This window comes from Pseudosulfitobacter sp. DSM 107133, from assembly GCF_022788695.1.
Taxonomy (GTDB): Bacteria; Pseudomonadota; Alphaproteobacteria; order Rhodobacterales; family Rhodobacteraceae; genus Pseudosulfitobacter.
Genome location: NZ_CP085154.1, coordinates 1,814,454 through 1,929,796, shown reverse-complemented (window position 1 = coordinate 1,929,796; position 115,343 = coordinate 1,814,454). Strand labels below are relative to the sequence as shown.

The following is a 115,343-nucleotide window of genomic DNA, read 5'->3' as shown; positions in this document are numbered from 1 at the left end:
GGCGCGGTACAGGCGTGCGGGCTGTGCCGACAGCAGGTCACGCCGGAACAGGCGCACATAGCGCCACAGCGAAACCTTGTCCGGTCGGCTCGGGGGTTTGGGTGGTTGGATCATGCGGCCACAGAGGTGTATTTCGACACGGCCGCCACGATGCGCGATTTCGACGGGACGCGGGTGGCGTAGCGTTCGGACAACAGGCGCGGGCCTGCGGTGATCTGGAAATAGTCATAATCACCGGGCCGGTCAAAAGCGCAGAGATACTGGAAATGCAGCCGGAAAAACCGCCAGCGCAGTTCTTGCCAGCGGGCGGGGCTCAGCGTTTGGGTGAACGCAGCCGACAGCACCAGCGGCCAGCGTTGCCCGTCAGGGGCCACACCCGATACTGCCACCGGATCGCACAGCGCAAAGGCACAGCCGTCGCCGGGGGCGGTCACGTCGACCCATGTCAGCGCATCGGTCATGCTGAGAAACCGCAGATCGCCGCGCAGCCGGTGCGCGTCTGGCAGGAACGACACCATCGGCACCACCTGCCCCAGAGACAGGAACGCCAGTTGCGGACCATGTTCGGGCACCCTGCCCGCGCGGATCAGGTCGGACAGGATCGACACCGCCAGATGTGCGCCCGAGGAATGGCCGACGACCAGAACCTCGTCGACGTCGGATTGCAGCGACGCCGCGATGCTGTCGGAAAATACGGCCATGCGCGCCTCAAGCTCGGGCGGATTCGCCCCGCGTGATGCGGCGGAAAACGCATAGTCGTGCATCAGGTAATAGGCAAAGAACTTGCCGTCCTGTTTCTTGAACCACCGCAGCAGCCAGATCGCCGTCCCCAGCGCCAATGCGCCCCACAGGATCAACCGCAGTCCGAAAAGCGGCCCCAACATGTGCGGCCCCATCGCCGCCTGCATCGCCCAGTCCATCGCGCGAAAGCCCCATGTGAACACGGCCCACGCCAGCAGAACCGCCAGCACCAATTGCACCAGCAACATGCCCACCGGATAAAGCGCCGCAATAATCGGCCCCTTGCGCAGCTTCATCAGACGCCCCAAGGCCCCTGTCGAGATATAGACCCAAGCCGTGCGGATAAGTTGCAGATAGGTCGCGGGGATCGACGTGGCCATGCTGTCGCGCACGATGTCGGACCAGACCAGCACTTCGACATCGGCGTCCACCTCCGTGCCATCAATGACCGCATCCACATGCCAGCCGTAATTGCCGTTGAACTTGCGCGGTTTCAGCCCGATCTGGTAGCCGCTGATCTCGGCCTGCGCGCTGCCTTCCTTGCGGTATAACTCGCGGTAGCGGCGCGGGTGAATGGGATCATAGCCGGGGATGTAGAACACCCGACGTCTGGTCACTGTTTTTTGTTGTTCCTGCATCGGGCCTGCGTCCTGCTTTGCACGGCAGTCTAGACAGGTTTTACGCCAGCGTCAGCCCAAAGTGCTGAGAACGGGAAAGGTTTCCAGCAGCCAGAAGCTGAACCAGGTAAACGCGCCGGTGACCAGGGCCAGACCGACGACGACCAACAACCCGCCCATGATCCGCTCGATCAGTTTCATGTGGCGCTTGATGCGGTTCATCAGCCCCATGGCACGCGTGATAAACATCGCGGCCAGCAGGAACGGAATGCCCAAGCCCGCCGCATAGACGCCCAGCAGAACAGTGCCACGGGCCACCGACGCCTCGGAGGCGGCCAGCGACAGGATCGCGCCCAGTTGCGGGCCGATGCAAGGCGTCCAGCCAAAGGCAAAGGCCAGCCCCAGCACATAGGCACCAAAGGACGACCCACCCCGGTCGCCCACATCCAGCCTCGCCTCCTGGTCCAGAAAGGGGATGCGGAAGACACCCAGAAAATGCAGGCCAAAAACGATCACCACGACGCCTGAAATCTTGGAAAACAGCGCCTGATTTTGCAGGAAGAACGCGCCAAAGGCCGAAGCGGTGAACCCCAGCAGCAGGAACACCGTGCTGAGGCCCATGACAAAGAACAGTGCCGCCACCACCGCACGCCGCCGACCCGATGCAACGCTGTCCATATCGTTCAGGGTCACACCGCTCATATAGGCCAGATAGGGTGGCACTATGGGCAGCACACAAGGCGACAGAAAGCTGAAAATACCGGCCACAAGGGCAACCAGCATGGCGGGCAGCAGGGCTGCGTCGATGATCTCTATTCCGTACATGGCTTCGACATAGGCCATTGGCACAGCGCCGTCACGCGGCCTTTGGTCACAACCTTGTGGACAGGTTGAAACAACCCGCCTAAGTCAGGGATATGACTGATGATCCTCACATGCTGGACGCCACGGGGCTGTTGTGCCCCCTGCCCGTTCTCAAGGCCCGCAAACGCCTGCAACCGCTGGCCGTGGGCGATACGCTGACCGTACAGGCGGACGACCCTGCCGCCGTGATCGACATGCCGCATTTCTGCGCCGAGGCGGGGCATGAACTGGTGTCGGCAGATGTTGACGGTGCGGTGCAGGTCTTTGTCATCCGCAAGGGGCGTTAAGCGCGCGCCATCTGCGCGCGGCGTGTCTTGCGCAACAGGGTGCTGACGATGATCAGGTTCAGACCCCCCGCAATCGCCGCCACCGCATAGGCGGCTGTATAATTCCCCATCAGATCGTACAGCGCTCCGCCCTGATAGCCGCCAATCGCGTGGCCGAACCAGCCGAACATCGTGACAATCCCCAATGCCGAGGCGCGCCGCGACGGCGGTATCAGAACCCGCAAGGACACCAGCACGCCCGTCATCACCCCCGCATAGCCAAAGCCGTAGATGATCCCGTAAACGTAAAACATGCTAAGGCTGTCGATGTAGATAAATCCGAAGACCAAGGCCGTCATCCACGCCGTCGCCGTCATATAGGCAGGTACAGCCCCGATCATGTCGGCCAGTTTGCCAAAGGCAAGACGGCCCGCAATCGCCACCAGCAGCATCACAAAGATCACGCTGCCCGCCTGTTCGGCGGCAAAGCCACAGTCCTGGATAAGCGGAACAAGATGCATCAGCGGTGTCGACATGCAGGTACAACACAGGATGATTGCCGCGCTCATGGTGATGATGACGGTGTTGGTCGGCACAAGTGTATTTTCTTCGGCGGCGCTGGCCTGACGCTGGGCCTCGCCGGCAACAGGCGGCTGGCGCAACAAAAGGCTGAGCGGCAGCAAGGTCACCAGCATAAACACGCCCGTGGCCCAAAAAGCGCCGCTGATGCCAAGGGCCTTGATCAAGAAAGACGACACGAAGGGCACCCCGCCCTGTCCCAGGGCCTGCCCCGCCGAGGCAATGCCAATGGCCACGCCGGCACCGACGAAAAACCAGTTGCCAACCGCGGCCATCACCGGCGGAAAAATCGCCGCCGCGCCAAAGAACCCGGCGACAAAGAACAACAGATAGAACTGCCACAAGGATGTCATGAACGCCGCCGCCACATAACACAGACCCAGAACGCTCACGCCGAACATAACCACAGGCCGCGTGCCGTTGCGATCCGCCAGCGGGCCCATGATCAGGCCACCCAGCGCCAGCCCCATGATGCCCGCGAAATTGATCAGCGCAATCTCCCCGCGTGGCCAGCCGAACTGCATTTGCATGGGCACGATAAAAGCCGACATACCGTTCACAATGGCCCCCATCGAAATGGCAAGGATCAGGGCCGAGGCCACTACGATCACCCAACGATAGCGGGGTTGTTGAAGGGTATTGGTCATCGGAGTGCTGCCTTGGTGCGAGGATTGTGAAATGTCTTTATCATGTTTGGGCAGCCGCTCCTAATTGGCAGCACGACCCAAACCACTGAAATTTTGCGAAATTGCCGCTGACAACGTAAGATTAATGGGTCCAGACCCTAACGATCAGGCGGTGTCCAGTCATCGCGTCGCCCCTGACTGCGCAGTCTCAGGGCAAGGCCAACCGTGACACCGACACCGATCGCCACGGTCAGATCCGCAAAAACCGTCAGCACAAGCGTCAACACCAGCAACACGCGGTCTGCGGGGCGTTCTTGCAAATAGCCGCGCCAGCGGTGCGGTTCGCTCATGTTCCAGGCGGTCAGGATCAGCAGTCCGGCAAGTGCCGGCATGGCCAGATAACCCGCCAATGGGGCAACCAACAGCATCACCAACAGGATCGTCAACGCATGCACAATCCCGGCCACCGGCGTTTTGCCACCGGCGCGCACATTGGTTGCGGTGCGCGCAATCGCCCCCGTAGCCGGCAGGCCGCCAAACAGCGACGAGCCGATATTGGCAAAGCCCTGCGCCAGAACCTCTGCATTTGGTCGGTGGTGGCCCCCGATCATCCTGTCGGCCACCATCGCGGACAACAGCGATTCAATCCCTGCAAGGAAGGCGATGACAAAGGCGGACGGCAGCAATTCGATCATCCGTGCGATGCTGATTTCGGGCAGCGCAGGCACCGGCAATGTGTTGGGCAAAGCGCCAAACCGCGAATAGATCGTGTCGACCGGCAGCGCAGTCAACGCCACCAGCGCCGATGTCGCCCCCACAGCAACGATCAACCCCGGAAACTTTGGCGCAAGGCGGCGCAGCGCGACAATCAGGATCATGGTTAATGCGCCAATCCCCAGCGCCACCCCGCTTGTGCTGTCCCGCGCCGCCCAAAGGGTTTCGATCTTGGCCAGAAACTCGGCCGGCACCTGCGCGGTTTGCAGCCCGAACAGATCCTTCAACTGGCTGGTGGCAATGATAATGCCGATGCCGATGGTGAACCCGTTGATCACAGGTTCGGGGACATAGGCCACCAGATTGCCTGCCCTCAGGTATCCGGCGATCAACATGATGATCCCCGCCATAAAGGTCGCCAGAACCAGCCCGTCATAGCCATGTTCGGCAATCACTCCGAAGACGACAACGATAAACGCCCCCGTCGGGCCGCCGATCTGGACACGGCTGCCGCCAAGCGCCGAAATCAGGAAGCCCGCGACAATCGCTGTGACCAGTCCCTTTTCCGGTGCCGCGCCCGAGGCAATGGCGATGGCAAGGCTGAGCGGCAGCGCGATCATTGCCACGGTCACCCCCGCGATCAGATCATCGGTGAATTGGCTGCGGTCATAGGTGGCAAGCGTGGTCAGGATCTTTGGTTTCATGCGCCGAGCTAACGCCCGCGAAACAGCCGTTGCAAGCCCCGAGGCGCGTTTTACCCTGCGTCCAAAGGAACCGCCTGGACGCCGGAACAGGAAACGCTGCGCAGATAGTGCGCCTCGTGCAATGTCAACCCCATGTGGCTTGTGCTGTGGTGCAGGTCTCGAAAATCGGGGAAAATCAGGTTCAACTCTGCCATCGCTTCAGCGCCCAGAACACTAAGGGTGACATTGCCCGCAAACAGGGTTTCCGTGGCGATGCCTTCGGAAAACACCAGATCATGTTCCTCTAGCATCAGGTGCAGATAGTCGGCGCGCAGCATTGGCATACGCACAATCGTTGTCCCATTCACCAGCGCCTTGGCAGGCACCAGAACATCACCCTCGCCAAAGCTCAGCTCGGCCATGCCCGAACGCAGCAGAATACGATGGTTCGGAGATACAAACAGGTCGCGCCGGTTCTCCAGCGCACCCGCCCTGATGCAGATCGGGGCCAGATTACCCAGACCGCAGACCGCGTTCCTGCCGATCCAGCGAATGTCTTGCGCGCCACCGTCCAGCGTCATCACCTGCATACCCACCCTCAAGATCTCGATGGCTTGCGGCCCGTCCGGTGTTTCGATCAGGGTGCCCGCCAGAAAACACACAGGTGCGCTGGGAAGTGCCAGCGTCTGACCGGTTCCGGCATAGGTCGACACGCCCTGAATGTAATGCAAGGTGGTGCCGGGCGGCGGGAATGCACCGTCAAAGGTCACGCCGACGACGCGGGTTGAATACCCCTGCGTGATCGAAACCCCGACCATGCGATACTGGTTGCCGACATCATCGTAGAGTGTCACCTCGTATTCGTTTTCGACGGTCACAGGTGCCGGCGTTTGCCAGCGCACCGTTTCAGAGTTGGGGGTATAGGTGGTGCCGTCAATCGTCACCGGTTGGGTCAGTCTTTGGTCGACAACGTTCGACCCAGAATAGGGATCGTCGCCCAGCACGCCGTCGGCATCGTCAAAGGTGATACCTGTTGTTGTCGATGAGAAGGTAAAGCTGAGATCATGCGGCACGCGCCACGAAAATGCGTCGCCGTTCTGGGCTTCGTTGAGGATACTGCTGTCTATAGGTTTCTGCCCGTGATCGCGTATCACGCTCACGTTGTTTGCAGAGATGATATTGATCGTCTGCTCAGCCATAGCCGACCACCTGCCAATCCCGGTTCACGTTTGTCTTGCCGGATTTTACTGCGCCTTCAAAGGATACAACGCCTCCCTTTAAGCAGGAAGTCTTTTCCTTACATTCAATGGATACGACCACGCTATTTGCAGGGCAACCGGAAATTCAGCCAAGCGAGCCTGACGCGCGAAAGCCACCGGGTGACGGTGGATTTTTGACTGACATTCAATCACATGCCCGTAGAAAGGTGCGAAGGGCGGGAGAAAACCGCGCCGTCGAAATGCACCCCGCAACAAGAAAGGGGCGCAGCCAGTGGCCACGCCCCTTTTGTCATGTCAGCGGATTGGGCCTAGCCACCCAAAGACCACCAGCCCTTGCGCTTGGGCTTGGCGGGGGTGTCTTCGTTCGCAGGTGCAGGTTCCTCGGCTGCGGGTGCAGGCGTGGGTTCAGGTGCCGCCGCGGGTTCTTCTGCCTTGGCCTCTGGCTGTTCAACCTGCGCTTCGGCGACCGGAACATCAACTGCCGGGGCATCGGTCGCTGGAGTCACTGCCGGCTTGCTCTCAGCAACCGGAGCCACAGCCGCCGGAGCTTCGGCAACGGGCGCCTCAGCGACTGCGGGCGCTTCGGGCGTCGCCTCGCCTGCGGGCGCTTCGGTCTGGGCTGCTGCCTCTGCGGCGGCAGCGGCTTCTGCCTTGGCCTTGGCCGAAACCCGCGTGCGCTTGGGCTTTGGCGCGGGCGTTTCAGCGTCGGTGACTTCGGTTTCGGCCGCTTTCGCCTTGGTGGTCTTTGCAGTTGTCGCCTTGGCTGTCGTCTTGGCCTTGGCGGTGGTTGCAGATTTGGCAGCGGTCGTGCGGGTCGACCGTGTGCGCGTCACCTTGGGCTTGGCCGCTGCCTCGGCGTCCTCTGCGGGTGCATCAACTGCGGGGACTTCGGCTGCACTATCGTCAGCAGCTGTCTCGGTCTTCTTCGCGGAAGAACGCGACCGGCTGCGTGTCGATTTCGGCTTGGCCTCGGCACTCTCCTCGGCCTTTGTCGCAGAACCTTCCTCTGGAGCATCTGCCTTGGTCTCGGGCGTCGATGCGGCGTCGGACGTCTCGTCCTGATCGTCATCATCATCACGACCGTTCTCACCGTTCTGGTCCTCGCCTGTCGACGACTTGCTCCTGCGCCGACGACGCCGACGACGACGCTTGGGTTTGGGCTCGCCGTCTTCACCCACTTCTGCGGCGGGATGCGACTGGGGCGCAGGCTGCGCTGCCTTGGCCTCTTGTGCCGCTTCGGCTGCGATGTCTGCCGCTTCGGCAGCTTCGGCTGCGCGGGCGTCCGCCTCGTCGATCTGGTCCATGATGGATGTGTCGACCGAAACCACCTGCGTGGCGGCAGTCACAACGCGCGTGGCGGTCTTGAACTTTTCGATGTTGAAATCAGGGCTGACCAACGCCGGATCACCCTCGATACGCACCGACAGCCCATAGCGCGCTTCGATCTGTGCGATATGTTCGCGTTTCTGGTTCATCAGGAAGTTCGAGATGCCGACAGGGCATTTCACCAGCACTTCGCGCGACCGGCGGCGGGTGCCCTCTTCCTCGATCTGGCGCAGGATCGACAGCGCAAGGTTGTCGTCCGACCGGATCAGACCGGTGCCGTGGCAGGCCTGACACGGCTGCGTTGTCGCCTCGATCATGCCGGGGCGCAGACGCTGGCGCGACATTTCCATCAGGCCAAAGCCCGAAATGCGGCCCACCTGAATGCGCGCGCGGTCGGTCTTCAGCTTGTCCTTCATCATCTTTTCGACGGCGGCATTGTTCTTGCGCTCGTCCATGTCGATAAAGTCGATGACAATCAGCCCCGCAAGGTCGCGCAGACGCAACTGGCGCGCCACTTCGGCGGCGGCCTCAAGGTTGGTCTTGGTCGCGGTCTGCTCGATCGAGCCTTCCTTGGTGGCACGGCCCGAGTTGACGTCAATCGCCACCAGCGCTTCGGTCACACCGATCACGATATAGCCACCCGAAGGCAGTTGAACCGTGGGGTTGAACATGCCCGCCAGATAGCTTTCGACCTGATAGCGGGCGAACAGCGGCAGGCTGTCTTCGTAGCGTTTCACGTTCTTGGCATGGGACGGCATGATCATTTTCATGAAGTCCTTGGCGATGCGATAGCCGCGCTCGCCCTCGACAAACACTTCGTCGATGTCGCGGTTGTACAGATCGCGGATCGAGCGTTTGATCAGGTCGCCCTCTTCGTAGATTTTCGCGGGCGCAATGGATTTCAGCGTCAGCTCGCGGATCTGCTCCCACATACGTTGCAGGTATTCATAGTCGCGTTTGATTTCGGCCTTGGTGCGTTTGGCACCGGCGGTGCGCACGATCAAACCGGCGCCACGGGGCACTTCGATCTCGTTCGCGATCTCTTTCAGCTTCTTGCGGTCAACGGCGTTGGTGATCTTGCGGCTGATGCCACCGCCACGGGCGGTGTTGGGCATCAGGACGCAATAGCGACCGGCCAGCGACAGGTATGTGGTCAACGCTGCACCCTTGTTGCCGCGCTCTTCCTTGACGACCTGAACCAGCAGGATCTGGCGAACCTTGATCACTTCCTGAATCTTGTAGCGTTTGGCGCGGGGTTTGCGCGCGGGGCGAATGTCTTCGCTGTCGTCTTCGTCGGCGACAGATTCGATGCTGTCGTCTTTGTCGGCGGCATCGGCAGCAGTGTCTTCGTCGCCCGCATTATCGTCGTCATCATCATGCGACTGGTCTTCGTCCGCCGCAGGTGTTTCCACCGGCGTTTCGCGCACGGTTTCCATTGGCGACGAGCCTTCGTCCACTGCATCTGCGTCGTCGCTGAGGTCAATGGTTTCCATGCCCCCGACGTCATCGGAAGATGTCACCGCATCATCGCTGTTGGTGTCTTCGGCCTTGGTTGACGACCGGCTGCGCGAACGCGAGCGCGAAGACCGCTTGGGCTTGTCGTCATCTTCATCCTTGGCGCGCTGCGCTTCGGCATAGGCGCGTTCTTCCTCCATCAACGCCTCGCGGTCGGCGATGGGGATCTGATAGTAATCAGGATGGATTTCCGTGAACGCAAGGAAACCGTGGCGGTTGCCGCCGTAATCTACGAACGCCGCCTGAAGCGACGGTTCAACCCGCGTTACCTTGGCGAGATAGATGTTGCCAGCAAGCTGGCGTTTGTTTTCAGATTCAAAATCGAACTCTTCAACTTTGTTTCCGTCGACCACCACAACGCGCGTTTCCTCGGCGTGGGTGGCATCGATAAGCATTTTCTTTGGCATATTGTCCGTTTGCACGTGCGCAGCGCTGCCCCACCCGGGGGTGCGACGGTTCTGGAGACGTGTCTATTTATGGCGAATAGCGACGCGCGGCAGCACCGGCCCATCGGGCCTGCTGCTGTCCTGCTCATGGCATGTGCGCGTGTCATCGCGTTTCTTCTCCGACACGCAGTGACATTTCGTCCTGCGCATCCATTCAAAAGCTGCGCATATGAAGCTCATACCGCCGGCATCTCACAGCCGTTTCCGGCCCAATCGGTCTGTTTCAGGTCGGGGCGTTTTGGCCACCAAACGCTGTCACAGCGAAACTCTCTTCAGGCTCGACGTGTGGATAACGTCAAAAGCCTTCCCTTTAGATAATGCGTTTCACAACACTATTACAATCGCTAACTGATACTGCTGCGTTGCAATCGTCGTTTCAGGGGGCCGAACGCAGTGGTGCAGCGGCCTGCGGGGCCACTGCACCAGTTGGTTGAAACCGTTCTGCGCGAAATTGCTGCGGTGTCGCTCAATTCTGTAGGTAGTCGGACCGTTGCAGGCCGTATTTGGCCATTTTCTCGTTCAACGTCCGCCGTGGCAGGCACAATTCGTCCATGACACTGGCAATCGAGCCCTTGTGGCGGCGCATGGTGTTGTCGATCAGCATCCGTTCAAACGCTTCGACGTATTCTTTCAGCGGCTTGCCTTCGGTGGTCATCACCGGCTGCATTTCCTCGTGGTCGGACATCAGCAGGGATGCGATGGTGCCGGTGCCACGACGCGATTGCAGCACTGCACGTTCGGCGATGTTGATCAGCTGGCGCACGTTGCCGGGCCACGGGGCCTGCAACAGTTGCGCGGCCTCTTGCGCGCTGACGTTGGGTGCTTCGCAGCCGTATTCATCCGCAAACTGTTCGCTCAGACGGGTGAACAACGTCAGGATATCCTCGCCGCGCTGCCGCAGGGGTGGCACGGTGATGCGCAGGGCGGCCAGACGGTAGAACAGATCGGGGCGCAGCGCGTCTTCGCAGGTGCGGCCCGCTTCCTGCATGTTGCAGATGCCGACAATGCGGGTTTCGGCCGGTGTGCCCTGATCGTTGATCGCACTCAGCAGGCGTGCTTGCAGCGGTTCGCTCAGCGCCTCGATGTCTTCCAGCACCAGCGTGCCGCCGCGCGCCTCTTCGATGGCGGGCAGTTGTGCGTCTTCGGGCTGCATCGGGCCGAACAGACGTTTGGCCAGCGCGTCCTCTTCCAGCGCGGAACAGCTGACCAGCACGAACTTCTTGCCCGCGCGGCTGCCCACCGCGTGCAGCGCATGGGCCACCAGCGTCTTGCCGGTGCCGGTCTCGCCGTCGATCAGAACGTGGCCGTCCGCCTGCCCCAGATCAAGAATGTCCTCGCGCAGCCGGTCCATCACCGGGCTTTGCCCGATCAGCTTTTTCATCAGCTGGCTGCCATCCGACAGCTCGCGGCGCAGGGCGCGGTTGTCCATCACCAGACGGCGCGCGCCCGTGGCCTTTTTGGCCAGCTCGCTCATGCGGTCTGGGTTGAACGGCTTTTCAAGAAAATCAAACGCACCGACGCGCATCGCCTCGACCGCCATCGGCACATCGCCGTGGCCGGTGATCATGATCACTGGCAGCGCGCTGTCGTTGCCCATCAGTTTTTTCAGGAACTGCATCCCGTCCATGCCCGGCATCTTGATGTCCGAGATGACGATGCCGGGGTAATCCGGCCCCAGAACCTTCAGCGCATCTTCGGCGCAGGCAAATGTTTCTGTGTCATAGCCCGACAGGGCCAGCCACTGGCTGATGGATTGGCGCATGTCTTGTTCATCATCGACAATCGCGATCTTCATGGCTTGGGTCATTCTTTACTCCGCCGCATGGCTGTTGTTGCTTTCGTCCTCAACGCGCGAGAGGATCGGAAGTTGCATCTCAAAAACGGCGCCGCCGCCTTGGCCGTTGCGCGCCGTCAGTCTACCACCAAGGTCGTTTACAATCCCGGAAGAAATGGCAAGGCCAAGCCCGACCCCGTCGCCGGGCTGTTTGGTGGTGTAGAATGGCTCGAACAATGCGTCCAGATCCTCGATTCCGGGCCCGTTGTCGCGCACCGTCAATGTTGCCGTCTGCCCCGCCGACAAAATAATGTCTACCTGCGGGTTCCGTTCTGATCTGGTGGCGTCGATGGCATTGCGCAAGAGGTTGACCATAACCTGTTCAATCCGCATCCGGTCCCCCATGACACGCACGGGTTCGTCGGGCAGGATGCGGGTGATCTGGACCTGACGCTGACGCAGCTGCGGTTCCATCATCGACAGGCTGGAAGCCAGCGCATTGCCCATATCTACAGGCGAAAGCGAATCTGCGCCCTTGCGGGCATAGGATTTCAGTTGCCGCGTAATTGCCCCCATGCGTTCGATCAAATCGTCGATACGGCCAAAGGACGACAGCGCCTCGTCCTTGCGGTTGCGGGTCAGCAAAAGACGCGCGCCCGCCAGATAGGTTTTCATCGCCGCCAGCGGTTGGTTCAATTCGTGGCTGACCGCTGCCGACATCTCGCCCAGGGCGGCGAGTTTGCTGGATTGTTCCAGCGTCTGTTCGGCCACTGCAAGGGTTTCCTGCACCCGTTCACGTTCGGCGATTTCCCGCTGCAAGCGCGCGTTCAGTGCGCGAAGCTCTGCCGACTCACGTTGGAACAGGGCCATGCGAAAGGCCGTGCGGCGCGACAGGAAATAGAAGGCCAGCGCCAGAAGAATCGCAAATCCCATGATTTCGAGCGCCAGAACACCGTTCACCCGCTCGCGCACCGAAGCATAGGTGGTGAAAGAGGCCATACGCCAGCCACGAAACGGAATACGGGTTTCCAGACGCATCACGCCCTCGCCCTGAATGTAGGCATCCGGGGGCAGCGCGGTCCAGTCGGCGGTGGCCTGAATGGCACGTTGGATGGCGCCTTGCGGAGTCTGGCGGGCCAGCGCTTCGGCTTCGGTGCGGCCACGCCAGCGCGGTTCGGTCGCAAGGATGATCGCGCCGGTGCTGTCGGTCACCAGGACCGCATCTGAAATCCCCGCCCAGGCGCGCTCGAATTTTTGCAGGTCAACCTCGACGGTGATCACGCCCAGCACATCGCCGCCCGATTGCACCCGCCGCGAATAGTTGAATGTGTAGCCACCGGATTCACGGGGGATCACAGAAAAGATGGTGCCCGCCGCGCGTATCGCATCGACAAAATACAGCGCGCTGCTGTGTGATGATCCAAGCCTGTTACGATCTGTGGCCGCGACTGTGCGCCCGTCCTTGTCCAGCAACATCAGCGACGCCGCCCCGATTTCCTCGACAAAGGAAATCAGCCGTTGGGTGGATTGCGAATAGTCCGAAGAATTCAGCGCCCCGATCAGCGTCGGGTCACGCGCCAGCAATTGCGGCACGATGGCGTTCTGGCGCAGTTCCGACAACAGGTTGCCGGAATACAGCGCCAGCCGCAGTTCGGCGCGGTTGCGCGTGGTTTGAGTGAACCGGTCGGTCAGCAGGCTGTTGGTGAACCAGACGGTACACAAGGCCAAAACGAACAATAGCCCCAAAGCGACGCGAACACGCCAGCTGATGGCCTTGTTATTACTGAGAACCCGCGGAACCTGCATAGCAGGCACCTTAATCCTATCCGCGCCTCGCGCTCAAGTCAGGCCGGAGCCAGTGCCCCCATCAACGCGCGGAAAAGCGCCGCACCGTCGGTGCCGCCATGCCCTGCATCCGCTGCCCGCTCGGGATGGGGCATCATGCCCAGCACGCGGCGGTTTTCCGACAGGATACCGGCGATGTCGGCGCGCGCGCCGTTGGGGTTGTCGGTATAGGTAAACGCGATACGGTCCTGATCCTGCAAGGCGGCGATGGTGGCATCATCGGCGTAATAGTTGCCATCATGGTGGGCGATGGGAATGTCGATCACGTCGCCTGCATTGTAGCCTTGGGTAAAGGCGCTGTCGCTGGTCGCAACCTTCAGACCCACGGTCTTGCAGATGTATTTCAGCCCCGCATTGCGCAGCAAGGCGCCGGGCAGGATGCCGGTTTCGGCCAGCACCTGAAAGCCGTTGCAGATGCCGATGGCATAGCCGCCGCGATCCGTATGGGCCTTGAGCGAGTTGCAAATCGGGGAGTTGGCGGCAATCGCGCCACAGCGCAGATAATCGCCAAAGGAAAACCCGCCCGGCACGCCGACGATGTCCACATCGCGGGGCAGTTCGGTGTCTTTGTGCCAGACCATTTGCACATCTGCGCCTGCGGCCTCAAAGGCGACAGCCAGATCGCGGTCGCAGTTCGATCCGGGGAAAACGATGACAGCAGCTTTCATGGGGACGTTCCTTGTCGCAGCGCGGGTGCGCCTTAGCCGATCTCGACCGAATAGGATTCGATCACTGTGTTTGCCAGCAGCTTTTCGCACATGGCGGTCACATCTGCCTCGGTTGCCCCCTCGGCCAGATCCAGTTCGATCACCTTGCCCTGACGCACGCCGTTCACGCCGTCAAAGCCAAGCGCGCCCAATGCATGACGCACCGCCTCGCCTTGCGGGTCCAGAACCCCGTTTTTCAACATCACATGTACCCGAGCTTTCATCGCGCCGTGGTCCTTTTCGTTTTCGTGTCGTTCGTAAAGTCGCAGACCGCCGCCGATCCTAGTTGATCAGCGTCGGTTTGGTGATGGGTGATGCGTTCTTGGGCAGAACTCCCAGCCGCCGCGCCACTTCGGTATAGGCGTCGGTCAGGTTGCCCAGATCGCGGCGGAACACGTCCTTGTCCAGCTTTTGGCCGGTTTCCATATCCCACAGACGGCACGAATCCGGGCTGATTTCGTCCGCAACGATCAGACGCTGGAAATCACCGTCATAAACGCGGCCGATCTCGATTTTGAAATCGACCAGCTTGATCCCCACGGCCAGCATCACGCCGGACATGAAATCGTTGACCCGCAGCGCAAGGCTGAGAATATCATCCATGTCCTGCTGGCTGGCCCAGCCAAAGGCGGCGATATGTTCTTCTGTCACCAGCGGATCACCCAGCGCGTCGTCCTTGTAGCAATATTCGACGATGGGACGCGGCAGTTGTGTCCCCTCTTCGATGCCCAGACGTTTGCTCATCGAGCCTGCGGCATAATTGCGCACGATCACTTCCAGCGGAATAATCTCGCAGGAACGACACAATTGTTCGCGCATGTTGATGCGTTTGATGAAATGCGTCGGCACGCCGATCTGCGCAAGGCCGGTCATGAAGAATTCGCTCAGACGGTTGTTCAACACGCCCTTGCCTTCGATCACGTCCTTTTTCTGGGCGTTGAACGCGGTGGCGTCGTCCTTGAAATATTGTACAATTGTGCCCGGTTCTGGGCCTTCATACAGAATTTTGGCTTTGCCTTCGTAAATCTTTTTGCGCCGCGCCATTGACGTTCCCCTTAGTGTTGACGGGGCCGAGTCCCTGTCACGTTAGCGTCCTCTTAGTGCAAGGGCGGCACAGTCGCAAGGAACACGCGATTCACCGACGTAATCTGAGGACTTGTTTGGCTGTGGAACAGGTCGCATATTCAAAACAGAGACGACTGAAATCAAAGGAACGGCCATGACGACATTTGACGAACGCGAGCACGCTTTTGAATCGAAATTCGCCCATGATGCGGAAATGCAGTTCAAGGCCGAAGCCCGACGCAACAAGCTGCTTGGCCTTTGGGCGGCTGAATTGCTGGGAAAAACCGGCGAAGAAGCCAATGCCTATGCGGTCGAAGTTGTAAAATCCGATTTTGAAGAAGCCGGCGACGAGGATGTGTACCGCAAGGTTTCCTCGGATCTGGGCGACAAGGCCGACGAGGTGACCATTCGCACCAAAATGGTCCAGCTGATGGCCGAAGCCAAGGTCCAGATCATGACCGAAGTCAAAGACTGAACGCGATTTAGGCAACGGGTTTAATCAAACCCTTGTCACAAAGACGGCGTGCAGCCCTGCTGTGCGCCGTTTTCATGTCCGGCGTTAAGTCCTGCGCAATCCTGATCGTCTAACCCCTGTGGCGGGTGCAATCAGGGGGACAGCTCGTGCCACATTTTCTGATGTCGAACGCAACGCTGCAACTGGCCTTGCGCCTGCTGATACCTGTAGCCCTTCTAACTGTGTGTCTGTGGATGCTGGCGCAGAGGCTGGAACCGGGCGCTTCGGGGGCGATCTGGGCCCATGTGGTGCAAGTGCGGCCAACGATCTGGGCGCTTGCGCTGGGGCTAAGCATGGCCAGCCTGTGGGCCGTGGGGCGTTATGACGGCGTTGCCCACCGGCATCTGGGCACGCAGCTGCGCGACCGGCCCGCACGCATCGCCGGCACCGCATCTATTGCGCTGGCCCAAACGCTGGGTGTCGGGGTGATCAGCGGGGCACTGGCACGCTGGCGCCTGCTGGCCGATCTGTCACTTGGCGAAGCCTTGCGGCTCAGCGCTTTTGTCTCGGTGTCGTTTATCGCGGGCTGGGCAGCTGTCACCGCCCTTGCCTGTCTGCTGCTGCCGGCCCCGGACTGGACTTTCTGGCCTGCCCTCGCGGGGCTGGCGGTTGCTGCGGCTGTTGTGGGCCTGCAATTCTTCTGCCCCGTTCTGCGCCTGCGCAGTCGGCAGGTACATCTGCCCACCCTGCCCGCGTCAGGTGCAATCCTGCTGTGGACGGCGGTTGATACGGTCTGTGCGGCCGGCGCGCTCTATGTCCTGCTGCCCGCTGGGGCCGATGTCAGCCCGGCCCAATTCCTGCCGCTGTTCCTGCTGGCGCTTGGCACGGCTTTGATTTCGAACACACCGGGGGGCGTTGGCCCGTTCGAGCTGATGATGCTGGGACTGATGCCGCATTTGCCTGCCGCCGATGTGCTGGGCAGTATCGTGGCCTTTCGTCTGATCTATTATGCGCTGCCGGCACTGCTGGCCGCTGTTGCACTGGCGCGCCCTTTGAAGAACACAAGGACAATTCCGCCCGCGCCTGTCCCTCTTGCGGTATCTGCCGCATGGCCTGCCGAATTGGGCGTGATGCGCCAGAACGGTGCGCAGGCCGTGTCCCGTCACGGCGCAACACTCGCCCTTTGGCCGACGGCGCAAACCCTGACCGCCCTTGGCGACCCGCTTGCGGGCCGTACTGAAACGGGGCTGAACACCCTGCGCTGCCTTGCCCGCAGTCAAAGCCGCCTGCCCGCATTGTACAAATGCGGCGCGCGCACGGCGGCAACGGCCCGGCGTGCCGGTTGGGCGGTCATGCACATCGCGGATGAGGCGCTGATTGCGACCGACCGCTATGACACCAGCCGTCCCGCCTTTCGCCGCCTGCGGCGCAAGTTGCGCGCCGCTGAAAAATCAGGTGTCGTTGTCAGCTATACCCGCGCCTTGCCACTGGCCGAGATGGCCCGCGTCGATGCTGCATAGCAGGCCAGCCATGGACGCGCGCGGGGCGGCACCATGGGCCAGTTCGAAACCGGATATGTCGGCACCCAACACTGTTTTCTGGCCCATGTGCACGGCCGCCTTGTGGGCTATGTGACCTTTCACAGCGGCCTTGACGACTGGTGCCTTGATCTGGTGCGCCATGTCGATGACCTGCCTGACGGCAGCATGTTCGCGCTGGTCGATGCCGCCATCTGTGCCGCCCGCGCGACCGGCATCGCACAGGTCAGCCTTGCGGCGATACCGGCCTGCCCGAAGTCGTCCGGCCGCCTGTGGCACTGGATCGGGACGCAAATGGTGGCCCGAGGCGGCGGTTCAGGCCTGCGCCAGTTCAAATCCTGCTTTTCCCCGCGTTGGCAACCGGCCTATGCTGCCGCCCCGAACTGGCCTGTTTTGGCACTGGCACTGGCCGATATCACGCGCGCCGTCCACCTGCCCGCCAAGCCCGTCGCGGCCAAAGCTCATGATCGTGATGAGAATTATGAGGTGGCCAGCCGCCGCACTTCGTGACAAATGAAGCGGTAACGCGCGCGCGAGGAAGGCCCCAAGATGACAAATTTACTGAGCAAACTGCTTGAAACCCACGACACCTTGCTGGCGGATGGTGCCACGGGCACAAATCTGTTCAACATGGGGCTGATGTCCGGCGACGCCCCCGAGATGTGGAACGAGGAACACCCCGACCGGATCACCACGCTGTATCGCGGTGCGGTTGAGGCGGGATCGGATATTTTCCTGACCAACTCTTTCGGGGCCAATGCCTCGCGTCTGAAACTGCACGGTGCCGAAAAACGCGCCCACGCCCTGTCACGCATTTCCGCCGAGATTGCCCGCGAAGTGGCCGACACCGCAGGCCGCCCCGTCGTTGTGGCGGGTTCTGTCGGCCCGACGGGCGAGATCATGGAGCCTGTCGGCGCGCTAAGCCACGCCGTTGCGGTCGAGATGTTCCATGAAACCGCTGACGGGCTGAAAGCAGGCGGTGCCGATGTCGGCTGGCTCGAAACCATTTCCGCCCCCGAGGAATATCGCGCCGCAGCCGAAGGCTTCGCGCTGGCCGGTCTGGACTGGTGCGGCACCATGAGCTTTGACACCGCTGGGCGCACCATGATGGGCCTGACCAGCGAAGGCATGGTGGAACTGGTGCAGGAACTGGAAAACGCACCGATGGCGTTCGGCGCCAACTGCGGCACCGGCTCGTCCGACCTGCTGCGCACCGTGCTGGGCTTTGTCGCCGCCGGCCCCACTCGCCCGATCATTGCCAAAGGCAACGCGGGCATTCCCAAATACCACGACGGCCACATCCACTATGATGGCACGCCCGACCTGATGGCCGATTACGCCGTGATGGCGCGCAACTGTGGCGCGCGGATTATTGGCGGCTGCTGCGGCACCATGCCCGACCACCTGCGCGCCATGCGCGAGGCGCTGGACACACGGCCCAAGGGCGACGCGCCGCTGTTGGAAGAGATCGTCGCCAAGCTGGGCGCGTTTTCCTCAGAGAACGACGGCACCGGCGACCAGTCCGACGCACCGCAACGCCGCAGCCGCAACCGGCGCAGCCGGACGTAGTCAGAACAACGACATCTGCGCCCCCGGCAACACCGGGGGCCGGAACAGATCGCAGCGCATCGGCGTGCCTGCGGTTTGCAGACCCAACCGCTTGACCGCCACCCTGAACCGCTGCGCCACCATCTCGGCATAGGGTCCGGTGCCGCGCATCCGTTGCCCCCAGCGGGAATCATAATCTGCCCCGCCGTGCATCTCGCGCAGTCGCGCCATGATCCGCCCCGCACGGTCGGGATAATGCTGCGCCAGCCACTCCTGCACCAGCGGCGACACCTCGCGCGGCAGGCGCAGCATGATCCAGCTGGCCGAGCGCGCACCTGCGTCCTTGCCCGCGGCCAGAATGGCCTCAAGCTCGGGATCACTCAGCGCGGGAATCATGGGCGAGGCCATGACCCGCACCGGAATGCCCGCCTGCGCCAGCCGCCGGATCGTCGCCAGCCGCCGCTTCGGAGCAGGCACCCGCGGCTCCATCAACCGCGACAGGCGCGCGTCCAGCGTGGTGACGGAAATGCCCACACGCACCAGCCCCCGCCGCGCCATGTCCGACAGGATGTCGATGTCGCGTTCGATCAGCGTGCCCTTGGTCACGATGGCCACCGGGTGTTCCGCATCCGACAACACCTGCAAACAGGCCCGCGTGATACCGTGTTCCCGCTCGATCGGCTGATAGGGATCTGTGTTCGTCCCCATCGCAATCGGCGCCACCTTGTAACGCTTTGCCGCCAGTTCACGCAGTAACACTTGCGGCGCATCGGGGCGCGCGATCAGCCGGGTTTCGAAATCCAGCCCCGGCGACAGGCCCAGATAAGCATGGCTGGGCCGCGCGAAACAATAGACACAGCCATGTTCGCAACCGCGATAAACGTTGATCGACCGGTCAAACGGCAGATCGGGCGATTTGTTATAGGTGATGATGCTGCGCGGCACCTCGACACTGACCTCGGTGCGCAGCGGTGGCAAGTCATTGTCCGCATCCCAGCCGTCATCCTCCTCGGTCCGGCTGAGGCGATCAAAGCGGCTGACGTCGTTGCTGGAAGAGCCGCGCCCGAGGGCCCGCATGGCATAGGTTTGACGTGACATGGCAGCACACTAGAACAAATGCAGAACAAAGTACCAGTGCAAAAGACACTTTACCGTTTCATGCTTGACATATAGGTCGCTTTCACAACCTCTAAGTCGCACATCGCGCGGCGTGTGTCGTAATTTTGACAGTCACCCTTGGGCTTTGTGTCATTACAGGCGAAACTGCAACCGATTGCGGACTGGAATAAAGGATTTCCCATGTCAGACGAAGACGATATCATCCTGTCGGAACTGGACGACGAAGAACTGGTTCAACAGATGTTCGACGACCTTTATGACGGTCTCAAAGAAGAGATCGAAGAAGGTGTGAACATCCTGCTGGAACGCAAGTGGGAACCCTATGACATCCTGACCAAAGCGCTGGTGGGTGGCATGACCATCGTCGGCGCCGACTTCCGCGACGGCATCCTGTTCGTTCCCGAAGTGCTTCTGGCCGCCAATGCGATGAAGGGTGGCATGTTCATTCTCAAGCCGCTACTGGCCGAAACCGGCGCACCGCGCGTTGGCAAGATGGTGATCGGCACGGTCAAAGGCGACATTCACGACATCGGCAAGAACCTTGTCGGCATGATGATGGAAGGCGCAGGCTTTGAAGTGGTCGATCTGGGCATCAACAACCCGGTTGAAACCTACATGGAAGCGCTGGAAACCGAAGGCCCCGACATTCTGGGCATGTCCGCCTTGCTGACAACAACAATGCCCTACATGAAAGTCGTGATCGACACGCTGGTCGAACAGGGCAAGCGCGAAGATTATATCGTGCTGGTGGGCGGTGCCCCCCTGAACGAGGAATTCGGCAAGGCCATCGGTGCCGATGCCTATTGCCGTGACGCGGCCGTGGCCGTCGAAACCGCCAAGGATTTCATGGGCCGCAAGCACAACAGCGCCAACGCCTGATACCCTTCTGTCTGAACGACCAAGCCCCGCCCCCTCCGGCGGGGCTTTTCTTTTGGCGCGCGCATCCCCAGATAAAGGTCAAAGGAGTGCCCATGCCATTTAACCGCCTTATCCTGATCCTTGCCGTCGTGATCGCCGCCGCCGCCGTCACCGTGTGGCTGGGCATGCTGGCCTCCGCTGCCTTCAGCCTGCCTCAGGCAGCCACAGCCCTGGTCTCTCTGGCTTTGCTGGCCTTTGTGCTGGTCCGGCTGCTGCGCGACCGGACCAAGGACCCTTAGGATCAGACCCTGGAGCGGGTCAGCCAGACCATCACCGCCACCATGACGATGCCATACAGAACGTGTCCCACCAGCGCGACCCAGGTGATCCCGGTGAAGTTCAGGAAAAACGGCAGACCTGCGATTGCCGTGATCCCGCCAATGGCAAAGACCCACAGGCCGAAACCATAGACCGCGGCGGGCACGATCCAAGGCAGGCCGCGCCCGATCACCCGATCCCAGACCGGCTTGAAGATGAACAACCAGCCCACGGGATAACCGATCAGACCCACCAGATAGAAATGCATGAAATAGCCCGCAAAATCCCCGTTCGGCAGCCCCAGAGCGCCAAACAGGCTTTTGGCCAACCCGTGTGGTGACAGGTTCGCAAAACCCAGACCGGGGCTAATCACCTGCCCCCACAGATCAAAGGCCATCGTTGCGAAACAACCAGAAATAAACATCAGCCCCAACGTGGCCGTGTTCACAGCGGCTTTTTGAGAGTAAATTGACATTGTGTTTCATCCTTGTCTGAAATGTCGTATCTGACAGCTTCACTAAGGCTGCATATGTGTCACCATGCAATGACGGTGACATGCCCTACACGCATTGGTTAGAATTGTGACAAACCCCGTCGACACCCTTCCCGACCTTGACCAGCTGACCGAAGAGGGCCTCGTCCCCGTCGGCACAGGCCGCATCCTGCTGATCGCCTGCGGTGCATTGGCGCGCGAAATCCTTGACCTGAAAAAGGCAAACGGCTGGACACATATGGATCTGACCTGTCTGCCTGCGAAATATCACCTTTACCCCGACAAGATCACGGACGCCGTGCGTGAAAGCGTTGCCAAACATCGCGATGCCTATGACAGCATCTTTGTCGTCTATGCTGATTGCGGAACCGGCGGCCAGTTGCAAGCCGCCTGCACCGAGATGGGCGTCGAGATGGTTCCCGGGCCGCACTGTTATAGCTTTTTTGAAGGAAATGAACGTTTTACGAAGCAAAGTGAAAGTGAAATCACAACTTTCTACCTGACCGATTTTCTGGTCCGTCAGTTCGAGTCTTTCATCATCAAACCGATGGGTCTGGACCGGCATCCGCAACTTCGAGACATGTATTTCGGCAATTACGAAAAACTGGTCTATCAGGCACAAACCGAAGATCCCGCCCTGACCGAAAAAGCCCGCGCCGCCGCCGACCGCCTGGGGCTGGCATTCGAACGCCGCTACACAGGCTACGGCGACCTGACCGCCCAGCTTGCCAAGCTCTAGGTTTCTTTTGGCCCTGAATATCCCGGGGGTCCGGGGGCAGCGCCCCCGATCTTTGCATGCTCACGCCACGCGATCACCCCGCGCGATCACGCCACGCGCCTACGCCGCCTTTGCGACCTGCCTGATCCGTTCGATCATCGCCCGCAACCCGTTCGAACGTTGCGCCGAAAGGTGGTCATTCAACCCAAGCCGCTCCAGCTCGCCCCGCGCATCCACGTCCAGAACCGCGCTTACCGGCACATCGTTGTACAGCTTGCGCAGCACCGCGATCAGACCGTTCACGATCATCGCATCGCTTTCACCGTCAAACCGGAACACCCCGCTCTCGATCTGCGGATGCAGCCAGACCTGGCTGGCACAGCCGTCCACCTTGGTTGCAGGCACTTTCAGCGCCGCGTCCAGCGGCTCCATCGCCTTGCCCTGTTCGATGACATAGCGATACCGGTCTTCCCAATCTTCAAGAAACTCGAAATCCTCAACAATTTCTTCAAAGGCAGCTTGAGCCATGAAAATACCTCTCTGATTGCAGCACGGAGGTAAGACGCCTCTGGCCAAAGGTCCACCCCCCGCGCATGATGCTTTTCAACACGCTTTTCAATACGGGCCTGATGGGCTAACACAGGCCAAACAACAGGCAGTCTGATATGCGTCTCACAGTTTCCGCTCTTTTGATCTCGTCCATGACTCTTGGCGGATGTGCTGCCGTCCGTGACAGCCGCGTCAATCCGTTCAACTGGTTTGGCAATTCACGGTCGGAAACGGTCACGACGGCCCCCAAGGCAAATACCAACCCGCTGATTCCCACCGGTGGAACCGGCCTGTTTCAACGCAAGCGTGCCGAGCAACAGGTGTATCAGGGTCAACCGATTGACACCGTGTCCGATCTGGTGATCGAACGGGTGCCGGGTGGTGCAATCATCCGCGCTTCGGGTGTGTCGCCCGCGCAAGGGTTGTACGAGGTTCAACTTACGCCGGAGAATGATGACGACGAAGCGGTGGACGGCGTCTTGTCCTACCGGCTGGAAGGCCGCCTGCCCGCGAATGCGCGCCCCGGTGGCTCGGAAGCGACGCGCACTGTGACCGCCGCCCATGCGGTGACAGAGCAGCAATTGCGTGGCGTGCACACCATTCGCGTGGTCGGTGCGCGCAATGCGCGGACGTCGCGCCGCTAGATTCCGACCCGCTTGGGGGCGCTGCCCCCGCCCTTCTCGGGCTCCCCCGGGATATTTTCAGCCAAAAGAAACGGGCAGAGTGGCGCGCCATGGCGCGGGATCAATCCAGCTCAACGACCTTGACGTTCTGACCTTTGGCCGCCAGGGCGATTTTGCCGTCACACAGACGCAGCGCATCGTTGCCAAAGACCTCTTTGCGCCAGCCGCTCAGCGCCTGCACATCACGCATCCCCGCCGCAATCGCATCCAGATCGGCCGCAGGCGCGATCAGCTTGGCGGCGACGCCCGCGCTTTCGGTTTTCGCCTTCAGCAACACCCGCAACAGATCGGCCAGCGCCGGGTTGACTTGCAGCTTTTCACGGCTGTTGTCGGGTTTGGGCAGCCTGTCGGCGGCCATGTTCACGCCACGTTTGACCGCCTCAAGGATACCATCGGCAATGTCGCCCCGGCGTGCTTCGCGCAGCAGCAGACGGGCGCGGTTCAGCTCTTCGAGGTTTTGCGGCTTGTTGCTGGCCAGTTCGACCAGCGCATCGTCCTTGTAGACGCGGTTGCGCGGGATGTTGCGTTCCTGTGCATAGGTTTCGCGGAATGCGGCCAGTTCGCGCACGATGCCCAGAAAACGCGCGCTGTTGGTGCGGGTCTTGACCCGTTTCCACGCCTGATCCGGGGCCACGGTATAGGTGTCGGGTGACAGCAGGATTTGCAGTTCTTCCTCGACCCACGCGCTGCGGCCTGTTTCCTCGAGCCGTGCGGCCAGAAATTCATAGATCTGGCGCAGGTGGGTGACATCGGCCAGCGCATAGGTTTTCTGTGCATCGGTCAACGGACGGCGGGACCAGTCGGTAAAGCGCGAGGTCTTGTCCAGCGGCGCCTTGGCGATCTTGCGCACAAGGGTTTCGTATCCGACCTGTTCGCCAAAACCGCAGACCATCGCGGCGACCTGCGTATCGAACAGCGGCTTGGGGAAAACACCCGCATCGACGAAGAAGATTTCCAGATCCTGACGCGCGGCGTGAAAGACCTTGACCACAGATGTGTCGCGGAACAGCTCGTACAGCGGCTCCAGCGACAGGCCTTCGGCCAGCGGGTCCACCAGAACGGCGCCGCTGTCGTCCGTGCCGGGCATGGCAAGCTGCACAAGACACAGTTTCGAGTAATAGGTCCGTTCGCGCAGGAACTCTGTATCGACAGTCACATAAGGGTGTTTTGCGGCCTCTTCACAGTAGGCTGCAAGCTCTTCGGTCGTCGTCAGTGTTCTCATTGTGGGGTCTTAACCTTATGTGTCCGGGCTGCGCGCGTTCGATCTGACTACACCAAAGGTCAGGCCAAGACCAGAGAGCTCACAGATCAAGCCGCGTGGTGTTGCCCGAAGCAAAGCGGCGCAATACGGCAGGGTACAGGCGGTGTTCCTGTTCCAGCACCCGCGCGGCCAGCGCATCGGGGGTGTCATCGGGCAGGATCGGCACGGTGGCCTGCCCCAGAACGGGACCGTCGTCCAGTTCGGGTGTGACCAGATGCACGGTGCAGCCGTGGCTGGTGTCGCCCGCCTCGATGGCGCGTTTGTGGGTGTGCAGGCCACGGTATTTGGGCAGCAACGACGGGTGGATGTTCAGCATCCTGCCTTGCCACGGGCTGACGAAACCGGCCGTAAGAACCCGCATGAAACCGGCAAGGCAAATGATGTCCGGCGCGTGTTTGGCCAATGCGGCGTCCAGAGCGTGCTCAAAGGCGGCGCGGTCCTCGCCATAGGGGCGGTGATCGACGACTTCGGTGGCGATGCCCTGCCCCTTGGCCCAGGCAATGCCGCCGGAATTTTCGTTGTTCGAGACGATGACCACAGGCCGCGCTGCATGGTCACCGGTCATGTCCTCGACCAGCGCGCGCATGTTCGATCCGCCCCCCGAGACAAAAATCGCAACGCGCTGCGTCACACCAGCGTTCCGCTGTAGGTCACCTCGCCCGCACCCGCGACCACTTGGCCAAGCGTGCAAACGGTTTCGCCTGCTGCTTCCAACAGCGGCACCAGCGTGTCAACCGCATCGGCGTCAACGACAACAACCATGCCGATGCCTGCGTTAAAGGTTTTCAGCAGCTCGGCCTGTTCCATACCGCCATTGTCCACCAGCCAGCGGAACACAGGCGGCAACGCCCATGCGTCGAGGTTTACAGTGCATCCCAACCCCTCGGGCAGCACGCGCGGCAGGTTTTCGGTCAGGCCGCCGCCGGTGATATGCGCCAGACCGCGCACGCCGCCCTTCCGGATCGCCTCCAGCACCGATGTTACATACAGCCGCGTCGGCGTCAGCAGCGCCGCACCCAGCGTGGTGTCCGCATCCCACGGGCAGGCATCGTCCCAGCCAAGGCCGGACAGTTCGACAATCTTGCGCACCAGCGAAAACCCGTTGGAATGCACACCATCCGAGGCCAGCCCCAGCAGAACCTGGCCTTCGGCGATGCCTGCGGGCAGCTCGGTGCCGCGCTCCATCGCGCCCACCGAGAAACCGGCCAGATCGAAATCTCCGGCGGGATACATGCCCGGCATCTCCGCAGTCTCGCCACCGATCAGCGCACAGCCCGACGCCTTGCAGCCCGCGGCGATGCCTTCAATGATGCGTGCGGCCTGATCCAGTTCCAGCTTTCCGGTGGCAAAATAGTCGAGGAAAAACAGCGGCTCGGCGCCCTGACAGACCAGATCGTTGACGCACATGGCGACCAGATCAATGCCCACGCCGTCCACGTTGCCGGTGTCGATGGCGATGCGCAGCTTGGTGCCCACGCCGTCGGTGGCGGCGACCAGAACCGGATCGGTGAACCCTGCGGCCTTGAGATCGAACAAACCGCCAAAACCGCCCAGACCCGACATCACACCGCTGCGCTGTGTGCTTTTGGCGGCGGGTTTGATACGCTCGACAAGCGCATTGCCTGCGTCGATGTCCACGCCGGCTTCGGCATAGGTGATCCCGTTCTTCGGCTCGGTCATGGCTGTGGTCCTTGGCAAATGCGTCGCTTTGGACGTGGGGTTAGAACATCCCGCGCGCGCGTGCAACGCTCTCTCTTGACGAAGGGCGCGCGGCGACATACCCAAACGCCCAGGCGGGCCTGTAGCTCAATTGGTTAGAGCAGAGCGCTCATAACGCTTTGGTTGCGGGTTCAAGTCCTGCCGGGCCTACCAAAATACTTATTTTTCAGCGCGTTATGAAGGTTTCTTAATCACGAAACTGCGTGCGTTCTTCTGATTGTATTTGTGCATTGGTCGCGTATCCGACTCATCAACACACGCGGTGCAAACCGCAGAGGTGTGCGCAAAACGTGTCCGGGGCCTGTGACTTTCTCATACATTTGCAACGCGTTAGCGCCTGTAACTGCGCGGCTCGTGGCAGATTTGCAGAGATGCAACAGCGGTAAGGTCCGTGAATAGCCCCAAGCGGTCCTTGCCAGATCATGCTTGGGGCGTTGGCCGATGCCATTATGTCAAACCATCAGGGATCAGGTGTCGTTCGAAAGGGCCGACTGACAGGATTCGGCCAATTCGCGGTGCGGGCCTTCGGCCCCCAATGGTGTCGCCCAACCTGCATCTTCGACGATGCTGCGCCGCTTCCACTCGTTGGCTTCGGCAAGGGCTGCCATCACAGCCGAGGATTTCGGATCGGCTTTGGATTTTTGCAAGCAATAGGGTGTCAGGGCCGAGGCAACAGCGGCTGTCGAGACTTCGTCCGACATTTCCGCTGCGGAACTGCCTGTTACCCAGCCACCCCAGTTAAAGCCAACAATCGCCAAAGCAATGGCTCCTACGGCCGCGCCCAAAAGCGCGGGCTTCGTTTCTTGTGGAAACTTCATAATAAACCAATCTGTATGAGAAAATCGCGCATGATTGCGCATCTTGGGGCACGCTAACACAGTCTTTGGTCAGGCGTGCATGCTTCTCAAGTTTATCCCACAACAGCAAAACCGGTGCTAATTTGCATCAGTCCCCCCTTAGGGTCAGGACCCATCGTATTTCACGTCACTTACCGTGCGATCACAATATCCGCCTGCAAGCCGCCCAGCCGTTCGCTGCTGCCCAGCCGCAGCACGCCGCCATGGGCGCGTGCGATGTCGGTTGCGATGGCAAGTCCCAGCCCCACGCCACCACCTTTGTCCTGATTGCGCGCAGGGTCGAGCCGTGTGAACGGGCGCTGCGCGTCGGCGCGCCTGTCTTCGGGAATGCCGGGGCCGTCGTCTTCGACACGAAAGCGCAGGGATTTTTCAGTCAGCACAACGCTGACCTCAGCGCGGGCCCCGTAACGCACCGCGTTGTTTATCAGATTTTCGATGGCGCGGCGCATGGCGACGGGGCGCAGGTTGATGGTCCCTTCGCCGCTGGCAGTCACAAGGGTCACAGGGCGCCCTGCCCTTTGCTGGTCTTCCACGATGTCGCGGATCAGGGCCAGCGGATCGATTCTTTCGGGTTCGCCCTCTTGTGCGCCTTTTGCAAAGTTCAGGAATTCGTTGATCATGTTTTGCATCTGGTCCACGTCCTGTTCCAGTGCTTCGCGATCTTCGTCGTCCAGCATCGACAGCGACAGGCGCATCCGCGTCAGCGGCGTGCGCAAATCATGGCTGACCCCTGACAGCATCAGGGTGCGGGTTTCGATCTGACGTTCGATCCGGTTGCGCATATCGACAAAGGCCGTCCCGGCGGCGCGCACTTCGGTGGCACCGGCGGGCGTATAGGGCACATGACGCCCCCGGCCAAAGGCTTCTGAAGCGCGGGCAAGCCGTTTGATCGGGCGCAACTGGTTGCGCAGATAGATCAGCGCAACGATGGTGATCAGAACGCTGAAGAACACCATGTTCACGAACAGCTGGTGCGGATTGGCAGCTGACACGCGGCGCCGGTCGAAATCCAGCCGCACCGGCCCGCTGTCGGTTGCGACATATATGTGAACCCGCTTGTTGGTGGTCAGATCAACAGCCAGCGCACGCGGCACCCTTTCGTGCAGCTGCGCCACCACAAAGCCGCCCGACAGGTCCAGCCAGTTCCATGCATCAATGGCGGGCACCGCGTCGACAGCGCTGGCGTAAATTTCAAGCTGTGGCACACGGTCCTGCACACGCGCGCCTATCAGCTCGCGTGTCGGGGCACCTTCCATCACGTCCAGTACCAATGCAATCTCGCGTCCTGCGGCGTTGGTCATCTGGGCGGTAACCCCTTGGAAATGGCGCTGGGTGAACACCACAGACACCACGATTTGCACAAACACCACCGGCAACAGCAGGATCAGTGCGGCACGGCCATACAGGCTGCGGGGCATATAATGTTTGAGCCATTCAAAGGACATGTCTAAACCCTAGCGGTGAACCGAAGCGGATAGAAGAGCCTGTACCATGATGCCACCCGATGATTTTGATCCAGCAATCGGTGTGGCCGAAGTGCTGGAAACCGGACTGCGCCGGATCGTGGCGCCCAACCCCTCGCCCATGACCTATCGCGGCACCAATACCTATCTTGTGGGTACACGCGGACTGGCGGTGATCGACCCCGGCCCCGCGGACGACACGCATTTGCAGGCGATTCTGGCCGCGGTGGGGCCAGATCAGAAAATCACCCATATCATCGTGACTCATACCCATCTGGACCATTCACCGCTGGCCCGCCCGCTGGCGCAACGCACGGGTGCGCCGGTGCTGGCCTTTGGGGATGCGCATGCCGGGCGCAGCGCGGCGATGACAGAGCTGGCGCAGGGCGGTCTGGTGGGCGGCGGAGAAGGCATCGACACGGAGTTCAGAGCCGATGTCGAAATTCCCGATGGCACGATCATCACCGGCGACTGTTGGGCGCTGGAGGCGATCCATACCCCCGGCCACATTGGCAACCACCTGTGTCTGGGCTGGGGGGATGCCTGTTTGACGGCCGATCATGTGATGGGCTGGGCCTCGTCGCTGGTGTCGCCGCCCGATGGCGACCTGACCGATTTCATGGCCTCTTGTGCCCGGCTGCAAGCACGCGACTGGCGGGTGTTCTACCCCGGACACGGCGCCCCTGTCACCGATCCGGCTGCACGACTCGACTGGCTGGTGGGCCACCGTCTGGGCCGCGAGGCTGCGATTCTGTCACATCTGGCCCGCAGCCCCGCCACTGCCGCCGATCTGGCCGCCGCCATCTATACCGAAACCCCGCCCGCACTGCTGGGTGCCGCCACCCGCAACGTGCTGGCCCACCTTGTCGATTTATGCGGAAAAGACCGTGTGACACCGGTCGACGGTATGTCGGCAAAGGCCGTGTTCAAGACGATCTGAAGCGGCATGTGTGAAAAGTTTATTTTTTCTCCAAAAGCCTCTGGACGCCTGAAAACACTGTTGCTATACGGCCCAGACCGTTCCGACGTAGCTCAGCGGTAGAGCAGTTGACTGTTAATCAATTGGTCGTAGGTTCGATCCCTACCGTCGGAGCCAATTCCCCCTTAGGGTATTGATTTTGCTACAGATTAGAATTTCACTCCGGTGAGATTCTGGCCTTTCAGGCTAATTGTCACACAAAGTGTCACACAGGTTGTAACACAGCCTCCTCTGAAGGCCCTATGCCGTTTCGATCATTGCAGATGACGGTTCCGATCAGGAGCCAAATGCTATGCAGTCACCTTCTCATCTCCTTAAACGGGGTCGAATCTATCATTTTCGGCGCCGAATCCCGAGGTTGTCCACAGGAAATGCATATGTACAGGCATCATTGGGGACGTCAGACGAAGTAAAAGCGTCTATATTGTCCACACGACTAAGAGTTGAGATGGACAAGCTTATGAATGGATTTATTTTATTGAGTGAACCACTGAGCGACACGCAGGTCTCTCAGTATTTCAACGTCGTTCTTAACGATATGCTTCGAAAGAAAGATCGCCAATTTCGAATGGCGCGCATGTCGGGTCGGTTTCGAGAAAGCGATGAATTTTACGCGCGTGCCAGTACGATCGCACTGAAAAGCCTGATCGAAGACGGTATACGCGATAACCTTCCTCCGAAGCGCATTGATCCAGCTTGGACCAAAGATGAACTCGAAACGGCTATACACGCGTATCGGAGGGAAGCCGAGGCAATCAGAGGAGCTGATGCAAATGAACGCATCAATACGATTCATGAGGCTGTAAACGGGCTGAAAGTTAGTGGTCTGGAGCATCGCGCACAACTGCGAGAAGCAACGTTGATCGCCAAGTACAAGGCGCAACAGTTGATATTCTCCTCTGAGCGCGTATCCGTGCCTGTTTTGAACATTGACCAACAACAGCCGGAAGCCGATCCACAACCCACCCCTGCTCCGATGGTGGAGCAAATAGCACCAAAGCTAACCGGCCCGGTATTTGAATTTTCAACACATACAGTATTGGAGCTCAATCAGGCATTTGAGGAGCGACGGGAGGTGGCAACCGATGCCAACTCGGACCAATATTCAGCCGACATTCCATCCGTTTTCTGGCGCATGGCCCAATCAGAACAACTCAGTCAAGCCAATTGCAAACAACGGCAGTCCGACATTCGATTGTTCTGTTTTGTCACGGGAATCACGTCCGTCGCCGACATTCAGCAACACCACATTGCCTACTGGCGGGATATCTTGAACAAAATCCCAACAATGTTCCTGAGATCAAAAAAGGATACTTATCTTTCATTGGATGACATCTTGCGCCGTACCAAGGACTTGTCTTCAGGTCAGTACGGCTTGGCCCCAGGAACGATCAAACGGCACATAAAATCTATCGATCTCCTTTTGAAACGGGCTCGAAATGAAGGTCATCACCTGCCCGCCATTGATCTCGACCAACTCAAGCCTAAGAAAAACGGCAAGCGTGACCATAAGAAGCGAGCGGTTTTCCGTTTACCAGAACTTCAGAGGCTATTTGCACATAGTTTATGGAGTGGATCAATGGCCACCACCAATCGGCACACCCCTGGTGAGAACGTGTACAAGGACGCAAAATATTGGATTCCATTGATACTCGCCTATACTGGTGCACGACGCGCCGAGGTCGCAGGCTTGTTGACCGATGATATTTCAAAAATCGATGGGATTTCGGTTATTACGATTCAATCGAACAAATTTCGCGGCGTCAAGGGCGAGCATAAAGATGCAACAGAGGACGAAAAGCTCTCTCGTGTTATACCGATTCATCGGCATCTAATTGACCTTGGGATACTGGAATACGCCAATGCGAAGAAGCGCGAGGGCTCTAGCCTCCTCTTCCCGGACGTGGTTCCGAAACCACGCGGACGTGTGATGGATTTTGATCCCGATGCTGCCGGGTTGAACGTGAAGAAGTTTGGGCAGAGTATCGATCATGGTTGGAGCAAAAGCGTTAAACTCAGCCTCGACGGAAACCCTCGCAAGCTCTGCATGCACAGCCTACGTCATTACGTAAACAATTTCATGATCCACAACACGGACATCCATGAAGTCACGCGACTTGATCTATTGGGGCATGTTGAGGGCGGCGGAGATGACAATAAACGAGCTTCGAGCATTAACACCACAACCTACCGGGATGACACGCCCATCAAGATCAAGAAAAAGGCTATCGACAAGTTGCCCCGAATATTTTGAGAAGCCTGTGGCGCCACTATCAAAAAGCTCAACCATCAGCTCATTTAAGTGATGCGCTGTTCTTGTTTTTGCTTGCTGAGACGGGGCTGGTGAAAGGTCGTATCAAGACCAATTCACGTAACCTTAGAAGTGGGACATGCGACTATGTTTGCTAGGATTTTCTTCGAGATCGGGAAGCTATGTTCAATACAACCTCGATTTAGACGTGTTGAGCCCGTTTGTGTGGTCAATCAGCAGACCCTCACTACACAAAGCCGAAAGTCAAAGTGCCGATCTGTACCGTCTTGTCCGGAAAGCTATATCACATGGCCCTCTGCGAGATACTTATAATCGATGCGTATCCAAAAAATATGCCCCCCAAATGATGTTCGAAATCATCAAGTTTCCCGGACAAGCATTTGCCCTTAAGGCTGCCAGTCCGGAGTATCTGCAGCATCCGGGATGGAATGCTCGGAGAACGCGTCGTAAATTTGTGTCGTCACATTGGGCTGCTCTTCCAGCCAATCTAGCAGATTCTCTCGGATCATGTCGCAGGCACCGGCAAAATCTGGTGCAAGGCACCCTACCCCATTCAGGCCGACATCTACGACAGGGTGTGCGTCGACAAGCACCTCGACCTTCCACGCCTCAATATCCTTCAGCCTGACCACAACATCCTCATCAGGAAAGATCGTGCCTGCCGCGCGGCGCACCGCACGAACGAAATCGATCAATCTTGGGGCATCGGTGCCATCAAGCCCCTGACCAGACGCGACAGATCGCCCTGCATGCCTTGTACCGTTGATATCAGGTCCTCCTGCCGTTGATCCAACCGTGTCACCTTCTCCTCGACCGACAGAATGCCGTCCTGCGTTTCCGTCCACTTTGTGAGCACTGAGGCCAGGATATGCATTTGGCTTATGAGTTCGTCCATCTGGCTGTTCAGCTCGTTGTCGGCCCGTTGCCTCAGTAGCTCTTCGATCTGATCTGAAAGTTCCTTGATTAATCTGATCGCCAGATTCAGGTCGGCTTCCAATTTGGTTGGCTCGGTCATTGAGATTCTCCATTTTTTTGATGTGTTTTGCGAAGTCCGGAAAGGGTTTTTCCCGCAGGAGCTGGGACATCGCGGTGAGATCGAACAGATGGATCAACCTGGACCTGTCGCGCTTTTGTGCCGCCCCAAGTGCTCGTTTAGGCCACTTTCTTCTCGAATGCGACAGGGCTTTTCCAGCCAAGTGCTGAGTGACGTCGTCGCGGATTGTAGAACCCGTTTATGTATTCGAAGATCGCCATCTTTGCTTTCCGCCGCGTCTCCCAAGGATGCCGCCAGATCAGTTCAGCTTTGATGGTTTTGAAGAACGTCTCAACGGCGGCGTTGTCGTAGCAATTGCCCTTGCCGCTCATCGATACCTTGAACCCGTGTTGACGCAGGATCTTCTGGTAGTCGTGTGAACAATATTGCGACCCGCGATCCGTGTGATGAATGCAGCCTTTGGGCGGCTGGCGGAACGCGATGGCCATCTTCAAAGCCCTGATAGCAAGGTCGCGTTTCATGCGATTGCTCACCGCCCAGCCGATCACACGGCGCGAATGCAGATCAAGAATGACAGCCAGATACAGCCAGCCCTCCCGGGTCCACACATAGCTGATATCGCCAGCCCATTTTTGGTTTGGCTGATCAGCGGTGAAGTCCCTATCCAGCAGATTGGGTGCAATGTTGAACTTATGATCGCTATCTGTCGTGACCTTGTGTTTACGTGTCCGAATAACAGATATGCCGTTCTGACGCATCAAGCGGCCAACGCAGCGATGACCGACATTCAGACCAATCTCTTTCAGCTCTTCGGTCATCCGTGGCCTGCCGTAGCTACCAAGGCTAAGGCGGGACTGTTCCTTGATATGTGCAAGTGTGACCAAGTCAGTCCGTTGCCTGCGACTGGCGGGACGGCCGCGAAAGGCCCTCAATCCACGCGAGCTGACCTGCATCACTTGGCACATACGCTGGATGGAAAACGTAGATTGGTGCTCTTCGATGAACTTGAACCTCACGGCTTTTGGCTCGCGAAGAACACCGTGGCCTTTTTTAAAATCTCCCGCTCCTCCTTGAGGATACGGTTCTCGCGCCGAAGCCGGTCATTCTCTTTCGCGAGTTCTAAATCCTCTTTCGACAGCACATCTATGCCTCGATGCGCCGTGATCCATTTGTTCAGCGTCGACATGCCAACGCCCAAATCATCTGCCACCTGCTTACGCGTAAGCCCGCTGGTCAGTGCGATCCGCACCGCATCCTGGCGGAATTCGTCCGTCCGTTTCAGTCCCATCGTCAATCTCCTTTGTTGCAGTAAATGCTATCAAAGGAGCGGCATCAAACCGCGACAGGTCCAACCCTGCCTTCATGCGGCTATGAAGCTGCCCCAAGGCGGCGTTCAATCGCGTGGCAAGCGTCACAACTTCGGTGCGCTTTTTCTTTTTTTTGGATTTTCGGCTTCTCGCCGATTGTGTTCCGCCCGGCGAGTTAACCGGCGTGTAGGTGTTGTGATGACACGCCGGCAACGTCAGGTTGGGACGCTCGACAACGCTATGGATGTCCGGTGCGATCAGGTCCCACGTGTCATCGCCGAATGTGGCCCGATTATACGCCGCCCGTTTGTGCCATGCCGCGAGAAACCTCTTGGGGGCCGTTCCCATCTCGACTTTGCGTTCGGCAATCTCTTCGTCTTCCGCTGGGCCTGCTCCATCTATGTAGCGCCCCCGCAAGACAACGGTGTCGCGCACCGTCCCGGCCTCAGGGCCAACGATCAAGGACGAGGAGCTCTTCTTCAACCGCACATAGCCGCAGGCTTCAAGAACGCTAGACAAGCCGGCCTCGAAATCTGCAGCTGGTTCATTGCCAAGCCGTAGCAACGACTGCGCCAAAAACAACTTGGGCTGGCTTGTATCAAACGCCACTCCATGTCGCTCGGCCTCCGCGACTTCCTTGTGTAGATAGTCCGGGAGTTTGATCCGGGCTGCGCGAGACGGGCAGCGCGGGTCAGCCCAGCCGAAATGCAAGTTTAACAGATCCTCAAAAGCCTCAAAGTCTTTCTCGCTGCCGCGGGTCGGAGGATGGATGTTAACGCTTCGGACCTGACCTTTGGCGTTCCGGATCGCATGTAGCACAAGGAGGTTGATCTCAAGTTGCCCCGGCACATGCGTATGTGTACCCACGATATGGGGAAGCCTGTTTGCTCTCGGAACACCCGCAAACCCGAGTTCCAGAAACAACTCGATCGCGGCAGCCACAGCTCGGCGCGCTGCCTTGCATCCGCTATTAAATGCATTTGGAACAAGGTCGGAGCCAGCGAAGGTCATCACCGCCGCGCGATACCGGTTTTGAAGGTTCAGCTCGCGGATTGCAGCAACCACCGCCGCTGGTGACCCGAGAAGAAGTTCAGGCTGGGGATTACGGACAAAGACCTCACGCCGGTTCCCGAAGGATTTCTCGATCATCGGCGAAAGTGGATATACCGTCGGATCATGGCCGTCTGCGGCTTGCTTGTGTTTTGAAAAGCCGACCCTCATGTTCCGGCCCCTTCATCGCGGTGGGTCAATGCCGCCTCGAGCGCGCTGCGGATAGCCAACAACTCTGAGATTAATATCGCAGCACTGGCGGAAGTCATGTCTCGGCCGTGCGGCTCCAATCTCTCGAACAATGAAGCCAGAGATGCTTCTGCCCGTTCTACCGCACAGGCCAACTGGATGCGGCTAGGCTCGCGTAAAGTCCTTGATAGCCCCCGCGTTTTCAGGTAAGTAGATATCGACAAATGCGCCTTTTCCGCCTTCGCGGTAATCTCGCATTTTTCTTCCGGTGTGCAGTGAACCTTGAGTGTAGGTTTGCTTGCCATTGAGATTTCCTTTCATCGAGCAATAGTATGGGCCCATGTCCGGGCTCTTGCTCAATGAGAATCTCTCAAGCGCCTGAAAGTACAAAATATAGGATCGAGGATTTTCTTGATTTTAGGGGAAACGAGCCATTTTCACCCGCGCACCCTGCCCCAAATCAAAGATTTTCCGCCAGTTATGAATGGTGAAAGCTGTTATGAATCGAACCAAAGCGGTTATGAGCTGCTAAAATGATCGTAAAGATGCGCACCATAGATCACAAAAACTTGATAGCGGAATGGGTTAAGCGAGCTGATCCTGCAGTTACCATGCCCGTTTCTGTCGCTTCGAGAAGATGGAAAACACCTCTCGGAAAGCGCCAATGGCATCAAACATATTGCCCATAGTTATTTGCCATTGAGGTGTGGGTTCTTTCGAAAAACTGGAAAAGGGCATCCGTCTTCATATCCAACGCGCTTTCATCATACTTCGAGGCAGGTAAACCTGTCCCCTCATCATAGAGGAGGTCATAGATTTCCTGACGTAAACCATCGCGCGTGCTTTGCTTTTGAAAGACGTCCTGCACATCCTCAATCTTTTGTTGGATGGCCTTCAGAAGCGCAATAGATGCCGATTTAATTTGCCGGATTTCTTCTTTCCACAGATCGTCTTGTATAAGGAGATCAAAGATAGGCTTCTGTTCTGCGGATAACCCCAATCCGACATGGGCCTTGGCTTCGGCTTCCATCTCTGCCGTCAAACGCATCAAGGCTTCGAACGTGGCCTCGATCGTGTTCTTGTCTTTTTCAGTGTTGTACTCGGATATAATCTTATCGAAACGTTCCTGAAAATCTACCAGCGTGGGATTGGCCGCCAGCATTTTGGCGAGGCGTTTTTGCAATACCGATCGTAGGTCTTGAACATCGCTGGCTTTGCGTGCGCTTACGAAGCAAATCAAAGTTGACCTTTGAAATATCGAATATTCGATCCTCGACGGCATCGGCATCGGCATCGGCATCGGCCTCGATTTCGATAGCCTCGGCAACAATCGCGTCGAGCCGCTGAATAATCGCTGCGGTATCTGCGGCTGCCTTATCATCTTGCAGTGAGCTGTAGATATAGTTGATAGCCTGATACTCAGGTTTATAAATCTCTACGCGAGCAAAAGTCAGGCAAGCCTTGTACTTCCGGAACACAGCCCGGCAGTTGCCACGGATCGCGCACATGATGTCCATGTCGCCGGATTTCACCAACGCCTCGTGCACTTTGGCCTCTTGTCCACCTGCCGATGATGCCTGCGACGACATCACAATCCCCGCGCGCCCCCGTTCGGACAGATAGGAATGAAAGAAGGACATCCAGACATAGTTGCCGTTGGACACCTTGCCGCCCTTGTTCACACCGGGCAGGCCAAATGTTAGGCGCGGATCGTCCTTCATCTTTGCGGCGTCAATCTCATCGACGTTGAAAGGCGGATTGGCCATGACATAGTCAAACGGCCCTTGATCCTTGTGCGGGTCTTCTTAATAGCTGATCGCCTTTTGTATATCCCCATCAAGGCCATGCACGGCGAGGTTCATCTTGGCGAGGCGCAAAGTCGTCGGGTTTTTCTCCATCCCGTAAAAGGTCAGCTGTTCGTTCGGGTTCGCCTTCATCGCTTCGACGAAATGCGCCGACTGCACAAACATCCCGCCAGAGCCACAAGCAGGATCAATGATCTTACCGCGGGTCGGCTCAATTACATTAACGATGGTCTCTACAATGCTGATAGGTGTGAAGAATTCACCGTTATCATGTGCCTTTTGGTCGGCAAACTGAGTAAGGAAATATTCATAGATGCGGCCAAAGACATCGCCGTCTGCCTTTTGCAGTGCCGGGTCGTTGAAGATGCGCAGCACCTGGCGCAAGGCGTCGTCATCCAGCTCCTCATATTCCTGCTTTGGCAGCAGACCCTTGAGGCTTTCATAGTCTTCCTCGATTGTCTCCATGGCATGGATGACAGCGGCAGAGGGGCTTTGATCTTCTGGCAAGCCCACTAGATAGTCAAACTGCGCCTCTTCCCGCAGGAAAATTGCACTACGGCTCGAAAAGTCAGCCTTGGTCAGATCACGGATCTTACCACCGCGACTGGGCAAGGTTGGCAGGATTTCATCGCGAACCTTAAAAAGCGTGAACAAGCATGGCGCAGGAAAATCAGGCCCATCACAGGCATGAAGTACTCGTTGCTTGCAAAGTTCGACGTAGAGCGCAAAACATCCGCCGAAGTCCACAGGCGACGTTCCAAATTTCCAATGCGTTCCAATACGTTGCTCCCCGAAATCAAACCACGCCTATCTTTATACGCATTTGAATTCGCAAAGCCAGATAGGTTGGTGACAAGGGTTGATTTGTTAGCTTGAAAAAAAAGATTCGCAGCTTTGAAGGCGACCATCCAACTAACCTGCGGTGTTCTGGCGGAGGATTCCGGCATCCGCGCAATGGAACCAGTCCTCACGTCGTCGTCTCACCTTGGCTCGGTGACGTTTGGTCGCGATCAGTGACATTTTTTCGTGAACCCGAGGCGCTTTAGCAGATGTCCGATAGCAGAGTGCTGGACCTGCAGTCCGGTTGCATCAGCAAACGCATCACGCAACTCAAACAGTATGATATCAGGGTCTTGGGTGATCAACTCTTCGAAAAAACCAACATGGGGTGCCAATTTCCCTGACCCTTTTGGACGACCCTGTACGGCAGGATCAGCCCTGCCCGTCGTTTGGATCTGATGCCGCCATCGTGCGCCCGTTGCTGGCGACAGCTACAAGCACACTGCCGCGGCTCGCCTGCTGAACCCTTCCTCAGTATATCTTTGAAACCGCGCCCGAAGCGCTGATGGCGAAGATGCTAACATAGTTCTTCCTCCCAAACATGATGAATCACAATCAGACCAGTTTGGGAAACCCTAGCGATTCAGGATTCGATAGAAACGCCTTATTGCGCGCCTGGAAGCGGCAGAACGGGCACTGCTCCGCGGTGGAGTAATTGCGTTTTTTGCGCGCCCACTAGGGTCTGTGGACATTCAGGATTCCCATTTTGCCTGATTTCTGATTCAAACTTCCAAAATGGAGGTTTGAATGAACGAGGAGCGGTTTGTGGTGTCGGACATCTTGTGGCAGCGGCTTGAACCGCATCTTCCGGGTAAGGTCAGCGATGCCGGAGCCACAGCAAAGGACAATCGCTTGTTTCTGGAAGCGGTCTTCTGGCGGGTACGCACGGGGTCGCCGTGGCGCGACCTGCCACCTGCCTTTGGCCATTGGAACAGCCAGTTCCGGCGGTTTCGCCGGTGGGCCAGGTCCGGAGTATTTGAGAGTCTTTTCAAAGCTATGAGTGAAGACGTCGACCTCGAATATGCACTCATCGATGGAACGATAGTTCAGGTTCACCAGAAGGCGACCGGCTCAAAAGGGGGACTCAGAGTCAGGCCATTGGGCGCTCGCGCGGCGGACTGACGACCAAGATCGTGGCGTTGGTGGATGCGCTCGGCAATCTGGTGCGCTTCTTGCTGCTGCCGGGACAAGCGCATGACATGAAAGGTGTCGCGCCGTTGATCAAAGGCGTTTCATTTGATGCACTGCTTGCAGATAAGGCGTTCGATGCGGACTGGCTGTTGCAAGACCTCGACCAGCGCGGTGCAACAGCTGTGATCCCTCCCAAAGCCAACCGCAAAACCCAGCGAGATTATGACGCGGAGGTCTACAAGTGGCGGCATTTGGTAGAGAATTACTTTGCAAAAATCAAAGAGTTCAGTAAGCGACAAGCTGAGGCCGTTAGGCCTTGTAATTCCAAGGCATGAGGGAGTGGATTTCGGCGCGCGGCCACTGGTTGGCGATGCGCTCCAAGGTCTGGGTCAGCCACGCGACTGGGTCGACACTGTTCATCTTGCAGGTCTGCAGTAGAGTGGCGATAGTGGCCCAAGTGCAACCTCCGCCATCAGATCCCGCAAACAGGCTGTTTTTCCTCGTGATTGTCTGGGGCCTGATGGCGCGCTCGACGATGTTGGAATCTAGCTCGATGCGGCCGTCACTCAGGAAGCGCTCGAAAATGTCGCGACGCGTCATGGCATAGCGCAGCGCTTCTGCCAGCTTCGACTTGTCCGAGATACGCGGCAGGGTTTGCTCCCAGAGTGCGAACATTTCCGCGACGATCGGAGCCGAGACAGCCTGCCGTGCGACAGCGCGGGCTTCAGGGCTTTGACCTCGCACATCAGCCTCAAGCTTCCAGAGATCTGCCATGCGCTCGACCGTAGTGGTGGCGACTTGGCTGTCCCCGGCAATATGGAGTTCATAGAACCGCCGTCGGCTGTGTGCCCAGCATCCAGCGAGCAGCGGGCCGTCATTGCCTCCGCCCTTGCGCGTGAGCTTGTTGTAGGCGGCATAACCGTCCACCTGCAGGATACCACGATACCCTGCGAGATGCCGCCGCACACAATCGCCAGACCGGCTGTCCTCAAAGCGATAGGCCACCATGGGCGGACCACTTCCACCAAAGGTGCTGTCATCGCGGGCATAGGCCCAGAGCCAGGCCTTTTTTGTGCTGCCGGTGCCGGGGGCGAGGGTCGGCAGGCTGGTCTCATCCGCGAAGACCCTGTCCCCTTTCAGGATCTCGCTCAGGACATGGTCTGCGAGGATATCCAGCTCAAAACCTGTCCGGCCCATCCACTGCGCCATCAGCCGTCGGTCTAGCTCCACGCCATCACGGGCATAGATCCCCTCCTGACGATAGAGCGGCAGGCCATCGGCGTATTTCGAGACCGCGATCTGCGCCAGCAACGCCTCGGTCGGCAGTCCACTCTCGATGATATGCGCCGGGGCCAGAGCCTGAATGACACCGTCCCAGCCTTTGAACGTGTATTTGGGGCGGCGCGTGACGATCACCCGGAACTTCGCCGGGATCACATCCAGACGTTCGGACACGTCCTCACCGATCAGCACCTTTTGCTTGCCCGCGTGCTCCGGCAGATCCTCAGGCTCGATCACCACTTCGACGCGCTCCAGATGCGGCGGAAAGCCCTTGCGTGGCCGGGAGGCCCGCTTGTGCTGTGCGGCCTGGCCCGTGCCAACCTCCGCCCGCAGCGTCGAGATACCCGTTTCGATCTCCTCAAAAAGGAAAGCCTGTTGCGCACCCTCATCATCCGCCGCGGCAGAACCGAGCTTCTCGGAGCGTCGTCCGAACCGCGCCCGATCATAAGCCTTCAGGATCTGCATCAGCCGTTTGATCCGCTCGTCGGCATCCGCATTGCGGGCCTTGAGCGTCTCTATCTCACGCTCCAGCGCATCCGCGCGCGACGCCTGCGCAGCCATGGCGCGGACCATGGACTTCAGCTGGTCCATGTCATCAGGGAGGGAAAGATCATCGGCGCTCATGGCATTGGAGATAGCACATCCTGGCCAGCCATGCCGCAGGATATCCGCGCCCAAGGGGCAGTTGATTCACTTTGCCGCAGCCGGATTATCCAGCAAATACTGGCGTTCTTACCGCCATGGGACGCACCCGCTTCCAGTCCAGACCATCCACAAGCGCCATGAGCTGGGCGTGGTTGAGCTGGACCCGGACATGCCCGATACGCGGCCAGCAGAACGCAGATTTCTCGAGACGCTTCGCATAAAGGCAGACGCCGCTGCCGTCCCACCAGACGATCTTGATCCGGTCTGCGCGCTTCGCACGGAACACATAAAGCGCGCCGCTGAACGGGTCTTGGCCAGCATCGCGCACCAACGACAGAAGGCTGTCGGGTCCCTTACGGAAGTCTACCGGATGGCTCGCCAGAAAGACCTTCACGCCGGAGGGGATCATACTGAGCGCACCGCACGCAGGATCCGGCGCAACGCAGCCTCGTCGAGATCAGGGCTGACACGGATGACGACACCTCCCACTAAGATCTCCACCATCGGCACAGATGCGGCGGGAGCAATATCATGGGTCTGCTTCTTCAGGAAAGCCTTGCGCCAACCAAACAGTTGCGGTGGCGAAATCCCCAGACGGCGGGCCAGCGCTGAAACGTTCACGCCCGGCTCCAGCGCCGCGGCAACGGCCCTCTCCTTGAACTCATCAGACCACCGGCGCCGCTCGCCGATTGGCGCACCGTCAAGCCGCTCCGTCACAGCCTCGATCAACTGTAAGCTACCAGTCGCAGGCATAGGCGTAGAACTAGTCGTAGACATGGAACCTCGGCGATCAGATCATCGCCAAAAGCCTACCCTAGACCAGCGCCGCCATTAACCCACGGGGTGTCCTTCCCGCTTACAGAGTTCAGAGGGATCGCCACAAGATACGACAAAACGGATTGCAGTTACGCAGCGTGTTGGAACCTCGTAGCAGCACTTATAGCCTCAAGATGATTGTCCACAGGCCCTAATCAATAACCGGAAAGGTTTATTTCTTTGGAATGTTAGATCATAGTCTTCGTGAACTTCGCGTCATTGGCAATCTCAGATGCCGTGCGGACCTCAATGGTGGAAACTTTTTCCCCCTCCAACCTCGTGTTACCAAAAGCCTCGAGTGTAAAAAGGCTCGTGCCCTGCACATGCAAATGGCTGTCCAAAAGATCTCCATCAAGATCCAATGTAGCAAGAACATGCTTCAAGCTGGCGATACAGCTTTCTGGAGAGAATACACGAATGTACATTGGAATGATCCAATCAAACACTGTGCTATAATAATTTGAAGTTGAAGAGCATGGATAGCAACCCGCTAGAGTAGATCCGGCTCTGGAAAACGTTACGAATTTCTCAGATTCGCTTGATATAAGATCATCCAATTTTTCTGTCAAAGCCGTAGATTCAATTGTGCTCTCCCGCCCATAGCCGCAAACAACCGGCATGAAGCGGCCAAGAAGGCGCCCCAAATCCTCAGGTGTTTCTGCTCCTCTGTGATTAAAACCGGCAATATTTTTAATCTTACGGCGAAAGAATTCAGCCTTAAGCTTTCTTTTGTCGATGAAATTCTCATTCAACCGGGATGCCTTAAGAAAATGAACTGGCTCATAGTTCTCAAACAACTCAAACAAATTTGACAAAACAATATACTGATTGTCAGAGAGTGATATTTTTGGCCACCGTGAATTAAAAAATTCCCCCCCAATCTCCGCAACATGTGGTGGAAAGAGATGGCTATCGCGTGCTTCAATATCCTTGTTTGTGATGCTGTCGAACGATCCGGATATGACACGATGATAGAGGCCTGAGTCCGGACTTATGGTCTCAAGACATAATTCTTTAAACAAAGACGCCACTTCCTGATAGACTTCTTGAAACGCATGCATTGCTATGTCCAAGTCATAAACGTTGGACAACCAAGCCTCATCCGTAAGATCTGAATCCCCATCCCTCGCTGCGCGTGAAACGAAAAAATCGGCACCGTCGTTGCGTACTTCGAAATACATGAGTTGCTCGGACTCATCAAGTCCGTGTTTTTTACTTTCCTCCACTACCTGCCTCCGAAGTTCTTCCTTTCGATTTTCAAATGCCCGAAATATTTCACTGGAATCTGAACCGTTTATGAAAGCGTCATAGAAAAGGCAGTTTGTGACATGCTGTGCCTTTTCACTCAGATTCACAGATTCTTCGAGAAACTTACCTAATAATAGCTGGCGTTCATTTAGGAGATTGAATAACTCTGATATTTCCGGTTGATATATCTCCAAGAGCGCAATCGTTTTCTCTTGCTCAGAGCTTTTTATAGCCCGGATGGCAAGTAGAAGTGCAACTACGGAGGCTACCGCCGTTACAGATAGCCCAATTGTCATTTCGAATAAAGAGTAAGTAAAGGATCCATCTTCTGTAAGAGGCTTCTGAAAAAGAAGGGACAGAGAAATCAGTAACCCGCCAAACAGCATTGCCGTAATAGCAATATATCCCAGTATAAAAAGAAGGCCTTTTTCGCCTCTTCCAAATTCTCTCATTTCATTTACTCTTTTTTAACCGTTTTCCTGCTGGACTGAACGATGAATATCTGCGTAGGCCCCAAGGGAACGCCAGGACTACGCACGGAAGCTATGGTGACAATAATACATTGGCGACGTAGAACAATGTGTTTTAGAGTGCTGTGGATGGATAGGGGCGTTTATTCTTAGCTTTAACCTTCGCAACCGCAGGATATAGCAAGATAGTGTCCGGAAGGTTCTCCAAACAGGTTTGCATTTCATCATCGAACACTGGAGCTCCTTGATTAATCTCAGAATGGTCGCGTCATTTTCAAGTTGGCGCAGCCGTTTCAGACCGAGGAAATGATTTTGTGAATACCCTTGTTATCGCCGACCTTCATTTGGACCTTTGGCTGGAAGCAGGCCGCGAGCCGCTATCCGGACTCAATGCGCAAGAGTGGTCGGGTATTGCAGCGCTCATCGTCGCCGGCGACCTTAGCAACAAACCGAAAGTACGCTGGAAGCATGTAATCCGTCACTTGGCCCAGTACATCGATCCAAATCGGGTGTATATCGTTCCTGGAAATCACGATTATTATGATCATGTCCTTGACGGTGACGAAAGGCTTGCACAGATTGCCGCATCGGAGGGAGCGCATTTTGCGCAAAAATCGGTTGTCATTGTTGGTAACACCCGTTTTCTTTGCTGTACGCTCTGGACAGATTTCGAGCTCCACGGACAGCCCGCACAGGCGCAAATTCAAGCGCGCGCCGATATGAACGACTATCGTTATATCCGCAGTGCTGGCGCAGGATTTCAAAAAATTCGGCCTGCAGAGACGGCCATGCTTCACCATGATCACCGTGCGTGGCTGGAAGCCGAACTTGCACATCCTCATGCCGGGGGGACCGTCGTGGTGACGCATCACGCGCCGCATCCAGACCTGATTGGTCTGCAACGAACGGACTTGGATCCGGCTTATGGTTCCAATCTGACCACGATCATTGAGCGCTACAAACCCGATGTTTGGATGTTTGGCCACACCCATCATCTCGTTGAATGCTATGAGGGGCAGACCTTGGTCCGCAATGTTTCGCTCGGCTACCCGGCGCAGGTTCCACAGGGTACTGAAGGAGAGATCTTAAAGCGTGGGCTAATCAGTACTAGTGCTGTTCCAGATAAAAAAGATACCTAAAGTTGAACTTTCGCCTGGATCGATAGAAAGTTAACCACGATCACCTTGGACGTATAGACGTTGTGAATAGATCTGACATCTCTATTCACAAGGTCGCAGCGCTGAAATGCGTTGTCCAACTTTGACTATTTTCATTTCATTTTGTAATAACACCAAGCCAAAACGAAGATTGATGTAAAAAATGGCCACATGTACCAAAGAGCTTCACCGCCAGAACCTGCGACAGCAAGTAATAAAGGTAGAGACATGATCATGAAGAATAGGCAAAGAAAAGCACACAGAAGCATATTTATTACGGTAAAAAAACGTGCTCCAGAAACCAAAGCTCCAGTCGTTGGAAAGTTCCGCCACTGTTGCGCTGTGTAGATTAGAGCCGCCGTAGAAACTATCCACAATTCAAACAGATACTCATATATTTCGCCCAAGTTGCTTGATCGGTCTGCATCCGCTAGTATGTTTATCGCAACCAAGCTCGAAGTTGGTGCAAAAAAAAGCGCAACAGCAGATACGCAAAAATACACTGATGGAAATTTATAGATTTTGGACACATCTAATCCTTTTATTTTTTTAGCTATTTTCTTGAGCTGCGTTACCGCTCACAAAACAACGATAAGCCTGAAAAGTTGAGCAAGAAATGCTGATCGCTCAACTCATAAAGCCCGCCCATTTGCCCGTCCTTCAGCTCAATATTGAAGGCCGTCCCATTCCGCCCAACAGGGGTAACATTCGCGTAGGCTATCCTTGTACCCATGAACGCAATTTCAACTTCGTCATCTGTCAGAGTAATCTTGGTCAATGGTTTTTCGGCACCGGTTTCCGTACAGGTCCATTCCCCCTGGAATAGGTACCGTACATCTAGCGCTGCGTCGGAAGCTTCCACTTGAGCGTCCCCTGTCGTCGGCGGTGCAATCGGTTTAGTTTCCGAAGGCTCAGCCATTCTTTCTGCTGCATCCGCAGGTGTCGTTGCAGTCAGTTCAACTTCCCCTGTTTTGCGGCAATCGAAACTGTCTCCACTGGCCGGTGAATGCCAAAGCATTGAGCTATCGGTGAGATCAAAGAAGGCAAGGCGGTAGCCATCGGTAAACGTGACGCCCAAAGCGGTGTCGGAGAGTGAAACCACTTCTGAAATCACCAGTTCAGGTTGTTGCCCCAATTTGTAGGTCCGAGCGGTCATCTCAATGACCGTGCCCATTCCGCAATCCCAAATGCCTTCAAATGGAAAGCTGCCATCATCAGCAGTCAGGGGTGCATATACTTGTTGCGTCAGACGTTTAATGAGTTCTTCCGCCCCTCTGCGGCTCTCCATATCTGGCAGCTCACCGTAATCATGTGCGGTTGCGGTTGCCATCCTGACCAGAGCCGTCGCAGTACCTTTGCCAAACTGCCCGTCGATGCTGGATGTGTAAAAGCCCTTCTCTTTCATCCTCGCCTGAACCGCACGCCGATCTGAAGAACTTAAGCGATTGAAACCTCGCCGAAGCGCTTCATATTCAGCAGCCTCTCCAAGAACGCGAGCGAAGGAGGGCGGAATAGGCGTCTTAGGTTGGCCAATGAGTTTCAGTTTATCGTCGGCATACGGATTCACCAACGCAAGCAGCACCTTGTCTGTGTCGGGATTGACCGCGACAGCTATGAGAATCTCATTGCACGCGCCGCGACCGCAACCATTTGCAACCCACCATGCGCCTTCCTTGATAAACTCGCCTCCCGGACCTGAGTAATAGCCGCGCACTGCGTTAAATTCCGTCTCTCCCAGAAGTTCCATCAACAGCGGCCCCCAATGCGCATCGCCGAACAGATCACCGATACGGCTGTTGGCAAAATCCAAAGGTGGGCGGCTCTTCGACTCGTCTGTTTCGAACGAATATTCCTGTTGCGTTTCGATTGCAGTGCCACCGCGATAGGTGAACGCTTTCGGGTTGGGTACCCCTGAAGCTCTGGCGATCAGACTTCCATCATCCCCTATGACAACGTCAACAACCTCATAGCAATCACCGAAAAAGTCAGAAAGGACAGGTGTTGAGCGGGACAAGTCCAGCCAGTAATGACTGAAGGGACATGCTGACCCCCCGGACTGTGCAGCGACGAGGACATAATCTTTCCAACGCCCGACAAGGTCTATACGCGATGCAAAGAGATTAAATGTCTGCCCGTCGACGACGATGCGCTGCTCCCCGTTCTCCCCAGTAATTTGGACTTCTGGTGCAAACCCTTGTGCGACTGCAGACACCGAACCGCCTACTGCGATCAAAGCAGCCGTGAACAGTGTGGCCAAGGGTGGAGATCTAAAGTTCATTCGAAACATAAAATAATCCTTGAGCCGCTGTGAGGAAATGCGGGGATTGGGGGCTATGATCAGTGGCCAAATTATTGGCCGTCAGGCTGCAATTTCATCATTCAAATCAAACACGGGAGTGAAAAAGTCTGCCGAGAAAAAGGCCACTTCCGCCGGTGTCGGAGAGGTGCTTCCGAGTAGAACGCTGTCGCCTTGTTCCCCCACACGCTCCAGGCCCAAAGCATTATCCAAACCGCTCTCATCAGGCCCGAAAAGATCGTCGGCGACATTCGAGACAAATTCACTGCTATCTTGAACGGTGTCAGCCACCCGACCCAGTAGATTGGACAGGAAATTGTTGTCGTCCTGATCTGCGCCGTCAATCGTCGGGCCTTGGGTATCAACCTCTGAAGCCAGCGGAGTAATATCTGCCATGGAAAGATCTTCGGCGGCAGCCATCTGTACGTCATTCACCAAGTCAGGGATCTGAACAGCAGCCGGGAGCACATCATAATCCCCGGGCTGAGCGCCGGGATTGGATGCATCCCATGTGGTCTCGTAACCCATGTCCTCAAAAGCTGCGAGGGTCATGGCGTCGATGCCGCCGTAGTAGAACTCGCTGGTGCCTGCCGCCACGAGGCCGCCTTCGGTCTTGTCAAAGGTGGCACGATCCCAGTGGGAGCGCGCATTGCCCCGGCCGAAGTCGGATTCCACGGGAACGCCGAAGTTAGAGAAGTCGTCCTGACTGGCGATATCGGGATGCTGAGCATTATAAGCCGCAATCGCAGCTTCACCGGTGAAGCGGAAGCTTCCACCATATTCCTGGCTTTCATCGAGAAGCGACTCCCATCTATCGCCATCTCCGAATCCCAGCGCATGGAGTAATTCATGAAGGATGGTGTCATTGAAGACACCTTCATTCATCATGCTCTCGATGTCGTCGATGTCGACGAAAATTGAGCCATTATACCCAATCCCAGCATCTTCACCGGCCCCGCGGACACCTGATACGCTACCAGCAGCATGGACGCCGCCTTCGCCATCACGTGCTGCATCAACAACCGTAATTTTGACATCGTCGATGGCCCCAAAGTTCGAGAGATTACCCTTGATAACAGAACTAATATACTCGCCCATCTGAATGAGTGACGCTTTCAATTCAGGCGTAGTGCCTCCAGCCATCGGCAAGAAGTCGAATTCAATATTGAAATCACTCTCAACCCCCATCAGGCCTTTGCCCGTGGTGTAGGATGTCATGCTGTCGAGATCCATTTCGACCTCTCCGGTCGACTGAACCTCCGGGCCAAACACACCGTCATCAGGATTGCTGAAATCCGTCTCGATTGTGGTGCTGAAGGTGCTGGTAGCCTGGCTGGTCGCGCCGTTCGCATCTGTTACGAGAACAGTAGCCTTGCCGCTGGCCGCGCCATCGGTCAGCTCGGAAGCGGGCACTTGAGCAATAAAGACACCGTTCGCACCACTGGCCTGATAAACATTGCCATCGACCTCGACGGAAACCTCAACGGAAGCACCCCCTTCGATGCCGGAGACATCAACCTGAACTGCAAATGACTCGTTTAGTTCATCCGATGTCAGCGTACCATCCGCCAGAATCTCTCCGCCGACAGTTACTGCATCGACAACCGGGTTGCTGTTCACAACGGGTTCGGTCAGGTCGACAACAACGTCTGTATTGAAGCTCGAAGTTTCGGTTTTGACCGTGCCGTCTGCATCTGTCACCTTTATCGCCACGGCTCCGGAAACCGTGCCATTGCTCAGGTTCATGACCGAGACATCTGCGACCCATTTCCCATCGATCTCATTTGCAGTGTAGGACTGACCGTCGATGAAGAATGTGACTTCGGCAGAAGCGCCTTCGGCGATGCCGGAGACGGATACATTGAGCTGAACTGTGTCAGACGTTTCATCAAACATGATGGTCCCGTCCTCGGCCGCATCTCCGGTGATTGTGACCTCGCCAAATTCAGGATCACTGCTTTCTGTCGGCTCCGTGAAATCTACAGTGATACCGCTGTCGAACTGTGCCTGACGCGATGTCACGGCACCATTGGCGTCGGTGACCGAAACGAAAACAGAGCCGTCGATCTCGCCCTCGATCAGCGAAGAAACGGGAACCGTTGCAGAGAAGTTGCGGCCGTTCTGATCGACCGAATAGGTCTGCCCATCAATTACCATGCTGGCATCGACACTGGCTCCCTCGGCAAGGCCGTCAACATCAAAGCTTACAGTAATCGTCTCGTTGCGTTCGGCGAGGGTGACGAAGCCATCAGACGCGGCGTCACCGGAAACGACAATACCGCCAATGACAGGATTGCTTTCGGGCTCGGTAACAGGGGAGCCCGGGTTACCTGTTTCCTGATCATCTAGGATGTCCTCAGGATCGGTCACATCTCCATCGACAGTATCATTGTCGGCGTCACCGGTCTCCTGATCGTCGAGAATGCCGTCGGGATCGGTGACGTCACCGTCATCGGTCTCATTGTCGGCGTCTCCCGTGTCTTGATCTCCAGTCAGGTCATCGTCTTCGGACCCCGCGCCTTCGTCTGGGTCTTGTGAGCCTGCATCGTCAGTGCCAGGCTCATCATCGGGATCGCTGTCCGGCGCGTTCAATACACTACCCAGACTTTCGACTATCCGCTCAGGGGCTTCAGATGCAAATGTACTGACCGTTTCAATGTCGTGATTCAGGCGGCTAGGAAGGCTTGCAGTAAAGTCGCCTACCGTTTGTATGTCATGCTGGAGCCGGTCTGGCACCTCATCAACAAACCGGGCAAGCGAAGGGCTCATACTTGAAAGGAGTCTGAAGAGCGGCAATGTAGGTCTCCAAGGTGATCAATGGAAAATTTGTGAAGAAGTATACAACTTAAGTTAGTAAGAATAATCTTAAGGTTGTAAATACTTACTTTTGATAATCCGCTGAGTTGCGGCTACGGTGATCTGCCTTCTACGCTTAAGCGCGGGACGGGCCTAAGATGAGTATCGGCCCGCATAGAACAGCGCGATGTATTCGAACACGTCCCTACTGGTTTTCGGTGCAACCTGAACCAAAACTTGCACCCATGATCTGACCAAGGCACTTATTGAAGGAAAAGTTCAAAGTTGAGACCTGCCCATGGCGCGCAAACCTGCCCTCTCCACTGATAAGCTGAAAGATCTCGGTGCCGACAAACTCGCGCAGCTGGTGCTGGAAGAGTCCGAGCGCAATGCTGGGTTCCGGCGGCAGGTTAAGGCGGCACTGGCCGCAAAGTCAGGTCCCGAATCCATTGCCAAGCTGATCGACCGGCGGCTGTCCGGGCTGGAGCGGGCAAAGAGCTTTATCGAATGGGACAAGGCCCGCGCTTTTGCCGACGATCTGCGCAGCCTGACCGATACGATCACATCCGAGCTTGGCCCTGCCGCCCCGGCGCTGGCCATAGACCGGATACTGCGCTTCATCGCCACCCATGAACAGGTGTTCGAACGCGTCGACGATTCTTCCGGTCGCGTTCAGGACGTCTATTATCAGGCGATCCATGCAACCGGCCAATTGGCCTCCAGCCTGCCCGCGCCTAACGCTGACGCGCTGCCGGAGAAGATCATGACCGCCCTTGGCGAAAGCATGCATGGCTACCTCGCTGACGTGACCGAGGCCGTAGCGCCGCATCTGCCGCAAGACAGTCTGACACGTTGGGACGGCGATCTGAAAAACGCCATCGCCGAGCGGCAAGCAGAAGAAGCAGCGCGCAAATCGGATGGCTGGTTTTACTCTATGACCTCGCAATGGGCCGGGATGCGCCAGACCCTTGCCTCGGCGCGAGGGGATCTCGATCTGCTCATCGCGCTGGAGCTCAAGAAAAAGCCGCATATGCAGGATACGCTGGGCATCGCTACGCAGCTTCTGGAGGTCGGCCGCAGTGCCGAGGCGCTGGAGTGGGTGCGCAAGCCCGGGCGGCGTACTTTTGGCAAAGCCGATGATGGCCTGTCGCCAGAACGGGTCAATCTGGAGGCGCGCATTCTGGATGCCACGGGCGACAGGTCGGCGGCGCAGGCCCTGCGTTGGCGCTGTTTCGAGGCGCGCCTGTCCGCCGACATTCTGCGGGATTACCTCAAACAGCTGCCGGACTTCGAGGATATCGAGGCCGAAGACCGCGCCCACGCCTTCACGTTGGAAAAGTCAGACCCCGATGTGGCACTGCAATTTTTCCTTGATTGGCCACGGCTTGATTTGGCAGCAAAACTGATCGCGACGCATCCGCACCGCTGGAACGGGGGGGATTGGCACATCTTGCCAAAAATCGCGGGCCTTCTGGAACACGATCATCCGCTGGCGGCGACGATCCTCTACCGGGCACTTCTGGACAGCATCCTCGATCGCGCTCGCTCCAAAGCCTATGGGCACGGCGCAAAATTTCTCGGGAAACTGGCGCTATTGGCGCAAGAAGTGGACGCCATTCGCCCCGGCACAATGACCGACCACTTGACCTATGTTGCCAAGCTCAAGAAAGCACACCCCCGCAAATCAGGATTCTGGACGCGAGTTGGAGGCGGTGATCCGAAGATGCCACAAGAAACTGCAGCCCGTGGCCCCATTTGGGTCAAAGATGAAGGGTAGCAGCCCAAACCGGAACTTGCCTGGGTCCGGCTGCGCAGCGGTGCAGCTTCGCCGAACCGGCCATTCGTCCATTGCGCAGCATTTCAGACGGCCGAAGGTACCGGCAGATAGAACTTCGCTGCCGTTGCAAATCGCAATAATCTGAACTGGCGATCACTTTCGGAGGCAGTCACCATGCCGATGCCAATGGGCGTAGAGACATGTCTCCAAGGAATGGCAGGCTTTTCTCGATGATGTGAAAGAACGCACGTCCCTGGAGTCCGACAACATGGCGTATACAACTCTAAGTGTCGATGGCAGCAACCCAGTTCAGGATCAGATCCATGCCTTCTTGCTGGAGGTGAGGACCGACGACAAGCCCGCATTTTTGTCAGCGCATGTCGAGGGGATCGGAGGCATGGCCACCAATCGGGCTGCACCCAGTGCGCTGCTGGACCACTTTCGAAATGCCGGTATCGAAGTTGTCTGACCACTTTTCACGGCATCCACAGTTGCCGGTTCGGTTGCGTCAGGAGCGACCCTGAACTGGGCCACCATCAATGGAGTTTATGCATCGCGGCGCTTCGGCAGGTGCCACGTTTCAGATATCAGCCAATGTCGACCAAGGTCTTCCTCTCAGCAATCGCTCTCGCTGCAACCGTGATCTTTTGGTTATGAAACCAGAGCCTAAGGCGGGAAATCTCGTCTTAGGTTTTCTCGCGTGAGGTGGTCCTCGTGGAGACTTGCCCCTGGAAAATATGAGCCGTGCCAACGGCCTGATGCCTGCGCCGGGCCGGGATTAAGCACCGGTCCGTGTCTCCTTCCATTGCCTCTTTTCGGAACGCGATCAGGAAACAGACCTTCTCCATCAAAACCGTTGCCAGACAATCAGCGGACAATTATGGGTTGCAATGTTAAAATCCGATTATCCCATAGGTATAAAGGCTCAACCTTGAAAAACATTTACAACATCATTCTGGCCGCTCTAACGGCTGTCGTTTTGAATGCCGGATCGTCTGATGCCCAACCCGGCGCGGCATGCGTGAAACCGATCCAGAACTACTCAGAGCCCTTCATTGAACTTATGTCTCAGGGGCACAAGGATGTGTTCGAGCTGGTGGCTGACCATTTTGAACAAATCAATGCGAGGGTGTCGGATCGGTTCATGGATCAGTACGCGAAATCATTGAAATCCATTCTCGATACAGCCTTGGGCAATATTACGACTTTGGCGATTCAGGCGTGTAACGACAACGTGTCGCCCTCGGCGTGCGCCAGCGCATTCGCTGCATATATGACCGGCCATCGGGAGATGGTGCAAAAGACTGGTTTCGCTCTTGTCGCCTCTGTGGTGAGGGAATTCAAAGATCAAAATCTAACTGTACCAACCGATCTGTCTGAACGGATCGCCAGTGCCATAGTGAGCATGGTTGAAGAACATGACCCGATGGTTTTGGCACTCTATATAAAGACTTGCGCGTAGGGGGTGCGACATCATCGGCAAGCCACATCGGCAATCAAACTTAAGATCGACCGGAAAGCCATTGATTCAGAATAGAAAGAGCGGTGACCGACGAGGCCGGTGACCAGGCTCTGAAGGCGCTGACGACCACCGGGGGTGTCATCGCGCCCGCGGCCGAAGGCTTCCTGCGCGATCGGGGTGTCCTCGGCCTTCCGGCTTAGGCGTTTTCGCCGCATGGCGATAGCCTTGCGAAGTGCGAAAACGCAAAGGATCCTCCCTCATGGGTAAGCGTTCCCAGGAGGGCACTGTCGGTTCAGCTTGACGTCTTGGAGTTCCACGGGAGCAGATCGTCGATGGCGCTCTGTGGGTGACCATTGGCGATCGCTGTGAGGGTTGCCTTGAGATAGGCGAAGGGCTCGACGCCGTTGATCTTGCAGGTTTCGATCAGTGAGGCGATGCGGCCCCAGGCGATACCACCCTCGTCATGCCCAGCGAAGAGGGCGTTTTTCCGATTGAGGGTGATGGGGCGGATCAGGTTTTCGACGCGGTTGTTGTCGATCTCGACGCGCCCATCGGCCAAGAAGGTCTGCAGTCCGTCCCAGTGATTGTGGATGTAAGTCAGCTTTTCACCCAGCCGGGATTTGGCGGAGATCTTGCGGCGCTCAGCCTCCAGCCATTCACCGAATGCTGCGACCAGCGGGGCACTGCGGGCCTGACGGGCAGACAATCGCTGGCCGGGGGAGATGCCACGAATGTCAGCTTCGACGATATAGATTTCAGCGATGCGGCGCAGGCCTTCGGCGGCGATCTCTGAGCCATCGCGGTCAAAGACTTCCTTCAGCTTGCGGCGCGCATGCGCCCAGCAATGGGCCACCCGAATGGGGGCACCGCCCTTGCGCGTGGGTTTGGTCAGCCGGTTATAGCCCTGATAGCCGTCGATCTGCAGGATGCCGTCGAAGCCTGTCAGGAAGGTTTCGGCATTCGCGCCCGCCCGACCGGGGGCATAGAAGTAAACCACACCGGGCGGATCTTCACCGCCCCATGGTCGGTCATCGCGGGCCAGTGCCCAGAGATAGCCAGTTTTGGTTTTACCGCGCCCCGGATCCAGCACCGGGGCCGTGGTTTCGTCCATGAACAGTTTGTTGGATCGTTTCAGGTGTTCGGCCAGCCGGTCGACGACGGGCTTGAGGTGGAAGGCCGCCTTGCCGACCCAGTCCGCCAGCACAGCGCGGTGCAGATCAAGACCCGCACGCGCCAGGATCTGGCTTTGGCGGTATAATGGCAGATGATCCGCATACTTGCTGACCAGCACATTGGCGATGGTGGCCTCGGTCGGCAGGGCACCCATGATCAGATGCGATGGTGCGGGAGCCTGGGTCACGCCGTCGGTGCAGGTCCGGCAGGCGTATTTCGGGCGCACGGTGACAATGACGCGCAACTGCGCCGGCACGATGTCCAGCCGCTCACTGCGGTCTTCCCCGATCTTGTGCATGACGCCGCAGCCGCAAGGGCAGCTCAGGCTGTCAGGTTCGATGACTTCTTCGATGCGCGGCAGTGCGGCCGGTAGATTGCCGATGGTGCGCTTTGGCGCAGATTTGGTTGTCGTCTTGTCACCTGTCTGAGCGGCCAGTTGGTCCTTCTGCACCTCGACCTCAGCCAGGGCGATGGACAGATCCTCGAACGCCAGCTGCCGCTCATCCTCGGTCAGCTTTTCCGACCGTTTGCCATGTAGGGCATGGTTCAGCTCCGCAATCAGGTGCTCTTGCCGTTGGGTGATTTCCGTAAGCGCCGCTACCTTTTCCATCAACGCCAAAACCGCCGCACGCTGCGCAGCAGGGATGGTGGATAGGTCAATGGCGGGTGTCGTGATCATGCCATCAGGATACGATAAAACCCCATTAAAAACACACAAAAGACAGCGGTTGATTCACTCTGCCGCAGCAGGTGGGCGCATCTCCAGAGCCTTGACCTTGCGCCAGTCCAGACCGGCAAACAGGGCCTCGAACTGGGCGTGGTTCAGCGCCATCATCCCGTCCTTGATCGCCGGCCAGGTGAAGGTCGCTTCTTCCAGCCGCTTATAAGCCATCACCAATCCGGTGCCGTCCCAATACAAAAGCTTCAGCCGATCCGCCCGGCGCGAGCGGAACACAAAAACCGTGCCGGTGAACGGATCCTTGCGCAGCACCGACGACACGATCGACGCCAGCCCATCATGACCTTTCCTGAAGTCCACAGGCTGCGTCGAGACCAGAACCCGCACACGGTTTGATGGGAACATCATGGCTGACCCTCGATTGCCCGCACGATCTCGGCAACCCGGGTCGAACTGGTCGTGCCATCGAGCCGGACTGTCACACGACCAATCGCAATCTCGATGGAGGTATGGGATGACTCGTCAGGCTTCGCGGACCGCCCCGCAACGGCCGACATATGCGCACAGCCGCCACCATCCGAGACTACGAGTGGCGCAAAACTAAAGGCGTCGTCATCGCCCGCAGGCAAAACCAACCGGCCATCGCGTGCTTGACTCCGCCATTCCGACAAATGGTTCGCCCGAAGCCCATACCGCGCCGCAACTGCATTCACGCTCACGCCCGGCTGCAAACTCTCAGCCACGATCCGTGCTTTGACCTCATTGGGCCACCGCTTCTGGCCATTGGCCCGTATCTCCACCCCGTAGTCCATGAGAAACTCTACCGTAGTCGCCATCGCGAAACTCCCGCCCAATATCCGTCAGAAACGGAGTCGCAGCTCAGGCGAAAACTGGGAAGGTGTTGTCCAGGCAACGCTTACCCTCATGGAAGATCGCATCTATCACAAGTCACCCGCTCTATTCGATGCCGTCAGCCTCGACGAGGCCGGGCAGCTGGATGGTGCCAGCAATGGCACGCTCGGCATCTGGGTGACCCCAGTGGTGTCGATCGCTTCCAACTTTGGCGCCGAGAGCTCCGGATAGCTCTACGAGCTTCAGGCGCCTGAAGGCCGGATCAAGCAGGTGCCACTCAAATGGCTGTGCGACCGACACGATGATGCCGGGGAGATCGAGGGTAAGATCGGCCCAGACCTGCCGTTCAAGGAAACGATTGTCGCTGCGGCGCGGCTTTCCCGAAGCGGCCGTTCATGCTTTGGCGCAGCAGAACCCGGAAACAGGTTCCACTGACGCGAACCTGGCTGCCCCTTGGGTTCTGAAATTTCGACGAGATGATTTGAAATCATGTGCCTCACGCAACCGGTTTCAAGCCGAAGCAGAGAACACTCTATCGCCACCGGGACCGAGCTCAAGCACGTGATGCCTTCTCCCGCGACTCACGCGCGCCGCGGCCCATATATGCCTTGAATTCCGCTTCACTCATTTTCTCATGGCGGGCATCATAGGTCGCACTATTCTGATTATAGGGTGAACTCGTGCTGAAGAATACCATCGCGCCTTTCAGGTACCTCACCACCGCGCGGGAACCTACTGGCAGCTCTCGGCCGCGATCAAAACGGTACTCGTAGACATCAGGATGGGCATACTGTCCGGGCAAGAGCTCAGACAAATGTTCGACGTAGTCGCCTGGCTTCACAGGATAGTGACCTGTCGCGTTCACTGGCTCTATTTCGAGACGCAGGTAGTCCCAGTTCGGGTCGAAACCAAACGACACATAAGTGAGCTTTGCGGGTTTCAGCAGAACCGCAAAGTCAGTGTCCAGATCGATGAAGTCTGGCTCCGCAGCGCGCCGAACGGCCTTTAATGTCATGCCGCCGCCGTCGGGGAAAAACATATGATTTAGACCAGGCACTTTTGCGATCTCAGACAGCACAGTGATGATCGCGTCCGGACCTGTCCAAGTCGCCTCATTTGGCGACTGTAGCGGAAAGAATTTTTCAGCGAACTCTCTCCACTCGTAGGCGTTCTGCAGCTGGAAATCGGCGACGACTTCAAGCCATTCATTGAGTCGCGTTACAACTTCTGTGATCGCAGGGCGTGCGAGCGGATCGTGCTGAGTGCAATCCGAGAGCAAATTGTCCAGAATCGTCGTGTATTTCTTGCCCAGGAAGTTCGTCAAGCCCACGTTCGACCCGGCGATATAGGGACCGTCAAACCCAAGCGATTGCCCGGTGAGCACGATCCAGAGTGTCTTTGCAAATGAAAAGACGTCGGCGGGAAGGCCATCGGCACCAGCCGCTTCTCGCCGCATCTCTGGTGCCATCGTGAATTTCGCGCCTACGTCGCGCTTTTCAGGCGTGATCGGTGTGAGATCTGGGTATTTGACGAGACCGAAGTCGGAAAAGCAGAGGCGTCCATGTAAGCCGAGAAGGTTCTCAGGCTTGATGTCCCTGTGGGCGATATGCAGAGCATGCAGCTTTGCCAGCGTTTGGCCGAGACGAACGAATTCTTTAACGATGGCCGCGCTATCGGCCTTGTGAAAGAACGCCCTGCTGGATTGAGCGACCGGCATCGCATACCAAGGCCTGGCGCCCTTTCCTTCCGGAAAATCCGACTCGAGCATCGGAATAATCCCATCAATGTCGCCGAGTTTCTGAAGCGCAGAGATCTCGTTACGAAATCGCGCATAGGTCTCATCTTTAAGATTGCGGAGGATCTTGATGGCACCTTTCTGCCCATCGCCACGTTGCGCCAGCCACACGTCCGCATTACCGCCCGCGTCAATAGTCTTGGTCAGCGTCCAGGTAGCGAGAGTATCTCCGGATTTTGGTTGGCCGCTCATGTGATCTCATCTCGATGGAGTAAAGTTCGGACCGATTTATCGCTATGTCTTCGAGTTGGCAAATCGGCCGGTCGGCCAATGTCCTTACTGGACCTGTCACGTATTTGTGTCGCTCCAATTCCTCGTTTAGCCCATGTGACCTGCCAATGACAGCAACGGTTCGAAGTGGACTTGCAGCAATGCCTTAGACCTGCTTCAAGATCCATGGGGCCGGTTTTTTGCACTTCGGCCCAAAGCCGCTGTTCGCGCATCGCGTAAGAAATGTCGGTAGCTCAGCCCTTTTTCAATCTCTCGTTGTCTTCTCGAACCTGCGGAACATGTGGTTGCCTCTGGCGCAATGATAGGTACTCTTAATTATCAGATACTTTAGAGGTAAAAAATGCCTGATCCGAGAGTTCAACAGCTCATCGACCAGCTTGGGGAAACTGAATTCGTCGAAGTCAAGAATTGGCTTGGTGGGCTTGCTGAACGCGACGAACAAGCAAGGTTGGCAAAAGAGATTATAGCCTTAGCCAATTCCGGCGGCGGCTATGTAATTCTTGGTTTCACCGATGACGAGGGGCAAGGCCATCAACCGATCGAGCCGCAGCAAAACGAAGCAACGGGTTTCACACAGGACAACATCTCTGCGGCGGTACATCGCTATTGCACTCCTGCCATTCAATGTGGTGTGGAGTTGTACAGGCAGGCTGACGGTGACATTGACCATCCCGTGATACAGGTTCCAGCGGCAAACAGGGTTCCGGTATTTGCGGCCCGACAAAGCCCAGACAATCGAACGCTAACAAATGGTACCGTCTACGTCAGGCGCCCCGGCGGAAACAGCGAGCCATGCCGAACGCAGGATGACTGGGAAAGGTTGCTTGAGAGGTTGGTGCATTCGAGGCAAGATGAATTGATGAACGCAATCCGGAACGTTCTAAATCCGGACCATGAATTCGCGCCAGCAGCGGAAGAAGAAGCTTTTGATAATTGGGTGGAGACATCTCGAACCGCTCGGAATGAAGTGCTCGCCGATTTACCAGACGGGCACCCGCTGCGGCTTCAAGACGGACACTATGAGGTTGCGTTCTCCATTAACCCTTTTCAAGAACCTGATATAGCTGAACTCAATCGAAACCTTGCTCAAAACCGACCGCGTCACAGTGGTTGGGCCCCCTTCGTTTGCTTGCACAGCAATGGAATGGCGCCGCGTCCGATGGGAGATGTCATTCAAGCTTGGCTGGTAGGTGAGGAGGAGAGAGACCGTGACCCGTTTTATTCTGATTTCTGGCGGTTATCCGCAAGTGGAGACGGGTACCTCGCTAGGGCGATGCAGGAAGATGAGCCAGATTTCGGAGCAAATCTTGCGCCGCGCCCTTATCGTCCAGGCTTTGATTGGGAACTGCCAATCTACCGCATGACTGAGATGCTAAAACTAATTGAATGGCTCGGATTGAACTACGCGTCAGCAGAGTCCGCCTTTCAGCTGAGAGTCACTTATCACGGCATGAATGGTCGGAGGCTGACGCTTCACCGTCTGCGTTACATGATGCCGCGGGGAGCCATGGCACATCAAGAATCCATTTCCTCGGAGATTTCCGGGCATATTGGCGAGATCGCACTGAACACCGAAGAAATGATTCAGTCGCTACTGCGACCGGTATTTGCTCAGTTTGATTTCGCAGATTTACCAAGACAGCTGGTTGAAAATATTGTCCAAGATGTGGTGGGGTTCCGCCAGTGACTCTAAGCATGCGTGATAGGCTTTAAGCTCTACAAAGTGATAAAAAACATGGTACCCGTGCAAAACCCGTGCAGTAATTTTTTATACGCCACGTAAGCAACTACTCTGACTCATAAAGTCTCCGCGAACCCGCCCCCTCCTAAGGGACGGATCACTTTTGGGCATCCCGGTCATTCATACGATGCGCAGCGAATGTCGGCTCTCCGCCCTTGGTGTCGAACGACACGAACGGCCCATAGCCGACATTCAGCACTTGCTAAAGCATTTCTAATTTAACCTGAGGCATATCCGGCAGCCTGAAAGTAGTTTGTACACTCCTGCGGGGAGTACATTGCGCAGATTTCGCCAAGGGCTTCGAACACCGAGGTGAATGATCGCGCACTGATGCGTCTGAGGTGAGCCTTCAATTTGGAGAAAGCCAACTCAATCGGGTTCAGGTCTGGCGAATATGGCGGCAGATAGAGGAACCAGCATCCATGAGCCTTGAGCGCCGCAGCGGCTTCTTTGTTGTGATGCGTCGCGAGGTTGTCGAGAACCACGGCTGTGCCTGGCGCGATCTCAGGGATCAGGACCTTTTGCACATAGGCCGCGAAGGCAGGACCATCCATCGCGCCTTTGATCACCCAAGGTGCGATCAGAGACTCTTGTGTTAGCCCCGCAATCAGGGTTTGGGTTCCCCAACTGCCGAAGGGCGCATCCATCGTCAGGCGTTCGCCACGCGGGGCCCAGCCGCGCAGCCGGGCGAGGTTCGTTTTGACCGCTGTTTCATCAAGAAAGACAACGCGTTCCGGCATCCGCGCAATGGCTGGCAAACGGTGTGTGAACCAGTCCTCACGTCGTCGCCTCACCTTGGCACGGTGACGTTCGGTAGCGACCAGTGACTTTTTTTGTGCGTGAACCCGAGACGCTTTAGCAGATGCCCGATAGCAGAGTGCTGGACCTGCAGTCCGGTTGCATCAGCAAGCGCATCACGCAGCTCAAACAGTGTGATATCAGGGTCTTGAGCAATCAACTCTTCGAAAAAACCAACATGGGGTGCCAATTTTCCTGACCCTTTTGGACGACCCTGTACGGCAGGATCAGCCCGGCCCGTCGTTTGGATCTGATGCCGCCACCGGGCGCCCGTTGCTGGCGACAGCTTCAAGCGTGCTGCCGCCGCTCGCCCGCTTAACCCTTCCTCAATATATCTCTGAAACCGCGCACGTAGCGCTGATGGCAAAGGTGCTGACATTGTTCATCCTCCCAAACAGGATGAATCACAATCAGGCCAGTTTGGGAATCCCCAGCGATTCAGGTTTTGTTAGAAACGCTTTAAATGCCGGGCCGAAAGCAATCAATTGGAACGGTGCAGCATTCTAAGTTCCCATACAGCATAATTAAGAAAAGAGCTCTCAGCTGACAAATCTGAATGCTAATCGAACATCGACACCACTTGCGTGTGCATCTGAAGTGGATTTCGGAGCATCCTTTGAGGCTGTTGAATGCCTCCAAACCATAACCGATGGATGCAGGATGAAGGCCACCAACATTGCTGCTGCTGCAAACAACTTTGGCCCCAGCGGCAAAATCAGGACATTTCTTTCCTGAACTTCAAATTCAACTATTCTACGGATTTCATAAAACAAATTTTCTGGACGAGACAGATCATATTTTTGAAGTAGTTCTTCATTCTCTAGAAAGCTAAAGCCTAAATTATTCTTCTCAATTGCATCTTCAAATCTCGAATCCGTTCCAATCGGCGTCATGCAGTAAATCCGATCGGGTTCAAGTAAATCTATTGCTCCGACCGCCCTTCCATACTCATAACCTGCGCCAATCAATAGCGCCAAAGAGTCCCGGGAAGACGAGGTTTCTCCAATAAATGCCGGTATGACCGGTCCAAACGACCGGACTATGTCAAGTGAATGTGACGGCTCAACAAATGTTCTTGGGAAGTAACAGATGGACACTGCTCCAATATGGCTTCGTTTTCCAAAAAATGTTTGCAAGATGACAGCAATCTTTTCGCGGTCAAAAGAAGTGACATCGAACAAAATAGACGCACTCACCGAAGCATTCAAATATGCCTCGACCTTCTCCATAAATTCACCAAAATTGGCTACAAGTGTAGCATTCTGAACGATTAGGTCAGCACGATTTTCAGGGTATGAAAAAAGATCACCTGACTGATAGTCAAACAAGATCATTGCAGGATCAAGATCGGCGTTGTGTATCTTTCGAAGCGCCTCGAGCGAACGATGTTCATAACCTACGCAGCCGATAAATAGATCAGCTTTCACATCATTGGGCTCGATAAGCGATATCTCAGTCATCTTTACTTGCCCAATTCAACAGGTCAGGTTGCTCCGCGTAAGAAATTTTTGTTTCTGGCAAACCTGAAAGCGTTCTTGATTGTCCTGTAATGGTTGGAAGCTTGTAGAAGGGCGCCAACCGATGTGAGATTCGAAACCGATGTTCTTCGAGATCAAAAATCAACTGTTTGCTTCCTGATAATTGATCCACAACTAAAGCTCCCGAGTTGATGGCAAGCGCTAACGGTTCCTTGAGTTCTGGTTTGAGGTTTCTCACAACGTAAGACAATGCGGGTTCCGGCTGGAAATTTTGCCCTAACAAATTTTCGCTCAGAGCGTCGCCAAGTTTGTCAACAAGTTCAAGGATCGAATGGATTTGACTTTCCAAGGCCTCGGTCGAATAAGTATGTGCTGAAATAAGCGCTCGGAACCTGTCTACGTTTCGACTAATTGCACGGTTTTGGGCTACTGCAGGATTCTCTTTGGCGAGGAAGCTCTTCAAAAGATCGCCGACATAGTATTTGATGGCCCTCGGATTCCCTTCTGTCAAAGCCAAGATTTGGTCAAACCCGTGATAGTAGCCATAGCCTTTGGCTGACGTCCGGCGACTAGCCCAGCCGGATGTATGGCCTCCCTTTACCAAATAATAGCTTCGGATTTCTGCTATAGGGAGGGGTTTTCTAATCAGCTGGGCACGTTTCTTCTCACCTTTGATCTTGTTTATATCCCCCGCCTTGCTCACTCCATTCTTTGACATGTAAGTAACATATGAGGTGTCCCCAGCCTGTACCGCCATTGTGTGAATTTCCACAAAGTTCCGCTCGAACCCAGAAGCAGAGAATTTTCGTGTGCCTTTATGAATCGAGGTTGAGCTATTTAAGTATTCGGCGAAATCCGTAGATGTGGTACCTGCTGCGAGGCACTCGTTTGAGATTAGCTTTTTAGAAAGCGTGTAGTCTGCATTAGCAAACTTGTTAGCGAGAATTATGGAGTGATAATCCTGCCCTTCGACAGGGCCGTTTTCTTGGGCCGCAACTCTTTCCTTTAACGAATAAAAGTCGATATAAGGGAATAGGGAGAACTTCAAAACGGCTCTTTGGTCAAATGATCTCAGATTCTCATACAGTTGAGCGAGAACTCGCTTAGGGGCAATTTCCATCTCGTCAAAACATATGCTCCATCGCAGTTCGCCTCGCAAGCTCCCAACAATGTTGAAGAAACCCTTTAACATCAGAAGAAAATCAAGGCTTTCCATCTGCATTACGGCATCAAGGGCTTGCTTGTTGGGGAGTGAGCTAATCGCTGATCTATATTGATTGGAGCGCTGAAGTAGCGCTAGTTTTAAACCAACGAATGAATTCTGAGCCCGCCTCAGACCCCAGAATTTGGAACATTCGTTGCTGATAAATTTTTCTTCTTGTTCCGAAATTTGAACTGACCAAGGGAAAAGTGTGTCATTTGCTTCGGCGTCAGATTCAGAAATCGCGTCCTCGAACGACGCTACCAGTTGATGCAGGCAATGATCCACAAACAGTCCATTAAGAACATGATCTCGCTCGTAATCCACTTCCAATGCGCCAGAAATTGATTGGGCGTTCCCACGCCAAATGGTTTCAGCTGGAATATAGATTGGGATAAAATTAAAATCAATTTTGGAAAGCCGATCTTTCAAATCAGGTCTTTGATGAAGAAAAAACAAACCAGACGCGGTAAGGGCCTTCATAATTGTGGTTTTGCCAAGTCCTCTTGGTCCGACCAGCACCAAGTTATGAAATCCTGCAACCTGCTCAAAATAATCAGGGACAACGAATGTCTCAGCGATTTGCCTAGGTGAAGCATTCCGAGCATTGAAAGATGAGTGTACTATCACAATTCATCTCCCTGCAGCATCATCCCACTTACTTGGGATCGCGTCTGAAGGATTTCTCTGCCGGTTGTTTCCAACCTATTGTTGATCTCATTGACCTGATCAAGCGACAAATACTCAACTTCCGGAACTGCCGCCAGCAGCTTCGCACGGTTCAAGGCCCCCACGATGGGTACAACTCTGAGCTTCATTTCAACCGCGTCAAGATCCAAGGTTGGCCCAAATTTACTTATATGTGGCATAGTGTGCTTCTTGCTCTCTTCCCAGCGAGACGCGCCCCAGTCCCAAGAGAAAATTGTACCTTGAGGCCGGCTACGTTCGGCTAGGTCAAAATCAAGAAGATGAAACTGATTGCAAAAATGGCTATCCTGCCCACGATATGGGTAGGCCGCAAGACTCGCTGCAGAAAGCAGGACCGCAGGTCGAACTCCTACCGGCGCTCTCTTCAGATTTACTAGATGTTTGTGGCCATGGGCCACGATGCAGTTTTTTCCTGAAGATCCCAAAAGCTCAAGAAAACGTGGGCCATTCGACATCTGATCGTATTGTTCATCCAAGATGTCATCAATCTTGAGAGGATGATGATGCATCATCACAAGAACATGCTCGCAGGCAGTTCTTTCAATAGCGTCCATGGCCTTTTCGATCATTCCATCGGTCAAGTAACCAATTGACCAAATATCCTGAGAGACTTCACCGTTCTTGCCAAAGCCATGTAACTTACATGTATCAAGAGCGACCAGTAGACACTCATTAAATTCGCAAGTTCCCACACCATCGTTGTGATAGCCATCGTTTAGAACCGGATTGTGAGAGGGGAACGCAGGACGTATTTGCTTTAAGAAATCAACACGCAAGGCTGCCTCTTCGATGTCTTCGATGCGAGTTGCGATGTCGTGATTTCCCGTGATACCTGGGAGTATCCGAAACTCTGTGTATGAGGCTTAGCCCATGCGGTTGAAACAGGTCATCGGTTGAACCGTTCAGGGTAGAGAATAGCGAACTGGTTTCGGGCAGCAACCCATTCCCTGACACACCGTCCGGTGTTCTCGAATTTTCGGATTGCCAAATAGATCAGCTTGGTTGCGGCATCATCTGTTGGAAAGCTGCCACGTGTTTTCGTGGTTTTCCGGATCACCCGGTTCAGACTTTCTATGGCGTTGGTGGTGTAGATGATTTTGCGCACCGCGGGCGGGAAGGCAAAGAACGGGATGACCTCCTGCCATGCGCGCCGCCAGCTTGGCGCGATTGAGGGGTATTTTGTACCCCATTCAGCTTCGAAATCATCCAAGGCTTTGGCGGCTTCCTCGTCGTCCACCGCCTGATAAACCCGACGCAGGTCTTTGGCCACGGCCTTGCGGTCTTTCCAGCCGCAGAAGTTCAGGGAGTGGCGCACAAGGTGCACGATGCAGGTTTGCACAGTCGTATCGGGGAAGGCTGCGTTGATGGCGTCAGGGAAGCCCTTAAGGCCATCGACGACGGCGATCAGGATGTCTTCGACGCCCCGATTGCGCAGGTTGTTCATGATCGACAGCCAGAATTTGGCCCCCTCGTTGGCCGCGATCCACAGGCCCAGAACCTCGCGTTCACCCTCCGCGGTGACCCCCAAGGCCACGTAGACGGCCTTGTTTTTAACCTGGCGACTTTCAGCGTCGCGGATTTTGACCCTGAGAGCGTCGAGAAAAACGATAGGATAAACTGGTTCCAAGGCACGGTTTTGCCAATCTGAAACCTCCTCCAGAACCGCATCGGTGACGCGACTGACCAGGTCGGCGGAAACCTTCAGGCCATAAACCTCTTCAAGGTGGGCGCGGATATCGCGGGTCGACAAACCTGCAGCATAAAGCCCGATGATCTTGTCATCCATCCCGTCGATCCGGGTTTGGCCCTTCTGGATCAGCTCAGGTTCGAAACTGCCTTCCCGGTCTCGTGGGATGTCAATCGGCACCGCACCGTCGTTGCCCTTCAGCACTTTGCGCGTCGCCCCATTACGCCGGTTGGCCTGCTGGCTGGCAGGCTCACCATGTGGCTCATAGCCCAGATGCTCGGTCAGTTCCGCGCCCAACATCCGTTCCATCAGCCGGACCTTCAGTTCCTTCATCAGGCCTTTGTCGCCGAGTAAATCCTCAGGTCGTTCAACGCCGCTGAGCAGCTCGTCCAGTAGTTCCTTGGAAATTGTCATTGCAGTCATGCTCCTTCGTTGGTGAAGCATGGGCCATATTACTCATACACAGAAGGTCGGACACTCTCTGATACCTATCACCATCGGAATCTTTAAACGCTGCGCAACCTCATGCAGGTCATGCCAAACTTGGAGCAGAACGAGTTTTTTTGCCTGATGAGCAAAATCGCCGAGGCATACGAGCACATCAATTTGTCCGGCCTGGTCATTGAGGCAATCTCCAAGCGCCAAGATCCGATTGGAAGACTTAGTACGATGTTCAATCCGAAAACCGCTTCCATCCTCACCATGATAGCCGTGCCCATCAGGTAACTTTGAAAGCTCTTCGGAAATCGCGTGAACATCGCTTATAATAAGAAATTTCATCGAATTACTGATTGTCCAATACTGCTACTAACTCTTTCTCTACCTTCCTACGCCCCGCAAAACCTCCAACATTTCTTGTCACAGAAATCTCACCAACAATTGAGCCACAGAACTTTTCTGAGAACTCCGAGCAGTTCTTGTATGAAATCACAACGCGATTTTTCCCGGAAAGAGCATGGGAGACGCTAAATAGACGTTCCAGATCGTGACCTTTGAATGTATTTGCCCCATATTCTCCAAAAACCCGTTCGTCATTAGTAAAATACGGTGGATCCATGTAAATACATGATCCGGTTGGATTTAGTTGCAACAAAAAATCTTCAAAATCCAGACTATGTAGTTGCGCATTCTGAAGCACTCCTGAGAACCGCCGAAATGCCTCGCAATCCAACTTCTTTTTTACTTTTAGCTTTGCGCCATACGGGGTGTTGAATTTTCCATTGCGATTGGTCCTATAGAGACCATTGAAACAGAAATGGTTTAAGTAAATAAAATGCCCAGCCTTTTCAGGACTCTGTTCCATCTCGTTGTATCTCGTTCGCGCTGAGTAGTAAGACTGCTCGTCGACAGGTATTGCAGCATATTGCTCCCACACTTCATCAGGAGCAGACTTAGTCTGACGGAAGAACCCAATTAGATCGGAGTTCAGATCGTTTAGATGACTGGTCTCTGGAGAATTCTCAAAGAAGAACACTGCCGAGCCGCAAAAGGGCTCGATGTACGGGACATCGAACCTCAAGAAAGGACTAAGCCTATCTGATATCTGTGACTTACTTCCTGCCCACTTTAGCAGCTTTGATTGTCCACTCATTCAACCACATTAGCACTCTCGGTTCGCGACGGGAACACCGAAGCTCGCCCGTGTTGAATATGACACCTGTAGCGGGTGCAAACAGCTAATGACGATGACTGCAGCGAATGTCAGCTTCTCTAATTGGGTGTCTGGGTCAAGCTCGTTTTCCTTGTTCTATGTGATCGGTGATCGCTTATCCGGGTCACGCTTCTCTTCGCAGTCTGTTTTGGTGTTCGAATGGCACCGCTGCATGCATGTGTCGGATTGGTAGTGGAGAGCCCTGCTTCCCGGCGCGCTTCAAGTTGCGCAGCAGACATTTTCGTCTTCATCCACAGACCTCGTCCGGATTGGACGATCCCGTCAGGTTGGTTGGGGGTTTTTTAGATCATGCCGTGCCTCCTGCCTGTTCCTGACGGAATTCTGTGCCATCGGCCCACATTCGATGCAGTAAGACAGCGAGTTTGCGTGCGACAGCGACTACAGCGCGACGGCGACCTTTGGTGCGCATCAATCGCATGCCCCATGATTTGATCTGCGACCCTGCCATGGTTCGCATCAACATTGCGTTGGCTGCAGCATACAGCGTTGCACGAACATCTCGGTCTCCTGCCTTCGATATTCGGCCGGGGTTATCGTGTTCACCTGACTGATATCTTCGCGGCGTGAGACCAAAATGCGCTGCGACAGTGCGGGATTTTTTGAATCTATTGGGGTCATCAATTGCGGCTTTGAATGTCAAAGCTGCAATAGGTCCCACACCTGGCACTGTCATCATCCGCATGCACACCGCGTCTTGCGATGCCGCGCGCTTCACGCGTCGATCCAGTTCCAGATAGTTTTGAAAGAGGACCGTACGGGCATCAAGTAAAGGAAGAACCGCGTGCGCGAGAACTTCATCCATCTCAATCATAGGTCGAACGAGGGCGTCGAAGGAACCGTGCTTTACCGTTCTGGGCAGTCGTACCCCGAAGATCTTCAATAAACCCCGCACTTCGTTTGCAAGGTCGATCGTCTTCTTCAGCAATGCCTTGCGTGTGCTAAGCAGCGCCCGAAGGCCATGAGCTTCGCGGCTTTTCATATGTACTGGACTGAACCACCCAGTGCGTAGGATCTGCGCAATCCCTTTCGCATCGGTCTTATCTGTTTTGTTCCGCATCGCTGACAAGGCAGCATTCACCTGGCGGGCCTCCATACAGACGATATCGAAGCCCAAGGATTGTAAGCCAAAGTAAAGATGCTGGCTCAAGGCACCGGCTTCAAAACCGACGCGCTCAACGGGGTGATCAAAGGCTTCAAGGCACGCAGCAATGTCCGCAACTTCGCATGGCAGCTCTCGCTCCAGCCAAACCTTGCCTTTGCTATCGACGATGCACAAAGCACACGACCGAAGCGACACATCTAAACCAGCATAGTATTCCATCATCTGTCTCCCTTGTTCACAGCTATGCTGTGATACTATCGGGAGCTCGACCAAAGTGCAGGGTCAGCCCAATTACGCATGCTTCCCGCCGATTTTACGCAATCCCTTGGCTCTGCTCTATCCATCGACAGCATGCAACCATCAAAAAAAATTAGAAAAATCGCGAGTCGTTTCCGCGGCTTAGCGTGCGTGGCACGATTTTCTCGGTCGGTGTCTCTTGGAACCAGCAATCTCAACCATAGATTCTGAATGACGGCGCTGAACACAGCGTTCTGTAAGCCGGGCGAAGCGGGAGCGGTAACTCCCACAACGCCCTCACCACGCCAATCTGTCGAGGAGATCAACATGGCTGATTCAATCCCTACCACGCCCAATGGCGTGCATGAAGTCCCACATTCACACACACCAGTGAGCCATGCGTTTCGCGGGTTGCTGCGCGCGGCGCATCACGCGGTGACGTCAGAGAACGACTTGGAGTTTGCTGGCGGTGCCCGTTTTGATCCAGCACTGGCGCTGTACCAGAGCGAGGCCGATGAGGCTTGGTCTGCACTCGATGCGGCATTGGAGACCGTACTCAGCACCCCTAATCGCCGCGCCGCCGATCGCGCACTCAAACAGATCGCACAGGTCTATCAGCTGTGCCTGTCGTTGACAGATTTTTGCGACATGCTTGCGCTTTCTGAGCGCTACATCCGTCACAGTGGCTTGTTTCGTGTGCGCGGCGCGACCGCCTCTGATCGTTCTGTAAATGCGATAATCGCTGAGGCCGACACGGCCCTAAACGCACTCTTTGCATTGGAGCGGTTTGGTGCTGTCGCCTACCACCGCGATGACGACCCTGATCCCACCCCGACTGAGGCCCTTACAGCACGCGCGGCATAATCCACCGCGCCTGTCAGTCGCGTGCCGGACGTCAGCGCCAGTCTTGGCGCGACGTTCGGCACGCCCTCCCTCTTTCGAAAGGATCAGATCATGATCACTCAACCCTTCTTGCGTGGGCTGGATTTGCCGCGCCACCCCGCGCCGCGCGCAGACGCGCTTGTTCCGCTCACCGAGTTGCACGCGTTTCCCGACATTTCGACGGCGGCCAAGTCCCACCACGCCAAACGCTTTGGCAGCGCCGCTGAGCTGCTCTGCGATAGCCTCTTGATGCGCCTTGGCATCGACAGTCATCCGTCGCCAGAGTTTCAAGCTTTTGACCGCCTCATCTATCTGGACGACCGCCCTCTGCGGTTGCAGATCAAGGTCCGCTTGAGCGCAGAGAACAACGCCTTCTGGTTCAAGGTCGCCCATGGCAACCCGCGCCACGCCAGCGGGGTGCGCGGCTATCGCCAGGATGCCTTCGATTTACTGGCGCTGGTGATACTGCACCATAATGTGGTCAAGTTCAGCGCCTCCAAGGCCTCAAAGCAGCAGATCGCCTTGTCGGAGATCCCATGTCTGCGGGACCACCCGTTTGAGAGCTTGCGCTGTGCGCTCAACGCACTCGAGTTGAGCGAGACGCTTGATGAGGCTCCCGCGCAGCTAAACGCTGCCTGATCAGCTCAGCCCCACGCCCAAAACCAATGCCACGACACTGTCGTCGTGGCCTGCATCCCACTGCTTTGGAGGTCTGCCATGACCCAGAATTTTCCCTCACTACCCGGCTTTTCTGCTGCCAAGTCCCACCTGCTGGAGCACGCCCAGACTGTCAGTGATCTCTTTGAGCGGATCAGTCACGTCGATGATGATGTGCCGGGCTGGCCCGAGCCTGAAGGTATCCCCGATGACGCGCCCTTGCTCGGTCCTCCGGCGCCCGCCCCGCTCAACGGCGCACATTGCCTGCAGGCTCTGGCAATCTTGCAGCTCGCCAAGACCTTTGAGGATCGCGCCCTGACAGCGATGATGCGAGATGGGCGGCCAGTCTGTCTCACCTTGCCCGATCACGATATGGGTGAGATCGTCGAGACTGCGGCTCAGGCGCTATATCCGGAGGCTTTTGCGGTTGGGCGCTCCGGCAAAATCTGGCGCGCCCCTGAGGCCGCCACCAGCGGCAAGACCATCATCGCGCTTGCGGAAGTTAAACTGCGCAGCTTCCTGCATGAGGGGCACAGCGTTTTGATGCTCACCTCATCCGAGCAGACCGCCTCTTCCCAAGTGCAGGACCTGGTTGGGCATGATCTAAATCTTGCGCCAATCAGTCACGAGATGATCCTCGGCGTGCTGACGCTGACGCATACGCCGACCAGCCCAGGTGTCACCGATGCGCTTGTGGAGACATTGCCGACCTCCACCAAGCTTTGCCGTCTTACGACCTTAAAACTCATCATGGCCTTCCAGGCTGATACCGCTGTCGAGGTCGCACAGCGCCTGTCGCGGTTTGCGGCCGCCGCCCCGCAAAAGGCGGGGCCAAAGCTCAGCGATGTGTTTGGACAGGAAGAAGCCGTCGCGGCTTTTATGCAGCTACAAGAGGATTTAAATTCCTGGCAAGCCGGCGAAGTGTCGTGGGAGGAGGTCACATCCAGCCTGCTGCTTTATGGCCTGCCCGGCACTGGTAAAACCCTTCTGCCGACCGCATTTACGAACAGTGCGGGCCTGCCGCTGATCAAGACAAGCTACGCAGATTGTCAAAAAGCGGGCCATCAAGGTGACATGCTGCGCGCCCTCGACATGGCTGTCAACGAGGCCATCAATAGCGCGCCTTCGGTGCTCTTTATTGATGAGATCGACGCTTTCTATGCACGAAGCAGTGAGGTCCATAATAGCCGATACATGATCGGGGTCGTCACCGGCTTGCTGACACAAATCGATCGCGTGAATGCGACGGCAGGCGTGGTTCTTGTCGGGGCCACAAACCACCTGACTATCGTGGATGAGGCCGTGGTGCGCGCCGGGCGCTTTGATCGTCACATTGCGATTGCCCCGCTCAACCTCGCAGCCATCACCTCGTTTCTACAGGCCAAGCTCGGCGATGTGGTTGAGGCGCGCGAACTACGCCACATCGCGGCACGCATGATCGGGGCGACGGGGGCAGAAATTGATGACTTTATACGCAAAACCCGGACACTTGCGCGCGAGGTGAAGAGCAATATCTCGGACAGGATTTTGCGTCGAGCGGCCGACCTTTATCTACCCTGTCCGGACACCCCCTTGCTGCGCCGGATTGCAGCCCACGAGGCCGGGCACCTCCTCGTTGGGCATCTTTTAAAGATGCCCCGCGCCACCCTCGCGCGGGTCACCTCAAAAGGCGGCGCGGTGCTGCGTGACCAACGGATAATGCAGACCGATAAGAAACTGAACGACGACATTGCAATGCTGCTCGCGGGCCGCGCGGCCGAACAGCTGTTGTGCAACTCAATCTCAAACGGTGCGGGCTGCGGGATCGACAGCGATCTTGCGAAGGCCACCCGGTTGGCCCTGCAAGCCGAAACCCAGTTTGGCTTCGCAGAAAACATAATGCTCTGGCACGACATCCCCCATCCGCCGCGCCCCTTTGATATCCCGCATGACCTGGCTAGCCGAGCGACAGAACGGTTGAAGGCCGCCGAGGCAAAGGCGACGACGCTGCTTTCAGACAATCAACCCGCACTGATGAAAATCGCGGACACCTTGTTTGAAGCGCGCGAGATAGAGGGGCGGGCGTTGGATTTACTGTTGGAAGCGGCGACGAATATGGATGCCGTAAAAGAACCGGTGTTTGAAGGGAAGGATGCGCCAACAACCAATGAGGCTCCGTTCTCAGTGCAATACCCGCGCGATCTACAAGCTCACTTGATATTGCGAAAAGCATAGGCCAAAATGGCTACCGAAACGTCAAGATATGTCACACGCATTGTCACACAGAATGTCACACAAAACCGTCAAACTGGAACACAAGGGAAACGGCGTAATATAAGTAAAACAATAACTTATATGGGTGAATCTTAATTTAGCTCCGTTCCCTACCGTCGGAGCCAATTCCCCTCATTTGCTAGAAATTCCCAAAGCTGGTTGAGGTTTTGGCGCGCGCGGTGCCATGTTAAGGTCAGGACCCTAATGGACGTGCGAGAGACGCACGCGTTTTGTGCTGTTCGAACACCGGTCGACATGTTTCTACTTTCGCGCGCAGATACGCTTGGTTCAGGTGCTGCGTCAGGCTTGGTTGTATAGGCGACCCGCTATCCAACCCCGGGTTAACCCACCCCGCATCGCGCCAGGACCGAAGCAGCGCCGCACACAAATTAACTGCCATCAAAAAGTCACAATTAGTTGACTCTCGGCCCGTCAGGCGGTCCTGATTGGGGATATTCGCTGATAAATTTGTGTTCTCGTTCGTCATATTCAGGGATTGGGCAAACCGATCCTTCCGGCTGGAACGGCGTTTCTACATGCCCCTTTTCAGAAATGAGACCGCCCGAAATCCGGGCATCTTTTTGAAACAGTTATTGGAGCGCCACCATGTCGGTCACGGAACAAACCCAGGCTCAGGCCGCGCTTGCCCTGCGGGATCTGGCATCGGGCCTGTATACTGTGGACGCAGCGACATCACTGGCCCGCTACCCGCTCAGGGCATTGAAATACCAGTTCAAGTCTATCGCGACCCTTGAAGACAAACGTGACGATCTTGAAGCTGGCGCAACCAAGCTTCAAGTGATCGCCAAAGTCTTTTCCAAGGTCGGACCGACCAAGCTGGTCGGCAAGATCGCCGAGACGGTGGCCGAAAGCACCAAAAAGAAGCTGGACACGATCGAGACCAAGCTTGAGGAGATCACCAAGGTTGCAGACAAAGTGGCCACGGTCATCGAAAAGACTGATCTGGCACTCGACAAAATCTCGACCTATTCCGAACGCACCGCCCTTGTCGCAGATGTTTATTCGCGCAAACTGGCGGTGGCCGATCAGAACCTTGCGGCAGCCAATCAGGCGTTTACCACCGGGTTCGATCTGTTCGACGATGCCGAAGAGCTGAAAGACGGCTACAAGCTTCAGCTGGCCATCGCTGCGGAAAAGAACAGCAGTGCCGCGCGTCAGATCGAAGATGCAGTGGCACTGGTCTGTGCCTTGCAGGAAAACTTTGACGGTCTGGACGCATTCATCGAATTCGACGGCTTTGACGTGATCAAGACAGCCACCGATATGCTGGAAGATGTCGCCGATGCCCTGTCCCCGCTGTTTTCGCCCCTGTCCAAGGTCTATGACGCGGTCGGTCCGGTTCTGGATGCGCTGGGGTCGATTTTCGGCTGGCTTCTGAAACCGGCGGAATGGGCGCTTGAGGCCATTCTGGATGCGACCGGTATCAACGACCTGTTGCAGGACGCGGCGGACGAAATCCTGTCGTTCCTGCCCGATCTCGACATTCTGGACGGCCTTGCCGCACGGATCGAGACCGAACTTTTGGCCAAACTGGAAAAATTCATCACCGAAAAGCTGAAATTGCCGCTGGCCGAGATCGAAAACCTTTTGGGCTCGGCGACCTTCCCGGTAGACTTTTCCGTCGCAACGGCAGGCGACGATGTGCTGTACGGGTCGATGAACGATTTCGGCGCGCTCAATCTGGACGGGCTGGCGGGCAACGACATCATCACCGGCAGTGATTATGACGACACGCTGCGCGGTGGCGAAGGGCGTGACATGCTGATCGGCGGCGGCGGCGACGATTTGCTGGACGGTGGTGCCAACACCGCAGCGGGGCCGGACATGGCTGTGTATGACGGCAACATCGACGATTACGGAATCGTCAGCAAGCTGGAAAACGGGCTGGCGACGGGCACATGGTTTGTCGTCGACTATCGCGAAATCTCGTATATCGCGGGCACGACAACCCAGATGAACACCGGCACCGACGAGCTGGTCAATATCGAACTGATTGCCTTTGCCGACGACGTTTTGGACCTGCGCAAGATCGCAACCTATATCCGCACACAATCGCTGGACGGTGAACTGGCCCGCGTCACACCGACCGAAACCACCCTGCCCCCGATTGCCGGCGTGCCGCAACTGACGGCCGATGGCATCGCCACAGCTGACAACCCTTACGGCGCCAACGATCGCATCATCGGGGCGCTTGGGTATGATATTCTGGTGACAGGTCGCGGTGCGGACCAGCTGGAAAGCAGCTTTAACGGCAGTCTGACAATCGACCTGCAAAAGGCCGTGGGCGACAACCTTCAGGGTGGGCCTGACAATGACACCTATATCTCGGGCGCCGGCAACGGCGGGCTGGATTACATCTATGACACTGGCGGCATTGACGCCGTGGATTATCGCAAAAGCCTGTACGCGCTGAATATTTTCCTTGGCAGCACAGCCCAAGAGCTGACCTATCGCCCCACCTCGATCACCATTGATGCCGATCCGGTGGGCCGGACCGTTGCAGGCAACGTGTTGCCCGTTGGCGTGCTGTTCGGGATCGAGAACATAGACGGCACAGACTTTGGCGATGTGCTGATCGGCTCGGATGACGCCAACAAGATCAACGGACGCGGGCAGAATGACCAAATTCGCGGCCTGGGCGGCGATGACATCCTGCTGGGCGGTGCTGGCAGTGACACGTTGATCGGTGACGCTGGCGATGATTTCCTGGATGGCGGCACCGGCAACAACGTTTATGTTGCCGGATTGGGCAACGACTATATTTCCGACCTCAAGGGCCATTCCACCGTCAAATATTCGGCGGTCGAACGCACCAGCCACTATGATGTCAGCGTCGATTTCGTCGACTTCCTGACAACCGGCACCTCGACCGTCAACGTCCTGGACATGCCGGGGGGCATTGTGCTGTTGCCGACCGAGGTTCCCGGCCAGCAGCAGGTGTCGAAATACGAAACCAGCGTTGTTGTCGGTGACCGCTACGGCGTTGACTATCTCGAAGGCGTCGAACGCATTGTCGGGTCAATCGGGCGCGACATCATCTACACTTCGCGTGATTTCGGACAGACGGTCTATGCCGGTAAGGGCGACGACGAACTGTTCAGCGGTCAAAGCGCTGCGCAAAACAGGTTTTATGGCGGGGCCGGAAACGATCTGTTGGTCAGCAGTGCGCTGGCCGAAGATGTTTTCTTTGGCGGTGAAGGCAGCGATACCGTCAGGGTCTGGGGCGACAACAACGTTGACGGCGAACTGCTGTTTGGCGACGACAACCGCACAGCCGTTCTGGCGGGCACCGACGTGCTGGACCTCAGCAAAAGCAATTTCTCATGGCACGTTTACCTGAACCCGGTGGCACCAAACGGCAGCCTTGTGGGCAAGGCTTCGCTGGCCTCGGTCTTTGACGACGATCCGCTGTATATCCAGCCGACGCTGGGCGTGAATGGCACGGTCAAGAAACTGCCGGGCGTCATGGTTCCGGGCGAGACCTACCCCGGCACGCCGATCGGGTTGCGTGTCGCAGACCCCAACACCGAAAGCCCCGGCGGCAGTGTCGAAAACATCGGCGAATTCGAACACATTATCGGCTCGGACAACCGCGACATCATTTCCGGCGGCAGTCCCGACGGGGCAATGTTGCTGGATGGACGTGGCGGTGACGACGTTCTGTATGCCGCGCAAATGTTCAGCTCGACCCTGATCGGCGGCGACGGCAATGACGTATTGGGCACTTTCAACCACACCCTTGGCAACGAAACGCCCGTGGCGTTCTTTGATCCGGCCTTGCGCGCGTCCATGGAGGGCGGTGCGGGCAACGACACCTTTGTCGCAGGCGATTTCCGCGAAGTGTTCGACGGCGGCGACGATACCGACCTGTTGACCTATGAAGTCAGTACCAAAGGCGTCACAGCCAACCTGCAAACCAAGCTGCTGGACGGCGGTTATGCCACTGGCGACATCCTGATTGGCGGCATTGAAAACCTGACAGGGTCGCAGTTCAACGACAGCCTGACCGGCGACGCGGGCGACAATGAAATCGTGGGCTGGGATGGCAACGACACGATCCGCGGAATGGCGGGCAACGACGAATTGTTCGGCAATGACGGCAACGACCAGCTGTTTGGAGGCATGGGCAGCGACTTATTGCACGGCGGCAACGGCGGCGATCTGCTGGATGGCGGCGAAGGCACCGACGCGGCCAGCTGGAGCCTGCTGCAAAACCATCCCAAGGGCGGCATCTCGCGGCTGACCAATGATCTGTCGGGGGTTTCGGCGGACCTGCAAAGCGGGATTGCCGGGAACGACACGCTGGTGTCGATTGAAAACCTGATTGGCGGCGTCGGCGATGACAGCCTGTTTGGCGACAGCATTGGAAACCTGCTGAGCGGCAACAAGGGCAACGATCTGCTGGAAGGGCGCGGCGGCGACGACCTGCTGATTGGCGCCGAGGGCGATGACACCCTGCGCGGCGGTGCCGGGAACGACTTTATGACCGCTGGCGCGGGCACCAACGAGATTTATGGCGACACCGGTTTTGACACGCTGGATTACAGTATTCTGACATATGGCATTACCGTTGTGATGGCCGGTGTCGGCAGCCGCACAGGCGAAAGCAGCGGCGTGGTAAACGCGCTGACCCCTGCCCCTTTCTATGTCTGGGCAGACAGCCTGACCACCACCACAGGGCCAACCGACCTTGCAGGCGACATCATCCAGACTGGCACCACCGAGACCCGCTATACCTATCAAAGATTTGATCAGGGCACGGATGATCCCAGCGATGACACCTTCCGTCAGGAAGATCCGATTACCCCCGAACGTATCTGGAAACTGGACCCCTATTTTGCCGAAACACCAGGCGATCTGAACGAGGTTCGCTTTTTGCCAGATACGCTGAAACCCGAGCAGCAGGTTGTGGTGATTGACAGCTTTGTCGACAGCACCGACATTTTTGAATCCATCGAAATGCTGGTGGGCAGTCAAGGCGACGACAGTTTCCTTGGCAACAGCGAAAACACCACATTCTACGGCGCAACGGGGGCCGACACCATCATGGGTGGCGGCGGTATCGACACGTCCAGCTACGCCTATTCCGAGGCCGCCGTTTCGATCAACCTTCAGACCGCAACCGCAAATGGCGGCGATGCAACCGGCGACATTCTCAGCGACATCGAGAACCTGATCGGCTCAACTTATGGTGACAGTCTGACCGGCGACGCAAATGACAACGTGATCGAGGGCGGCGCGGGCAATGACACCATCAAGGGCGGTGCGGGCAATGACACAGCCGTGTTCGCAGTGGCCAGCACGGACGTGATCGTCGCGCGCACGGCAACAGGCGTGCGCATCATCGTCGAGGAAAACGGCGTGATCCTTGAAGACGATCATCTGGCCGACGATGTCGAGCTGATCCGGTTCACCGACCGCACGCTGACCTTGGCCGAACTGTCCGGTCTGATCATCACCGGCAGCGAGCTGAGCGAAGAAATCACTGGCACCGCGATTGCAGACAACCTGCTTGCCGGCGCGGGCAACGACACGGTCTTTGGCCGTGGCGGCAACGACAACCTCTATGGCGAGACAGGAAACGATTCACTGCTGGGTGAAGGCGGAAACGACACCATCGACGGCGGTGCAGGTGCAGATACACTGCTTGGTGGCACTGGTGACGACCTGCTGATCGGCGGTGCGGGGCTGGACCGCTTTGATGGCGGTGCGGGCAACGACATTTTTGTCATCGACAATCCCGACGAGATCACAACCGAAGCCGCCGGCGGCGGGTCTGATACGGTCCGCGCCTCTGTCAGTGCCGTTTTGCAGGCCAATGTCGAGGGGCTGGAACTGACCGGCACCGCGAACCTGACGGGCCGTGGCAACGCACTGAACAACACGTTGACCGGCAACAGCGGCGCGAACCAGTTGGTGGGGCTGGCTGGCAACGATGTGCTGGACGGTGGCACGGGGCTGGACACGCTGGTCGGTGGAGACGGCAACGACACCTATATCTCAAGGGACGGACTGGACACGATCGTCGAAACCGCGACGGGCGGTCGCGATGCGATCCATGCCTTTGTCACCACCACGCTGACCGGAAACATCGAAGATCTGGCGTTGATGGGCACGGAAAACATCGACGCCACCGGCAACGCGCAGAACAATGCCATGGCGGGCAATGCGGGCGACAACCTGATCGTCGCCAAACGGGGCGACGATACGATCACCGGCAGCGCCGGAAACGACACCCTGCGCGGAGACGAAGGCACCGATCAGGTTGTCTATGACTTTGACCTTGCCGATGCCCAATTCGATTTCGACACCCCGGGTTTCATTCTGATCAGCAAACCGGATGGTGTGGACCGGCTGGAAGGGATCGAAACCTTTGTCTTTGCCGATCAGACCATCAGTACGGATGCTCTGCGCCTTCAGGTGCTGCCCGAACAGCATGTGCAGCTTTATGCGGCAAGCTATTTCGAAAACGACCATGCCATCGACATGTCGCGCGCAGGTGGCGGCAGCCAGTTCCTGAATGTCGGGTCGGCCAGCCAAGGGTCGAACCGCAACAACGAATTCCACTTTGCCACCGCATTTCTGGACAATGGCGGGCGCGCGATGTTTGGCGGCCAAAGCATCAACAACCTGCCCGTCGCGGTGGTGAACAATTTCAAGGTCGATTTCAGTGGTGGCAACACCACGATGATGTCGGTCTTTGGTTTCGTCAAACCGCTGCTGGATATTCTGGATGCGCCCTGGGGCTATTGGGAAACCAATATCTTTAACGGCGATGACCGCATCGTCGGCTCGTATTTCAACGACACGCTGCTGGGTTTTGCCGGCGACGATACGGTTTTTGGCGGGCTTGGCGACAAGGAACGTTATGACGTTTCCGACACCGGCAACATTCCCAGCCCACGCCCCTCGACCATCCGCCAGCCCGGCGCGACAACCGACGATGTCACGGATCTGGTACACGACGGCGATGATCTGATTTACGGCGAAGGCGGCAACGACCAGCTGGACGGCGGCACCGGCAATGACACCATCTTTGGCGGCACCGGCAACGACCGTCTGTGGGGAGGTGCCGTGTCGAACAAGAAGCGCCTGAGCACCGACCCCGAGACCCTGCGTGACACTGGCGCGGACAGTCTGGATGGCGGCGACGGTAACGACACCATCGAAGGTGGCGGCGGCAACGACACAATGACCGGCGGTGCGGGCGACGACAGCTTTGTGCTGACCATGGGCATGGGTCATTCGATCGTCACCGATTTTGGCCGTGGCAACGACACCATCGACACCTCGAAACTGACCCAACAACAGCGCGACGCAATAACAGACGTTGTGCGCCCGGATGGCAAGCGGCTGATAACGCTTGGCGACGGCTCGACACTGCTGATGACTCTGGGGGCTGACAACGAACTGGCCGAGGGGGCGGTCAGCATCAGCGGCACGCCTGTGCAGAACGGGACCCTGTTCGCGGATGTCTCTGAATTGTTCGACGCCGATGGTCTGGGCACACTCGCGTTTCAATGGCTGCGCGACGGCACCGCGATTACGGGTGCAAAAGCAGCAAGCTACACCGCAAACCAGCAGGATGTCGGACACAATCTGGCGGTGACTGTCAGCTACACCGACGGCAATGGCTTTGCCGAACGGGTTGTCAGCCAATCCACCGACACGGTGGCGAACGTCAACGATCCGGTGCAAGGCAGATTGCTCATAGGGGGCAACGCCGTTGTCGGGACAACCCTGTCTGCCGATATGGGTGATCTGTCGGACCCCGACGGTCTGGGCGTGTTCAGTGCCCAGTGGCTTCGTGATGGTGTCCCGCTCGGCGGTGCCCGAGGTTTGACCCATGTGCTGTCGGCTGCCGATCTGGGAGCGGTGATCTCCGTGACTGTCCAATATGCCGACGCATTCGGCCAAGCCGAACAGGTCTCGGCAACACAGCAGTACCGGGTCGTTGAAACCCTGTTCGACGGCACCACTGCAAACAGCACGGTTGAGGGCACTGTCGCGGACGAGACCTTTCTCGGGTGGGGCGGTGATGACCGGATTTCGGGCGGTGGCGGCCGCGACAACCTGTGGGGCGGCAATGACAACGACACATTGTACGCCGACAGCTTTCAGGCCGTATACGAAATGGAGACCGCAGCCACCGTGTACCGCCTGTATCAGGCCACACTCGGCCGCGAACCGGACCGTGTCGGTCAGATCGGCTGGGTCACGCAACTCTCCTCCGGGGCGATTGATCTGGGTCGGGCGACCAACGGCTTTATCAACTCATTGGAGTTCCAGAAAATCTATGGGGCGCTGGATGACAGTGCGTTTGTCACCCTGCTCTACCGAAACGTATTGGATCGCGACCCCGATGCAGGCGGGCTGGCCGGATGGTTGTCCGCCATGGAAGACGGTGCAGCACGTTTGAACGTTGTTCTCGGATTTTCCGAAAGCAGAGAGTTCATCAATAATACCGCTGCCACTGCAACGGCTTATACCATCGGCCGCGATACCGCCTCTTGGTCGGACGATGTCTTTCGGGTCTATCAGGCGACACTCGGACGCGTGCCGGATGCGGCCGGTTTTGCAGGTTGGAGCGATAACCTTGTGAACGGGACTCCACTGGTCGATGTGGTCAGCGGCTTTGTGCGCAGCCGCGAATTCCAGAACACCTATGGGGCACTCGACAACAGTGATTTCATCGAATTGCTCTATCAGAACGTTCTGGGACGGGCGGCAGATGCAGGCGGGCTGGCGGGATGGCTGGCGCAGCTTGAGGGCGGCGCGACACGGGCGCAGGTCGTTCTGGGCTTTTCCCAAAGCGGCGAATTCCGCAAGGCCACCGCGGCCCCGCTGGAAACATGGATGCGCGCGCAGGGACCGGATGACGTGCTGGACGGTGGCAATGGCAACAACACGCTGGCTGGTGGTGCGAATGCAGACCGTTTCATTTTTGATGCCTCCGCGAAGGGCAGCAACATTGTTCTGGATCTCGAGGCTTGGGATACTTTGGTCTTCGAGAATTTCGGCTATGCCAACGATGCAGCGGTACGGGCGCACATGACCCAGCAGGATGCGGACGTTGTGTTCATTGATCAGGACGTTCACATTACGCTTCTCAACAAGACGCTTAACCAGATCAGCGATGACATGATTCAGATCTGACACCGGTATCTCTCGAACGGTTTGCACCGTCCAAGAGATACAATTGCCACAGCTGCCCGGCGTGCAGTCCCCGATCTTGACCGCAACCGGTACAGGCGCGCTGCCCGTGCGCATGTGCTGACAACCCTCTGGCAAGAAACAATTTTCTAAAAAATGTCAAAAAAACGCAATTTTTGTGAAACTCAAAACGGCGGGGAGCCGTGACTTAGCAACTGCCAACGCAAATGTTAGGACACGATTATGGCCCATCTGGCTGCGACATATACTTCTTTTGACACTTTCCTGAATCAGGCGGACGCCTTTTGGACCGTTGATTTCGATGCGCTGAACAGTTCCGGGGTAAATGCCTCTGCTGTGTTGGCGATGAACACCGAGGAAGACGGAACCTCTTACCTGAATGTCGCAATTTCCGCGACAGGCACCACGGCAAACCAGTCCCACGCTCAGCACATTCACGGGCTGTTCGATGGTGACGGAAACCCGATCGACTCTGTCACCCCCACCATCGCCAATGATGCCGACCGCGACGGCATGGTCGAAGTGCTCGAGGGTGTCGGTCAATACGGTGACGTCTTGTTGCCGCTGTCCTCGGGCGGCGCGATGCCGGTTTCGGATGACATGGGGCGTATCTCGTTCATTGCGAATTATGACCTGACGGACGACAGCAACTTTTTCAGCCCCGTCACGATGACCGACTACACTGCTGAAGACATCATGCCGCTGATCCTGCGAGAGCTGGTTATTCACGGCGTGGAAATTCCTGACGGAATCGGCGCAGGCACCGGTGGCGAAGTCAACGGTGGCGAAAACGGGTTCGTTGGCATCCTGCCCGCTGCCGCCGGAACCATCGAAATCGCAACGCTTGAAGTGGCACGCGCAATCCTGACAGGCCAGCGCGCGACAGCCAGCGACAACGTCACCCTGACGGAAATGGCCGACGTCTACAACGGCGGTCTGGGCGACGACATGATCAATGCGCTGGGTGGCAATGACACCATCACCGGCGGCAGCGAAAATGACACGATCCTTGGTGGCACTGGCGCTGACGTTCTGGAAGGCAACGGCGGAGACGACTGGATTTCTGCTGGCACCATGGACGTCAACGTGGTGAACGAAGCCGATGCAGGCGCATCCGGCGGGCTGTCGCTGGCGCAATATGACAGCGGTATCGCCGGCGGAGCGGGCAACGACATTATCTATGGCGGTGCCGGTGACGAAATTCTGTCCGGCGACGACGACAGCCGCACAGCAGAAGCCACCGGATCGACTTTCAACGCCATGTCCGACGGTATGGACACCATCTTTGGCGGTGCGGGCAACGACGAAATCCACACCGGTTCGTGGACTGACAGCGATCAGGGCCTGCCCAATGCCCAGACCGGCATGATGGACGACGTGGCCTATGGCGGCAGCGGCAATGACATCCTGCGCGGTGCCGGCGGCAACGACCTGCTCAGCGGCGACTCGGGTGCGGACAACATCGGCGGTGGTGGCGGCGATGACATGATCTATGGCGACGGCGCCTACAGCATCGACCCCGAAGTCTTTACAGGTCAGTTGTTCCGCCTGTATCAGGCCAGCTTTGACCGCGACCCCGATCTTGGCGGGTTTGAAGGCTGGGCGGCGTCCCTGGGCAGTGGCAAGGTCAGCCTGCAAGGTATCAGCGACGGTTTCACCGGGTCTCAGGAATTCAAGAACATCTATGGTTCCGGTTCAAACGCCGACTACGTCAATGCGCTGTACCAGAACGTTCTGGGGCGTGACGCCGATGCGGCCGGCCTTCAGGGCTGGACCGACATGCTGGACAATGGCGCAACGCGCAGTGATGTGCTGCTCGGCTTTTCGCAAAGCAAGGAGTTCATGCGCGACAGTGCCGACGATCTGAACAGCTATGTCATGGACATGGGCACGCAGGACGTGCTTGCCGGCAACGGTGGTGCCAACACGCTGTCAGGCGGGTATTTTTCGGACAGGTTCGTGTTCTCGACCGACAGCGGCAGCAGCCACACCGTGACCGATCTGGAAAGCTGGGACACGTTGGACTTTACGGCCTTCGGCTATGACAATGCAGACGCCGCGATTGCCAACATGATGCAAAGCGGCAATGACGTGGTGTTCATGGACATGGATGTGATGGTGACACTGCAAGACACGCAACTCAGCGCCGTCAGCGACGACATGCTGATGGTCTAATCCATCTCGTCATCAATACAAGCGGCCGCCGGAATGGATGTTCCGGCGGCCTTTTTGGGTGGCTGTCGCCGCTGTGTCGGCACCTGTTCAGGCAGCGCCCAACCTGCGGCGCAGGGCACGCACGGCACTGGCAGGCGTGGTGATGATCGGGCAGTCAACCTGCGGCCTTAACACATCCGCCGCACGGGCCAGGCTGAACTGTCCCAACACAACGGCATCCTGCGGCCCCAGATCCAAGCAGGCGCGCAATACGGCCTGATCGTGCGCAGCGCCATCGCCGGCCTTAAGCGCGGCAAGTGCGCCATCGGCAAGCACGCCTGTGATCTCGACACGCTTTCCACGCGCGGCCGCCATCAGTTCCAGTTCACTGGTCAGCGCGGGCAAGGATGGCCCAAAGGTCACGACCAGCGCAATGCGCGCGCCCAACGCCAGCGCCTCCTCGAACGCCGCCTCGTTCGGGCGCATGACCGGAATGGACAGATCGGATTTCACCACGTCGATCGCAGGGCCGAAGGCAGAACAGGTGAACAGCACAGCGCTGGTGTCATGGTTCCCAGTGCCGCTGGCAGCGTAGCGGCCCAACGTTACGAACCGATTGGTCATCGCGGCGTCCAGTGTGCCCGCTGCGGCCAGATCAGCCGACAGCGACGCATCCAGCAGATCGGCGCGTATCGCTTCGGGCCACAAGCGGACAAAGGCGTCACGGATCGGCACCACGGATTCCTCAAGCGCATGGATCAGTGCAATGCGAGGTGGGTTGTGTTCAGACATTCGGGGCCTCCTTGCGTGCCTTCAGCGCCGCGATCAGTGCCGCGTCGCGGATCGCTTCCAATTGCGCAATATCGCGCCCCGCCGCTTCACGCGCGACGCCCGCCACCAGCGCGGCTTGCACGTCTTCGCCGAGTGTCGGCGCTCCCAAAGCAGCCCAACGGCGTTCCTGACTGGGACCAAGGTGGGCCAGATAGCCTTCCATGCCACCTGCCCCGCCCCCCAGATGATAGGCCATATGTGCACCCAGAACCGACCATCGCAAGCCTGGCCCGTTGACCAGTGCGGCATCAATCGCTTCTACATCCGCAATGCCGTCCTGCACCATAAACACCGCCTCGCGCCACAGGGCCGAAGCCAGCCGGTTGGCGATATGTCCGGTGGCGTCCTTTTTCAAACGCACCGGCACGCGGCCGGCGAAACGGTAGATCGCTTCGGCCCGTGCGACGCGGGCGTCGTCGGGGCCATAGATCTCGACCAGCGGCACCAGATGTGGCGGATTAAAGGGGTGTGCCGTGATCAGGCGCGCAGGATCGTTCAACCCCGGGCTCAGATCCGACCATGTCAATGCTGACGTGGACGAGGCCAAGATAGCATCTGTGTCCATCAGCGGTTCGACCTCGCCGTAAAGGGCATGTTTGACGGCAATGCTTTCGGGCGCGTTTTCCTGTATCAGCGCAGCACCTGCCACCGCCTCGGCCAGCGTATCGCAGACTGTCAACCTCCCGGCAGGCCCTGCATCAGGGGCCACTTGCGCCAGCTGCGCCAACGGGGCTTTCAGACGCGCGGGCAAGGCCACCAGTGCCTCGGATTCCGGATCCCAGACACGCACATCAGCGCCATGATGCTGGAACAGAGCCGCCCACCCGACCCCGATCAGACCCGCACCCAATATGGCAATTGTCGGTCTTTGGTCTGCCTGGCGCATATCGGTGTCCTTGTCATCTGATCCCCATTTCTTATGGGCCACAGTGCGGACAAGAGAAACCAAAACTATGGAAAATCAAATTTTATCACCAGAATAAACGCGATGACCCAAACGGGTAACGCACCCTTGTGCTTTTGAAATCGCGCGCCGCTTGTGCCGCCCCCTTCAGGGCGCAGCAGTCTGGGCCATGTGATTGGTTCGATACTGGTCAAGATGGCTGGCCATCGCACCGACCAAAGGCGCGAACCCCTTTTGAACGCACAGCCCCGCACCGTCCCTGCGGCAGGCCTCGGGATAGGTCGCAAGCAGCTCGGCAACCGCGTCAGAAACTGCCGCTGATTGGTCGGGAAACTGCGCTGTCAAGGCGTCGGCATCGAGGGCAAACCGGCACAGCAGGTGTTCGATCATTTGCGCGGTCAGCCGCTCCATGGCGGTTATTGCATGACCGCGTGAACCGGCCAGACAGCCCGCACCGATTTCCGACATATAGGCCGTGGTGGCAGGCTGGTTCTGCACATAGCCCTGCGCGAACCGTGAAATGGCAGAGGCCCCAAGGCCGATCAGAACATCGGCGTGATCATCGGTATAGCCCTGAAAATCACGATGCAGGCCGCCGCTTTGTCTGGCCAGTATCAAGTTGTCTCCCGGGCGCACGAAATGGTCCAGACCAAGCGCAGAAAACCCGTCCAGATGCAACATCTGGCGCGCCATCTCACTAAGCGCAAAGCCGGTCTCGCACGACGGCAGCGCATCGCTGTCGATCATTATCTGCCGCTTGGACATCCACGGCACATGCGCATAGCCATTCAGCGCCACCCTGTCCGGTTGCAGCGCCAGAACCTGATCCAGCGTGTCGACCAGACTGAATGCATTTTGATGCGGCAGCCCATACAGCAGATCCATATTCAGGCTGTGCACTTTGGCGGTGCGCAGCCGTTCGACGCAATCATGGGTCTGGGCATAGGACTGTGACCGCCCGATGGCATCCTGCACCTTGGGGTTGAAATCCTGCACGCCGATGCTGGCACGGTTCATACCCTGAAACGCCAGTGTTTCGATCACCTCGGGGGCGGCCTCTGTCGGGTCGATCTCGACCGAGAATTCAAAATCTCTTGCCCGCTCGAATGTATCGAACAGGCGTGTCAACAAACGGGTCATGGTCTTCGGCGACAGAATTGTGGGCGTGCCCCCGCCCAGATACAGCCGCGTCATGCGCACATCGTCGGGCAGCTGCCGTGCGACCAGCGCAATTTCCCGCAGAACGACATTTATATAAGCATCTACAGGGCTTTGCCCCTTTGCGCCCTGGGTCCGGCAGGCGCAGAACCAGCACAGACGCTTGCAAAACGGTATGTGCACATAAACCGAAATCTCGGCACCGCGCGGCACGGCCCGTAACCATGTGCTGTAGAAACGCGCGCCAGTGTCTTTCGCAAACCGGTTGGCCGGTGGATAGCTGGTAAAGCGCGGCACAGACGCGTCAAAAAGACCATAGCGGCGGAGTTGATCAATCTGTTCCATCGCGCTACCGTAACGTGAAAATATCCTCCCTAATTTGATACAGATCAAACTATGAGCATCGACCTAGTCACGCGCCCGAAATGCAGCGAATGCCCGATCCGGCACCGCGCTGTCTGCTCGCGCTGTGACGCCGACGAGCTGGACCAGCTTGAAGCGATCAAATCCTACAAGAACTTCTCGGCAGGCGACCAGATTCTGTGGCGCGGTGATGAGCTGACCTATGTGGCATCGGTGGTCAAAGGTGTTTCAACGCTAAGCAAAACAATGGAAGACGGGCGCATCCAGATGGTCGGATTGCTGCTGCCCTCCGATTTCATCGGCCGCCCCGACCGCACCAACATTGAATTCGACGTTGTCGCGGCCACCGATGTGACGCTGTGCTGCTTCCAGCGTAAACCTTTCGAACAGCTGCTGGGCACTGTGCCGCATGTGTCGCAACGCTTGCTGGAAATCGCGCTGGACGAACTGGATGCGGCGCGCGACTGGATGCTGCTGTTGGGCCGCAAGACCGCGCGTGAAAAGATCGCCACCTTTGTCGAAATGATGGTGCGCCGCCAACACGTGGCTGGGTTGGGGCTGGATCATACGCCGCTGGTGCTGCCGCTGACACGCGATGAAATCTCGAACTATCTGGGGCTGACCCTGGAAACGGTCAGCCGCCAGTTGAACGCGCTGAAAAAAGAAGGCGTGCTGCGGTTCAACGACCGGCGGCGTTTCGAAGTCATTGATATGGAAGCGCTTCATGCGGCTTCAGGCGATGATTCTGACGGCGGTGTGCTGTTCTAGAGTCACGGTCGCTCACTTGACGTCCTGAAAAGATCAAAGGCTGATGGCGCGATCATCGGTACTGTTGACCCCAATCCCGACACTTCGCTGAAACACGGTTCGCCTCGTCAATTGCTGGCGGGCTGGCAGGAATTCGGAACGAGTTGATCTGGAACAAAGCGGCTTCGATTTCAGTTGGTGTTTACTACATGTGTATCCAAAAGGAGATAATACCATGTATACCAATATCCTGATCCCTGTATTGCTGGGTGACAGCCGTGACACCCAATTGGCGTTCAAGGCAGCGCAGGCGCTGGCCGATGACGGTGCCCAGATCACCTTGTTGCACGTCATTGAATCCGTGCCACATTATGTGTCCGAATATTTCCCGCCCGATTTCGAAACCACTTCGCGCGACAAAGTGCAAACCGAACTGGACGCCATGGCAGCCACCCTGCCCGGCAGCCGCACGGCAATTGCCGACGGTCGGGCCGGTTCGCGTATTTGCCAATGGGCGGAAGAAAGCGGATGCGACTGTATCGTTGTTGCCTCGCATGAACCAACCTTGGCCGATTTCTTTCTGGGGTCGGTTGCGCACCATGTTGTTGGCCACTGCAAATGCGCCATTCATGTGGTGCGGTAATCCGTCATTTGTTTACCCTAAATTGACTTAGATCAAAGAGCGTGCCTTCGGCTCCGGTTACCCAGAGCCTGCGAACAGAACCGCAAGCGCGCCATAGGGCCCTTGCGTAGAGGAAGGTGCTTTATGGAATATATTAAGTTAATCGCGCTGGGTCTGGTAACGCTGATCGCTGCGATGGGTACAAATTTTGCCCATGACATTGCGTTCCAGGTCCACTCTGCGTTGATCATGGTCATCGCTGCGGGCATGTTTATCTGGGTGCTGCGTGGCATTGACGAGCTGGAGATGCCCCAGGACACCAGCGGCTATGCTGACGGGGTGATCCGTGCCGGTGTCATTGCCACCGCATTCTGGGGGCTTGCCGGTTTTCTGGTGGGCACCTTCATCGCCTTTCAGCTGGCCTTTCCGGCGCTGAATTTTGACTGGGCGCAGCCTTTTGCCAACTTTGGCCGGTTGCGCCCGCTGCACACCTCGGCTGTGATCTTTGCCTTTGGCGGTAATGCGTTGATCTGCACATCGTTCTATGTGGTGCAGCGCACAAGCGCGGCGCGGCTTTGGGGCGGCAATCTTTCATGGTTCGTGTTCTGGGGCTATCAGCTGTTCATCGTGCTGGCCGCCACCGGCTATCTGCTGGGCGCGACCCAGTCCAAGGAATACGCCGAACCCGAATGGTACGTCGACATCTGGCTGACCATCGTCTGGCTGGCCTATCTTGCGGTCTTTCTGGGCACCATCTTCAAGCGCCGCGAAAAACACATCTACGTGGCCAACTGGTTCTACCTCAGCTTCATCATCACCGTGGCGATGCTGCATGTGGTCAACAACCTGTCGATCCCTGTCAGCCTCTGGGGCAGCAAATCGGTTCAGGTCTTTTCCGGCGTGCAGGATGCCATGACCCAGTGGTGGTACGGCCACAATGCCGTGGGCTTTTTCCTGACCGCGGGCTTTCTGGGCATGATGTACTATTTCGTGCCGAAACAGGCTGAACGTCCGATCTACAGCTATAAGCTGTCGATCATCCACTTCTGGGCGCTGATCTTCCTGTACATCTGGGCCGGTCCGCACCACCTGCATTACACCGCCCTGCCCGACTGGGCCTCGACCCTGGGCATGGTGTTCTCGATCGTGCTGTGGATGCCCAGCTGGGGCGGCATGATCAACGGCCTGATGACGCTGCAAGGCGCGTGGGACAAGCTGCGCACCGATCCGATCATGCGGATGTTCGTGATCTCGCTGGCCTTCTACGGCATGTCCACCTTCGAGGGTCCGATGATGTCGATCCGCGCGGTCAACTCGCTGTCGCATTACACCGACTGGACCATTGGTCACGTCCACTCTGGTGCACTTGGCTGGAACGGCATGATCACCTTTGGCGCGCTCTACTTCCTGACACCGCGTCTGTGGGGTCGGGAGAGGATGTATTCGATGTCGGCCATCAACTGGCACTTCTGGTTGGCGACAATCGGCATCGTTCTGTACGCCGCGTCGATGTGGGTGACCGGCATCATGGAAGGCCTGATGTGGCGCGAAGTCGATGACCAGGGTTTCCTCGTCAACACCTTCGCCGACACCGTGGCTGCGAAATACCCGATGTATGTGGTGCGTGGACTGGGCGGTGTTCTGTACCTCTCGGGCGGCATCCTGATGTGCTGGAACATGTGGATGACCATCCGAGGCGGTGCCAAGAAAACCGCCCCGGTTGGCGTCCCCGCAGAATAGGAAAGGCACGCAAATGACTGATAAGGAAAAGACAATGGGCAACGCCCCCGTGCCGAACGACGCACCGAAAAAGACCAGTATTCTCAGCCGTCACGCGATCCTGGAGAAAAGCCCGACACTGTTGCTGGTCTTTTCGCTGCTGGTGGTGACCATCGGTGGGATCGTCGAAATCGCACCGCTGTTCTGGCTGGAAAACACCATCGAAGAGGTCGAAGGCGTGCGCCCCTATTCGCCGCTGGAGCTGACCGGGCGCGACATCTATGTGCGCGAGGGCTGCTATCTGTGTCACAGCCAGATGATCCGCCCGATGCGTGACGAGGTCGAACGCTATGGCCACTATTCGCTGGCGGCGGAATCGATGTACGATCACCCGTTCCAGTGGGGATCGAAACGCACCGGTCCCGACGTGGCGCGTGTGGGCGGTCGGTATTCCGACGCCTGGCACGTCGACCACCTGACCGACCCGCAGTCGGTCGTGCCTGAATCGATCATGCCCAAATATGCGTTCCTGTCCGACGTCAGGATCGAGCCGACCCATATCGAGGCATTGCTGAAAACCCACCGTTTTGTCGGTGTGCCCTATGACGACGCGATGATTGCCGCTGCGGCTGACGATTTCCGCGCCCAGGCCGATCCCGACTCGGATTACGACAGCTTGCTGGAACGCTATCCCGGTGCGGCGGTGTCCAACTTTGACGGCCAGCCACAGCTGACCGAAATGGACGCGCTGATCGCCTATTTGCAGGTGCTTGGCACCATGGTCGACTTTTCAACCTTCACCCCTGCCGACAGCCGATAGGAGGCTTTGATGGATACCTATTCCTTCATGCGTGAACTTGCCGACAGCTGGGTGCTTTTGGCGATGTTCGGATTTTTTGTCTCGGTCATTCTGTGGGCCTTCCGACCCGGCGGATCCAGGACCTATGACGAAATTGCGCAGATCCCGCTGCGCGATGACGCGCCTGCACCACAGGCACACTCTACCTTGAAGAAAGGAGCCCGCGATGTCTGAGCGCAAGACCGACGAGGTCACCGGCGTCGAAACCACCGGCCACAGCTGGGACGGCATCGAAGAGCTGAACAACCCCCTGCCGCGCTGGTGGCTTTGGACCCTGTATCTCTGTATCATCTGGGCCATTGGCTATACCATCGCCTATCCGGCATGGCCGATGATTTCGGGGGCTACGCAGGGTGTCATGGGCTGGTCGACACGCGCCAATGTGGCGGCAGATATCGCCACCCACGAGGACAACAACGCCGAACTGGTGTCCCAGCTTGTCGCCGCCGACGTTGCCACCCTGCCCGAACACCCCGATCTGAACCGCTATGCCATCGCGCGCGGCGGTGCGGTGTTTCGCGCCAATTGTTCACAATGTCACGGCTCGGGCGCTGCGGGGGCCAAGGGCTATCCCAACCTGCTGGACGACGACTGGCTGTGGGGCGGCGATATCGACGCCATCATGACCACCGTACGCCACGGCATTCGCAACACGCAGGACGATGACGCACGCTATTCGGAAATGCCCGCCTTTGGCGAGATTCTGGAGCCTGCGGAAATAGACGCGGTTGTCGAACATGTGGTGTCACTGTCGCACTCCGACTTTGACGCGGCACTGGCCGCACAGGGCGCGGTGGTTTTTGCCGACAATTGTGCGTCGTGTCACGGCGATGCGGGCCTGGGCATGCGCGAGATGGGGGCCCCGAATCTTGCCGATGCCATCTGGCTGTACGGCGGTGATCGCGAGACCCTGCACAAAACCGTGGAATTTTCCCGATTTGGCGTCATGCCACCCTGGGGTCCACGCTTGAAAGAGGCCGATATTCGCGCCGTTTCCGTCTATGTTCATAGTCTTGGAGGAGGCGAATAAGACGGAAAAAGACCGCTTGTAAAAGTGGTCCGCCCCCGAAGCGGCCCTGTTCGCACATTGCGCCGCTTCGGGGATGTTCTTGATGCAGATCAAGGTGACCCGCGTCACCGCGTTCTACACAGGTCACGCGAACAGGATCAGGTGATATGACATCCCAACCCGACCAACCTCTTTATGCCGCACGCGTGCCGATTTTCCCGCGCCGCGTGAACGGCTTTTTCCGCCGATTCAAATGGTGGATCATGGCCATCACCCTTGGCATTTACTACCTTACGCCCTGGCTGCGCTGGGACCGTGGTGCCAGCCTGCCCGATCAGGCGGTGCTGATTGATCTGGCCAACCGGCGTTTCTATTTCCTGTGGATCGAAATCTGGCCGCATGAATTCTATTTTGTCGCCGGATTGCTGATCATGGCGGGCCTGGGGCTGTTCCTGTTCACCTCGGCGCTGGGGCGTGTGTGGTGCGGCTATACCTGCCCGCAAACCGTGTGGACCGATCTGTTCCTGCTGGTCGAACGCTGGATCGAAGGCGACCGCAACGCGCGCCTGCGCCTGCACAAAGCCAGCTGGAGCCTGCACAAATGGCGGCTGCGGCTGACCAAATGGGTGGTCTGGCTGGTGATTTCCGTGGCGACCGGGGGCGCATGGGTGTTCTATTTCACCGATGCCCCGACCCTGCTGCGCGATCTGCTTAGCTTTGACGCCCATCCGGTGGCCTATACCACCATCGCAATCCTGACCGCGACGACCTTTATTTTTGGCGGGTTCCTACGCGAACAGGTCTGCATCTATATGTGCCCGTGGCCACGCATTCAGGCCGCAATGATGGACCCCGACACCATAACCGTTGCCTATCGCGACTGGCGCGGAGAGCCGCGGGGCAAGGGCAATGCCAAGACCCGCAAAGCCGCCGAGGCGCAAGAGGCCGTGGTCGCTGCGCAGGCCGCGGGGGCCGGAGCGGCGCGCTATGCAGGCACGCCCTATCCCGGCAAGGGCACCCAACCTGCCACGCCGCCCGCACTGGATACGGTCAGTGACAAGGGCGACTGCATCGACTGTATGGCCTGCGTCAACGTCTGCCCCATGGGCATCGACATTCGCAACGGGCAGCAGATGGAATGCATCACCTGTGCCCTGTGCATCGACGCCTGCGACGACGTGATGGCGCGCATCGGCAAGCCGCGCGGGCTGATTGATTATCTGGCCCTGTCGGACGAACCCGCCGAACGGGCCGGTGCCGCCCCGAAACCCCTGTGGCGTCACATTCTGCGCCCGCGCACGATCCTTTATACCGCGATGTGGCTGCTGGTGGGTGTGGGGCTTCTCTACGCGCTGTTCATAAGGTCCGACATAGAACTGACCGTCAGCCCCGTACGCAACCCGACTTTTGTGGTCCTGTCCGACGGCAACGTGCGCAACATCTACGACGTGCGCCTGCGCAACAAGGCAGGCGAGGCGCGGACATTCCGCCTGAGCCTGACCAGCGATGACCTGCTGCAAATCGGGCTGGAAGGGCGCGAAACCCTGAGCGTGACGGTGCCTGCCGATTCAACCGTGTTGCAACGGGTCTATGTCACCGCGCGCGCCGACGATCCGGCAGCCCAGGAGGACACGACAGCCCTGCGGCTGTGGGTCGAGGATGTCTCGGCGCAGATTCGGGCTTCGAAGGCCACGACATTCAACGGAAGAGGAACGAAATGATTCATAAAGTCAAAGGATGGCATGTGTTTTTAGGCTTTGCAGCCACCTTCGGTGTCATCATCGCCGTGAACCTGACCCTGGCCTATCAGGCTGTGGCAACCTTTCCGGGGCTGGAGGTCAGGAATTCCTATGTTGCTTCGCAATCCTTCGATGCCGACCGTGCCGCGCAGATAGCATTGGGTTGGGACGTGAGGGCCGAAGTGACCCATGACACCCTGCGCCTGTTTATCCGCGAGGAGGGCCAGCCGGTTGCCCCCACCATACAAGAGGCCACATTCGGCCGCGCCACCAGTGTGGCCGCCGACCAGACGCCGGATTTTGTTTTTGACGGCACCGCCTATGTGGCGGCGGTCGAGGCGGGTCCGGGCAACTGGAACCTGCGCCTGAAGATGCGCGCGCCAGATGGCACCCTGTTCCAGCAGCGTGTTATTGTTGCGCATGTGCCGTCATGAACGCGATGTCTGCCTGTCCTGCCTGCGCTGCCGCGCCCTTGGCCGAACAGGTCGCGCAACAGACGATTGATGCGCCCGATTTTGTTCTGTCCTTGCCCACGATCCATTGCGCGGCCTGTATCAGCACGGTGGAGCGCACCCTGCGCAGCCTGCCGGGGGTAATGGCAGCACGGGTGAACCTGTCGCTGAAACGGGTCAGCGTGCAGACGCAAACCCTCAGCGACGCCGACCTTGTCGCCGCTCTGCACGACGCAGGGTTCGAAGCGCATCCGATGGATCGCGCCATGCTGGACACTGGCAAAGACCCCGAAGGCCAGCGTCTGCTGGTCAAACTGGCCGTGGCCGGTTTTGCCATGATGAATGTGATGCTGTTTTCGGTGGCCATCTGGTCGGGTGCAGCCGAGGCAACGCGCGACCTGTTTCATTTGATTTCGGCGGCCATTTCGCTGCCGGCTGTGGTGTTTTGCGGCCAGCCCTTCTTTGTCAGCGCCTGGAGCGCGCTGCGGGTGCGCCGTCTGAACATGGATGTGCCGATTTCTCTGGCGATCCTTCTGGCGGCGGGGATGTCGTTCTATGAGGTGCTGAATGGTGGCGCGCACAGCTATTTCGATGCGGCCCTTTCGCTGACCTTCTTTCTGCTGGTCGGGCGCTATCTTGATCACCGCAGCCGCCGCTCTGCCCGCTCTGCCGCGCGTGATCTGGCTGCATTGGAAGTGCACAGCGCCCAAAAAATGGTGAACGGAGCCGCGCAAACTGTCGCCGTTTCCGACTTGCGGGTCGGTGACACGGTGCTGGTTCACACCGGCGTGCGGGTGCCGGTGGACGGGACGCTGGCCAGCCTTGAGGCCACGACCGACCGTGCGTTTTTGACCGGAGAGAGCACCCCCGTGCGCAGTGTCGCGGGGGATGTGGTGCAATCGGGCGAAATCAACCTTGGCATTGCGTTCAAGGTGCAGGCCACTGCCGTCGGTGCCGACACCACGTTGCGCCGTGTGGCGGCGATGGTTGAAATGGCCGAAAACAGCCGCAACAGCTATACCGCGCTGGCCGACCGCGCCGCTGCGATCTATGCACCGGCGGTGCATTTGCTTGCGCTGTTCGCCTTTGTCGGCTGGGCCGTGATCGGTGGCGATGTGCGGCAGGCGTTGAACGTCGCGGTGGCGGTGCTGATCATCACCTGCCCATGCGCATTGGGGCTGGCGGTGCCAGCGGTGTCAACGGCAGCCATCGCGCGCCTTTATGGCAAGGGGTTTCTGGTGAAATCCGGCACCGCGCTGGAACGGCTGGCCGAGGTGGACACCGTGATGTTCGACAAGACCGGCACGCTGACGGTTCCGGCGGCCAGGGCACTGCGCGATCTGCTGACCCCGACCCAGGCCGGAATAGCACGGGCGCTGGCCCAAAGCTCGACCCATCCGGTCTCGCAGGCCATTCTGGCGGCCCTGCCCGCTGGCAATGCCGCAGTGCTGAGCGGTGTCATCGAAGTGCCGGGACGCGGCGTCGAAGGTCTGGGACCAGACGGTTTGGTGCAACTGGGCAGCGGCAGTTGGCTGGGGGCCGATTTCAACGGTCCGGGCCTGCGCATCGGCAACACGCCCGCCATTGCCCTTCCCCTGTGCGAAACGCTGCGCGCAGGCGCACAAGAAGCCGTGGACGGGTTGCGTCGCCTGGGATTGCATCCGGGTGTCATCAGCGGCGACAGCCTGTCTGCCGTGTCCCCGATTGCTGACACGCTGGGTGTTGAAGACAGACAGGCGCACATCAGCGCCACCGAAAAACACGCAAAGCTTCAGGCGCTGGCCCAGGCGGGCCACCGTGTGGCGATGGTGGGTGACGGGCTGAACGATGCGGCGGCACTGGCTGCGGCCCATGCGTCGATTGCACCATCGTCGGCACTGGACGCGGCACGCAATGCCGCCGATATTGTGATCCTGAACGACAGCCTGGCCGACCTGCCGCTGCTGGTATCGGTCGCACGGGCGGCGACACGGCTGTCGAAACAGAACTTTGCCATTGCGGCGCTGTACAACTGCATCGCGGTGCCGGTGGCGCTGGCGGGGCTGGCGACGCCGCTGCTGGCGGCGATTGCGATGTCGGTGTCCTCGCTGACGGTGCTGGCGAACGCGATGCGGATACGGAGGGTACGATGAACGTTCTGCTGGTCCTAATTCCGGTGTCGATCGTGCTGGGCGGATTGGGGCTGTGTGCGTTCCTGTGGACTGTGCGCAGCGGGCAATATGACGATGCGGCGGGCACATCGGCGCGGATCTTGCTGGATGATGACGGGCCGGATGAGGGGTGAAAGTTTGAGGTTGTCGGTTCGGACGATGCCCCTTTCCCAATGAAGCACGAAGCCTCGCTTCGTCGGGCCGAGGTAGGGCGATGCGACCTTCGTGCCTGCCACTTTATGGCAGCCAAGCACATCCGAGTTATCGGTAACGCGCAACGGCAGCCAAATCGCCGTGCCGTGGGGCGGCCCATCATGTCGTAGACATGCCTATGGCATGATGCGCGGCTGCCAATGTACCATAAGTTTGCACACTCGACCGATCCGGCCCTGATCATGATGTGAAAAGGGATTTTCAAACAGCGACTTAGGGATGACCCGTCTTTCAACATGGGCATAACCTTGCACACTGCACACATAAGCATGCACAGATCGGATGTTTCGGGACATTGATCGTGGTCGTCGTGAATGGCGGCTCAGCGGACTTTTCTGCTGCTCTCAAAGCCGCGCATCGACGGGCCGAGGTGCGGCGATCCGACCGTCGTGCATGCCACTTTATGGCAGCCAAGCACATCCCAGCTATCCGTCACGCACAACAGCAGCCAAATCGCCGTGCCGTGGGGCGGCCCGTCGATGCGCGGCGGCCTGCGGCCTTGTCTCAGACTTTCCGTGGCTCTTCTGCGAAGGTGGAGCCGGTGCCAGCCACCTTTTGGATCGCAGGCACCGGCGACGGGTGGATCGTCTGCGGCCAGGTCTTCGAGGACCGTAATCAAGTGAGATCGCCCGTCGTCTTCGCATGAGGCCTGAACGGATACGCAGCAGCTCACAGGCTCTGCACGACAAGCAAAGGACATGACGAAGATGATCAACGATACCATCGGCATCGACATCTCGAAAGCGCATCTTGACGCGCACCGGCTCAGCACCGCAACCCACGCCCGGTTCGACAATACCGCGACAGGCCTGCGCGCCTTCGAGCGCTGGTTGGGGCAGACAACGCCGGAGCGCGTGGTCTTCGAGCCCACCGGCCCCTACCACCGACGCCTCGAGAGCCATTTCTCAGGCCGCCTGCCGCTCGTCAAGGTGAACCCGCTGCAGGCCCGCCGCTTCGCGCAGGCCCACGGCACACGCGCTAAGACCGACGCGGTCGATGCCCGCATGCTCGCGCTCATGGGGCGCGCGCTGGAGCTGGTTCCGGACCAGCCAACCGACCCCAAACAGCGTGAAATCAAGGAGTTGCATGTCGCCCGCACCGGGCTGGTGCGGGATCGTACCGCGCTGATGAACCGCCTTGGCACGCAACAGCTCGACGTGACCCGCCGCCTGACCCGGGCACGCCTGCGTCAGGTCAACCACCAGATCGACAGGCTTAACGCCGAAATCGAACGGCGAAACCGCGATTGCCCGGAACGCGCCAGGGCAATCGGCATTCTCACCTCGATCCCCGGGATCGGTGCCATCACCGCACGGGCGCTGCTCAGCGAATGCCCCGAGATCGGCACTCTGGGGTCAAAGCAGATCGCGGCGCTCGCAGGTCTCGCGCCGATCACGTGTCAGTCCGGTCAGTGGAGCGGAAAGGCCCACATCCAGGGCGGGCGCAGGCTCCTGCGCGAGAGCCTGTTCATGCCCGCCCTCGTCGCCATGAAGCGAAACCCCGATCTGAGCCAGAAATACGATGCCCTCAGAGCCGCCGGAAAACCCCACAAGGTCGCGCTCGCCGTCCTCATGCGAAAACTCCTGATCCTCGCAAACACTCTCATAAGCGAAAACAGAGAATGGACACCAAAACACCCTTGACCAAGACGGATACTTGATTCCGCGCGGGTGGAATGCGGAAAAGGGCTCATTTGAGACTTTCGCTGCACACGGCACGAACGTCAGCTTCGTGCTTCATTCCCAATCTGCGTCGTTGCGAACAAAAATCCGAGCCCCACACTGCGTCGGCGCATAAAGCGCTTGACACAGGGTGTGCATGAAAGCCGCCAAATCGTGCAAGCTTATGCTTCATTGGCAACGACGGCCTGCGGCCTTGTTCCGCGCCGGAGTCAAACGCAAGGTTACCAATGAGGGAAAGGGGGGTTGTATCCACCCAAAAATTCACCCCTTCGCCAGCGCCACCTGTTCCATGATCAGATCCTTGTACAGCCCGCGTATCCGGTGAAACACCGGCCCCGCCTTGCCGCCACCAATCACCCGCCCGTCGATCTCGAACACCGGCGTCTGCGCCCCGAAGGTGCCGGTCAGAAACACCTCGTCCGCACCATAGGTGTCCACCAACGAGAAATTCCGCTCGAACACCGGAATCGCATTCTCGCGGCACAGGTCGATCACCTTTTGCCGTGTGATCCCGTTCATGCAGTAATCCCCGGTCGAGGTCCAAACCGCCCCCTTGCGCACGACAAAGAAATTGCAGGCGTTGGTGGTGTTCACGAAGCCGAAGGGGTCCAGCATCAGCGCCTCGTCCGCGCCCGCGCGGATCGCGTGGTTCAGCGCGATGATACAGTTCAGCTTGGAATGCGAGTTCAGCTTGGCGTCCTGCGTCAGCGGCAGGCCGCGATGATGCGGCACCGTGTGCAGGCGAATGCCGCGCTGCACCATGGTTTCGTCCGGTTTCGAGTGTTCGGCAATGATCACAATCGTACTGCCCCAGATGCTGAGATGCGGGTGCTGGAACGGTTTGCGCTTGCGCCCGCGCGTCACCATCACCCGCAAGTGCACGTCGGTGTGCATGTCGTTCGCGCGCAGCGTCTCGTGGATCGCCGCCGTCAGTTCGTCGCGGTCCATGCCGATGTCCAGATCCAGATACAACGCCGCCTCGAAGAGCCGGTCCAGATGCGCATCCAGAAAGCTCAGGACTCCGTCATACAGCCGCAGCCCTTCCCAAATGCCATCGCCCAGCATGAATCCGCTGTCATAAACCGAGACTTTGGCGTCGTCGCGGTGGACAATGTTGCCGTCGACGTAGATCTTGATATCGTCGTTGCGCGCATCTGCGGCGGCGTCGTGGGTCGAGACGTGGTCGGCATCGGTCATGATTGGAATCCTCACTGGTTCGACGTACACAAAGCCAAGCAACAGCCGGTGGTCAAGCAATGATCGCTATGGCAGGGTAGAGCTATGAAACCAAAATACATCGAAATCTCGAATGGCCCCTTGCGCGCCCGACTGCTGGCCAAGGGCGCTGCGCTGGGCGGATTGTGGCACAGCGCCGTGTCTGGCAGCCTTGTGCTGGGATATACCGACGACACCGACCTTGGGTATATGGGGGCGTTGGTCGGCCCCGTGGCCAACCGCGTTGGCGGTGCCGTGATCGAGATTGACGGCACCCGCTGGCAGATGCACGCAAACGAAGCAGACAACTGCCTGCACAGTGGCGATCAGGGCATACATGCCCGCGTTTGGGAGGTGGCGGATCAAAGCGCCTCATCGGTGACCTTTTCCCTGACACTGCAACATGGCGAATGCGGCCTGCCCGGCCTGCGCCGGATCTCCGCCTGTTACACGCTCAAGCAGTCTTCGCTGCGGCTGGACATCACCGCCAACAGCGACCGCAAAACCGTGATGAATATCGCCCACCACCCCTATTGGAACCTTGCGGCCAAAGGAGATATTCGCAGCCATGACCTGCTGGTACACGCAGATACCTATCTGCCTGTCAAAGCAGACAAGATTCCCACCGGAGAGCAGGCCTGTCTAGAGGGGCTGGGCCTTGCTGGACGCACGTCGACTCCGCTGGTCAATGTAGAACCGATGGATCACAACCTGTGTCTGGCGTCCACGCGCAGCGACACCCTGCGGCCTGCGGCATGTCTGACCGGACCCAATGGCATGCAATTGACCATTTCAACAACCGAACCGGGGTTGCAGGTCTATGACGGTGCCGGGCTGTCCGAACAGGAAACGCCAAACAACATCGGCGCCCCTGTCGGGCCATACGCAGGCATTGCGATGGAACCACAGGGCTGGCCGGATGCCCCCGCGCAGGATGGCTTTCCGTCGATTATGTTGCATCCAGACGACAATTATCGCCAGAGCACCCTATATGTGCTAAAATCGGCATAAATGACCAAATCTTGCCACAATTAAGCCTTTGGAATTGCTATGCAGACCCGCACATTGGTCCGCATCGGCCCCATTGTCTGACATCCTGTCGGGCCGGACCACAAGCAAAGGCAAGACCATGTTACAGCAAGCACAAAGCCAGCCAAAACCACCCGTCACAGCCCAGGGCAAACCGGCACCCAAGCCAAAACCCAGGCCACGCCCCATCATTACCGACTATGCCAGCCTGTAGGGTCTACGTCAGAACAACCCGTTTTGCCTGAGGTCCTGCCCAAAACAAAACGGGCCAGCGCATCCCGCGCCAGCCCGCTCGAAATTACTGCAGGGCAGCAGCCCTGGTGCAGATGGCTTAGCCCACCAGTTCCAGACCCGAGAAGAAATACGCGATTTCGACTGCGGCTGTTTCAGGCGCGTCCGACCCGTGAACCGAGTTTTCGCCAACGCTTTCGGCGAATTCGGCGCGGATGGTGCCGGGGGCTGCGTCTGCGGGGTTGGTGGCGCCCATGACTTCGCGGTTTTTCGCGATGGCGCCTTCGCCTTCCAGTACTTGTGCGACGATGGGCGCGGACGCCATGAATTCGCACAGTTCGTCATAGAACGGACGCTCGGCGTGCACGGCATAGAACTCGCCCGCTTGTGCCTTGGTCAGGTGGATGCGTTTCTGTGCGACGATGCGCAGGCCCGCTTCTTCGAACTTGGCGTTGATTGCGCCTGTCAGATTGCGGCGTGTTGCGTCGGGTTTGATGATCGAGAATGTGCGCTCAAGGGCCATGTCGGTGCTCCGGTTGTTCGGGCACCACACCTGCGGCCCCCGTGAATTGAAATCGCGGCTCCGATAGCATGGGGCTTGGCGCTTGAAAAGCGGCGATTGACGCCGCCGCTGCGTTGCGGCACACCGCGCCTATGTTGCGCATATCAGATATATCCTATTCCATCGCGGGCCGTCCTTTGTTCGAAGGCGCCTCTGCTGTCATTCCCGAAGGTCACAAGGTGGGCCTGATCGGCGCCAATGGCACGGGCAAAACCACGCTGTTCAAGCTGATCCGCCGCGAGCTGGTTCTGGAAGGTGGCAGCATCTCCCTGCCCTCCAAGGCGCGCATCGGCGGTGTGGCACAGGAAGTGCCCGCCTCGTCCACATCACTGCTGGACACGGTTCTGGCCGCCGACACCGAGCGCGCCGAGCTGATGGCCGACGACAGCACCGACCCCACCCGCATTGCCGAGATCCAGACCCGTCTGGCCGATATTGACGCATGGTCCGCCGAAGCGCGCGCCGCGACGATCCTCAAGGGGCTGGGCTTTGACGATGCCGAACAGCTGAAACCCTGCTCGGATTTCTCGGGCGGCTGGCGGATGCGCGTGGCGCTGGCGGCGGTGCTGTTTTCGCAACCCGACCTGCTGTTGCTGGACGAACCGACCAACTATCTCGACCTTGAAGGGGCGCTGTGGCTGGAAGCCTATCTGGCGAAATACCCCCACACGGTCATCATCATCAGCCACGACCGTGGCCTGTTGAACCGGGCCGTGGGTGCAATCCTGCATCTGGAAGAACGCCAGCTGACCTATTATTCCGGCCCCTATGACCAGTTCGCCCGCCAGCGCGCCGAACGCCGCGCCGTGCAGGCCGCAATGGCCAAGAAGCAACAGGCCCGCCGCGAGCACATGCAAAGCTTTGTCGACCGGTTCAAGGCCAAGGCATCCAAGGCCAAGCAGGCGCAGTCGCGTCTGAAGATGATCGAAAAGATGGACATGATTGCAGCCCCCGAAGAGGCGGCCAAACGCGTGTTCACCTTCCCCGAGCCCGAAGAGCTGTCGCCGCCGATCATCAACATCGAAGGCGGCACAACGGGCTATGGCGACACGGTGATCCTGTCCAAACTGAACCTGCGCATTGACCAGGACGACCGCATCGCCCTGCTGGGCAAGAACGGTCAGGGCAAATCGACCCTGTCGAAACTGCTGTCGGACCGCCTGCCGCTGATGTCGGGCAAGGCGACGCGGTCAACCAAGCTGCGCATCGGCTATTTCGCGCAGCACCAGGTGGACGAACTGCACATCGACGAAACGCCGTTGCAGCACCTTCAGTCGCTGCGTCCCGGCGTGATGCAGTCGAAACTGCGCGCGACACTTGCAGGCTTTGGCCTGGGCCCCGATCAGGCCGACACCGCCGTGGGCCGCCTTTCGGGCGGGCAAAAGGCACGTCTGTCGCTGCTGCTGGCCACCATCGACGCGCCGCACCTGCTGATCCTCGATGAGCCGACCAACCACCTGGACATCGAATCCCGCGAGGCACTGGTCGAGGCGCTGACCGCCTATACCGGTGCGGTGATCCTGGTCAGCCACGACATGCACCTTTTGGGTTTGGTCGCGGACCGGTTGTGGCTGGTGTCGGATGGCACCGTGCGCCCCTATGACGAAGATCTGGAAGCCTATCGCAAGATGCTGTTGTCGGCAGACAAGCCCGCCAAACCGGCCAAGGTCGAAGCCCCCAAGGCCAAGCGCCCCAGCCGCGAAAAGGTTCTGGAATTGCGCGCCGAGGCCCGCAAATCCGAAGCCCGCGTGGACAAGCTGAACGAGATGCGCGACAAACTGGCCAAGAAACTGGCCGACCCTGCGCTTTATGACGACAGCAAAAAGGGCGAGGCCGAAGTCTGGCAGAAGAAATACGCCGAAGTGATGAACGCACTGGACCGCGCCGAGGCGATGTGGATGGCCGCGCTTGAAAAACTGGAAGGCGCCGACGCCGTCTGATACTTCTCTGGTTTAGAAAATCCCGGGGGAAACGCGCCAGCGTTGGGGGCAGCGCCCCCATCCCGCCCCGCCGCGAGAAAGACCATGATGATCGACACCGCCTTTCTGATCACCGCCTTTGTCACCATGTTCGTGGTGATCGACCCGCTGGGCATGGCCCCGTTGTTCGTGGCTCTGACCCAGGGCATGACCGCAGCACGCCGTCGCGCCATTGCCGTGCGCGCTTGTGTCACCGGTTTTATCTTGCTGCTGGCCTTTGCCGCCTTTGGTGAAAAACTGCTGGGTTTCATTGGCATTTCCATGCCTGCATTCCGCGTTGCGGGGGGTATCCTGTTGTTCATCACCGCTCTCGACATGCTGTTCGAACGGCGCACCAAACGGCGCGAGGACACATCCGAGGATCACGGCGACGATCCGTCAATCTTCCCGCTTGCCATTCCGCTGATCGCCGGGCCGGGTGCGATTGCTTCGGTGATCCTGCTGACCGGCCAGCAACCGGGGCTCGCGGGTCTGGGTATTGTGGCCGGCATCACGCTGGCGGTTCTGCTGGTGGTCTTTGTGTTGTTTCTGGCCTCTGGCCTGCTGGAACGGGCGTTGGGCAAGACCGGCATCACCGTCGTGACCCGCCTGCTGGGCATGTTGCTGGCGGCGCTGTCGGTTCAGTTTGTTCTGGACGGCCTGCGCGCCTTCAGTTTCTACGAAGGGCTTGGCTAGGCCGCTGATCTGCATATATTCAGATGATGGATACTTTTGACACTGGACGGCTGATCTATCTTGTACTGCTTTTGCTGATGATCGTCGGCTGGGGCGTGGCATCGGGGCGCCAATCCATGAACAAGACGCTGCAATATGCCGCCGTTTGGGGGTTTATCATTCTGGGGGCCGTCGCCGCCGTGGGCCTGTGGGATGACATTTCGCGCACTGCATTGCCCTATCAGGCCACGGTCGTTAACGAAAACACCATCTCGGTGCCGCGCAGCCGCGATGGCCATTATTACCTGACCTTGCAGGTGAACGGGGCCGATATCCGCTTTGTCGTCGACACCGGGGCCACCGATATCGTGCTGTCGCAAGCCGACGCCAAGCGCGCAGGGCTCGACGTTGCCGATCTGGATTATTTCGGGCGTGCCGGCACCGCCAACGGCGAAGTTTCAACGGCGTCGGTGCGGTTGCAAAGCGTGGCGCTGGGCCCCATCGTAGACCATAATATTTCCGCAGTCGTGAATGGCGGCGAGATGAACGGATCGTTGCTGGGCATGGGCTATCTGCAACATTGGGGCAACATCTCGATTGCGCGCGATACGCTGACGTTAACCAGATAAACTTGGACCTCTAAGCGGTTCAGGTTTCGGCTTTTTTCTCCCATCGACCGGATTCTTCCGACCAATATTGGGCCGCAGCACCCGCGTCTTTCAACCGTTTCCACTGACTGCGTGCGCTGTCCAGCGCCTCGGGATCATAGCCGTCGAACAGGATACAGACACGCTCCATGCGCGCCACTTCCTCGGCGCTGACCTCGGCCCCGTCAACCGCCATGATGCAGGTGGCCCCGTTGGGGCAATCGCCCTGTGTGGTCAGCAGGATCGGCTGGGCCGCGTCATGCGCGCCCCCTGCCATCCCGTGCGGCACAAACCCCTGTCCCAGCCACAGCCGGTCATCCAGATGCGCCATGCGCGCCACCTCGCGCCCGCGCACGGCCACGCGCCAGCCCGCGCCACGCGCCTTGCCCAGCAGCATGGCCAAGGTGTCCTCCATCGAGCGCTGGGTCAGGTGGTAGAAATAGGCGGCTCCCATGGGTTACTTGCCTTCGCACATGTCCGAAACCAGCCGGTTCAGCGCCGCAACACCCCAGCCCGTCGCGCCCTTGGGGGCCAGTGCCGTTTCTGATGTAACCGAGGCGACACCTGCAATATCAAGGTGGATCCAAGGCGTCTCATCCTTGACAAACCGTTTGAGGAACTGTGCCGCAGTGATCGACCCCGCAGGGCGTCCGCCCACGTTTTTCATATCGGCAATGCGGCTTTTCAACTGGTCGTCATAGGCCTGTCCCAGCGGCATCCGCCACGCACCTTCGTTTTCGGACTGCGCCGCTTTCAGGAACGCATTGCACAGCGTATCGTCGTTGGAAAACACACCAGCGTTTTCATGGCCCAGACCGATGATGATCGCGCCGGTCAGCGTGGCCAGATCAATCATGCCCGTCGGTTTGAACCGCTCTTGCGCATACCACATCACGTCGCACAGAACGAGACGCCCCTCGGCATCGGTGTTGATCACCTCGATGGTGTCGCCCTTCATCGAGGTCACAACATCGCCGGGGCGCACGGCATTGCCCGAGGGCATGTTTTCGACCAGCCCGACCAGCCCGACGACGTTGGCCTTGGCCTTGCGCAGCGCCAGTGCGCGCATCACACCGGCCACAACGCCCGCGCCGCCCATGTCCATGGTCATATCTTCCATACCGGCCGCGGGTTTCAGGCTGATACCGCCGGTGTCAAACACCACACCCTTGCCAACCAGCGCCAGCGGCGCGTCGCCCTTGGTGCCGCCGTTCCACTGCATGACAACCACTTTCGACGGGCTGTCAGACCCCTGCCCCACACACAAAATCGAACCCATTCCAAGGCTTGCAAGCTGATCTTCATCCAGAATCTCAACCGTCAACCCGATCTCTTCCATCGCCATCAGACGGTCGGCAAATTCAGTGGTGGTCAGAACGTTGGCCGGTTCGTTCACCAGATCGCGGGTAAAGAATGCGCCCTCGGCCACGGCCATCAGCGGCGCGGCGGTGGTCTGCACCTCGTCGGGTTTGGCGCACATGACACGCACCGCGCCCTCGGCAGGTTTGGCGTCGCTCTTGTGGGCGTTAAAGCTGTAGTCGCGCATCGCAAGGCCAAAGCCCAGTTCGGCGGCGTGGCGCATACTGGCGGCACAGACCAGCATATCGGCCCGGCCCCGCACCTTGGCCAATGCGGCGCCGGCTTTGCGGGCATCAGCCACCGACGGGCGACGCGACAGGCACACAACGTCCACCGCCTCGGCGGCCATCCCTGCAGGCACCGCCAATGTGGTCAGACCGCCCTGTTTCAGGTCGGTAAACGCCTGGCTTTCCACCAGCCGCGCCAGCGCGCCTTTGGTCAGCTTGTTGATGCGACGGCCTGCGGTGTCCAGCTTGCCATCCGCTTCCAGCACCACGGCAACGCGCCCTGTGGCTGCGGCCAGCGCGTCAATGTCCAGTGCCTCAAAGGTGACTTGGGTCATCGGTGTCGGTCGGGCGGTCATGGCGCATCCTTTCGGGGTGTTTTGGAATATCGGTTGCGCAACTGTTAGCGCGGGCGTCCAGCCATGGCCAGACCACGCCGTACACAGTACAGGCACCAAGCCGCCAAAGGCACAAATCTGGTATAATTACAGGTTCCCCACCGCGAAACCTTGGGGTAAGTTGCTGCCAACTTTGCAAGACCATGCGCAACCGGGGGGTTATGTGGCCAGATTCGACAGGTATATGCTGTCGCAGTTCCTGCTGTTGTTCGGCTTTTTCGCGCTGGTGCTGGTGGCTGTGTTCTGGATCAACCGCGCCGTGGTGCTGTTCGACCGTTTGATCGGTGACGGGCAGACGGCGCTGGTGTTTCTGGAATTCACCTCTCTCAGCCTGCCCAAGCTGATCGTGACTGTGCTGCCAATCGCAACCTTTGCCGCGTCGGTCTATGTCACCAACCGCCTGTCGGGCGAATCCGAACTGGTGGTGATGCAGGCCACCGGATCGGGGCCCTGGCGTCTGGCGCGGCCGGTGCTGGTCTATGGGCTGATCGTGTCGGCGATGATGACCCTGCTGGCGCATGTGCTGGTGCCTGCGGCCCAAGGCCAGCTGAGCATCCGCGAAGCCGAAATTTCGCGCAACGTCACCTCGCGCCTTTTGACCGAGGGCACCTTTTTGTCCCCTGCCGAACAGGTCACCTTTTACACCCGCGCAATTGGCGAGGACGGCGTTCTGCGCGATGTGTTCCTGTCCGACCGGCGCAATCCGGCGCAACGGGTGATCTATACCGCCGCCGAAGCCTATCTGGTGCGCAACGACGCCGGCACGACCCTGATCATGGTTGACGGTCTGGCGCAGCGGCTGAACACAAAGGACAACAGGCTGTCGACCGCCAGGTTTCAGGACTTTTCTTTTGATATCAGCAAACTGGTCAGCAGTGACACCGAAGTTACCGGCTCGATCCGCAACATGAGCACGCTGGCATTGTTGACCGACTGGGACCGCATTGCCGACGAAACCGGCGCGCGCAATGGTGACATCGCAGAAGAGGTTCACAGCCGCTTTGCACAGCCATTGTTCTGTATCGTTGCGGCGCTGATCGGCTTTGCCACCTTGATGGTTGGCGGCTATTCACGCTTCGGTGTCTGGCGCGAGGCGGTGATTGCCTTTGGGCTGCTGATTGCCATTGACGGGCTGCGCAGCACCTTTGCGCAGATGGTGCTGGTCGACGCAAGCCTGTGGCCAACCATGTACCTGCCGTCCCTTCTGGGCGCGCTGCTGATCGCCGGTTTTCTGACCCTCGCCGCCAAACCGGGACTGTTGCGCCGTCGCAAAGTGCAAAGGGTAGCCGCAACATGATCCTGCATTTTTATTTCGCGCGCCGCTTTGCGATGGCCTTTGCAATGCTCACAGCGGTGTTTTTTGCACTGGTGGCTTTGGTTGACCTGATCGAACAAACACGCCGGTTTGCCGATTTTGACGTCAGCCTGACCGACCGCATCGGCCTGACGCTGCTGCACGCGCCCGAAACCATCAACCAGATCCTGCCGCTGATCATGATTCTGGCCACGGTGGTCTTGTTCATCGGACTGGCGCGCAGCTCGGAACTGGTGGTGACCCGCGCGGCAGGACGCTCCGCCTTGCGCGCACTGGCGGCCCCGGTGGTGGTGGCGCTGGTGATTGGCGGGCTGGCGGTCACGATGCTGGGGCCGATCGTGGCGGCCACGACCAAACGCTATGCAATCCTGTCAGAAGAATATCGCAACGGCGGGCGCGCGGCGGTGTTGGTATCGGGCGACGGTGTGTGGTTGCGTCAGGGTGGTGCCGAGGGCCAGACGGTGATCCGCGCGGCACGTTCGAACGCGGATGCCTCGGTGTTGTACGATGTAACTTTTCTGGAATATGCCCCCCAAGGCGGCCCACAACGCCGTATCGAAGCCCGCAGTGCGGCCCTGGGCAACGGCGCATGGGCGCTGCGCGATGCCAAGGTCTGGCCGCTGACCGGCAGCGTCAACCCCGAGGCCAGCTCGGAAAGCCATGCGCTGTTACAAGTGCCCTCGACCCTGACACTGGAGCGTATCCGCGAAACCCTTGGGTCGCTTGGCGGCGTGTCGATCTGGAACATGCCTGCCTATATCGACCAGCTGGAGCAGGCCGGATTTTCCGCCCGCCATCAGGTCGTTTGGTTCCAGTCGGAGCTGGCGCGTCCGCTGTTCCTGATGGCGATGGTTCTTGTTGCCGCGGCCTTCACCATGCGGCATACCCGATTTGGGGGCACCGGAACGGCGGTGCTGGCAGCAGTGCTTTTGGGGTTCGGTTTGTATTTCATTCGCAGTTTCGCACAGATTCTCGGCGAGAACGGGCAGATCCCGGTGGCCTTTGCCGCATGGGCACCACCCGCGGCGGCAATTTTTCTGGCCCTCGGGCTGTTGCTCCATGCCGAGGACGGCTGAGGTGGCGCGCAAACTGACCCATATCCTGTTGGCGGCAACGCTGCTGGGCACGCCAATGGTGACACCGCTGTCAGCGCAAACCCTCGGCACCGCACAGACCGCCAGCCCGGCAATGCTTGTGGCCGACGACATCACTGTGACCCGCGACCGCGTGCTGACCGCGCGCGGCAATGTTGAAGCGTTCCAGGGCAACACCCGCCTGCGCGCCGCTGCGATCCGCTATGACGAAAAAACCGGCGCGCTGGTCATCACGGGCCCGATCACCATTCAAGACGGTGACGACGTGGTGATCGTGGCCGATCAGGCCGAGCTGAGCCGCGATTTGCAAAACGGTCTGTTGACAGGCGCGCGCATGGTGCTGAACCAGCAATTGCAGCTGGCCGCAGTGGAAATGAACCGCGTTGGTGGCCGCTATACACAGCTTTATAAAACTGCCGTGACCTCGTGCCATGTCTGCGACGACGGCCGCCCGCCCCTGTGGCAGATCCGCGCCCGCCGCGTGGTGCACGACAAGCAAGAGCGCCAGCTGTATTTCGACGATGCGCAATTTCGCATTGGCAACGTTCCCGTCTTTTACTTGCCGCGCCTGCGCCTGCCCGATCCGACGCTCAAGCGTGCCTCGGGGTTCATGATCCCGTCACTGAACAGCGATACGCAGCTGGGCACCGGTATCAAAGTGCCCTATTTCATCAAGATCGGCGATCACCGCGATCTGACGCTGACCCCCTATCTGACGAGCCGCACCAGAACCCTGGAATTCCGTTATCGTCAGGCGTTCCGCACCGGGCGTATTTCGTTCGAAGGGGCGCTGTCCGACGACGACCTTCAGGTCGGTGACACCCGTGGTTACCTGTTCGGGACCGGCCGGTTCGATCTGCGCCGCGACTTTGTCCTGACCTTTGACATCGAAGCGACCACAGATGATGCCTATCTGACGGATTACAGCTATTCTGACAAAGACCGCCTGGACAGCGCCATCGAAATTGCGCGGGTCCGGCGCGACGCATACGTCAGCTTCAGCTATACCAACTTTCGCAGCCTGCGTGTGAGCGAAGACAACGACACCATTCCAACCAATGTGTTCGATGCGACCTTTGAAAAACGTTTTTTCCCGCGTGCGATGGGGGGAGAGTTGCGATTTGGCGCCAATGCCCACGCCCATTACCGCAGCTCTGACGTTGATACCGATATCAATCTGGACGGCATCGCAGACGGGCGCGACGTGCAGCGTGTTAACGTGCAGGCGGAATGGCTGCGCAGCTGGACCCTGACAGGCGGCGTGCGCGCCGAGGCCTCCTTGGGAGTCGAGGCCGATGCCATCAACGTCGCGCAAGACAGCGTTTTCACCAGCAGTGACGCAGGCCTGACACCGCAGGCACAGCTGACGCTGCGCTATCCGCTTGTGCGCCATGGCGGTGACGGCACAACGCAGCTGCTGGAACCGATCCTGCAAGTGGGCTATGTCGGCGGCAGCGACCTGATCGTACCAAACGAAGAAAGCACCCGCGTCGAGTTCGACGAAGGCAACCTGTTGTCACTGTCGCATTTTCCGCGCCCGGACAGGCGTGAACGCGGTCTGGCAGCTGCTTACGGCGTGAACTGGTCGCGCTTTGACCCTGCCGGATGGGAGGCGCGGCTGACCTTTGGACAGGTGGTGCGCCGCAACAATGAACCCGACTTTTCCGAAACCTCTGGCCTATCCGGCACCACCTCGGACTTTCTGCTTGCCGGACAATGGAAAACCCGCAACGGGCTGGCGCTGACCGGGCGGACGGTGTTCAACGAAAAATTCGACGTGGCCAAGGCCGAGCTGCGTGGCGACTGGATCGGCAAGCGCATGACGATGGGGGGCAGCTATGCCTGGCTGGGCCAGGACCTGGCCGAAGACCGCGCCCTGGCTGTGTCCGAGCTGACGCTGGCGGGCACCTATGACCTGAACCGGAATTGGACTGCCAGCGCCAACTGGCGCTACGATCTGGTCGACGACCGGTCTGCCTATGCAGGAGCCGGACTGACCTATTACAATGAATGTGTGTCGGCGAAATTCTCTGTGAGCCGCCGGTATAGTTCCTCGACAAGTGTTGAGCCCTCGACCAATCTGGGCTTTACAGTGTCCTTGCGGGGCTTCTCGGTCTCGCAAGGCACGGAAAAATACGTTAGATCATGCGGAAAGCGGGCGAAATGAGCGGGAAAACGATGAAAAACATTGGACTGGCTTTGGCCGTGGCCGTCACAACGGCCCTGCCCGTGGCAGCGCAAAACCTATTCGCCCCCGTGGCCAAGGTTGACGACAGCGTAATCACCGAATTCGAAGTACAGCAACGCGTGCGCTTTCTTCAGGTGCTCAATGCCTCTGGTGCCACCCGCGAAAGCGCGATCGATGCGCTGATCGACGACCGGCTGCGCCTGAACGCAACGCAAGATGTCGGTCTGGTGCTGACACCCGAAGGGTTGGCCGAAGGGTTGGCCGATTTCGCAGGCCGCGCCAATCTCAGCACCGATGAGTTTGTCAAGGCACTGGAAGGTGCCGGGGTCGCAGGCGAGACATTCCGGGATTTCGTGCGTGTCAACCTGGCGTGGCGCGAACTGATCCGGGGCCGTTATGGCAACCGGGTGCAAATCTCCGAGGCCGAAATCGACCGCGCCATGTCTGTTACCAGCAGCGCGGGCGGTATCCGCGTGCTGATCTCCGAGATTATCATCCCCGCACCGCCCAACGAACAGGCCGCCGCGATGGCACGCGCCGAACAGGCCGCCGCCAGCACATCCGAGGCCGAATTCTCAAGCTACGCGCGCCGCTATTCCGCCACGCCGTCGCGTGACAACGGTGGCCGGTTGAACTGGGTTGACCTCAGCACCCTGCCGCCCAGCCTGCGCGGCGTGCTTTTGGGCCTGACACCGGGCGAGGTGACCGACCCGCTGCCGATCCCCAATGCTGTTGCCCTGTTCCAGCTGCGTGACATTCAGGAAACCGATGCGCCCAGCCCCGAATATGCCGCCATCGAATATGCCGCCTATTACATGGCCGGTGGCCGCAGCGCCGCAACACTGGCGCGTGCGGAAAAACTGAAATCCCAAGTGGATGTATGCGACGATCTTTATGGCGTGGCCAAGGGGCAGTCGCCCGAGGCATTGGAGCGTGGCAGCAAGGCGCCCGCCGACATTCCGCAGGACATCGCCTATGAACTGGCCAAGCTGGATCCGGGCGAAGTGTCCACCGCGCTGACCCGCGCAAATGGCGAAACGCTGGTGTTCCTGATGATGTGCGGACGCACGGCCGCCCTGAACGAGAATGCGAGCCGCGAGGATGTTGCGTTGCAACTGCGCCAGCAACGTCTGTCGGGCTATTCCGACAGTCTGCTGGAAGAATTGCGCGCCGACGCCCGCATCAGCCGCGAATGACCCGCGCGCCCGCGCTGCCGGTTGCGATCAGCTGCGGTGAACCTGCGGGGATCGGGCCCGAAATTGCGGCCAAGGCCTGGGCCGCCTTGCGCGGCGACGTGCCGCTGTTCTGGATCGGTGATCCGGCCCACCTGCCCGCCGATGTGCCCTTTGTGACCATTGACGACCCCGCCCAGGCCGCCGCCGCGCTGCCCCGTGGCCTGCCGGTTCTGACCCACAGCTTTGCGGCCCCGAACACCGCAGGCACCGCCAACCCCGCCAATGCCCAAGGGGTGATCGACGTGATCGCGCGCGGTGTGGAACTGGTGCAGTCTGGACAGGCCTCGGCCCTTTGTACCGCCCCTATTCACAAGAAGGCCCTTCAAGACGGCGCAGGCTTTGCCTATCCCGGTCACACCGAATATCTGCAAGCGCTGGCAGGGGCCGACCGCGCTGTGATGATGCTGGCCTCGGAACAATTGCGCGTGGTGCCGACAACCATTCATATCGCCCTGAGTGACGTGCCACAGGCGCTGACCCCCGACCTCCTGCGCGACACCATCCGCATCACCGCTGACGGCCTGCGCAGCCAGTTCGGCATCGCGCACCCCCGCATCGCGGTCGCAGGGCTGAACCCGCACGCAGGTGAAGGCGGCGCAATGGGGCACGAAGAAGTCGACTGGATTGCCAGACTGGTCACCGAGATGGCCGGCGAAGGCTATGACCTGCGCGGCCCCCTGCCCGCCGACACCATGTTCCATGCCACCGCCCGCGCCCGCTATGACGCTGCCGTGTGCATGTATCACGATCAGGCGTTGATCCCGATCAAGACACTGGATTTCGACCGCGGCGTGAACGTAACGTTGGGCCTTCCTTTCATCCGTACCTCGCCTGACCATGGCACGGCATTCGACATCGCAGGCACCGGCGTCGCCAATCCCTCCTCGATGATCGAAGCCCTGCGCATGGCCCACCAGATGGCCACCGCATGAACATTCTTTTGGCGATAAATATCCCCGCCGGAGGCATAAAATCTCTGCCCACCAAGGCCACCGCATGAGCACCATCGACAATCTTCCGCCCCTGCGCGAGGTCATCACCACCCACGAGTTGCGTGCCCGCAAATCGCTGGGACAGAACTTCCTGCTCGACCTGAACCTGACCGCCAAAATCGCGCGACAGGCTGGTGATCTGACAGGCTGCGACGTGTTGGAAATCGGCCCCGGCCCCGGTGGTCTGACACGCGGACTGCTGTCCGAAGGCGCGCGCCGCGTGCTGGCGATCGAAAAAGACCCCCGCTGCATGCCCGCGCTGGCCGAGATAGCCGCCGCCTACCCCGGCCGTTTGCAGGTGATCGAAGGTGACGCGCTGGACATCGACCCGCTTACGCATCTGACACCGCCGATCCGCGTGGCGGCCAACCTGCCCTATAACGTCGGCACCGAACTTCTGGTACGCTGGCTGACCCCCAAGGACTGGCCACCCTACTGGCAATCGCTGACCCTGATGTTCCAGCGCGAGGTGGCGCAGCGCATCGTGGCCGAGCCGGGGTCCAAGGCCTATGGCCGTCTGGCGCTGCTGGCGCAGTGGCGCGCCGATGCACAGATCGTGCTGAACCTGCCCCCCGAGGCCTTCACCCCGCCGCCCAAGGTTTCTTCTGCCGTGGTGCATCTGACAGCGCTGGCCGAACCGCGCTTTCCCGCCGAGGCCGCCGTATTGAACCGTGTTGTCGCCGCCGCCTTCAACCAGCGTCGCAAAATGCTGCGCGCTGCGCTCAAGGGTGTCGCCCCCGACATCGAAGACCGCCTGCACGCCGCAGGCATCAAACCCACCGAGCGGGCCGAACAAGTGTCGCTGGAAGGGTTCTGCGCACTGGCCCGCGCAGTCGCCGCTCCATAGCTCCATCAGGCCCCCTATGACCGTCAAACGCATCGTCGCAAACATCGCAGCCACATCGGTTGACGCAGTCCAACGTTTCTACGCCGAGGTCTTTGACATGCAGGTCGTCATGGATCACGGCTGGATCGCGACCATGGCCACGGGCAACGCCGCGCCCGTCCAGATCAGCATCGCCACCCAGGGTGGGTCGGGCACGGCGGTGCCGGATCTGTCGATCGAGGTCGAGGACGTCGACGCGCTATATGACCGGGTCACTTCGCTGGGCTATGTGATCGAATATCCGCTAACCGATGAACCCTGGGGCGTGCGCCGGTTTTACATGCGCGACCCCACGGGCAAGCTGTTGAACATTCTGTCGCATCCAGACGGTTAAGCCTTGCCGTCGACCCGTTCGGGCCGCGCAATACCAAAACCCGGAACCGACAGCATCCCCAACAAGAAAGGGCCCCGCACCGATGCGAGGCCCTTTTCAATTCCGTAGACCTTTGCCGTTACTCGGCGGCTTCCGGTGTGCTGCCACCATCGCCCTGTGCGCCGGATTCTGCGGCGGGGGCGTCGGTGTCTTTTGGCTTTTCAACGGGTGCCTTGGGCTTGCGGCGTGCGCGCGGCGCCTTGGGCTTGGGCGCGCTTTCGGGTGTTTCCACCAGACCGCTGTCACCTTCGTTTTCGATCACATCGGGCTGTGATTTCGGCTGCACATAGGGCTGCGGATCCTGCCCGCCATCACCGGCAGGAGCTTTGGCTTGCTGTCCGCCGCCACTGTTCGCTTCGCGTTCCTGACGCTCGTTACGCTCGCGGTCACGTTCGGCCTGACGGTCACGCTCGGCCTGGCGCTCGCGGTTCTGGCGTTCCTGCTCTTCGCGCTTGGCATCAATTTCGCGCTGTGCTTCGCTCAGCAGACGCAGATAATGCTCGGCGTGTTGCTGGAAGTTTTCGGTTGCCACGCGGTCACCCGAAAGTTGCGCATCGCGCGCAAGCTGGTTGTATTTGTCGATAATCTGCTGTGGCGTGCCGCGCACCTTGCCTTCGGGGCCAGAGCTGTCGAACACACGGTTGACAACGTTGCCGCCACCCCCGCCATTGTTCGTGCTGCGGTTGCGCGTGTTCTTGGACCGGGACCGGGATCTCGAAGATTTCATGAAATAGCTTAGCCTTGTTATGCCTATCGCTGCAGTTACGGATTGCGCGACATGCGCCTTCATTGTCCGATTAATGCGATGTGTTGGGCTTGACGCCGAGCGGGACCACCAAAAAGGTATCCACCGCTGCAACACCCTTGAATAAACATGCGAATGGCGACGGGACAAGCATTAATTGCCTGGCTGCGTCACTTTTCCACGGTTTGTGCGA

The 115,343-nt window shown here is 58.2% G+C and carries 98 protein-coding genes, 2 tRNA genes and 4 pseudogenes (1 of these 104 only partly in view); 48 read left to right on the top strand and 56 right to left on the bottom strand.

The features are described 5' to 3' along the window. The 3 genes in view from DSM107133_RS09445 to DSM107133_RS09435 are tightly spaced (at most 51 nt apart) and all read right to left on the bottom strand, a layout consistent with a single transcriptional unit that may run on beyond the window. Positions 1-114, bottom strand: the beginning of a protein-coding gene (locus DSM107133_RS09445) for a cytochrome P450 (protein ID WP_114292590.1). Its footprint begins 1,239 nt before the window's first position; the window shows 114 of its 1,353 coding nt (coding positions 1-114); the start codon lies at positions 112-114; its stop codon lies beyond the left edge, outside the window. Beyond that, positions 111-1,379: a hypothetical protein gene (locus tag DSM107133_RS09440; RefSeq protein WP_114292589.1), complete on the bottom strand. Its 1,269-nt coding sequence runs from the start codon at positions 1,377-1,379 to the stop codon at positions 111-113. Before DSM107133_RS09440 ends, DSM107133_RS09445 begins: the two co-directional genes overlap by 4 nt. A 51-nt stretch (positions 1,380-1,430) precedes the next feature. Next, positions 1,431-2,183, bottom strand: coding sequence for a cytochrome c biogenesis protein CcdA (locus DSM107133_RS09435; protein WP_114292651.1), 753 nt, complete (start codon positions 2,181-2,183; stop codon positions 1,431-1,433). A 92-nt stretch (positions 2,184-2,275) separates the two neighbouring features. Between DSM107133_RS09435 and DSM107133_RS09430 the strand changes: the two genes are divergently transcribed. Further along, entirely contained in the window at positions 2,276-2,509 is a 234-nt protein-coding gene (locus DSM107133_RS09430) for a sulfurtransferase TusA family protein (protein ID WP_114292588.1), read from the top strand. Here the strand turns inward: DSM107133_RS09430 and DSM107133_RS09425 are convergent. From DSM107133_RS09425 to purC, 9 genes are all read right to left on the bottom strand, one after another. Then, positions 2,506-3,714 (bottom strand): MFS transporter, encoded by a 1,209-nt coding sequence (locus DSM107133_RS09425; RefSeq protein WP_114292587.1) that lies wholly within the window; start codon positions 3,712-3,714, stop codon positions 2,506-2,508. The two genes, DSM107133_RS09430 and DSM107133_RS09425, sit on opposite strands and share 4 nt — an antisense overlap. Positions 3,715-3,851: 137 nt before the next feature. Next, positions 3,852-5,111, bottom strand: a complete 1,260-nt coding sequence (locus DSM107133_RS09420) for a SulP family inorganic anion transporter (RefSeq protein ID WP_114292586.1) — start codon at positions 5,109-5,111, stop codon at positions 3,852-3,854. A gap of 50 nt (positions 5,112-5,161) precedes the next feature. After that, positions 5,162-6,289, bottom strand: a complete 1,128-nt coding sequence (locus DSM107133_RS09415) for a Hint domain-containing protein (RefSeq protein WP_114292585.1) — start codon at positions 6,287-6,289, stop codon at positions 5,162-5,164. 329 nt (positions 6,290-6,618) lie between these two features. Continuing rightward, positions 6,619-9,558 carry a ribonuclease E/G gene (locus tag DSM107133_RS09410; protein WP_114292584.1) on the bottom strand — a complete coding sequence of 980 codons (2,940 nt, stop codon included), beginning with the start codon at positions 9,556-9,558 and terminating at the stop codon, positions 6,619-6,621. Positions 9,559-10,063: 505 nt separating this feature from the next. Further along, positions 10,064-11,404, bottom strand: coding sequence for a sigma-54 dependent transcriptional regulator (locus tag DSM107133_RS09405; RefSeq protein ID WP_028956446.1), 1,341 nt, complete (start codon positions 11,402-11,404; stop codon positions 10,064-10,066). Positions 11,405-11,407: 3 nt separating this feature from the next. Further along, positions 11,408-13,177 carry an ATP-binding protein gene (locus DSM107133_RS09400; protein WP_114292583.1) on the bottom strand — a complete coding sequence of 590 codons (1,770 nt, stop codon included), beginning with the start codon at positions 13,175-13,177 and terminating at the stop codon, positions 11,408-11,410. A 38-nt stretch (positions 13,178-13,215) separates the two neighbouring features. Continuing rightward, complete coding sequence (purQ, locus tag DSM107133_RS09395; RefSeq protein ID WP_114292582.1) at positions 13,216-13,884, bottom strand: phosphoribosylformylglycinamidine synthase subunit PurQ; 669 nt, start codon at positions 13,882-13,884, stop codon at positions 13,216-13,218. Between the two features lie 32 nt (positions 13,885-13,916). Next, positions 13,917-14,147 carry a phosphoribosylformylglycinamidine synthase subunit PurS gene (gene purS / locus DSM107133_RS09390; RefSeq protein WP_114292581.1) on the bottom strand — a complete coding sequence of 77 codons (231 nt, stop codon included), beginning with the start codon at positions 14,145-14,147 and terminating at the stop codon, positions 13,917-13,919. Between the two features lie 58 nt (positions 14,148-14,205). Next, positions 14,206-14,967, bottom strand: a complete 762-nt coding sequence (purC, locus tag DSM107133_RS09385; RefSeq protein WP_114292580.1) for a phosphoribosylaminoimidazolesuccinocarboxamide synthase — start codon at positions 14,965-14,967, stop codon at positions 14,206-14,208. Between the two features lie 175 nt (positions 14,968-15,142). Between purC and DSM107133_RS09380 the strand changes: the two genes are divergently transcribed. The 3 genes and pseudogenes from DSM107133_RS09380 to bmt all read left to right on the top strand — a co-directional run bounded on the left by DSM107133_RS09380 (position 15,143) and on the right by bmt (position 18,549). Then, positions 15,143-15,463 (top strand): DUF1476 domain-containing protein, encoded by a 321-nt coding sequence (locus DSM107133_RS09380; RefSeq protein ID WP_114292579.1) that lies wholly within the window; start codon positions 15,143-15,145, stop codon positions 15,461-15,463. A gap of 161 nt (positions 15,464-15,624) precedes the next feature. Continuing rightward, positions 15,625-17,490: pseudogene (locus DSM107133_RS25055) on the top strand (phosphatidylglycerol lysyltransferase domain-containing protein). Positions 17,491-17,529: 39 nt separating this feature from the next. Next, a complete protein-coding gene (gene bmt, locus DSM107133_RS09370) occupies positions 17,530-18,549 on the top strand; it encodes a betaine--homocysteine S-methyltransferase (RefSeq protein ID WP_114292576.1) in 1,020 nt (339 codons plus the stop codon). Here bmt and DSM107133_RS09365 read toward each other — a convergent pair whose 3' ends face one another. After that, positions 18,550-19,626: a PA0069 family radical SAM protein gene (locus DSM107133_RS09365; RefSeq protein WP_114292575.1), complete on the bottom strand. Its 1,077-nt coding sequence runs from the start codon at positions 19,624-19,626 to the stop codon at positions 18,550-18,552. Positions 19,627-19,827: 201 nt separating this feature from the next. Between DSM107133_RS09365 and DSM107133_RS09360 the strand changes: the two genes are divergently transcribed. Together DSM107133_RS09360 and DSM107133_RS09355 are read left to right on the top strand one after the other, a co-directional pair. Continuing rightward, a complete protein-coding gene (locus tag DSM107133_RS09360) occupies positions 19,828-20,526 on the top strand; it encodes a B12-binding domain-containing protein (protein WP_114292574.1) in 699 nt (232 codons plus the stop codon). Between the two features lie 92 nt (positions 20,527-20,618). Continuing rightward, complete coding sequence (locus DSM107133_RS09355; protein WP_114292573.1) at positions 20,619-20,804, top strand: hypothetical protein; 186 nt, start codon at positions 20,619-20,621, stop codon at positions 20,802-20,804. A gap of 2 nt (positions 20,805-20,806) precedes the next feature. Here the strand turns inward: DSM107133_RS09355 and DSM107133_RS09350 are convergent, their stop codons facing one another. Further along, entirely contained in the window at positions 20,807-21,298 is a 492-nt protein-coding gene (locus tag DSM107133_RS09350; RefSeq protein WP_114292572.1) for a hypothetical protein, read from the bottom strand. A gap of 106 nt (positions 21,299-21,404) precedes the next feature. Between DSM107133_RS09350 and DSM107133_RS09345 the strand changes: the two genes are divergently transcribed. Continuing rightward, a complete protein-coding gene (locus DSM107133_RS09345; protein WP_114292571.1) occupies positions 21,405-22,055 on the top strand; it encodes a DUF1638 domain-containing protein in 651 nt (216 codons plus the stop codon). Positions 22,056-22,154: 99 nt separating this feature from the next. Here the strand turns inward: DSM107133_RS09345 and DSM107133_RS09340 are convergent, their stop codons facing one another. Continuing rightward, a complete protein-coding gene (locus tag DSM107133_RS09340) occupies positions 22,155-22,562 on the bottom strand; it encodes a SufE family protein (protein ID WP_114292570.1) in 408 nt (135 codons plus the stop codon). Positions 22,563-22,735: 173 nt separating this feature from the next. On the opposite strand from DSM107133_RS09340, the gene DSM107133_RS09335 reads away from it, so the two are divergent. Continuing rightward, positions 22,736-23,227 (top strand): hypothetical protein, encoded by a 492-nt coding sequence (locus DSM107133_RS09335; protein ID WP_243253535.1) that lies wholly within the window; start codon positions 22,736-22,738, stop codon positions 23,225-23,227. Between the two features lie 100 nt (positions 23,228-23,327). On the opposite strand, the gene rnd is transcribed toward DSM107133_RS09335, so the two are convergent. The 3 genes from rnd to purM all read right to left on the bottom strand — a co-directional run bounded on the left by rnd (position 23,328) and on the right by purM (position 26,207). Continuing rightward, positions 23,328-24,488: a ribonuclease D gene (gene rnd, locus DSM107133_RS09330; RefSeq protein ID WP_114292568.1), complete on the bottom strand. Its 1,161-nt coding sequence runs from the start codon at positions 24,486-24,488 to the stop codon at positions 23,328-23,330. Positions 24,489-24,567: 79 nt separating this feature from the next. Then, positions 24,568-25,158, bottom strand: a complete 591-nt coding sequence (gene purN / locus DSM107133_RS09325) for a phosphoribosylglycinamide formyltransferase (protein WP_114292567.1) — start codon at positions 25,156-25,158, stop codon at positions 24,568-24,570. Next, positions 25,155-26,207: a phosphoribosylformylglycinamidine cyclo-ligase gene (gene purM, locus DSM107133_RS09320; protein ID WP_114292566.1), complete on the bottom strand. Its 1,053-nt coding sequence runs from the start codon at positions 26,205-26,207 to the stop codon at positions 25,155-25,157. The genes purN and purM overlap by 4 nt, the downstream gene beginning before the upstream one ends. Before the next feature lie 115 nt (positions 26,208-26,322). Here purM and DSM107133_RS09315 point away from each other — a divergent pair. Beyond that, a tRNA-Ile gene (locus DSM107133_RS09315) sits at positions 26,323-26,399 on the top strand. A gap of 314 nt (positions 26,400-26,713) precedes the next feature. Here the strand turns inward: DSM107133_RS09315 and DSM107133_RS09310 are convergent. Together DSM107133_RS09310 and DSM107133_RS09305 are read right to left on the bottom strand one after the other, a co-directional pair. Beyond that, positions 26,714-27,064 (bottom strand): hypothetical protein, encoded by a 351-nt coding sequence (locus DSM107133_RS09310; protein ID WP_114292650.1) that lies wholly within the window; start codon positions 27,062-27,064, stop codon positions 26,714-26,716. A 170-nt stretch (positions 27,065-27,234) separates the two neighbouring features. Further along, entirely contained in the window at positions 27,235-28,548 is a 1,314-nt protein-coding gene (locus tag DSM107133_RS09305) for an ATP-binding protein (RefSeq protein WP_114292565.1), read from the bottom strand. A 46-nt stretch (positions 28,549-28,594) separates the two neighbouring features. Here DSM107133_RS09305 and DSM107133_RS09300 point away from each other — a divergent pair, with 46 nt between their 5' ends. From DSM107133_RS09300 to DSM107133_RS09290, 3 genes are all read left to right on the top strand, one after another. Then, positions 28,595-29,506 carry an MBL fold metallo-hydrolase gene (locus DSM107133_RS09300; RefSeq protein WP_114292564.1) on the top strand — a complete coding sequence of 304 codons (912 nt, stop codon included), beginning with the start codon at positions 28,595-28,597 and terminating at the stop codon, positions 29,504-29,506. An 81-nt stretch (positions 29,507-29,587) separates the two neighbouring features. Beyond that, a tRNA-Asn gene (locus DSM107133_RS09295) sits at positions 29,588-29,662 on the top strand. Positions 29,663-29,993: 331 nt separating this feature from the next. Continuing rightward, positions 29,994-31,799: a hypothetical protein gene (locus DSM107133_RS09290; protein WP_114292563.1), complete on the top strand. Its 1,806-nt coding sequence runs from the start codon at positions 29,994-29,996 to the stop codon at positions 31,797-31,799. A gap of 404 nt (positions 31,800-32,203) precedes the next feature. Here DSM107133_RS09290 and DSM107133_RS09285 read toward each other — a convergent pair whose 3' ends face one another. The 7 genes and pseudogenes from DSM107133_RS09285 to DSM107133_RS09255 form a co-directional block, all read right to left on the bottom strand. Further along, positions 32,204-32,512 (bottom strand): hypothetical protein, encoded by a 309-nt coding sequence (locus DSM107133_RS09285; protein WP_114292562.1) that lies wholly within the window; start codon positions 32,510-32,512, stop codon positions 32,204-32,206. After that, positions 32,509-32,832 carry a hypothetical protein gene (locus DSM107133_RS09280; RefSeq protein ID WP_114292561.1) on the bottom strand — a complete coding sequence of 108 codons (324 nt, stop codon included), beginning with the start codon at positions 32,830-32,832 and terminating at the stop codon, positions 32,509-32,511. Before DSM107133_RS09280 ends, DSM107133_RS09285 begins: the two co-directional genes overlap by 4 nt. 137 nt (positions 32,833-32,969) lie before the next feature. Then, a protein-coding gene (locus tag DSM107133_RS09275) for an IS3 family transposase (protein WP_114293116.1) occupies positions 32,970-34,099 on the bottom strand; the annotation gives its coding sequence in 2 pieces (ribosomal slippage) (positions 32,970-33,856 and positions 33,856-34,099; 1,131 coding nt in all). Beyond that, entirely contained in the window at positions 34,026-35,339 is a 1,314-nt protein-coding gene (locus tag DSM107133_RS09270) for a hypothetical protein (protein WP_243253533.1), read from the bottom strand. Before DSM107133_RS09270 ends, DSM107133_RS09275 begins: the two co-directional genes overlap by 74 nt. After that, positions 35,336-35,662 carry a hypothetical protein gene (locus DSM107133_RS09265; protein WP_114291693.1) on the bottom strand — a complete coding sequence of 109 codons (327 nt, stop codon included), beginning with the start codon at positions 35,660-35,662 and terminating at the stop codon, positions 35,336-35,338. Before DSM107133_RS09265 ends, DSM107133_RS09270 begins: the two co-directional genes overlap by 4 nt. Positions 35,663-36,027: 365 nt before the next feature. Beyond that, positions 36,028-36,519 carry a type I restriction enzyme endonuclease domain-containing protein gene (locus DSM107133_RS09260; RefSeq protein WP_240310351.1) on the bottom strand — a complete coding sequence of 164 codons (492 nt, stop codon included), beginning with the start codon at positions 36,517-36,519 and terminating at the stop codon, positions 36,028-36,030. Continuing rightward, positions 36,470-37,627: pseudogene (locus tag DSM107133_RS09255) on the bottom strand (N-6 DNA methylase). The gene DSM107133_RS09260 and the pseudogene DSM107133_RS09255 overlap by 50 nt, the downstream one beginning before the upstream one ends. Positions 37,628-38,749: 1,122 nt before the next feature. Here DSM107133_RS09255 and DSM107133_RS09250 point away from each other — a divergent pair. After that, positions 38,750-39,426, top strand: a pseudogene (locus DSM107133_RS09250) (IS5 family transposase); the annotation flags it as partial. A gap of 16 nt (positions 39,427-39,442) precedes the next feature. Here the strand turns inward: DSM107133_RS09250 and DSM107133_RS09245 are convergent. The 3 genes from DSM107133_RS09245 to DSM107133_RS09235 all read right to left on the bottom strand — a co-directional run bounded on the left by DSM107133_RS09245 (position 39,443) and on the right by DSM107133_RS09235 (position 41,788). Then, positions 39,443-41,038: an IS66 family transposase gene (locus tag DSM107133_RS09245; protein WP_114294113.1), complete on the bottom strand. Its 1,596-nt coding sequence runs from the start codon at positions 41,036-41,038 to the stop codon at positions 39,443-39,445. Positions 41,039-41,123: 85 nt separating this feature from the next. Beyond that, on the bottom strand, positions 41,124-41,468 hold the full coding sequence (tnpB, locus tag DSM107133_RS09240; protein WP_114294112.1) for an IS66 family insertion sequence element accessory protein TnpB: 345 nt from the start codon (positions 41,466-41,468) through the stop codon (positions 41,124-41,126). Next, positions 41,465-41,788, bottom strand: coding sequence for a transposase (locus DSM107133_RS09235; protein ID WP_162792063.1), 324 nt, complete (start codon positions 41,786-41,788; stop codon positions 41,465-41,467). The genes tnpB (DSM107133_RS09240) and DSM107133_RS09235 overlap by 4 nt, the downstream gene beginning before the upstream one ends. Positions 41,789-41,914: 126 nt before the next feature. On the opposite strand from DSM107133_RS09235, the pseudogene DSM107133_RS09230 reads away from it, so the two are divergent. Continuing rightward, a pseudogene (locus DSM107133_RS09230) lies at positions 41,915-42,013 on the top strand (IS5/IS1182 family transposase); the annotation flags it as partial. Between the two features lie 50 nt (positions 42,014-42,063). Here the strand turns inward: DSM107133_RS09230 and DSM107133_RS09225 are convergent. After that, the gene (locus tag DSM107133_RS09225) at positions 42,064-43,575 is read right to left on the bottom strand and encodes a hypothetical protein (RefSeq protein WP_114294075.1); all 1,512 of its coding nucleotides are present in this window, start codon (positions 43,573-43,575) and stop codon (positions 42,064-42,066) included. Between the two features lie 332 nt (positions 43,576-43,907). Between DSM107133_RS09225 and DSM107133_RS09220 the strand changes: the two genes are divergently transcribed. After that, positions 43,908-44,732 (top strand): metallophosphoesterase, encoded by an 825-nt coding sequence (locus DSM107133_RS09220; protein ID WP_114294074.1) that lies wholly within the window; start codon positions 43,908-43,910, stop codon positions 44,730-44,732. Positions 44,733-44,863: 131 nt separating this feature from the next. Here the strand turns inward: DSM107133_RS09220 and DSM107133_RS09215 are convergent, their stop codons facing one another. The 3 genes from DSM107133_RS09215 to DSM107133_RS09205 all read right to left on the bottom strand — a co-directional run bounded on the left by DSM107133_RS09215 (position 44,864) and on the right by DSM107133_RS09205 (position 49,815). After that, positions 44,864-45,280: a hypothetical protein gene (locus tag DSM107133_RS09215; RefSeq protein WP_162792060.1), complete on the bottom strand. Its 417-nt coding sequence runs from the start codon at positions 45,278-45,280 to the stop codon at positions 44,864-44,866. Between the two features lie 41 nt (positions 45,281-45,321). Continuing rightward, positions 45,322-47,007, bottom strand: a complete 1,686-nt coding sequence (locus DSM107133_RS09210) for a peptidoglycan-binding domain-containing protein (RefSeq protein ID WP_162792059.1) — start codon at positions 47,005-47,007, stop codon at positions 45,322-45,324. A gap of 102 nt (positions 47,008-47,109) precedes the next feature. Beyond that, positions 47,110-49,815, bottom strand: coding sequence for a DUF2457 domain-containing protein (locus tag DSM107133_RS09205; protein ID WP_162792058.1), 2,706 nt, complete (start codon positions 49,813-49,815; stop codon positions 47,110-47,112). Between the two features lie 325 nt (positions 49,816-50,140). On the opposite strand from DSM107133_RS09205, the gene DSM107133_RS09200 reads away from it, so the two are divergent. The 3 genes from DSM107133_RS09200 (at position 50,141) to DSM107133_RS09190 (ending at position 53,081) form a co-directional block, all read left to right on the top strand. Then, positions 50,141-51,619 carry a DUF6880 family protein gene (locus DSM107133_RS09200; RefSeq protein ID WP_114294071.1) on the top strand — a complete coding sequence of 493 codons (1,479 nt, stop codon included), beginning with the start codon at positions 50,141-50,143 and terminating at the stop codon, positions 51,617-51,619. Positions 51,620-51,887: 268 nt separating this feature from the next. Continuing rightward, a complete protein-coding gene (locus tag DSM107133_RS09195; RefSeq protein WP_205387842.1) occupies positions 51,888-52,088 on the top strand; it encodes a hypothetical protein in 201 nt (66 codons plus the stop codon). A 462-nt stretch (positions 52,089-52,550) separates the two neighbouring features. Then, entirely contained in the window at positions 52,551-53,081 is a 531-nt protein-coding gene (locus DSM107133_RS09190; RefSeq protein ID WP_114294070.1) for a hypothetical protein, read from the top strand. Between the two features lie 11 nt (positions 53,082-53,092). On the opposite strand, the gene DSM107133_RS09185 is transcribed toward DSM107133_RS09190, so the two are convergent. The 4 genes from DSM107133_RS09185 to DSM107133_RS09170 form a co-directional block, all read right to left on the bottom strand. After that, positions 53,093-53,296: a hypothetical protein gene (locus DSM107133_RS09185; protein WP_162792057.1), complete on the bottom strand. Its 204-nt coding sequence runs from the start codon at positions 53,294-53,296 to the stop codon at positions 53,093-53,095. A 77-nt stretch (positions 53,297-53,373) separates the two neighbouring features. Then, positions 53,374-54,933 (bottom strand): IS66 family transposase, encoded by a 1,560-nt coding sequence (locus DSM107133_RS09180; protein ID WP_114294069.1) that lies wholly within the window; start codon positions 54,931-54,933, stop codon positions 53,374-53,376. Between the two features lie 54 nt (positions 54,934-54,987). Continuing rightward, on the bottom strand, positions 54,988-55,341 hold the full coding sequence (gene tnpB, locus DSM107133_RS09175; protein WP_067629907.1) for an IS66 family insertion sequence element accessory protein TnpB: 354 nt from the start codon (positions 55,339-55,341) through the stop codon (positions 54,988-54,990). Continuing rightward, positions 55,338-55,769, bottom strand: a complete 432-nt coding sequence (locus tag DSM107133_RS09170) for a transposase (RefSeq protein WP_114294068.1) — start codon at positions 55,767-55,769, stop codon at positions 55,338-55,340. The genes tnpB (DSM107133_RS09175) and DSM107133_RS09170 overlap by 4 nt, the downstream gene beginning before the upstream one ends. Before the next feature lie 88 nt (positions 55,770-55,857). Between DSM107133_RS09170 and DSM107133_RS09165 the strand changes: the two genes are divergently transcribed. Further along, positions 55,858-56,016, top strand: a complete 159-nt coding sequence (locus DSM107133_RS09165; protein ID WP_162792018.1) for a hypothetical protein — start codon at positions 55,858-55,860, stop codon at positions 56,014-56,016. Between the two features lie 322 nt (positions 56,017-56,338). Here DSM107133_RS09165 and DSM107133_RS09160 read toward each other — a convergent pair whose 3' ends face one another. Further along, complete coding sequence (locus tag DSM107133_RS09160) at positions 56,339-57,772, bottom strand: protein kinase (RefSeq protein ID WP_114293417.1); 1,434 nt, start codon at positions 57,770-57,772, stop codon at positions 56,339-56,341. Between the two features lie 379 nt (positions 57,773-58,151). On the opposite strand from DSM107133_RS09160, the gene DSM107133_RS09155 reads away from it, so the two are divergent. Then, entirely contained in the window at positions 58,152-59,498 is a 1,347-nt protein-coding gene (locus tag DSM107133_RS09155) for an ATP-binding protein (RefSeq protein WP_114293416.1), read from the top strand. Positions 59,499-59,770: 272 nt separating this feature from the next. Here DSM107133_RS09155 and DSM107133_RS09150 read toward each other — a convergent pair whose 3' ends face one another. Both DSM107133_RS09150 and DSM107133_RS09145 read right to left on the bottom strand, forming a co-directional pair. Further along, entirely contained in the window at positions 59,771-60,346 is a 576-nt protein-coding gene (locus DSM107133_RS09150) for an IS630 family transposase (RefSeq protein ID WP_162792061.1), read from the bottom strand. Then, positions 60,343-60,540, bottom strand: a complete 198-nt coding sequence (locus DSM107133_RS09145; RefSeq protein WP_114294110.1) for a hypothetical protein — start codon at positions 60,538-60,540, stop codon at positions 60,343-60,345. The genes DSM107133_RS09150 and DSM107133_RS09145 overlap by 4 nt, the downstream gene beginning before the upstream one ends. Here DSM107133_RS09145 and DSM107133_RS09140 point away from each other — a divergent pair. Further along, the gene (locus DSM107133_RS09140; RefSeq protein WP_243253531.1) at positions 60,534-60,857 is read left to right on the top strand and encodes a hypothetical protein; all 324 of its coding nucleotides are present in this window, start codon (positions 60,534-60,536) and stop codon (positions 60,855-60,857) included. The genes DSM107133_RS09145 and DSM107133_RS09140 overlap by 7 nt on opposite strands. A 32-nt stretch (positions 60,858-60,889) precedes the next feature. Here DSM107133_RS09140 and DSM107133_RS09135 read toward each other — a convergent pair whose 3' ends face one another. From DSM107133_RS09135 to DSM107133_RS09105, 7 genes are all read right to left on the bottom strand, one after another. Next, a complete protein-coding gene (locus DSM107133_RS09135) occupies positions 60,890-61,810 on the bottom strand; it encodes a hypothetical protein (protein ID WP_162792136.1) in 921 nt (306 codons plus the stop codon). Beyond that, on the bottom strand, positions 61,803-63,512 hold the full coding sequence (locus tag DSM107133_RS09130) for a hypothetical protein (RefSeq protein ID WP_114295045.1): 1,710 nt from the start codon (positions 63,510-63,512) through the stop codon (positions 61,803-61,805). Before DSM107133_RS09130 ends, DSM107133_RS09135 begins: the two co-directional genes overlap by 8 nt. 143 nt (positions 63,513-63,655) lie before the next feature. Continuing rightward, a complete protein-coding gene (locus DSM107133_RS09125) occupies positions 63,656-64,513 on the bottom strand; it encodes a hypothetical protein (RefSeq protein ID WP_162792135.1) in 858 nt (285 codons plus the stop codon). Between the two features lie 110 nt (positions 64,514-64,623). Next, on the bottom strand, positions 64,624-65,838 hold the full coding sequence (locus tag DSM107133_RS09120; RefSeq protein ID WP_072629711.1) for an IS256 family transposase: 1,215 nt from the start codon (positions 65,836-65,838) through the stop codon (positions 64,624-64,626). Positions 65,839-65,880: 42 nt separating this feature from the next. Further along, on the bottom strand, positions 65,881-66,204 hold the full coding sequence (locus DSM107133_RS09115; protein WP_162791997.1) for a hypothetical protein: 324 nt from the start codon (positions 66,202-66,204) through the stop codon (positions 65,881-65,883). A 4-nt stretch (positions 66,205-66,208) separates the two neighbouring features. Further along, complete coding sequence (locus tag DSM107133_RS09110) at positions 66,209-67,015, bottom strand: Dam family site-specific DNA-(adenine-N6)-methyltransferase (RefSeq protein ID WP_114292857.1); 807 nt, start codon at positions 67,013-67,015, stop codon at positions 66,209-66,211. 367 nt (positions 67,016-67,382) lie between these two features. Continuing rightward, positions 67,383-68,420 (bottom strand): IS110 family transposase, encoded by a 1,038-nt coding sequence (locus tag DSM107133_RS09105; protein ID WP_240310469.1) that lies wholly within the window; start codon positions 68,418-68,420, stop codon positions 67,383-67,385. A 342-nt stretch (positions 68,421-68,762) separates the two neighbouring features. Here DSM107133_RS09105 and DSM107133_RS09100 point away from each other — a divergent pair, with 342 nt between their 5' ends. From DSM107133_RS09100 to DSM107133_RS09070, 5 genes are all read left to right on the top strand, one after another. After that, positions 68,763-69,299 (top strand): hypothetical protein, encoded by a 537-nt coding sequence (locus DSM107133_RS09100; protein WP_162791994.1) that lies wholly within the window; start codon positions 68,763-68,765, stop codon positions 69,297-69,299. A 90-nt stretch (positions 69,300-69,389) separates the two neighbouring features. Beyond that, positions 69,390-69,956: a hypothetical protein gene (locus DSM107133_RS09095; RefSeq protein WP_114292774.1), complete on the top strand. Its 567-nt coding sequence runs from the start codon at positions 69,390-69,392 to the stop codon at positions 69,954-69,956. Positions 69,957-70,034: 78 nt separating this feature from the next. After that, positions 70,035-72,188 (top strand): AAA family ATPase, encoded by a 2,154-nt coding sequence (locus DSM107133_RS09090; RefSeq protein WP_114292775.1) that lies wholly within the window; start codon positions 70,035-70,037, stop codon positions 72,186-72,188. Positions 72,189-72,833: 645 nt separating this feature from the next. Then, the gene (locus tag DSM107133_RS24990; RefSeq protein ID WP_114292776.1) at positions 72,834-81,404 is read left to right on the top strand and encodes a DUF4214 domain-containing protein; all 8,571 of its coding nucleotides are present in this window, start codon (positions 72,834-72,836) and stop codon (positions 81,402-81,404) included. Positions 81,405-81,644: 240 nt separating this feature from the next. Then, positions 81,645-83,597, top strand: coding sequence for a DUF4214 domain-containing protein (locus DSM107133_RS09070; protein WP_114292777.1), 1,953 nt, complete (start codon positions 81,645-81,647; stop codon positions 83,595-83,597). Positions 83,598-83,684: 87 nt separating this feature from the next. Here the strand turns inward: DSM107133_RS09070 and DSM107133_RS09065 are convergent, their stop codons facing one another. The 3 genes from DSM107133_RS09065 to hemN all read right to left on the bottom strand — a co-directional run bounded on the left by DSM107133_RS09065 (position 83,685) and on the right by hemN (position 86,814). Next, positions 83,685-84,368, bottom strand: a complete 684-nt coding sequence (locus DSM107133_RS09065) for an aspartate/glutamate racemase family protein (protein ID WP_114292778.1) — start codon at positions 84,366-84,368, stop codon at positions 83,685-83,687. Continuing rightward, positions 84,361-85,293 (bottom strand): 3-hydroxyacyl-CoA dehydrogenase NAD-binding domain-containing protein, encoded by a 933-nt coding sequence (locus tag DSM107133_RS09060; RefSeq protein WP_114292779.1) that lies wholly within the window; start codon positions 85,291-85,293, stop codon positions 84,361-84,363. The genes DSM107133_RS09065 and DSM107133_RS09060 overlap by 8 nt, the downstream gene beginning before the upstream one ends. A 165-nt stretch (positions 85,294-85,458) precedes the next feature. Continuing rightward, positions 85,459-86,814, bottom strand: a complete 1,356-nt coding sequence (gene hemN / locus DSM107133_RS09055; protein ID WP_114292780.1) for an oxygen-independent coproporphyrinogen III oxidase — start codon at positions 86,812-86,814, stop codon at positions 85,459-85,461. Between the two features lie 51 nt (positions 86,815-86,865). Between hemN and DSM107133_RS09050 the strand changes: the two genes are divergently transcribed. The 11 genes from DSM107133_RS09050 to DSM107133_RS09000 all read left to right on the top strand — a co-directional run bounded on the left by DSM107133_RS09050 (position 86,866) and on the right by DSM107133_RS09000 (position 97,985). Beyond that, complete coding sequence (locus tag DSM107133_RS09050; RefSeq protein ID WP_114292781.1) at positions 86,866-87,600, top strand: transcriptional regulator FnrL; 735 nt, start codon at positions 86,866-86,868, stop codon at positions 87,598-87,600. 214 nt (positions 87,601-87,814) lie between these two features. Continuing rightward, a complete protein-coding gene (locus DSM107133_RS09045; RefSeq protein WP_114292782.1) occupies positions 87,815-88,222 on the top strand; it encodes a universal stress protein in 408 nt (135 codons plus the stop codon). A gap of 123 nt (positions 88,223-88,345) precedes the next feature. Next, the gene (gene ccoN / locus DSM107133_RS09040; protein ID WP_114292783.1) at positions 88,346-89,941 is read left to right on the top strand and encodes a cytochrome-c oxidase, cbb3-type subunit I; all 1,596 of its coding nucleotides are present in this window, start codon (positions 88,346-88,348) and stop codon (positions 89,939-89,941) included. Between the two features lie 34 nt (positions 89,942-89,975). Next, positions 89,976-90,740 carry a cytochrome-c oxidase, cbb3-type subunit II gene (gene ccoO, locus DSM107133_RS09035; protein WP_114292784.1) on the top strand — a complete coding sequence of 255 codons (765 nt, stop codon included), beginning with the start codon at positions 89,976-89,978 and terminating at the stop codon, positions 90,738-90,740. A 9-nt stretch (positions 90,741-90,749) separates the two neighbouring features. After that, a complete protein-coding gene (locus DSM107133_RS09030) occupies positions 90,750-90,953 on the top strand; it encodes a cbb3-type cytochrome c oxidase subunit 3 (protein ID WP_114292785.1) in 204 nt (67 codons plus the stop codon). Further along, the gene (gene ccoP / locus DSM107133_RS09025) at positions 90,946-91,809 is read left to right on the top strand and encodes a cytochrome-c oxidase, cbb3-type subunit III (RefSeq protein ID WP_114292786.1); all 864 of its coding nucleotides are present in this window, start codon (positions 90,946-90,948) and stop codon (positions 91,807-91,809) included. Before DSM107133_RS09030 ends, ccoP begins: the two co-directional genes overlap by 8 nt. A 146-nt stretch (positions 91,810-91,955) precedes the next feature. Further along, positions 91,956-93,509, top strand: coding sequence for a cytochrome c oxidase accessory protein CcoG (gene ccoG / locus DSM107133_RS09020; RefSeq protein WP_114292787.1), 1,554 nt, complete (start codon positions 91,956-91,958; stop codon positions 93,507-93,509). Then, entirely contained in the window at positions 93,506-93,961 is a 456-nt protein-coding gene (locus DSM107133_RS09015) for a FixH family protein (RefSeq protein WP_114292788.1), read from the top strand. Before ccoG ends, DSM107133_RS09015 begins: the two co-directional genes overlap by 4 nt. Beyond that, positions 93,958-96,111, top strand: coding sequence for a heavy metal translocating P-type ATPase (locus DSM107133_RS09010; RefSeq protein ID WP_114292789.1), 2,154 nt, complete (start codon positions 93,958-93,960; stop codon positions 96,109-96,111). The genes DSM107133_RS09015 and DSM107133_RS09010 overlap by 4 nt, the downstream gene beginning before the upstream one ends. Beyond that, positions 96,108-96,263 (top strand): cbb3-type cytochrome oxidase assembly protein CcoS, encoded by a 156-nt coding sequence (gene ccoS / locus DSM107133_RS09005; protein ID WP_028956415.1) that lies wholly within the window; start codon positions 96,108-96,110, stop codon positions 96,261-96,263. Before DSM107133_RS09010 ends, ccoS begins: the two co-directional genes overlap by 4 nt. Positions 96,264-97,040: 777 nt before the next feature. Next, on the top strand, positions 97,041-97,985 hold the full coding sequence (locus DSM107133_RS09000) for an IS110 family transposase (RefSeq protein ID WP_114291353.1): 945 nt from the start codon (positions 97,041-97,043) through the stop codon (positions 97,983-97,985). A gap of 300 nt (positions 97,986-98,285) precedes the next feature. Here the strand turns inward: DSM107133_RS09000 and DSM107133_RS08995 are convergent, their stop codons facing one another. After that, positions 98,286-99,221 carry an aminotransferase class IV gene (locus DSM107133_RS08995; protein ID WP_114295613.1) on the bottom strand — a complete coding sequence of 312 codons (936 nt, stop codon included), beginning with the start codon at positions 99,219-99,221 and terminating at the stop codon, positions 98,286-98,288. An 84-nt stretch (positions 99,222-99,305) separates the two neighbouring features. On the opposite strand from DSM107133_RS08995, the gene DSM107133_RS08990 reads away from it, so the two are divergent. Further along, on the top strand, positions 99,306-100,250 hold the full coding sequence (locus DSM107133_RS08990; protein ID WP_114295614.1) for an aldose epimerase family protein: 945 nt from the start codon (positions 99,306-99,308) through the stop codon (positions 100,248-100,250). Between the two features lie 349 nt (positions 100,251-100,599). On the opposite strand, the gene ndk is transcribed toward DSM107133_RS08990, so the two are convergent. Next, positions 100,600-101,022: a nucleoside-diphosphate kinase gene (gene ndk, locus DSM107133_RS08985; protein ID WP_028956410.1), complete on the bottom strand. Its 423-nt coding sequence runs from the start codon at positions 101,020-101,022 to the stop codon at positions 100,600-100,602. 131 nt (positions 101,023-101,153) lie between these two features. On the opposite strand from ndk, the gene DSM107133_RS08980 reads away from it, so the two are divergent. The 3 genes from DSM107133_RS08980 to DSM107133_RS08970 all read left to right on the top strand — a co-directional run bounded on the left by DSM107133_RS08980 (position 101,154) and on the right by DSM107133_RS08970 (position 104,323). Next, positions 101,154-103,001 (top strand): ABC-F family ATP-binding cassette domain-containing protein, encoded by a 1,848-nt coding sequence (locus DSM107133_RS08980; protein WP_114295615.1) that lies wholly within the window; start codon positions 101,154-101,156, stop codon positions 102,999-103,001. Positions 103,002-103,088: 87 nt separating this feature from the next. Continuing rightward, positions 103,089-103,715, top strand: coding sequence for a MarC family protein (locus DSM107133_RS08975; RefSeq protein ID WP_114295742.1), 627 nt, complete (start codon positions 103,089-103,091; stop codon positions 103,713-103,715). 26 nt (positions 103,716-103,741) lie between these two features. Next, the gene (locus tag DSM107133_RS08970; RefSeq protein ID WP_114295743.1) at positions 103,742-104,323 is read left to right on the top strand and encodes a TIGR02281 family clan AA aspartic protease; all 582 of its coding nucleotides are present in this window, start codon (positions 103,742-103,744) and stop codon (positions 104,321-104,323) included. 19 nt (positions 104,324-104,342) lie between these two features. On the opposite strand, the gene DSM107133_RS08965 is transcribed toward DSM107133_RS08970, so the two are convergent. Then, a complete protein-coding gene (locus tag DSM107133_RS08965) occupies positions 104,343-104,795 on the bottom strand; it encodes a DNA polymerase III subunit chi (RefSeq protein WP_114295616.1) in 453 nt (150 codons plus the stop codon). A gap of 3 nt (positions 104,796-104,798) precedes the next feature. Beyond that, positions 104,799-106,283: a leucyl aminopeptidase gene (locus tag DSM107133_RS08960; protein WP_114295617.1), complete on the bottom strand. Its 1,485-nt coding sequence runs from the start codon at positions 106,281-106,283 to the stop codon at positions 104,799-104,801. 202 nt (positions 106,284-106,485) lie between these two features. On the opposite strand from DSM107133_RS08960, the gene lptF reads away from it, so the two are divergent. The 7 genes from lptF to DSM107133_RS08925 all read left to right on the top strand — a co-directional run bounded on the left by lptF (position 106,486) and on the right by DSM107133_RS08925 (position 114,366). After that, positions 106,486-107,619 (top strand): LPS export ABC transporter permease LptF, encoded by a 1,134-nt coding sequence (lptF, locus tag DSM107133_RS08955; protein WP_114295618.1) that lies wholly within the window; start codon positions 106,486-106,488, stop codon positions 107,617-107,619. Next, a complete protein-coding gene (lptG, locus tag DSM107133_RS08950; protein ID WP_114295619.1) occupies positions 107,616-108,713 on the top strand; it encodes an LPS export ABC transporter permease LptG in 1,098 nt (365 codons plus the stop codon). Before lptF ends, lptG begins: the two co-directional genes overlap by 4 nt. 1 nt (position 108,714) lies before the next feature. Continuing rightward, on the top strand, positions 108,715-110,898 hold the full coding sequence (gene lptD / locus DSM107133_RS08945) for an LPS assembly protein LptD (RefSeq protein ID WP_240310702.1): 2,184 nt from the start codon (positions 108,715-108,717) through the stop codon (positions 110,896-110,898). A gap of 11 nt (positions 110,899-110,909) precedes the next feature. After that, positions 110,910-112,115, top strand: coding sequence for a peptidylprolyl isomerase (locus DSM107133_RS08940; RefSeq protein ID WP_114295621.1), 1,206 nt, complete (start codon positions 110,910-110,912; stop codon positions 112,113-112,115). Continuing rightward, positions 112,112-113,086, top strand: a complete 975-nt coding sequence (pdxA, locus tag DSM107133_RS08935; RefSeq protein ID WP_114295622.1) for a 4-hydroxythreonine-4-phosphate dehydrogenase PdxA — start codon at positions 112,112-112,114, stop codon at positions 113,084-113,086. Before DSM107133_RS08940 ends, pdxA begins: the two co-directional genes overlap by 4 nt. A 64-nt stretch (positions 113,087-113,150) precedes the next feature. Beyond that, positions 113,151-113,993, top strand: a complete 843-nt coding sequence (rsmA, locus tag DSM107133_RS08930) for a 16S rRNA (adenine(1518)-N(6)/adenine(1519)-N(6))-dimethyltransferase RsmA (protein ID WP_114295623.1) — start codon at positions 113,151-113,153, stop codon at positions 113,991-113,993. A gap of 16 nt (positions 113,994-114,009) precedes the next feature. Beyond that, complete coding sequence (locus DSM107133_RS08925) at positions 114,010-114,366, top strand: VOC family protein (RefSeq protein ID WP_114295624.1); 357 nt, start codon at positions 114,010-114,012, stop codon at positions 114,364-114,366. Between the two features lie 118 nt (positions 114,367-114,484). Here the strand turns inward: DSM107133_RS08925 and DSM107133_RS08920 are convergent, their stop codons facing one another. Next, entirely contained in the window at positions 114,485-115,132 is a 648-nt protein-coding gene (locus DSM107133_RS08920) for a DUF4167 domain-containing protein (protein WP_114295625.1), read from the bottom strand. Positions 115,133-115,343: the final 211 nt, after the last annotated feature.

Coding starts and splice junctions, on each gene's coding strand:
- DSM107133_RS09440 (WP_114292589.1), bottom strand. CDS start 1,379: ATGCAGGAACAACAAAAAACAGTGACCAGACGTCGGGTGTTCTACATC.
- DSM107133_RS09435 (WP_114292651.1), bottom strand. CDS start 2,183: ATGTACGGAATAGAGATCATCGACGCAGCCCTGCTGCCCGCCATGCTG.
- DSM107133_RS09430 (WP_114292588.1), top strand. CDS start 2,276: ATGACTGATGATCCTCACATGCTGGACGCCACGGGGCTGTTGTGCCCC.
- DSM107133_RS09425 (WP_114292587.1), bottom strand. CDS start 3,714: ATGACCAATACCCTTCAACAACCCCGCTATCGTTGGGTGATCGTAGTG.
- DSM107133_RS09420 (WP_114292586.1), bottom strand. CDS start 5,111: ATGAAACCAAAGATCCTGACCACGCTTGCCACCTATGACCGCAGCCAA.
- DSM107133_RS09415 (WP_114292585.1), bottom strand. CDS start 6,289: ATGGCTGAGCAGACGATCAATATCATCTCTGCAAACAACGTGAGCGTG.
- DSM107133_RS09410 (WP_114292584.1), bottom strand. CDS start 9,558: ATGCCAAAGAAAATGCTTATCGATGCCACCCACGCCGAGGAAACGCGC.
- DSM107133_RS09405 (WP_028956446.1), bottom strand. CDS start 11,404: ATGACCCAAGCCATGAAGATCGCGATTGTCGATGATGAACAAGACATG.
- DSM107133_RS09400 (WP_114292583.1), bottom strand. CDS start 13,177: ATGCAGGTTCCGCGGGTTCTCAGTAATAACAAGGCCATCAGCTGGCGT.
- purQ (WP_114292582.1), bottom strand. CDS start 13,884: ATGAAAGCTGCTGTCATCGTTTTCCCCGGATCGAACTGCGACCGCGAT.
- purS (WP_114292581.1), bottom strand. CDS start 14,147: ATGAAAGCTCGGGTACATGTGATGTTGAAAAACGGGGTTCTGGACCCG.
- purC (WP_114292580.1), bottom strand. CDS start 14,967: ATGGCGCGGCGCAAAAAGATTTACGAAGGCAAAGCCAAAATTCTGTAT.
- DSM107133_RS09380 (WP_114292579.1), top strand. CDS start 15,143: ATGACGACATTTGACGAACGCGAGCACGCTTTTGAATCGAAATTCGCC.
- bmt (WP_114292576.1), top strand. CDS start 17,530: ATGACAAATTTACTGAGCAAACTGCTTGAAACCCACGACACCTTGCTG.
- DSM107133_RS09365 (WP_114292575.1), bottom strand. CDS start 19,626: ATGTCACGTCAAACCTATGCCATGCGGGCCCTCGGGCGCGGCTCTTCC.
- DSM107133_RS09360 (WP_114292574.1), top strand. CDS start 19,828: ATGTCAGACGAAGACGATATCATCCTGTCGGAACTGGACGACGAAGAA.
- DSM107133_RS09355 (WP_114292573.1), top strand. CDS start 20,619: ATGCCATTTAACCGCCTTATCCTGATCCTTGCCGTCGTGATCGCCGCC.
- DSM107133_RS09350 (WP_114292572.1), bottom strand. CDS start 21,298: ATGTCAATTTACTCTCAAAAAGCCGCTGTGAACACGGCCACGTTGGGG.
- DSM107133_RS09340 (WP_114292570.1), bottom strand. CDS start 22,562: ATGGCTCAAGCTGCCTTTGAAGAAATTGTTGAGGATTTCGAGTTTCTT.
- DSM107133_RS09335 (WP_243253535.1), top strand. CDS start 22,736: ATGACTCTTGGCGGATGTGCTGCCGTCCGTGACAGCCGCGTCAATCCG.
- rnd (WP_114292568.1), bottom strand. CDS start 24,488: ATGAGAACACTGACGACGACCGAAGAGCTTGCAGCCTACTGTGAAGAG.
- purM (WP_114292566.1), bottom strand. CDS start 26,207: ATGACCGAGCCGAAGAACGGGATCACCTATGCCGAAGCCGGCGTGGAC.
- DSM107133_RS09310 (WP_114292650.1), bottom strand. CDS start 27,064: ATGAAGTTTCCACAAGAAACGAAGCCCGCGCTTTTGGGCGCGGCCGTA.
- DSM107133_RS09305 (WP_114292565.1), bottom strand. CDS start 28,548: ATGTCCTTTGAATGGCTCAAACATTATATGCCCCGCAGCCTGTATGGC.
- DSM107133_RS09300 (WP_114292564.1), top strand. CDS start 28,595: ATGATGCCACCCGATGATTTTGATCCAGCAATCGGTGTGGCCGAAGTG.
- DSM107133_RS09290 (WP_114292563.1), top strand. CDS start 29,994: ATGGACAAGCTTATGAATGGATTTATTTTATTGAGTGAACCACTGAGC.
- DSM107133_RS09280 (WP_114292561.1), bottom strand. CDS start 32,832: ATGACCGAGCCAACCAAATTGGAAGCCGACCTGAATCTGGCGATCAGA.
- DSM107133_RS09270 (WP_243253533.1), bottom strand. CDS start 35,339: ATGAGGGTCGGCTTTTCAAAACACAAGCAAGCCGCAGACGGCCATGAT.
- DSM107133_RS09265 (WP_114291693.1), bottom strand. CDS start 35,662: ATGGCAAGCAAACCTACACTCAAGGTTCACTGCACACCGGAAGAAAAA.
- DSM107133_RS09260 (WP_240310351.1), bottom strand. CDS start 36,519: ATGCTGGCGGCCAATCCCACGCTGGTAGATTTTCAGGAACGTTTCGAT.
- DSM107133_RS09245 (WP_114294113.1), bottom strand. CDS start 41,038: ATGAGCGCCGATGATCTTTCCCTCCCTGATGACATGGACCAGCTGAAG.
- tnpB (WP_114294112.1), bottom strand. CDS start 41,468: ATGATCCCCTCCGGCGTGAAGGTCTTTCTGGCGAGCCATCCGGTAGAC.
- DSM107133_RS09225 (WP_114294075.1), bottom strand. CDS start 43,575: ATGAGAGAATTTGGAAGAGGCGAAAAAGGCCTTCTTTTTATACTGGGA.
- DSM107133_RS09205 (WP_162792058.1), bottom strand. CDS start 49,815: ATGAGCCCTTCGCTTGCCCGGTTTGTTGATGAGGTGCCAGACCGGCTC.
- DSM107133_RS09200 (WP_114294071.1), top strand. CDS start 50,141: ATGGCGCGCAAACCTGCCCTCTCCACTGATAAGCTGAAAGATCTCGGT.
- DSM107133_RS09195 (WP_205387842.1), top strand. CDS start 51,888: ATGGCGTATACAACTCTAAGTGTCGATGGCAGCAACCCAGTTCAGGAT.
- DSM107133_RS09185 (WP_162792057.1), bottom strand. CDS start 53,296: ATGCGGCGAAAACGCCTAAGCCGGAAGGCCGAGGACACCCCGATCGCG.
- DSM107133_RS09180 (WP_114294069.1), bottom strand. CDS start 54,933: ATGATCACGACACCCGCCATTGACCTATCCACCATCCCTGCTGCGCAG.
- tnpB (WP_067629907.1), bottom strand. CDS start 55,341: ATGATGTTCCCATCAAACCGTGTGCGGGTTCTGGTCTCGACGCAGCCT.
- DSM107133_RS09170 (WP_114294068.1), bottom strand. CDS start 55,769: ATGGCGACTACGGTAGAGTTTCTCATGGACTACGGGGTGGAGATACGG.
- DSM107133_RS09165 (WP_162792018.1), top strand. CDS start 55,858: ATGGAAGATCGCATCTATCACAAGTCACCCGCTCTATTCGATGCCGTC.
- DSM107133_RS09160 (WP_114293417.1), bottom strand. CDS start 57,772: ATGAGCGGCCAACCAAAATCCGGAGATACTCTCGCTACCTGGACGCTG.
- DSM107133_RS09155 (WP_114293416.1), top strand. CDS start 58,152: ATGCCTGATCCGAGAGTTCAACAGCTCATCGACCAGCTTGGGGAAACT.
- DSM107133_RS09135 (WP_162792136.1), bottom strand. CDS start 61,810: ATGACTGAGATATCGCTTATCGAGCCCAATGATGTGAAAGCTGATCTA.
- DSM107133_RS09130 (WP_114295045.1), bottom strand. CDS start 63,512: ATGAAGGCCCTTACCGCGTCTGGTTTGTTTTTTCTTCATCAAAGACCT.
- DSM107133_RS09120 (WP_072629711.1), bottom strand. CDS start 65,838: ATGACAATTTCCAAGGAACTACTGGACGAGCTGCTCAGCGGCGTTGAA.
- DSM107133_RS09115 (WP_162791997.1), bottom strand. CDS start 66,204: ATGAAATTTCTTATTATAAGCGATGTTCACGCGATTTCCGAAGAGCTT.
- DSM107133_RS09110 (WP_114292857.1), bottom strand. CDS start 67,015: ATGAGTGGACAATCAAAGCTGCTAAAGTGGGCAGGAAGTAAGTCACAG.
- DSM107133_RS09105 (WP_240310469.1), bottom strand. CDS start 68,420: ATGATGGAATACTATGCTGGTTTAGATGTGTCGCTTCGGTCGTGTGCT.
- DSM107133_RS09100 (WP_162791994.1), top strand. CDS start 68,763: ATGGCTGATTCAATCCCTACCACGCCCAATGGCGTGCATGAAGTCCCA.
- DSM107133_RS09095 (WP_114292774.1), top strand. CDS start 69,390: ATGATCACTCAACCCTTCTTGCGTGGGCTGGATTTGCCGCGCCACCCC.
- DSM107133_RS09090 (WP_114292775.1), top strand. CDS start 70,035: ATGACCCAGAATTTTCCCTCACTACCCGGCTTTTCTGCTGCCAAGTCC.
- DSM107133_RS24990 (WP_114292776.1), top strand. CDS start 72,834: ATGTCGGTCACGGAACAAACCCAGGCTCAGGCCGCGCTTGCCCTGCGG.
- DSM107133_RS09070 (WP_114292777.1), top strand. CDS start 81,645: ATGGCCCATCTGGCTGCGACATATACTTCTTTTGACACTTTCCTGAAT.
- DSM107133_RS09065 (WP_114292778.1), bottom strand. CDS start 84,368: ATGTCTGAACACAACCCACCTCGCATTGCACTGATCCATGCGCTTGAG.
- DSM107133_RS09060 (WP_114292779.1), bottom strand. CDS start 85,293: ATGCGCCAGGCAGACCAAAGACCGACAATTGCCATATTGGGTGCGGGT.
- hemN (WP_114292780.1), bottom strand. CDS start 86,814: ATGGAACAGATTGATCAACTCCGCCGCTATGGTCTTTTTGACGCGTCT.
- DSM107133_RS09050 (WP_114292781.1), top strand. CDS start 86,866: ATGAGCATCGACCTAGTCACGCGCCCGAAATGCAGCGAATGCCCGATC.
- DSM107133_RS09045 (WP_114292782.1), top strand. CDS start 87,815: ATGTATACCAATATCCTGATCCCTGTATTGCTGGGTGACAGCCGTGAC.
- ccoN (WP_114292783.1), top strand. CDS start 88,346: ATGGAATATATTAAGTTAATCGCGCTGGGTCTGGTAACGCTGATCGCT.
- ccoO (WP_114292784.1), top strand. CDS start 89,976: ATGGGCAACGCCCCCGTGCCGAACGACGCACCGAAAAAGACCAGTATT.
- DSM107133_RS09030 (WP_114292785.1), top strand. CDS start 90,750: ATGGATACCTATTCCTTCATGCGTGAACTTGCCGACAGCTGGGTGCTT.
- ccoP (WP_114292786.1), top strand. CDS start 90,946: ATGTCTGAGCGCAAGACCGACGAGGTCACCGGCGTCGAAACCACCGGC.
- ccoG (WP_114292787.1), top strand. CDS start 91,956: ATGACATCCCAACCCGACCAACCTCTTTATGCCGCACGCGTGCCGATT.
- DSM107133_RS09015 (WP_114292788.1), top strand. CDS start 93,506: ATGATTCATAAAGTCAAAGGATGGCATGTGTTTTTAGGCTTTGCAGCC.
- DSM107133_RS09010 (WP_114292789.1), top strand. CDS start 93,958: ATGAACGCGATGTCTGCCTGTCCTGCCTGCGCTGCCGCGCCCTTGGCC.
- ccoS (WP_028956415.1), top strand. CDS start 96,108: ATGAACGTTCTGCTGGTCCTAATTCCGGTGTCGATCGTGCTGGGCGGA.
- DSM107133_RS09000 (WP_114291353.1), top strand. CDS start 97,041: ATGACGAAGATGATCAACGATACCATCGGCATCGACATCTCGAAAGCG.
- DSM107133_RS08995 (WP_114295613.1), bottom strand. CDS start 99,221: ATGACCGATGCCGACCACGTCTCGACCCACGACGCCGCCGCAGATGCG.
- DSM107133_RS08990 (WP_114295614.1), top strand. CDS start 99,306: ATGAAACCAAAATACATCGAAATCTCGAATGGCCCCTTGCGCGCCCGA.
- ndk (WP_028956410.1), bottom strand. CDS start 101,022: ATGGCCCTTGAGCGCACATTCTCGATCATCAAACCCGACGCAACACGC.
- DSM107133_RS08980 (WP_114295615.1), top strand. CDS start 101,154: ATGTTGCGCATATCAGATATATCCTATTCCATCGCGGGCCGTCCTTTG.
- DSM107133_RS08975 (WP_114295742.1), top strand. CDS start 103,089: ATGATCGACACCGCCTTTCTGATCACCGCCTTTGTCACCATGTTCGTG.
- DSM107133_RS08970 (WP_114295743.1), top strand. CDS start 103,742: ATGGATACTTTTGACACTGGACGGCTGATCTATCTTGTACTGCTTTTG.
- DSM107133_RS08965 (WP_114295616.1), bottom strand. CDS start 104,795: ATGGGAGCCGCCTATTTCTACCACCTGACCCAGCGCTCGATGGAGGAC.
- DSM107133_RS08960 (WP_114295617.1), bottom strand. CDS start 106,283: ATGACCGCCCGACCGACACCGATGACCCAAGTCACCTTTGAGGCACTG.
- lptG (WP_114295619.1), top strand. CDS start 107,616: ATGATCCTGCATTTTTATTTCGCGCGCCGCTTTGCGATGGCCTTTGCA.
- DSM107133_RS08940 (WP_114295621.1), top strand. CDS start 110,910: ATGAAAAACATTGGACTGGCTTTGGCCGTGGCCGTCACAACGGCCCTG.
- pdxA (WP_114295622.1), top strand. CDS start 112,112: ATGACCCGCGCGCCCGCGCTGCCGGTTGCGATCAGCTGCGGTGAACCT.
- rsmA (WP_114295623.1), top strand. CDS start 113,151: ATGAGCACCATCGACAATCTTCCGCCCCTGCGCGAGGTCATCACCACC.
- DSM107133_RS08925 (WP_114295624.1), top strand. CDS start 114,010: ATGACCGTCAAACGCATCGTCGCAAACATCGCAGCCACATCGGTTGAC.
- DSM107133_RS08920 (WP_114295625.1), bottom strand. CDS start 115,132: ATGAAATCTTCGAGATCCCGGTCCCGGTCCAAGAACACGCGCAACCGC.